This is a genomic window from Pseudoduganella sp. UC29_106, from assembly GCF_044055365.1.
GTDB lineage: Bacteria > Pseudomonadota > Gammaproteobacteria > Burkholderiales > Burkholderiaceae_D > Rugamonas.
Window position 1 is genome coordinate 4426308 of sequence record NZ_CP171977.1, and the last position, 115343, is coordinate 4541650.

97 protein-coding genes, 9 tRNA genes and 20 pseudogenes (2 of these 126 cut by a window edge) are annotated in these 115343 nt (G+C 62.1%); 57 read left to right on the forward strand and 69 right to left on the reverse strand.

Annotated elements, in window-relative coordinates; translation table 11 throughout:
- From clpB to ACHMW6_RS22075, 9 genes and pseudogenes are all read right to left on the reverse strand, one after another.
- Positions 1-271, reverse strand: a pseudogene (clpB, locus tag ACHMW6_RS22035) (ATP-dependent chaperone ClpB) (it extends 2317 nt beyond the left edge of the window).
- 77 nt (positions 272-348) lie between these two features.
- The gene (gene moaE / locus ACHMW6_RS22040; RefSeq protein WP_395399923.1) at positions 349-801 is read right to left on the reverse strand and encodes a molybdopterin synthase catalytic subunit MoaE; all 453 of its coding nucleotides are present in this window, start codon (positions 799-801) and stop codon (positions 349-351) included.
- The gene (locus tag ACHMW6_RS22045) at positions 801-2915 is read right to left on the reverse strand and encodes a DUF349 domain-containing protein (protein ID WP_395399925.1); all 2115 of its coding nucleotides are present in this window, start codon (positions 2913-2915) and stop codon (positions 801-803) included. The genes moaE and ACHMW6_RS22045 overlap by 1 nt, the downstream gene beginning before the upstream one ends.
- Positions 2821-3456, reverse strand: coding sequence for a hypothetical protein (locus tag ACHMW6_RS22050; RefSeq protein WP_395399927.1), 636 nt, complete (start codon positions 3454-3456; stop codon positions 2821-2823). The genes ACHMW6_RS22045 and ACHMW6_RS22050 overlap by 95 nt, the downstream gene beginning before the upstream one ends.
- Before the next feature lie 100 nt (positions 3457-3556).
- Positions 3557-4234: a hemerythrin domain-containing protein gene (locus tag ACHMW6_RS22055; protein ID WP_395399929.1), complete on the reverse strand. Its 678-nt coding sequence runs from the start codon at positions 4232-4234 to the stop codon at positions 3557-3559.
- Positions 4235-4341: 107 nt separating this feature from the next.
- Complete coding sequence (locus tag ACHMW6_RS22060) at positions 4342-6417, reverse strand: bifunctional acetate--CoA ligase family protein/GNAT family N-acetyltransferase (RefSeq protein ID WP_395399931.1); 2076 nt, start codon at positions 6415-6417, stop codon at positions 4342-4344.
- Positions 6418-6526: 109 nt separating this feature from the next.
- Positions 6527-6712, reverse strand: a pseudogene (locus ACHMW6_RS22065) (CoA-binding protein); the annotation flags it as partial.
- Positions 6713-6743: 31 nt separating this feature from the next.
- Positions 6744-7736, reverse strand: coding sequence for a DUF2804 domain-containing protein (locus tag ACHMW6_RS22070; protein ID WP_395399933.1), 993 nt, complete (start codon positions 7734-7736; stop codon positions 6744-6746).
- Positions 7733-8846: pseudogene (locus tag ACHMW6_RS22075) on the reverse strand (winged helix-turn-helix domain-containing protein). The gene ACHMW6_RS22070 and the pseudogene ACHMW6_RS22075 overlap by 4 nt, the downstream one beginning before the upstream one ends.
- A gap of 229 nt (positions 8847-9075) precedes the next feature.
- Here ACHMW6_RS22075 and ACHMW6_RS22080 point away from each other — a divergent pair.
- The 4 genes from ACHMW6_RS22080 (at position 9076) to ACHMW6_RS22095 (ending at position 16942) form a co-directional block, all read left to right on the forward strand.
- Positions 9076-11856: a diguanylate cyclase domain-containing protein gene (locus ACHMW6_RS22080; RefSeq protein WP_395399935.1), complete on the forward strand. Its 2781-nt coding sequence runs from the start codon at positions 9076-9078 to the stop codon at positions 11854-11856.
- Complete coding sequence (locus ACHMW6_RS22085) at positions 11801-13072, forward strand: exonuclease SbcCD subunit D C-terminal domain-containing protein (RefSeq protein WP_395399937.1); 1272 nt, start codon at positions 11801-11803, stop codon at positions 13070-13072. Before ACHMW6_RS22080 ends, ACHMW6_RS22085 begins: the two co-directional genes overlap by 56 nt.
- Positions 13069-14487, forward strand: a complete 1419-nt coding sequence (locus ACHMW6_RS22090) for an AAA family ATPase (RefSeq protein ID WP_395399939.1) — start codon at positions 13069-13071, stop codon at positions 14485-14487. Before ACHMW6_RS22085 ends, ACHMW6_RS22090 begins: the two co-directional genes overlap by 4 nt.
- A 2155-nt stretch (positions 14488-16642) precedes the next feature.
- Positions 16643-16942 carry an SbcC/MukB-like Walker B domain-containing protein gene (locus tag ACHMW6_RS22095; RefSeq protein WP_395408688.1) on the forward strand — a complete coding sequence of 100 codons (300 nt, stop codon included), beginning with the start codon at positions 16643-16645 and terminating at the stop codon, positions 16940-16942.
- On the opposite strand, the gene ACHMW6_RS22100 is transcribed toward ACHMW6_RS22095, so the two are convergent.
- The gene (locus ACHMW6_RS22100) at positions 16931-17095 is read right to left on the reverse strand and encodes a hypothetical protein (protein ID WP_395399941.1); all 165 of its coding nucleotides are present in this window, start codon (positions 17093-17095) and stop codon (positions 16931-16933) included. The two genes, ACHMW6_RS22095 and ACHMW6_RS22100, sit on opposite strands and share 12 nt — an antisense overlap.
- Positions 17096-17201: 106 nt before the next feature.
- Here ACHMW6_RS22100 and ACHMW6_RS22105 point away from each other — a divergent pair, with 106 nt between their 5' ends.
- The 6 genes from ACHMW6_RS22105 to ACHMW6_RS22130 all read left to right on the forward strand — a co-directional run bounded on the left by ACHMW6_RS22105 (position 17202) and on the right by ACHMW6_RS22130 (position 21027).
- Positions 17202-17678 carry a putative metalloprotease CJM1_0395 family protein gene (locus ACHMW6_RS22105; protein WP_395399943.1) on the forward strand — a complete coding sequence of 159 codons (477 nt, stop codon included), beginning with the start codon at positions 17202-17204 and terminating at the stop codon, positions 17676-17678.
- 30 nt (positions 17679-17708) lie between these two features.
- Positions 17709-17918 (forward strand): hypothetical protein, encoded by a 210-nt coding sequence (locus ACHMW6_RS22110; RefSeq protein ID WP_395399945.1) that lies wholly within the window; start codon positions 17709-17711, stop codon positions 17916-17918.
- Positions 17919-17958: 40 nt separating this feature from the next.
- Entirely contained in the window at positions 17959-18822 is an 864-nt protein-coding gene (locus tag ACHMW6_RS22115; protein ID WP_395399947.1) for a hypothetical protein, read from the forward strand.
- 28 nt (positions 18823-18850) lie between these two features.
- Entirely contained in the window at positions 18851-20005 is a 1155-nt protein-coding gene (locus tag ACHMW6_RS22120; protein WP_395399949.1) for a methyltransferase, read from the forward strand.
- 49 nt (positions 20006-20054) lie between these two features.
- A tRNA-Met gene (locus ACHMW6_RS22125) sits at positions 20055-20131 on the forward strand.
- 305 nt (positions 20132-20436) lie between these two features.
- Entirely contained in the window at positions 20437-21027 is a 591-nt protein-coding gene (locus tag ACHMW6_RS22130; RefSeq protein ID WP_395399951.1) for a hypothetical protein, read from the forward strand.
- A 3-nt stretch (positions 21028-21030) separates the two neighbouring features.
- Here the strand turns inward: ACHMW6_RS22130 and ACHMW6_RS22135 are convergent, their stop codons facing one another.
- Complete coding sequence (locus tag ACHMW6_RS22135; protein ID WP_395399953.1) at positions 21031-21813, reverse strand: SDR family NAD(P)-dependent oxidoreductase; 783 nt, start codon at positions 21811-21813, stop codon at positions 21031-21033.
- Positions 21814-21912: 99 nt separating this feature from the next.
- Between ACHMW6_RS22135 and ACHMW6_RS22140 the strand changes: the two genes are divergently transcribed.
- The 4 genes and pseudogenes from ACHMW6_RS22140 (at position 21913) to dbpA (ending at position 25724) form a co-directional block, all read left to right on the forward strand.
- Positions 21913-22371 carry a MarR family winged helix-turn-helix transcriptional regulator gene (locus ACHMW6_RS22140; protein ID WP_395399955.1) on the forward strand — a complete coding sequence of 153 codons (459 nt, stop codon included), beginning with the start codon at positions 21913-21915 and terminating at the stop codon, positions 22369-22371.
- A gap of 11 nt (positions 22372-22382) precedes the next feature.
- A pseudogene (locus tag ACHMW6_RS22145) lies at positions 22383-24007 on the forward strand (acid phosphatase).
- 84 nt (positions 24008-24091) lie between these two features.
- Positions 24092-24316, forward strand: a complete 225-nt coding sequence (locus tag ACHMW6_RS22150; protein ID WP_395399957.1) for a hypothetical protein — start codon at positions 24092-24094, stop codon at positions 24314-24316.
- A 4-nt stretch (positions 24317-24320) separates the two neighbouring features.
- Positions 24321-25724 carry an ATP-dependent RNA helicase DbpA gene (gene dbpA, locus ACHMW6_RS22155; protein WP_395399959.1) on the forward strand — a complete coding sequence of 468 codons (1404 nt, stop codon included), beginning with the start codon at positions 24321-24323 and terminating at the stop codon, positions 25722-25724.
- 17 nt (positions 25725-25741) lie between these two features.
- Here dbpA and ACHMW6_RS22160 read toward each other — a convergent pair whose 3' ends face one another.
- Entirely contained in the window at positions 25742-27142 is a 1401-nt protein-coding gene (locus tag ACHMW6_RS22160) for a PLP-dependent aminotransferase family protein (RefSeq protein WP_395399961.1), read from the reverse strand.
- Positions 27143-27297: 155 nt separating this feature from the next.
- Between ACHMW6_RS22160 and ACHMW6_RS22165 the strand changes: the two genes are divergently transcribed.
- Entirely contained in the window at positions 27298-27483 is a 186-nt protein-coding gene (locus ACHMW6_RS22165; protein WP_395399963.1) for a hypothetical protein, read from the forward strand.
- Positions 27484-27519: 36 nt separating this feature from the next.
- Here the strand turns inward: ACHMW6_RS22165 and ACHMW6_RS22170 are convergent.
- From ACHMW6_RS22170 to gltX, 22 genes and pseudogenes are all read right to left on the reverse strand, one after another.
- Positions 27520-28744, reverse strand: a pseudogene (locus ACHMW6_RS22170) (glycosyltransferase).
- A 133-nt stretch (positions 28745-28877) separates the two neighbouring features.
- Complete coding sequence (locus tag ACHMW6_RS22175) at positions 28878-29705, reverse strand: hypothetical protein (protein WP_395399965.1); 828 nt, start codon at positions 29703-29705, stop codon at positions 28878-28880.
- A 224-nt stretch (positions 29706-29929) separates the two neighbouring features.
- Positions 29930-30961, reverse strand: coding sequence for an IS110 family transposase (locus tag ACHMW6_RS22180; RefSeq protein WP_395399967.1), 1032 nt, complete (start codon positions 30959-30961; stop codon positions 29930-29932).
- Between the two features lie 1162 nt (positions 30962-32123).
- On the reverse strand, positions 32124-32744 hold the full coding sequence (locus ACHMW6_RS22185) for a methyltransferase family protein (protein WP_395399969.1): 621 nt from the start codon (positions 32742-32744) through the stop codon (positions 32124-32126).
- Positions 32745-33004: 260 nt separating this feature from the next.
- Positions 33005-34585 (reverse strand): annotated as a pseudogene (locus ACHMW6_RS22190) (amidase).
- Positions 34586-34850: 265 nt separating this feature from the next.
- Positions 34851-35425: pseudogene (locus ACHMW6_RS22195) on the reverse strand (elongation factor P).
- A gap of 61 nt (positions 35426-35486) precedes the next feature.
- A pseudogene (gene earP / locus ACHMW6_RS22200) lies at positions 35487-36628 on the reverse strand (elongation factor P maturation arginine rhamnosyltransferase EarP).
- 20 nt (positions 36629-36648) lie between these two features.
- A tRNA-Glu gene (locus ACHMW6_RS22205) sits at positions 36649-36724 on the reverse strand.
- A 32-nt stretch (positions 36725-36756) separates the two neighbouring features.
- Positions 36757-36832 (reverse strand) — tRNA-Glu (locus ACHMW6_RS22210).
- A 39-nt stretch (positions 36833-36871) separates the two neighbouring features.
- Positions 36872-37191, reverse strand: a pseudogene (locus tag ACHMW6_RS22215) (cytochrome C oxidase subunit IV family protein).
- A 9-nt stretch (positions 37192-37200) separates the two neighbouring features.
- Positions 37201-37865: pseudogene (locus tag ACHMW6_RS22220) on the reverse strand (heme-copper oxidase subunit III family protein).
- A 265-nt stretch (positions 37866-38130) separates the two neighbouring features.
- Positions 38131-38556: pseudogene (locus ACHMW6_RS22225) on the reverse strand (hypothetical protein); the annotation flags it as partial.
- Complete coding sequence (ctaD, locus tag ACHMW6_RS22230; protein WP_395399971.1) at positions 38537-40354, reverse strand: cytochrome c oxidase subunit I; 1818 nt, start codon at positions 40352-40354, stop codon at positions 38537-38539. The gene ctaD and the pseudogene ACHMW6_RS22225, both read right to left, overlap by 20 nt.
- An 11-nt stretch (positions 40355-40365) precedes the next feature.
- Positions 40366-41461, reverse strand: a pseudogene (locus ACHMW6_RS22235) (c-type cytochrome).
- An 83-nt stretch (positions 41462-41544) separates the two neighbouring features.
- A complete protein-coding gene (locus ACHMW6_RS22240) occupies positions 41545-42042 on the reverse strand; it encodes a hypothetical protein (RefSeq protein WP_395399973.1) in 498 nt (165 codons plus the stop codon).
- A 127-nt stretch (positions 42043-42169) separates the two neighbouring features.
- Positions 42170-42244 (reverse strand) — tRNA-Glu (locus ACHMW6_RS22245).
- 31 nt (positions 42245-42275) lie between these two features.
- A tRNA-Ala gene (locus ACHMW6_RS22250) sits at positions 42276-42351 on the reverse strand.
- A 21-nt stretch (positions 42352-42372) separates the two neighbouring features.
- A tRNA-Glu gene (locus tag ACHMW6_RS22255) sits at positions 42373-42448 on the reverse strand.
- 42 nt (positions 42449-42490) lie between these two features.
- A tRNA-Ala gene (locus ACHMW6_RS22260) sits at positions 42491-42566 on the reverse strand.
- Between the two features lie 28 nt (positions 42567-42594).
- A tRNA-Glu gene (locus ACHMW6_RS22265) sits at positions 42595-42670 on the reverse strand.
- Positions 42671-42706: 36 nt separating this feature from the next.
- A tRNA-Ala gene (locus tag ACHMW6_RS22270) sits at positions 42707-42782 on the reverse strand.
- A gap of 210 nt (positions 42783-42992) precedes the next feature.
- Positions 42993-44400 (reverse strand): annotated as a pseudogene (gene gltX, locus ACHMW6_RS22275) (glutamate--tRNA ligase).
- A 180-nt stretch (positions 44401-44580) separates the two neighbouring features.
- Here gltX and ACHMW6_RS22280 point away from each other — a divergent pair.
- Both ACHMW6_RS22280 and ACHMW6_RS22285 read left to right on the forward strand, forming a co-directional pair.
- Complete coding sequence (locus ACHMW6_RS22280) at positions 44581-45006, forward strand: serine hydrolase domain-containing protein (RefSeq protein ID WP_395399975.1); 426 nt, start codon at positions 44581-44583, stop codon at positions 45004-45006.
- The gene (locus ACHMW6_RS22285; protein ID WP_395399977.1) at positions 44982-45908 is read left to right on the forward strand and encodes a serine hydrolase domain-containing protein; all 927 of its coding nucleotides are present in this window, start codon (positions 44982-44984) and stop codon (positions 45906-45908) included. The genes ACHMW6_RS22280 and ACHMW6_RS22285 overlap by 25 nt, the downstream gene beginning before the upstream one ends.
- 105 nt (positions 45909-46013) lie before the next feature.
- On the opposite strand, the gene ACHMW6_RS22290 is transcribed toward ACHMW6_RS22285, so the two are convergent.
- Complete coding sequence (locus ACHMW6_RS22290; RefSeq protein WP_395399979.1) at positions 46014-46409, reverse strand: DUF4399 domain-containing protein; 396 nt, start codon at positions 46407-46409, stop codon at positions 46014-46016.
- A gap of 36 nt (positions 46410-46445) precedes the next feature.
- Positions 46446-47186, reverse strand: a complete 741-nt coding sequence (locus ACHMW6_RS22295; protein WP_395399981.1) for a WD40/YVTN/BNR-like repeat-containing protein — start codon at positions 47184-47186, stop codon at positions 46446-46448.
- A gap of 114 nt (positions 47187-47300) precedes the next feature.
- Between ACHMW6_RS22295 and ACHMW6_RS22300 the strand changes: the two genes are divergently transcribed.
- Positions 47301-47528 carry a hypothetical protein gene (locus ACHMW6_RS22300; protein ID WP_395399983.1) on the forward strand — a complete coding sequence of 76 codons (228 nt, stop codon included), beginning with the start codon at positions 47301-47303 and terminating at the stop codon, positions 47526-47528.
- On the opposite strand, the gene apbC is transcribed toward ACHMW6_RS22300, so the two are convergent.
- Positions 47515-48597: an iron-sulfur cluster carrier protein ApbC gene (apbC, locus tag ACHMW6_RS22305; protein WP_395399985.1), complete on the reverse strand. Its 1083-nt coding sequence runs from the start codon at positions 48595-48597 to the stop codon at positions 47515-47517. The two genes, ACHMW6_RS22300 and apbC, sit on opposite strands and share 14 nt — an antisense overlap.
- 134 nt (positions 48598-48731) lie before the next feature.
- On the opposite strand from apbC, the pseudogene metG reads away from it, so the two are divergent.
- A pseudogene (gene metG / locus ACHMW6_RS22310) lies at positions 48732-50888 on the forward strand (methionine--tRNA ligase).
- 6 nt (positions 50889-50894) lie between these two features.
- Complete coding sequence (locus ACHMW6_RS22315; protein ID WP_395399987.1) at positions 50895-51374, forward strand: GNAT family N-acetyltransferase; 480 nt, start codon at positions 50895-50897, stop codon at positions 51372-51374.
- 519 nt (positions 51375-51893) lie between these two features.
- Here the strand turns inward: ACHMW6_RS22315 and ACHMW6_RS22320 are convergent.
- Both ACHMW6_RS22320 and ACHMW6_RS22325 read right to left on the reverse strand, forming a co-directional pair.
- Positions 51894-52799 carry a hypothetical protein gene (locus ACHMW6_RS22320; protein ID WP_395399989.1) on the reverse strand — a complete coding sequence of 302 codons (906 nt, stop codon included), beginning with the start codon at positions 52797-52799 and terminating at the stop codon, positions 51894-51896.
- Positions 52800-53350: 551 nt separating this feature from the next.
- Positions 53351-54250, reverse strand: coding sequence for a DMT family transporter (locus ACHMW6_RS22325; protein WP_395408689.1), 900 nt, complete (start codon positions 54248-54250; stop codon positions 53351-53353).
- A 144-nt stretch (positions 54251-54394) separates the two neighbouring features.
- Here ACHMW6_RS22325 and ACHMW6_RS22330 point away from each other — a divergent pair, with 144 nt between their 5' ends.
- The 4 genes from ACHMW6_RS22330 to panC are packed head-to-tail and all read left to right on the forward strand — an operon-like array spanning position 54395 to position 57435.
- Positions 54395-55405 carry a porin gene (locus tag ACHMW6_RS22330; RefSeq protein WP_395399991.1) on the forward strand — a complete coding sequence of 337 codons (1011 nt, stop codon included), beginning with the start codon at positions 54395-54397 and terminating at the stop codon, positions 55403-55405.
- Between the two features lie 48 nt (positions 55406-55453).
- The gene (locus tag ACHMW6_RS22335; protein WP_395399993.1) at positions 55454-55663 is read left to right on the forward strand and encodes a DUF3460 family protein; all 210 of its coding nucleotides are present in this window, start codon (positions 55454-55456) and stop codon (positions 55661-55663) included.
- A gap of 21 nt (positions 55664-55684) precedes the next feature.
- Positions 55685-56581, forward strand: coding sequence for a segregation and condensation protein A (locus ACHMW6_RS22340; protein ID WP_395399995.1), 897 nt, complete (start codon positions 55685-55687; stop codon positions 56579-56581).
- Between the two features lie 14 nt (positions 56582-56595).
- Entirely contained in the window at positions 56596-57435 is an 840-nt protein-coding gene (gene panC, locus ACHMW6_RS22345) for a pantoate--beta-alanine ligase (protein WP_395399997.1), read from the forward strand.
- 87 nt (positions 57436-57522) lie between these two features.
- Here the strand turns inward: panC and ACHMW6_RS22350 are convergent, their stop codons facing one another.
- From ACHMW6_RS22350 to flhD, 17 genes and pseudogenes are all read right to left on the reverse strand, one after another.
- Positions 57523-58731 carry an EAL and HDOD domain-containing protein gene (locus tag ACHMW6_RS22350; RefSeq protein ID WP_395399999.1) on the reverse strand — a complete coding sequence of 403 codons (1209 nt, stop codon included), beginning with the start codon at positions 58729-58731 and terminating at the stop codon, positions 57523-57525.
- Positions 58732-58734: 3 nt separating this feature from the next.
- Positions 58735-59382, reverse strand: a complete 648-nt coding sequence (gene cheZ / locus ACHMW6_RS22355; protein ID WP_395400001.1) for a protein phosphatase CheZ — start codon at positions 59380-59382, stop codon at positions 58735-58737.
- A gap of 2 nt (positions 59383-59384) precedes the next feature.
- Positions 59385-59774: a chemotaxis response regulator CheY gene (gene cheY / locus ACHMW6_RS22360; protein WP_131144818.1), complete on the reverse strand. Its 390-nt coding sequence runs from the start codon at positions 59772-59774 to the stop codon at positions 59385-59387.
- Positions 59775-59885: 111 nt separating this feature from the next.
- A pseudogene (locus ACHMW6_RS22365) lies at positions 59886-60961 on the reverse strand (chemotaxis response regulator protein-glutamate methylesterase).
- 17 nt (positions 60962-60978) lie between these two features.
- The gene (gene cheD, locus ACHMW6_RS22370; RefSeq protein ID WP_395400003.1) at positions 60979-61578 is read right to left on the reverse strand and encodes a chemoreceptor glutamine deamidase CheD; all 600 of its coding nucleotides are present in this window, start codon (positions 61576-61578) and stop codon (positions 60979-60981) included.
- Positions 61579-61588: 10 nt separating this feature from the next.
- Positions 61589-62461, reverse strand: coding sequence for a CheR family methyltransferase (locus ACHMW6_RS22375; RefSeq protein WP_395400005.1), 873 nt, complete (start codon positions 62459-62461; stop codon positions 61589-61591).
- A gap of 52 nt (positions 62462-62513) precedes the next feature.
- On the reverse strand, positions 62514-64235 hold the full coding sequence (locus ACHMW6_RS22380; RefSeq protein ID WP_395400007.1) for a methyl-accepting chemotaxis protein: 1722 nt from the start codon (positions 64233-64235) through the stop codon (positions 62514-62516).
- Positions 64236-64308: 73 nt separating this feature from the next.
- Positions 64309-64797 carry a chemotaxis protein CheW gene (locus ACHMW6_RS22385; RefSeq protein WP_395400008.1) on the reverse strand — a complete coding sequence of 163 codons (489 nt, stop codon included), beginning with the start codon at positions 64795-64797 and terminating at the stop codon, positions 64309-64311.
- Positions 64798-64809: 12 nt separating this feature from the next.
- Positions 64810-65028, reverse strand: coding sequence for a chemotaxis protein CheW (locus ACHMW6_RS22390; RefSeq protein WP_395400010.1), 219 nt, complete (start codon positions 65026-65028; stop codon positions 64810-64812).
- Entirely contained in the window at positions 64982-67018 is a 2037-nt protein-coding gene (locus tag ACHMW6_RS22395) for an Hpt domain-containing protein (protein ID WP_395400012.1), read from the reverse strand. The genes ACHMW6_RS22390 and ACHMW6_RS22395 overlap by 47 nt, the downstream gene beginning before the upstream one ends.
- Positions 67019-67056: 38 nt before the next feature.
- A complete protein-coding gene (locus tag ACHMW6_RS22400; RefSeq protein ID WP_395400014.1) occupies positions 67057-67422 on the reverse strand; it encodes a response regulator in 366 nt (121 codons plus the stop codon).
- A gap of 31 nt (positions 67423-67453) precedes the next feature.
- Complete coding sequence (locus ACHMW6_RS22405; RefSeq protein ID WP_395400016.1) at positions 67454-68002, reverse strand: chemotaxis protein; 549 nt, start codon at positions 68000-68002, stop codon at positions 67454-67456.
- A 35-nt stretch (positions 68003-68037) separates the two neighbouring features.
- Positions 68038-68981: pseudogene (gene motB / locus ACHMW6_RS22410) on the reverse strand (flagellar motor protein MotB).
- A gap of 21 nt (positions 68982-69002) precedes the next feature.
- A complete protein-coding gene (gene motA, locus ACHMW6_RS22415) occupies positions 69003-69863 on the reverse strand; it encodes a flagellar motor stator protein MotA (RefSeq protein ID WP_395400018.1) in 861 nt (286 codons plus the stop codon).
- A gap of 97 nt (positions 69864-69960) precedes the next feature.
- Positions 69961-70806: a class I SAM-dependent methyltransferase gene (locus ACHMW6_RS22420; RefSeq protein WP_395400020.1), complete on the reverse strand. Its 846-nt coding sequence runs from the start codon at positions 70804-70806 to the stop codon at positions 69961-69963.
- Positions 70740-71285 carry a flagellar transcriptional regulator FlhC gene (gene flhC / locus ACHMW6_RS22425; protein ID WP_395400022.1) on the reverse strand — a complete coding sequence of 182 codons (546 nt, stop codon included), beginning with the start codon at positions 71283-71285 and terminating at the stop codon, positions 70740-70742. Before flhC ends, ACHMW6_RS22420 begins: the two co-directional genes overlap by 67 nt.
- Before the next feature lie 150 nt (positions 71286-71435).
- Positions 71436-71753 (reverse strand): flagellar transcriptional regulator FlhD, encoded by a 318-nt coding sequence (gene flhD, locus ACHMW6_RS22430; RefSeq protein WP_131144806.1) that lies wholly within the window; start codon positions 71751-71753, stop codon positions 71436-71438.
- A gap of 535 nt (positions 71754-72288) precedes the next feature.
- Here flhD and kynU point away from each other — a divergent pair.
- From kynU to ACHMW6_RS22445, 3 genes are read left to right on the forward strand one after another with little or no spacing between them, the layout of a single operon-like run.
- Positions 72289-73527 carry a kynureninase gene (kynU, locus tag ACHMW6_RS22435; protein ID WP_395400025.1) on the forward strand — a complete coding sequence of 413 codons (1239 nt, stop codon included), beginning with the start codon at positions 72289-72291 and terminating at the stop codon, positions 73525-73527.
- A 6-nt stretch (positions 73528-73533) separates the two neighbouring features.
- Positions 73534-74373: a tryptophan 2,3-dioxygenase gene (gene kynA, locus ACHMW6_RS22440; protein WP_395400027.1), complete on the forward strand. Its 840-nt coding sequence runs from the start codon at positions 73534-73536 to the stop codon at positions 74371-74373.
- Complete coding sequence (locus tag ACHMW6_RS22445; protein WP_395400029.1) at positions 74370-75014, forward strand: ribonuclease; 645 nt, start codon at positions 74370-74372, stop codon at positions 75012-75014. The genes kynA and ACHMW6_RS22445 overlap by 4 nt, the downstream gene beginning before the upstream one ends.
- 276 nt (positions 75015-75290) lie before the next feature.
- Here ACHMW6_RS22445 and ACHMW6_RS22450 read toward each other — a convergent pair whose 3' ends face one another.
- Entirely contained in the window at positions 75291-75953 is a 663-nt protein-coding gene (locus tag ACHMW6_RS22450) for a sterol desaturase family protein (protein ID WP_395400031.1), read from the reverse strand.
- Between the two features lie 361 nt (positions 75954-76314).
- On the opposite strand from ACHMW6_RS22450, the gene ACHMW6_RS22455 reads away from it, so the two are divergent.
- A complete protein-coding gene (locus ACHMW6_RS22455) occupies positions 76315-76920 on the forward strand; it encodes a CHRD domain-containing protein (protein WP_395400033.1) in 606 nt (201 codons plus the stop codon).
- On the opposite strand, the gene sigJ is transcribed toward ACHMW6_RS22455, so the two are convergent.
- From sigJ to htpG, 11 genes are all read right to left on the reverse strand, one after another.
- The gene (sigJ, locus tag ACHMW6_RS22460; protein ID WP_395400035.1) at positions 76886-77767 is read right to left on the reverse strand and encodes an RNA polymerase sigma factor SigJ; all 882 of its coding nucleotides are present in this window, start codon (positions 77765-77767) and stop codon (positions 76886-76888) included. The two genes, ACHMW6_RS22455 and sigJ, sit on opposite strands and share 35 nt — an antisense overlap.
- Positions 77764-80277, reverse strand: a complete 2514-nt coding sequence (locus ACHMW6_RS22465; protein WP_395400037.1) for an ATP-binding protein — start codon at positions 80275-80277, stop codon at positions 77764-77766. Before ACHMW6_RS22465 ends, sigJ begins: the two co-directional genes overlap by 4 nt.
- 9 nt (positions 80278-80286) lie before the next feature.
- The gene (locus tag ACHMW6_RS22470) at positions 80287-81291 is read right to left on the reverse strand and encodes an ABC transporter substrate-binding protein (RefSeq protein ID WP_395400039.1); all 1005 of its coding nucleotides are present in this window, start codon (positions 81289-81291) and stop codon (positions 80287-80289) included.
- The gene (locus ACHMW6_RS22475; RefSeq protein WP_395400041.1) at positions 81284-82486 is read right to left on the reverse strand and encodes an ATP-binding protein; all 1203 of its coding nucleotides are present in this window, start codon (positions 82484-82486) and stop codon (positions 81284-81286) included. The genes ACHMW6_RS22470 and ACHMW6_RS22475 overlap by 8 nt, the downstream gene beginning before the upstream one ends.
- A 425-nt stretch (positions 82487-82911) precedes the next feature.
- Positions 82912-84234 carry a hypothetical protein gene (locus ACHMW6_RS22480; RefSeq protein ID WP_395400043.1) on the reverse strand — a complete coding sequence of 441 codons (1323 nt, stop codon included), beginning with the start codon at positions 84232-84234 and terminating at the stop codon, positions 82912-82914.
- A 141-nt stretch (positions 84235-84375) separates the two neighbouring features.
- A complete protein-coding gene (locus ACHMW6_RS22485; protein WP_395400045.1) occupies positions 84376-84651 on the reverse strand; it encodes a hypothetical protein in 276 nt (91 codons plus the stop codon).
- A gap of 37 nt (positions 84652-84688) precedes the next feature.
- On the reverse strand, positions 84689-85312 hold the full coding sequence (locus tag ACHMW6_RS22490) for a glycosyltransferase family 2 protein (protein WP_395400047.1): 624 nt from the start codon (positions 85310-85312) through the stop codon (positions 84689-84691).
- Positions 85309-85731 carry a GtrA family protein gene (locus ACHMW6_RS22495; protein WP_395400049.1) on the reverse strand — a complete coding sequence of 141 codons (423 nt, stop codon included), beginning with the start codon at positions 85729-85731 and terminating at the stop codon, positions 85309-85311. Before ACHMW6_RS22495 ends, ACHMW6_RS22490 begins: the two co-directional genes overlap by 4 nt.
- Before the next feature lie 7 nt (positions 85732-85738).
- Complete coding sequence (locus tag ACHMW6_RS22500; RefSeq protein WP_395400051.1) at positions 85739-86557, reverse strand: glycosyltransferase family 2 protein; 819 nt, start codon at positions 86555-86557, stop codon at positions 85739-85741.
- A gap of 96 nt (positions 86558-86653) precedes the next feature.
- Complete coding sequence (locus ACHMW6_RS22505) at positions 86654-87664, reverse strand: class I SAM-dependent methyltransferase (RefSeq protein ID WP_395400053.1); 1011 nt, start codon at positions 87662-87664, stop codon at positions 86654-86656.
- A gap of 85 nt (positions 87665-87749) precedes the next feature.
- Positions 87750-89660 carry a molecular chaperone HtpG gene (gene htpG, locus ACHMW6_RS22510; protein WP_395400055.1) on the reverse strand — a complete coding sequence of 637 codons (1911 nt, stop codon included), beginning with the start codon at positions 89658-89660 and terminating at the stop codon, positions 87750-87752.
- A 238-nt stretch (positions 89661-89898) separates the two neighbouring features.
- Here htpG and ACHMW6_RS22515 point away from each other — a divergent pair, with 238 nt between their 5' ends.
- The 24 genes and pseudogenes from ACHMW6_RS22515 to ACHMW6_RS22630 all read left to right on the forward strand — a co-directional run bounded on the left by ACHMW6_RS22515 (position 89899) and on the right by ACHMW6_RS22630 (position 109327).
- Positions 89899-91521, forward strand: a complete 1623-nt coding sequence (locus tag ACHMW6_RS22515; protein ID WP_395400057.1) for a sensor histidine kinase — start codon at positions 89899-89901, stop codon at positions 91519-91521.
- Positions 91506-91994, forward strand: coding sequence for a response regulator transcription factor (locus ACHMW6_RS22520; protein ID WP_395400060.1), 489 nt, complete (start codon positions 91506-91508; stop codon positions 91992-91994). Before ACHMW6_RS22515 ends, ACHMW6_RS22520 begins: the two co-directional genes overlap by 16 nt.
- On the forward strand, positions 91934-92185 hold the full coding sequence (locus tag ACHMW6_RS22525) for a response regulator transcription factor (protein WP_395400062.1): 252 nt from the start codon (positions 91934-91936) through the stop codon (positions 92183-92185). Before ACHMW6_RS22520 ends, ACHMW6_RS22525 begins: the two co-directional genes overlap by 61 nt.
- 214 nt (positions 92186-92399) lie before the next feature.
- Positions 92400-92546 (forward strand): hypothetical protein, encoded by a 147-nt coding sequence (locus tag ACHMW6_RS22530; RefSeq protein ID WP_395400064.1) that lies wholly within the window; start codon positions 92400-92402, stop codon positions 92544-92546.
- A gap of 79 nt (positions 92547-92625) precedes the next feature.
- Positions 92626-92798: pseudogene (locus ACHMW6_RS22535) on the forward strand (Flp family type IVb pilin).
- 81 nt (positions 92799-92879) lie between these two features.
- Positions 92880-93056: a Flp family type IVb pilin gene (locus tag ACHMW6_RS22540; protein ID WP_395400066.1), complete on the forward strand. Its 177-nt coding sequence runs from the start codon at positions 92880-92882 to the stop codon at positions 93054-93056.
- A 4-nt stretch (positions 93057-93060) separates the two neighbouring features.
- Complete coding sequence (locus ACHMW6_RS22545; RefSeq protein WP_395400068.1) at positions 93061-93801, forward strand: hypothetical protein; 741 nt, start codon at positions 93061-93063, stop codon at positions 93799-93801.
- Between the two features lie 26 nt (positions 93802-93827).
- Entirely contained in the window at positions 93828-94196 is a 369-nt protein-coding gene (locus ACHMW6_RS22550; protein ID WP_395400070.1) for a phosphatase PAP2 family protein, read from the forward strand.
- Positions 94197-94283: 87 nt separating this feature from the next.
- Positions 94284-94730: a prepilin peptidase gene (locus ACHMW6_RS22555; RefSeq protein WP_395400072.1), complete on the forward strand. Its 447-nt coding sequence runs from the start codon at positions 94284-94286 to the stop codon at positions 94728-94730.
- Positions 94731-94894: 164 nt separating this feature from the next.
- The gene (locus tag ACHMW6_RS22560) at positions 94895-95371 is read left to right on the forward strand and encodes a methyltransferase family protein (RefSeq protein ID WP_395400074.1); all 477 of its coding nucleotides are present in this window, start codon (positions 94895-94897) and stop codon (positions 95369-95371) included.
- 192 nt (positions 95372-95563) lie between these two features.
- Positions 95564-96475, forward strand: a complete 912-nt coding sequence (locus ACHMW6_RS22565) for a hypothetical protein (protein ID WP_395400076.1) — start codon at positions 95564-95566, stop codon at positions 96473-96475.
- Positions 96476-96509: 34 nt separating this feature from the next.
- The gene (locus ACHMW6_RS22570; RefSeq protein WP_395400078.1) at positions 96510-96698 is read left to right on the forward strand and encodes a hypothetical protein; all 189 of its coding nucleotides are present in this window, start codon (positions 96510-96512) and stop codon (positions 96696-96698) included.
- Between the two features lie 39 nt (positions 96699-96737).
- Complete coding sequence (gene cpaB, locus ACHMW6_RS22575) at positions 96738-97580, forward strand: Flp pilus assembly protein CpaB (RefSeq protein ID WP_395400080.1); 843 nt, start codon at positions 96738-96740, stop codon at positions 97578-97580.
- 24 nt (positions 97581-97604) lie between these two features.
- Entirely contained in the window at positions 97605-99080 is a 1476-nt protein-coding gene (locus tag ACHMW6_RS22580) for a type II and III secretion system protein family protein (protein ID WP_395400082.1), read from the forward strand.
- A 9-nt stretch (positions 99081-99089) separates the two neighbouring features.
- Complete coding sequence (locus ACHMW6_RS22585) at positions 99090-99368, forward strand: membrane lipoprotein lipid attachment site-containing protein (protein WP_395400084.1); 279 nt, start codon at positions 99090-99092, stop codon at positions 99366-99368.
- 14 nt (positions 99369-99382) lie between these two features.
- On the forward strand, positions 99383-100663 hold the full coding sequence (locus ACHMW6_RS22590; protein WP_395400086.1) for a pilus assembly protein TadG-related protein: 1281 nt from the start codon (positions 99383-99385) through the stop codon (positions 100661-100663).
- Between the two features lie 10 nt (positions 100664-100673).
- A complete protein-coding gene (locus tag ACHMW6_RS22595; RefSeq protein WP_395400088.1) occupies positions 100674-101573 on the forward strand; it encodes a TadE/TadG family type IV pilus assembly protein in 900 nt (299 codons plus the stop codon).
- A 70-nt stretch (positions 101574-101643) separates the two neighbouring features.
- On the forward strand, positions 101644-102090 hold the full coding sequence (locus ACHMW6_RS22600) for a hypothetical protein (protein WP_395400090.1): 447 nt from the start codon (positions 101644-101646) through the stop codon (positions 102088-102090).
- A 47-nt stretch (positions 102091-102137) separates the two neighbouring features.
- On the forward strand, positions 102138-102749 hold the full coding sequence (locus tag ACHMW6_RS22605) for a CpaE family protein (protein WP_395400092.1): 612 nt from the start codon (positions 102138-102140) through the stop codon (positions 102747-102749).
- 29 nt (positions 102750-102778) lie between these two features.
- Positions 102779-104140: pseudogene (locus ACHMW6_RS22610) on the forward strand (CpaF family protein).
- A 2-nt stretch (positions 104141-104142) separates the two neighbouring features.
- Positions 104143-105120 (forward strand): annotated as a pseudogene (locus ACHMW6_RS22615) (type II secretion system F family protein).
- Between the two features lie 15 nt (positions 105121-105135).
- Complete coding sequence (locus tag ACHMW6_RS22620; protein WP_395400094.1) at positions 105136-106080, forward strand: type II secretion system F family protein; 945 nt, start codon at positions 105136-105138, stop codon at positions 106078-106080.
- Positions 106081-106096: 16 nt separating this feature from the next.
- Positions 106097-107296, forward strand: coding sequence for a LytR C-terminal domain-containing protein (locus ACHMW6_RS22625; RefSeq protein WP_395400096.1), 1200 nt, complete (start codon positions 106097-106099; stop codon positions 107294-107296).
- A gap of 12 nt (positions 107297-107308) precedes the next feature.
- Complete coding sequence (locus ACHMW6_RS22630; protein ID WP_395400098.1) at positions 107309-109327, forward strand: hypothetical protein; 2019 nt, start codon at positions 107309-107311, stop codon at positions 109325-109327.
- Here ACHMW6_RS22630 and ACHMW6_RS22635 read toward each other — a convergent pair.
- On the reverse strand, positions 109324-110790 hold the full coding sequence (locus tag ACHMW6_RS22635) for a PLP-dependent aminotransferase family protein (protein WP_395400100.1): 1467 nt from the start codon (positions 110788-110790) through the stop codon (positions 109324-109326). The genes ACHMW6_RS22630 and ACHMW6_RS22635 overlap by 4 nt on opposite strands.
- A 99-nt stretch (positions 110791-110889) precedes the next feature.
- On the opposite strand from ACHMW6_RS22635, the gene ACHMW6_RS22640 reads away from it, so the two are divergent.
- The 5 genes and pseudogenes from ACHMW6_RS22640 to ACHMW6_RS22660 form a co-directional block, all read left to right on the forward strand.
- Positions 110890-111867 carry a threonine dehydratase gene (locus tag ACHMW6_RS22640; protein WP_395400102.1) on the forward strand — a complete coding sequence of 326 codons (978 nt, stop codon included), beginning with the start codon at positions 110890-110892 and terminating at the stop codon, positions 111865-111867.
- Positions 111864-112769: a DMT family transporter gene (locus ACHMW6_RS22645; RefSeq protein WP_395400104.1), complete on the forward strand. Its 906-nt coding sequence runs from the start codon at positions 111864-111866 to the stop codon at positions 112767-112769. The genes ACHMW6_RS22640 and ACHMW6_RS22645 overlap by 4 nt, the downstream gene beginning before the upstream one ends.
- 68 nt (positions 112770-112837) lie before the next feature.
- Positions 112838-113298, forward strand: a pseudogene (locus ACHMW6_RS22650) (RidA family protein).
- Between the two features lie 213 nt (positions 113299-113511).
- Positions 113512-114705 carry a PLP-dependent aminotransferase family protein gene (locus ACHMW6_RS22655; RefSeq protein ID WP_395400106.1) on the forward strand — a complete coding sequence of 398 codons (1194 nt, stop codon included), beginning with the start codon at positions 113512-113514 and terminating at the stop codon, positions 114703-114705.
- Positions 114706-114900: 195 nt separating this feature from the next.
- Positions 114901-115343, forward strand: the 5' portion of a protein-coding gene (locus tag ACHMW6_RS22660; RefSeq protein ID WP_395400108.1) for a diguanylate cyclase domain-containing protein. Its footprint extends 898 nt past the window's final position; 443 of the gene's 1341 nt are visible here — the first part of the coding sequence; it begins with the start codon at positions 114901-114903; its stop codon lies beyond the right edge, outside the window.

The following is a 115343-nucleotide window of genomic DNA, read 5'->3' on the forward strand; positions in this document are numbered from 1 at the left end:
GCATATTGACGAATTCGCGGCTCACTTGCGTGTCGCCGCCAGTGCCGGACACCTTCGGCAGGCGTTCCAGCGCCGATTTGAGCGCATTGCTCAGCCCACCAACATTGACGCCGGCGCGCTGCAGGAGCGAACGCGCCCCGCCATCTTCCTGGTTCAGCAGGGCGACCAGCAGGTGGACCGGTTCGATATATTGGTTGTCATTGCCGACTGCCAGGCTTTGGGCATCGGCCAGTGCTTCCTGAAGTTTCGTCGTGAGTTTGTCTTGGCGCATTTTTAACGCTCCTGATTTATCTTGTAAGACAAAATTGGGCTGCGCGACGAGTTTTCAAGAGGAAAATGTGATGAAGGTCACATCTCCCATTTCTTCAGGGCGACATCGTCGCTGACGCGGGCATCGACCCAGCGGGCACCCTCCGGCGTCTGTTCCTTTTTCCAGAACGGCGCCTCGGTCTTCAGGTAGTCGATGATGAATTCGCAGGCTGCGAAGGCTTCGCCGCGGTGGGCGGAGGTCACCGCGACCAGCACAATCTGGTCTAGCGGCTTCAAAGGGCCGACGCGGTGGATCACCAGGGCGTCATACACAGGCCAGCGCTCTTTTGCCTGGCCGATGATGGCCTCGATCGACTGCTCTGTCATGCCTGGATAGTGCTCCAGCTCCATTTCCGATACGTTCGCGCCCTCGTTCAGGTCGCGCACGGTACCGACGAAGGTGACTATACCGCCAACTTTCCCGTTCCCGGCGCGCAGTTGCCTGACTTCCTGGGCGAGGTCGAAATCCCCGGTCTGAACGCGAACCGTCATTACGCCTCCGCGGCGCCGATGCGGCGGAACAGCTGCTCGATACGGCTGGCCGTGCGGGCATCCGCCAGCGCCGGCATGGCGCACAGGGCGAGGAACTGGGCAGCCTGGCTGCCCGGCTTCTGGCCGGACTTCAGCGAAGACTGCAGCACTTCGACCTGCATCTTCAGGCGGTCGCGGGCGAATTCCGGGCCGCTGTCGATGCCGGACACGATTTCCAGGCGCAGCACTTCGGACAGCAGTCGTTCGCGGTTCGCTTCCAGCTCGCCGGCATAGGCGGAACGGGCGGACGGGCCCTCTTCCACCGCCTTCAGCGCGGCGTCGAAGCGGGCGCGCAGCGTGCGCTCGTAATCGTTGGGCAGCGCGGGCAAGGCTTGCCAGCGGCTGTTCCAGTCGTCCGCGCTGACTTCCTCGGGCGCAGCGATCGTGGTTTCCAGCGACTGGACCAGGCGCAGCTTTTCGCGCAACGCATTGGCCTGGGCCGCGCCGGCTTTCTTGCGCAGGCCATCCGCCTTCGATTGCAGGGCGGCCACGGCGGCCTTGTAGCGCGACTCGATTTTCTGCTCGGAAGCGCGCGGCACGGAGCCGGACGCATGCCAGGCCTGTGACGCTTCCTTCAGCGTGCGGGCGATGGCGGCCTGCACGGCCTTATCGTCGCCCTCGAAGGTGGCCGACTCCAGGCCGGCGCAAATGGCTTCGCGCGCATGCAGGTGGGACTTGCGTTCATGGTCGGCGGCGTGGGCGACTTCCTTGCGCTTGGCGAAGATCGCGTCGCAGGCGGCGCGGAATTTCTGCCACAGGGCTTGCTCGGACTTGCGCTCCAGCGGCAGCGCGCGGGCGTGCTCCTGCCAGGCTTCCTGCAGGCCGCGCAGGGTGTCGATGGTGTGGCGGTCGCTTGGATTGAGCTTGCCGACTTCCTCGATCAGCTGCTCGCGGCGTGCGACTTCGATACGGCGCTGTCCGTCCAGCGGCGACATCAGGGCATCCATGGCCTTGTTGAAGGCGGCGTCCAGGCGCTTCTTGTCCTTGCGGTCGATGGTGCCGAGGCGACTCCAGGCCTGGCGCAGGCGCTGCGTGGACGAAGCCAGCGTGCGCCAGTCGTGGGTGTGCGGCAGCGTACCGCTGGCGGCGTCGCGCTTGTCGGCCAGGTCGCCGCCGGCCGCCTCGCGCTGGGCTTCATCCTTCGCGATCAAGGCATTGGCTTCATCGACCAGGGCTTGCGCCTTGGCGGCGTTCGTGTGGCGTTCGTCGGCCAGGTGCTTGAAGTGGGCGGCGGCAGGAGCGTAGGCGGCGGTGCAGGCGGCGTCGAACTTTTCCCACAGGCTCTTCGGCGCCGCGCCGGACACGCCATCCAGCTGCTTCCAGCGTTCGCGCATCGCGCTGACCTTCTTGGCCAGGTCGCTCATCGGCAGGCCCTGCTTCGGCAGTTCTTCCACCGCTTTCACCAGTTCCTCGCGCGAGATATTGCCGCCCCAGCGCGCCCAGTCGTTCATGCGCTTCAGTTCGGCTCGCACATGGGACAGGCGGTCGGCCTGGTGCGGATTCAGGCGGCCGGTCCTGGTTTCCTTCAGTTTCTTGTCGAGGTCGGCGGCGATGTGCAGGTGGCCCTGGTCCAGCGCGGCGGACAACTGCTCGACCATTTCCATGAATTGCTTGTTGGCTTCTTTCTCGGCCGCGGTCGGCTTGTGCTTATCGCGCGACGGGCGCGCGGCGTGTTCGGCAGGCGCAGCCGCTTCGCCTTCCGCTACGGCTGGCGCCGCGGCATCGTGACCGGACTCGCCCGCGGCCTCGGCGGCGGCTTCCGGCTCGGCATCGGCGGCAGGCGCGGCAGACTCGGCTTGCGCGGAAGGCTCGGCGGCGGCGGCAGCTGGCGCAGGCGTGTGAACCGGGGCTGGGGCTGGGGCCGGCTCCGGCGCCGGCTGCTTCGGCGTCAGCTTGCTGCGCGCCTCACCGAGCGCCAGTTCGAAATCGCTCAGCAAATGCCGCGGCAACGATGCAAGCTCGGGCGAAGCCAACTGGGCCTCATGCTCGCTTGCAAAACGCTCCAGTTCCGCCAGCGCTGCGACAGCGTCGGCGGAAGACGTCAGCTTGCGCACGGCAGCCAGCGCATCGATCATGCCGCGCTGCAAAGCGACCTGCGCCTCCAGCCGGTGGCCGAGCGCTTCGCGGATGCCGCTGAAATTGCGCGGCCGGATCCGGCGCGGCGGCAATCACCTTCCACTGCCGGTCCAGGTCCGCGACCTGATTAGGGGTAAGCTTTTCATCCTGCAACAGACGCTGCGCTTGAGCAATGCACGCGTCGGCCTGGCGCTGTTCCGCCTGCTGATGGCGGATGGCATCGATGCGGCCTTGCATCAGCTTGGCCACGCGGCGGTCCGTGTTGCGCATGGCCTGCTGGACTTTTTCCAGCGCCGGCTGCGAATGCACGTGCTCGGCCGCAGCCAGGCGTACGTCGGCAAATTCGCTGTTGAGGATGAGTTCGACGGCTGTCTCTTCATTACCGGCCAGGCTGCGCGCCAGTTCGGCCTGGGCGCTGCGGCGGTCCGCGGCGCCGTTGGGCGCGCCATTGCCGGCGGCGTCCTGCCCGTTCTGGGCGGGAGCATCTGCCTGCGTATCGGCGCCCTTTTCACCGGGCCGCTTGAAGAGGAATTCGAACATGATAGCTATGATTGGATCAAAACCACCATCATAGCGCAGCGCCGACTTCTTTGTCGGCGGCAGAACGGCTCACTCATCACTGGTGAGCCGATGGCCCGCTCTACTCGGCCGCGGCGCGGTGAGCCGAATGCTGGCGACGGTGGTAGCGCAGCTCCGGCATGGGCAGGACATTCTCCGGTTCTTCGCGCACAGCCTCAAGGGCCCGGCGCGCTTCCACGGTGGATCTCCCATCCTTCACAGGCAAGGCCGGCTTGGCGCACTGCACGCGGCGCGCTTCCACCATCTCCGCATCGTGAGCGAGGAACTGGTTGGCGATCGCAAACCACGCTTCGCCACTGATGACGGCGCGCGCCATCGCAAACAGTTCCTTCTCTTCTTTCTCCAGGCGCTGCAACAGCGCACCGCAGAAGGCTTCGATTGCCTCGCAAATTTCGGTCACCTGTTCCTCGCTGCGCGCATTGGCGCTATCGAGTTCCTTCTGCAAGCGGCGGATCATCGCCAGTGCATTCTGGTTCAGGCGGCTCAATTCATCGAGCAATTGATTGGCCTGCTCGGTGGCCTCGCGTAATGCAGGAATCAGGTACAGCTCTATTTTGCGCCAGTGGCAAGCCTGGTAAAGACGCTCCAGTGTTTCGCATGCGTACTCAAGCTGGGACAGCGTAATGCTTTGCTGGCGTACGAACGTCGATTGCACGTATTTCTGGAACGATAGCAGGCTCAGGCGCACGTTGGCCTGTTCGACGGACAGGGCAACGAGTGTGTAAGTGGCCGTTAACATTCTTGCTCCCAAATGACGCTGTTGGCGGAACGGAAGTACAAGTGTAAATAAGCCCGACAGACCCGCCTTGATCAAAATCAAACATGGATCGGCGGTGTGCTAATAATTTACGGCGATTTCGGCCGTAGTTCAAGGCGAAGATCAACCATACCAGTTTCCCGCGACGACGTCACGGTTCCGCCGAATCTGCGCATCAAGTGTTGCATTCCTGTATTCTCCGCCAGCGCTTCACCGACCAACTCGCGCGTACCGCGACTAGTGAAATAGTCGATGAGCTTGCGGAACAAGATATTGCCCAGGCCTTTTCCTTTCAGGTCGGAACGGATGATGATGGCGAATTCGGCGTGCTGATTATCAGGGTCCGCCACGGCGCGCACCACGCCCAAAGTTTCGGCTTCGCCATCCATACCGGTTTGGGTCGCGATGAATGCCATTGCGCGGTCATAGTCGATTTGCGTGAGCCGCGCTAATTGTGCCGGCGGCAGTTCTTTCATCGCCGAAAAGAAGCGCAGGCGCACATCGTCGGGCGTGAGGCGCGCAAAGAAACGCACATGGGCCGGCGCATCTTCGGGACGGATCGGCCGCAGCAGCAAGGGGCTGCCCTGCCATTCAATTTCTTCTTCCAACGCCTGCGGATACGGGCGGATTGCCATCGCGGACTCTGGCCGTTTCGGTCCCAGTGCAATGCGCGCGGCCCGCGGGGACAGGCCGTCCTCGCCCGCCACCAGCGGATTGATTTCGAGGCTGGCCACTTCGCCGATGTCCGCAACGAGTTCGGCGACCTGGATCAGCATGCGGCAAACCGCATCGCTGTGTGGCTTCAGCGCACGCGAAACACGGGTGCGTTCAAGCATCTCGCGCGCCAGCACCATATTCAAGGGCGGCAGGCCGACGGCGCGATCGTCCACCACCTTGCCTGCGCTGCCGCCAAGTCCGATGCTGATCACGGGACCAAACACCGGGTCCACATTCATCGCGATGCGCAGTTGCTGGCTGTCGCCGCAATCCGCGTTAGCGCTATCGGCAAGCGTGACGCCATAGGCGGCCAGCACCGCGCGCAAAGGCTCCGGCGCCAGCTGCGGCAAGCCCTGCGCCTGCGCCGCTTCGACCACGGCGCGCGCAGCCTGGCGTTCCGGCGCGGAAGCCATCGGCGCCTGCGCCGGCACTTCGATCAGCAGCGCCTGATTGCGGTGCCAGGCCACGACCTGGCTGAAGGCGCGCACGGCTTTTTCCGGCGTGTCATATGCCGGCAACTCGGCCTGCGCGAACACCTGGCGCGCACCGGCCACCGCATCGCCACCCACCCAGCTGGCGAACACGCTGCGGCCGCTGGCCTTGATCAGCGGCGCCAGCGCCTGCGCCACTTCCGTGCTGCCGGTCGCGGACGAAGGCCCGTGCACGATCAGCAGCGCATCGGCCTGCGGTTCCTTCAGCAGCGTTTCCAGCACGGCGGCGTAGCGTTCGCCGTCCGCCTCGCCGCCGATGTCGATAGGGTTGGTGGCCGCCAGCCGCGCGGGCAGCTGCGATTGCAGCCGCTTCAGCGTATCGGGTGACAGCGGCGCCAGGCTGCCGTGCACCCAGTCCAGCGCATCGGCCGCCAGCTGGCCGGGGCCGGCGCCATTGCAGATGATGCCGAGGCGCTCGCCGCGCGTGGGCCGCGCACGCGCCAGGGTTTGCACCGCGTCGAACAGATCGGAGGACGAGAACACGCGCAGCATGCCGGCGCGCCGGATCACGGCGTCGTACACGCGGTCGTCGCCGCCGCGCCCCGCCTTCAGCACCACCACCTGCTTGCCGCGCGCCGCCAGCCGCGCCGCGGACATGAACTTGCGCGCGCAGCTTACCGTTTCGATGTGCATCAGGATGGCGTTGGTGTCGTCATCCGCGGCGAGGAAATCAAGCATGTCGCCCAGGTCGATATCGCCGCCTTCCACCAACGACACCACGCGCGAGAAGCCTATGCCCTGGCGCCGCGCCCAGTCCAGCACCGCCGTCATCACAGTGGCCGATTGCGATATGAAGGCCAGCTTGCCCGGCTTGGCGCCCACATGGGCCACGCTGGCGTTCAGGCCCGCCAGCGGCGCCACCAGGCCTATGCCGCCGGGACCGAGGATGCGCATCAGATAGGGACGCGCCGCTTTCAGCAAGGCCTGGCGCACGCTGTCCGACACGGGCGTGAGCACGATGGCGCCGCGCGTGCCGCGCTTGCCCAGGTCCGCGATCAGGCCGGGGATGGTGTCCCGGCGGCGTGCAGATGATGGCCAGGTCCGGCACGCGCGGCAGCGCCGATATCTTCGGATAGCAGGAAATGCCGAGCAGCTGGTCGTATTTCGGATTGACAGGCCAGATGGCGCCCGCAAAGCCGCTTTCGGCCATATTGTTCATGACCTGGGTGCCCATGCGGTCCGGCCGCTGCGATGCGCCGAGAATGGCCACCGACGAAGGTTCGAACAGACTTTCAACATTCCTGACGCTCATGGCCTGCCCCTTCCGCGCGCTGCGCTGCGCTTCACCAGCGCGAGTAATGGTCCTCCGTCACGCCGGCCAGCTGGGTGACGATGCGTTTCGGTGCGTCCGGCGCACTGCGCACCCAGCCGCTGAACGTACCGATCGGCTGAATATAGCGGCTCGCTGCGACAACCATATTACGGTCCTGGCGGCGCGCGCCTTCCGGCGTGAAGAACAGCTCCAGCTGGTCGTCCTCGGTAAAGATATGCCAGCGCTCCATCGGGTCCTTCGGATCGTAGATGAAATGCGCGGGGCCAAGCGGCAGCACCTGGCCGTCCAGCCACAGGGCGTTTTCATTGGCGCCGAAATAGCCGGCCTGCAGGTTGAAGCCCATTTCCAGATTATGCCCGGAAGCCCAGCGCCACGACGTTTCGCGCGCCAGCAGACCGTTCGAATAGTCGAAACTTGCGACACCGCCGGCCAGCGGATATTCGTCGCGCCAGGTGCGCACTTCACCGCTCAGGGGCATGCCGGGCGACTTTTGCGTGCCGTGCAGCGCCCCGCCCTGCACCGGGCCGGTGGCCAGCAGCAGCGGGCCGATGGGCGGGCCGAATTCGGCATCGATTTCAAGATAGGGGCAGCGCAGCGCCAGGCGCTGCCTGCCGCCCTCGATGGCCTCGATCGCTATCGTCGTGCCGCGCGCCTTGAACCAGCTGCGGCCTGCCACATTGTCCGCCACGCCGACGGACAGGCGGCCCGGCAAGCCATCCTGCGAGAAGTTGGCGACGATATCGCTATCCCTGCGGTCGTAGGCGTAGGCGAAGCAGGTGCTGGTCCAGCCCAGGTCCACGATGGCGACTGCCGCCATCACCTGCTCGCTGACCAGGGACACGTAATGCCATTTCTTGTGGTGGAAACGGCGCCACAGGGCGCTGCGCCCGTGCGGCGCCGAGAGCCTGTGCCAGTCGAAGGATTGCGCGGCGCCGGCGAAGCGGCCCAGCATGGGCTGGCCGTCCGCGCCGACAATCCGCTGGGGAGCGGCGGCGAGCATCATTCTTCGACCGCCTGGGCGTCCAGCACCGCTTGCAGCAGTTCGGCGAAATCGTCCGGTTCGGAGCGCGCCACCTGGACTTGCGGACAGCCATGCCAGCCGGCCAGCCGCTGCAGCGCGCCCGCCACTTCGCGCACGAAGCGGTCGCTGACGCGCACGCCCGGCTCCAGCGCCACCGACTTGACCTCGAAGATGCCGCTGCGGCGGTGCGCCTTGGCGTCCAGCCGGCCCACCAGCGCGCCGCGGCGCAGAATGGGCAGGGTGAAATAGCCGTAGCGCCGCTTTTCGGCCGGCGTGTAGCACTCCAGTCGGTAATCGAAGTTGAACAGTTCCAGCGCACGGCGGCGGTCCCACACTACCGGGTCGAAAGGCGACAGGATGGTGGTCAGCGTGGCCGAAAGGCCGCCGTCGGCCGCGCTTTGCGCCAGGTCCGCCAGCTCGTGGTGGATATAGACAGGCTCCTTCCAGCCTTCGACGCGGGCGCGCAGCAGCAGGCCTTCGTCGGCCAGCGCATCGAGATCGGGCCGCGGTGGCTTGGTGCGGTAATAGTCCGGCACCCCAGGCGGCACGCGCCAGGCCGAGCGCGCGCACGGTTTTCAGGGCCAGCTCGCGCCGGGTTTCCTCCATGCCGGGCATGTGCCTGTCGTCCCAGTCCGGCAGCACGCGCTCGGCCAGGTCGTACACGCGCTGAAAGTTGTGGCGGCGCGCGATCATCAGTTCGCCGGTGGTAAACAGCACTTCCAGCGAACGCTTTTCCGGCTTCCATTCCCACCAGCCGCCGCCCTGCCCTTCCGTGCGTTCGAAGTCCGAGGAGCGCACGGCGCCGTTGGCGCGGATATGGGCCAGTACGGAATCGACTTCTTTCCGTTTCTCGCGCAGCCACTTTTCGTTATACTTCCAGCCCATTGCGGAAGGGTCCACCATCCGGTGGCGCATCAGGCGGTAGTCTTCGATGGGAACGAAGCAGGCTTCATGCGCCCAATACTCGAACAGCGCGCCCTCGGCCAGATGTTCCTCCAGCCAGGGTTGGGGATAGTCGCCCAAGCGGCTCCACAATACCAGATAGGGACTGCGCGCCACCACGTGAATCGTGTCGATCTGCAGCACGCCCATGCGCCGGATGGCTTCCAGCACGTCGGCCTTTTGCGCCTTGCGGCGCCGGGCTTGCAATAGGCCCTGGGCGGCCAGGTGCAGGGAGCGCGCGGCAGGCAGGCTGAGAGTGAGTTCGGTCAAGTGTGGAATCCCCCGGAAAACGAACGACTATTCTAATCTCGAACTGTCCACTTTTCGTTACTTTTTTGCACAGTCCCATGGCAGAATAAGCAGACTGGAGACCGCCTTAGTGAGCACTTTCCTCTCCCACGCCCGCCGCGTTTCGCGCAAGCTGTATCGCATGATACTGTTGCCATCGTTTACGTTGGCCCTGCTGGTGGCGATGTGGTCGGCCGTGGTCTGGCAAATCCGGCAGGAGGAAGCGGGCGCGCACCACGAAGCCGTGCAGCAGAGCCAGTCCCTGGCGCGCACCCTGGCCGAACATTCCAGCTACCTGCTGCGCCAGGCGGACCACGCCACCCAGCTGTTCAAGCTCAAATACGAGGAAACCGACGGCGCCCTGCGCCTGGCCGAATTCACGCGCCGCGGCGGCCTGCTCGATTCGGTGATGCCGGCCCGGCTGGAACTGCCGATTGCGCTGGTGGACGCGCACGGCCGCCTGGTCGAAAGCCGCAACGGTTATTTCGATGTCAATTTTGCCAACCAGGCCTTTTTCAAGACTCTCTCCACCAGCATCGACGACCTGGCCCTGGCCACCAATCCGATGGTCGATCCGGTGACGAAGAAATGGCAGATTCAGATCGCCCGGCGCCTGGACGACAAGCACGGCGCTTTCGGCGGCGTGATCCTGATGATGATCGACCCCGCGTATTTCGTGGAGGACTACGACCGCATGCACATCGAGCCGCAAGGACTGGTGATGCTGGTCAGCCGCGATACCGGCCTGGCCATCGGCCGCGTGGACGAGCGCCTGTTCATCACCGACACCATCGATTTCGTCACGCCCCTGGATCCGGGCCGCACGGCCGACGAGCTGCTGCTGAAACGCCCGATCGACAGCGTGGAGCGCATTTACAGCTACCGCGACATGCCGCGCTTCTCGCTGACGGCCGTCGTCGGCAACGCCGCCGGACACGCCATGGCCAGATTCGAGCGCCAGCGCCGCATGTATTTCGGCGCCGCCATCCTGGCTTCGCTGATCGTGCTGATTTTTGCCGCCCTGCTCACCCAGCAAAGCCGCCGCCTGCGCTCCAGCATGCAGGCCGCCAATGAGGCGCAGGCAAAGATGCGCGCCGCGGCGGACGCCAGCCTGGATGCGCTGTTCCTGCTGAAGGCTTGCCGCAACGGCGCCGTTGCCAATGAAGTGACGGACTATGTGCTGGTGGACGTCAACGAGCGCGGCGCCGCGCTGCTCGGCATTCCGCGCGAACAGGCGCTGGGACGGCGCATGAGCGAGCTGGTGCCGGAGTGGCGCAGCGGCGGCTACTTCGAGAAGTACCTGGCCGTGATGGAGACCGGCCAGAACGTCGAGGAAGAATTCGAGGCCAGGCTGGGCGGGGAGATGCACTGGCTGCGCCACCAGATCGTGCCGATCGAGGACGGCGTGGCAGTCACCATCCGCAATATCACGGAACGCAAGCGCGCCGAACTGGCGGTGCGCAAAAACCAGGCGGAGCTGGCAGCCGTCACCGACGCTTCACCGCTTGGCCTGATCCGCGCGGACAGCCGCGGCATGTGCACCTATGTGAACCGCACCTTCGAAATCATCTCCGGCCTGACGCGCCAGTCGGCACTGGGCAGCGGCTGGCTCGATTGCGTGCACCCGAACGATCGCGAGCTGCTGCAGGCCGGCATGACGCAGCTGAACCACACCCATGAACCCTTCCAGGAAACGCTGCGCTGCGTGCACCCGGACGGCAAGATCGTCTGGACTTCGATCAAGGTGGCGCCCATCGTCATCGACGGCCAGATCGACGGCTACGTGGGCACGCTGGACGACATCACGCTGGTGCGCAAGTCCGTGATGGCGCTGCGCGAAAGCGAAGCTCGCCTGCGCACCATTGCGGACACCCTGCCGGCGATGATCGCCTACATCGACTTCGATGAAATCTACCGCTTCCACAACCTGGCCTATGAGCGCGAATTCAGCAAGGCCGGCGTGCATGTCAGCGGCCGCAGCATCCTGGAAACCGTGGGCGAGAAGCGCTATGCCTTCCTGCAACCCTTTGTCATGCGCGCGCTGGCCGGCGAAACGCTGACCTTCGAGGAGGAAGACGAGGCGGATGGCGTGCTGCGCACCTTTGAGGTGGTCTACATCCCTCAGTTCGACGAGGATGGCATCACCGTGATCGGCTTCCACGTGATGCGGCAGGATGTGACGGCGCAAAAGCGCGAGAAGCAGCGCCTGCTGCGCCTGTCGCAGGTCGATGCGCTGACGGGACTGACCAATCGCTCGGGCTTCCTGCAGAAACTGAGCGACAGCATGGACTATTGCCGCGAGCACGGCACGATGATGTCCGTGATGTACCTCGATATCGACCGCTTCAAGCCGGTCAACGATACCTACGGTCATGCCGTGGGCGATGCGTTGCTCAAGTCCTTCTCGTCGCGCCTGTCGCACGCGCTGCGCGCCAGCGATACCGTGGCGCGGCTGGGCGGCGACGAATTCACCGTCATCATGGAGCGCATCGGCAAGGCGGAGGACGCGAAAACAGCCGCCGCCAAGATCGTCACCGCAATGCAGGCGCCGTTCGAACTGGAAGGCATCGTGGTCAGCGTGTCCACCAGCATTGGCGTGACCTTCTACCGCGACGAAGACGTGAACCCGGCGGAATTGCTGAAGCGGGCCGACGTGCTGCTGTACGAAGCCAAGCAAGCGGGCCGCAACACCTTCCGCAGCGGGCCGCCCCGCCCCGAAATGCGCGCCCCCCAACGCCGCCTGAACTTGGCGCGCATCAAACCGGGCGCGGCCCGGATGCGTTATATTCACACCTTCTCACGCAACCTGAAATCCCATGCGTCTGCTGCACACCTCGGATTGGCATCTTGGCCAGTCGCTCCACAATTTTGACCGCCATTACGAGCACCAGCGTTTCCTCGACTGGCTGCTGGACACCATCGTCGCCGAGCAGGCGGACGCGCTGCTGATCGCCGGCGATATTTTTGACAACGCCAATCCCTCGGCAGCCTCGCAGCGGCAGCTGTATGGATTCCTGCAGCAGGCCCGCGCGCGGGCGCCGCAGCTGGACCTCGTGGTCATCGCCGGCAACCACGATTCGCCCGGCCGCCTGGAGGCGCCGGGGCCGCTGCTGGAAGCGCACGGCACTCAGGTGGTCGGCAACGTGGCGCGCGATGCCGAGGGCGCGATCGATGTGGCGCGCATGGTGCTGCCGCTGACCCGGCACGACGGCTCGGTCGCCGCATGGTGCCTGGCCCTGCCCTTCCTGCGCCCCGGCGATGTGCCGCGCGTGGACGCCGGCGTGCCGGATGGCGGCGCGGACGGCAGCTCTGACGCCGAGGCGAACGCCGCGCGACCCGATCCCTACCTGGCCGGCATTGCGGAGCTGTACCGCCAGGCGCTGGCGCACGCGCAAACGGTCTGCCAGCCCGGCCAGGCCATCGTCGCCATGGGCCACTGCCACATGGTCGATGGACAAATGTCGCAGGATTCCGAGCGCCGCATCGTCATCGGCGGCACGGAAATGCTGCCGGCCGGGATATTCGCGCCACCCATCGCCTACGCTGCGCTGGGCCACCTGCACCTGGCGCAGCAAGTCGGCCCGCACCAGCACCTGCGCTACTGCGGCAGTCCGATTCCGCTGTCCTTCGCCGAAGTCGATTACAAGCACCAGATCCTGCGCATCGACCTCGATGGCGGCGCCGTGCGCGATATCGCGCCCATTCAGGTGCCGCGCGCCGTACAGTTGATGCGCGTGCCGCCGCGCCCCGCAGCGTTGGCGGACGTGCTGCAGGCGCTGGCGGAACTGGACGTGCCGGAAGCGCCTGCCGAAGAGCATCCGCTCATTGAAGTCCGCGTGCGCCTGGACGCGCCGGAACCCGGCCTGCGTGCGCGCATCGAGGAAGCCCTGCAAGGCAAGCCGGTACGCCTGGCGAAAATCGAAACCAGCAGCGCGGCGCGCGCGTCGCTGGAAGACGCGGCAATCTCGCTCGACCAGCTGGACCGTCTGAAGCCGGACGATATCTTCCGCCGCCTGTACCAGCAAAAATACCGCAGCGAAGCGCCGCCCGACCAGTTAAGCGCCTTTGCGGAGTTGATGCAGCCATGAAGATCCTGCGCATTGGCGGCAAGAACCTCGCCTCGCTGGCCGACGAATTCTCGGTCGATTTCGAAAGCCAGCCGCTGGCATCCTCCGGCCTGTTCGCCATCAGCGGCCCGACGGGCGCAGGCAAGAGCACCTTGCTCGATGCCCTGTGCCTGGCCTTGTACGACGCCACGCCGCGCCTGTTGACGGCCACCGGGAAGACGCCCGACACGGGCGACCATATCTCCTCGCAGGACCCGCGCACCCTGCTGCGTCGCGGCGCCGCCGAGGGCTACGCGGAAGTGGACTTTGTCGGCAATGACGGCACGCCCTACCGCGCGCGCTGGAATGTGCGCCGCGCCCGCACCAAGGCGGCCGGCGCGCTGCAGCCGACGTCGATGTCGCTGCACAAGCTGCCGGAGCTGCACCCGATCGGCGGCACCAAGACGGAAGTGAAGGCCGAGATCGAGCGCCGCATCGGCCTCTCCTTCGGCCAGTTCACGCGCGCCGTGCTGCTGGCGCAGAACGAGTTCGCCACTTTCCTGAAAGCCGCCGACGACGAACGCGGCACGCTGCTGGAAACGCTGACCGGCAGCGCGATCTACAGCGAGATTTCGATGCGCGCCCACGAACGCGCGAAGCTGGAAGCGCAGGCGCTGCAACGCCTGCTGGGGCGACTGGCCGACCAGCGTCCGCTCGATACGGATGCACGGGCGGAGACGGAGGCGCAAAGCGTTGCAGCCGAAGCGGCGCTGGCGGCGGTCGACCAACGCAAGGCGGTGCTGGAGGCGGAATTGCGCTGGCACCAGCAGGCGGCGCGCCTTGCGGCCGGCGTGGAGCAGGCGCGCGCGTCGGTCGGCGGATGCGCCGCCGATCTGGAAGCCGCTGCGCCGCGCCGCGCACGGCTCGAGGAACTGGAAGCCGTGCAGGAAGCCCGCCCGCTGGATGACGCGGTGACGCGCATTGCCGCCGAGCGGTCGGCCACGCAGTCCGCGATCGAGCACGGGCTGCGCGAAGCCGATGGCGCGCGCGCCGCGCAGGAGCAGGCTACCGCGTCTTCCACTACGGCCGGCGAGGCCTTGGCGGCGGCCGAGGGCGGCGCTGCAGGCGGCTGCGCCGCAGCTGGACCAGGCCAAAGCGCTCGATGCCCGTATCGATGCCATGCAGGCCGCCTTGCGCCAGCTCGCCGTCACGCGCGACACGGCGGCGCTGTCCGATGCCGCTGCGCTGGCGTCGCTGCAAGCGAAGCAGGCTGCGGCCGCGCAACTGGAAAGCGAGCAGGCGGCCGGAGCGGCGTGGCTGGACGCCCACCAGGACTGGGCGGCGCTGGCGCAGGATTGGCCGCGCTGGGATGTGCTGTTCCAGCAATCCGGCCAGGCGGCGGCGCGGGCGGACAAGCTGTCGCAGTCGCTGCACAATGTGCTGCAGACCAGTGCTGAACTGCGCGCCGATGAAGCGCATGCGCGCACGGCGCTGGCGGCGGCGGGCGACCGCCTCAGCACGGCGGAACACCAGCGCCAGCTGGCGCTCGAAGCGCTGTCCGGCTTCAATGCCGAGGAATTGCATGCACAGCGCGCGACGTTCGATCAGCGCCGCGAGCTGCTGGCCGAGGCGGAGAAAGCGTGGCTGGAATTGTCCGTCAGCCATTCGCGCCGGCAGGCGCTGGACGGGCAGTCCGCGCAGTTGCAACAGGCGCGTGATGCAGCCTCGCAGCAGGTGGACGCGGCCAGGCACAAGAATCTGGAGCTGGTGGCCGCCTCCACCCAGGCCGAACGCTCGCTCAAACTGGCCGAGGCGGCGTGCGGCGAAAGCGTCGAACAGCTGCGCGCCACGCTGGAAGACGAGGCGCCCTGCCCTGTCTGCGGCGCGACCGATCATCCCTACCGCCATATGGACAGCAAGCTGCAGGCGATGCTGGACGGCCTGCGGGCGGAAGTGGCTTCCTGCCGCGATCAGTTGCACCGGCACATGGAGCACGAGGCCGGGCAACGCGCCGTGCTGCAGAGCAGTCTCGAACAGCTGGCGTCCCTGGCATCGGAGCGGCATGCGATTGACGTCTCTTTCGCCCGGCTCACGCCGCGTTGGGATGCTGCGGTAGCCGCCCTAGCGCCGTTTGAACCGCTGGCGGCCGGCGATGCGCTGGACGCCGTCGACGCTGACGAGCGTGGCGACTGGCTGTCGGGCCAGCTGTCCGCCGTGCAGTCGGCGCTGCGCGGGCTGGAAGCGAAAGAGAAGGAACTGCGCAGCGCGGCCGGGCGCCGTGACCTGGCGCAGCAGGCTTGCGAGCAGGCCGCGGCTGAGCACAACAGGCAGCAGCAGGCGCTGTCCGCCGCGCACACGGCGCTGGCGCAGGTCACCTCGCAACGCGAAGCGCTCGAGCTGCAGCGCACCGAGACTGCACTGGACCTGGCCTCCCTACTCGATGAGCTGGACGCGGCCTTCAACCGCGCCGATACCCCTCATGAAGGGTGGCAGGATCACTGGAAATCCGGTCCGGCGCGCTTTTATGAGCAGCGCCGGGCCGAGAGCAAGCAATGGCTGGCGCAGCGCACTGCCTGCGACGAGCGGGCCGCCGCGCTGGGCGCCGCCGCCATCGAGCTGCAGGCCTTGCAGGCGGCGCTGGCGCGCACGGGCGCCGAGCTGTCTGCCGCGAGCGAGGCGCATGAGCGCTCGGCTGCGGCCTTGCATGAGACGCAGGCGCAGCGCCAGGCGCTATGGCAGGGTGAGGCCGTGCAGGTGGTCGAAGCCCGTCTGCGCGAGGGCGTCACCAATGCACGCGCTGCCCTCGACGCGCAGCAAATGCGCCTCCAGCAAGCCGCGCAGCAGCGCGTCCGCGCCGACGAAGCCGTCGCCCACTCGCGCGCGCGCCTTGCCACGCTCGACAGCGACGCCCAGGACGCCGACGCCCGCCTCGCCGCCTGGCTCGCGTCCTTCCGCCCCCCCGCACCTCCGCCCGCCGCCGAAAGCGCTGCGTCCGATGCCCGGGTCGCCGCGACGACCGCCTTGCAGCCGGACGAGGCGAACTTCGCCACCGGCGACGCGGCAGGTCTCACGCTGGCCGCCCTGCGCGCCATGCTCGCCGAGCCGGTGGAAAGCATCCGCGCCGAACGCGAATCCCTGCAGGCGCTGGAGCGCGCCATGTCCACCGCACACACCGTGCTCGCCGAGCGCGAAGCGCAGCTGGCCGAGCACCAGCAAAGCGCCCCGCAGGGCGAACAACGCGACGCCGCTACGCTGGAGGCGGCGGCAACCGCACTCCAGGAAGAGCGCAAACAAGCCCACGACCACGCCACCGCCCTCAAACTGCAGCTGGCGCAGGACGACGCAAGGCGCCGCGCCGCGCAATCGATGCTGGCCGAGATCGAGCAACAGGAAGAAATTGAACGCCGCTGGGCAAGGCTCGATGAGCTGATCGGCTCCAGCGACGGCAAGCGTTTCCGCAATTTCGCCCAGCAATTCACGCTGGACGTGCTGCTCGGCTACGCCAACGCCCACCTCGCGCAACTGGCGCCGCGCTACCAGTTGCAGCGCATCGACAATCCGCTGCAGCCCTCACTCGGCCTGCTGGTGCGCGACCTGCACATGGGCGACGAAATGCGCTCGGTGCACTCGCTGTCCGGCGGCGAATCCTTCCTGGTGTCGCTGGCACTGGCGCTGGGACTGGCCTCGCTCTCGTCCAACCGCGTGAAAGTGGAATCGCTGTTCATCGACGAAGGCTTCGGCAGCCTCGATGCGGAAACGCTGCGCGTGGCGATGGACGCGCTGGACGGGCTGCAATCGATGGGGAGGAAGGTGGGCGTCATCTCCCATGTGCAGGAGATGACGGAGAGGATTTCGACAAGAATCCTGGTGCAACCTGCGGCGGGCGGCCGCAGTGTGGTGTCAGTCGGCTAGGCGGTAGGGGTCTTCGCCCCGCTCCTGCCGGCACATCTCCCACCCGAGCTCACGGCGGATCTGCTGCGGATCCGGCGGCGGGCGGCGTCCTTCGACCTGCGCCTGCAGCCACTCGCGAACAGCTTCCTTGCTCGGTTGCTTGCTTTGGTCCATATCGGGTTCCTCACGTGGTGGGACTGGATATGCCATCAACGCCGGCCCGCGCCTTCAGTTGACGCCTACGCCCGGTGAATTTGAAACAATTTGCTATCATGGGGCCATGAGCATCGGCGCCCTTTCCTCCGCAAGCAGCGGCACGCAAGCGGCCTATCAGGCCTCGTCCGCGCGCGCCTACTCGCAGGAAGACCAGGCCAGGATCGACCAGCTGAAAGCCTCCGACACCAAGGTGCGCCTGCACGAACAGGCCCACCTGGCCGCCGCCGGTGGACTCGCCACTTCCGGCGCCAGCTATACCTATGAAAAAGGGCCGAACGGCGTCAGTTACGCGGTCGCGGGCGAAGTGAATATCGATACATCCCCGGGACGCACGCCCGAAGAATCCCTGGAACGCGCGCGCACCATCCAGGCCGCCGCGCTGGCGCCGGCCGATCCGTCCGGCCAGGACCGCGCCGTGGCGGCACGCGCCCAGCAAATGGCCCAGGAAGCGCAACAGCAGATCGACGAGATGCGCGACGCCAAAGTGCGCAACGCCTACGGTGTTGACGAGAAGCAATCCACGATCAGCGTCTTTGCCTGATAAAATCGCGCTTTTGCCGCCGAAAAAATCATGCTGAAAGCTCCCCGCACCCTCACTTTCAAATGTGTTAAATGCTCCAAGGCAGTAAAGGTTTCCTTGCAAAAAGTATCTGCCTGCTCGCATATCACTCCGTACTCCGGCGTCTGCGCCTGCGGCGAAGTGAAGCTGCACGCCATCGGCCAGGCGGACGCAGTCAAGTCCTACCTGGAATCGAACGGCCTGTGGACGCACCACCACTGATCCGCCTCAAGTTTTTTGCGGCATGGCCGTAATACTTGGTATGAACTCGCTCACTCCACTCGGCTCCCGCGCCTACCAGACTGTCCCAACTGCCCAGCAGACTGACGCCCGGCAGGCGCGCACCAATTCGGTGAAAAATGCCGCAGGGAGCGACGCCGTATCCCTGTCCAGCCAGGCGCTGGACATGCAGAAGCGCGTTGCCGATCTTGGCAATTCGACCGTGGACCTGGCGCAGCACCTGCTCGGCTCCTTCACCCAGGACCTGTTCGGCGATGCGGCCAAGGGCGCGACCTTCTCCTTCGATTCGATCACCCTGGAGTCCAGCTCCACCTTCGCCGCCGGCGCGATGCACTCGGAAGGCGCCAACGGCGTGACCGACGCGGCCGCGCTGAGCCTGACCGACAGCTCGCACTTCCTCGGCAAGGGCACGATCACGACGGCCGACGGCCGCAAGTTCGATTTCGAGATCGAGATCCAGTACGAAGCTTCGCTGCAGGCCGGCGCTGCATCCAGCGTGCCGTCGCGCCGCCAGGAGCAGGCTGACCAGAATCCGGCCATGCCGCTGCCGACCGTCGAATTCCCGGACATCGACTTCCCGGGCAGCCTGGCGGACCTGTTCAAGCTGATGGAGCGCAATCACGAGATTTCGGTCAAGCAGAAGGACAACGAAGGCAAGGAGAACGAGCTTGGCAAACTGTCCATGCGGCTGATGAAGCTGGTGAACAGCGAGAGCCAGATGGACACTTATTTGCCGGGCAAGGCGAAGGAAGTCGCCAATGCGTATGGCGCCAAACCTGCCGTCCCTGCAACGCCCGCACCGGCGGCCGCAACGCCGGAAGACGCGCCGGTGGCAGACGCCGTGCCGATCGCATCGACCGACTCCGCGCGCAAACCCGCCGAATAAGTCCCGGCGCCACGTATAATGGCGCCCCATGCTATCCCCACAAGAACAAACCATCCACTGGACCGAACAAGGCCAGCCGCGTTCCGCGCGCTGGCATTCGGAAGCCGGCAATCCTCCGCCCAAGCGCGTGCAGGTCGCGGACGACACCATGAACGCCGACACGGCCTACCGCCTCGCCTGCGAAGGCACGGCCCTGCTCTGGCGCGGCGACTTCCAGAACGCGCGCCAGCTGCTGCAGGCGCTGGCCCGTCGCGCCGATCATAAACATGGCAAGGGCAAGAAGAAGCCCGCCAAAGCCCCCGCCACGCCGACGGAAGCTTTCCACCTGCACCGCCAGGCCCAGTCCCAGCGCGCCCGCACCCTGGCGATGCTGCTGATCCCCTTCGAACCGGGCTACGCCATCCCCCTGCGTCGCGCGCCGGACGTGAAACTGGCCTGTAACGAAGCCTATGGACGCGGCGAAGATGCCTTCGTCATCTCTCTGCGCGAGCTGCAAGGCCTGATCGGCGCCCACGAATGGCGCAAGGCCGGCGTGCCGATTCTCGCGCTGGACGGCGAGCACATTCACCCGCACTACGGCGTGTTCTCGCCCGTGCGCGGAGAATATGTCCAGCTGGTGGCGGATACGCCCCTGCCAAAGGGTACCAACCTGGCATTCGACATCGGCGCCGGCACCGGCGTGCTGTCCGCCGTGCTGGCAAAGCGCGGCATCCCGCACATCGTCGCTACGGACATGGACCAGCGTGCGCTTTCTTGCGCCCGCGACAACGTCGCCCGCCTCGACCTGCACGACCAGGTCGAGCTGATCGAAGCCGACCTGTTCCCGGAAGGCCGCGCGCCGCTGGTGGTGTGCAACCCACCCTGGGTACCAGCCCGGCCGAGCTCGTCGATCGAGTACGCCGTCTACGATCCGGACAGCCGCATGCTGCGCGGCTTCCTCGCCGGCCTGAAAGACCACCTGACGCCGAACGGCGAAGGCTGGCTCATCATGTCCGACCTGGCCGAGCACCTGGGACTGCGTCCCCGCGAGCAATTGCTGGGCTGGATTGCCGACGCCGGCCTGAAAGTGCTCGGCCGCACCGATGCGCGTCCTGTGCACCCGCGCGCCGCCGACGCGTCCGATCCCCTGCACGCCGCACGCTCCGCCGAGCTGACTTCTCTCTGGCGTTTAGGCGCGGCATAAATGCAACCTTGCGAAAGCCGCGAGCACGGTATATAATGCTTGCCTCAGACGCGGGGTGGAGCAGTCTGGCAGCTCGTCGGGCTCATAACCCGAAGGTCACAGGTTCAAATCCTGTCCCCGCAACCAAATTCCAAAAAAGCCGCTTCCCAGCGGCTTTTTTTATTTTCCGCGCCGCCCCTACTCGGCCGCGCCCGCCGCACTCGCCCCACACCGGGGGTTCTATGCTCGTCCGAGTCAGTCGCCAGAATTGTCTATTTCGCCCGCCTATTCCTATCTATCTTGCCTATTTTTGTCTATTTTTTCGAGCGCCCGAAAATAGACAAAAATAGACAAAAATAGGCAGAAAGCGACACACGAAATAGACAATTCTGGCGACTGACTCGGGAACCACTATGCATACACCTGGTCTATAGATCAGGGAGGGCCAGATAATGGACCATCAAAATGCAATGCCTTTTGCGATCTATGCGGAGTTGGCGCTATTCCTGCGAACCTCGGGCAGCACACTGAGCATGTCGGACGCGATCGTCCGCGCACTCCAGCAATGGCTGAAGGCCGCACAGGAAGCCGAGTCGCCGCCGACCGGCTATCAATGGAAATGCCTTTTCCTGCCAAGCGGCACGCGGCTACGCCTGCGCTGCGCCGAGCAGCTGTTTTACGCGGAAATAGTGCATGACAACCTGGTCTATCGCGGACAAATAATGTCGCCGAGTCAGATGGTTGCTGCGGCGACCGGTGCGCCGCGAAACGCCTGGCGCGATCTCTGGATACGCCGGCCGCAAGACGATGAATGGTCGCCTGCCAGCAAACTGCGGCGCGAAATGCAAAACCGGATCAACCCGCCGGAGCCTTCGCCCACCGAGGCAATTCAATTGGCCGCGAAGAGCATGAGCGAGGCGTTGCAGACTGCGCTCATGCTGGTTGACCAAAGCCGGATGCGCGCAGAGCAGCAGGTTGAACGGCGCGTGTCGAAGCATCGGCGCCGCGACGATCAGCTCGCCGATGCGTGCCTGGAAGACTGAGCCTCAGCGCACGGCGTAACGCGAAGCCGGCTTGCTGCGCTGGGCCGCCGCGAACATGCGTCCGCGCAGCTCAACGAAATCCGACCACAGCTGCGCATCTTCCAGCGACGGCAGCGTAACCAGTTCGCGCTGGTCCAGCCCCGCCAGCGCGGCGTCGACCACGTCTTCCGGCTGCATCACTGTCGCCGGGTCCAGATGCGACAGCGGCAGGCCTGCCGTTTCCCAGATATCGGTAGCGCTGGCAGCCGGCAGCACCAGCTGCACAAACACATTGGTCCCCTGCACCTCGCCCTGCAGGCCCTGGGTGAAATTGATCACAAAGCCCTTGGTCGCGCTGTAGATGCTGCTGACCGGCAGCACGGCGAAGCCCAGCACGGAGCCGATATTCACAATCGTGCCCTTGTCGCGCGCCTTGAAAGCACTCAGCGCCGCCATGCTCAGGCGCGACAGTGCGGACGCGTTCAAGTCCACCATCGCATCATGCTGCGCCGGCTGCGTGCCCGCGATCGGCGCCAGTGTCGCCGTGCCCGCGTTATTCACCAGTAATGTAATGTCGGGGTCAGACCCCGCCAAAGTGGCCACGCGCTCCAGGTCGGCCGAGGCGGACAGGTCGGCGCCCACCACTTGCACGTTCACGCCATATTCGCGGGCCAGCTTGTCGGCCAGCAGTTCCAGCTTGTCGGCGCGGCGCGCGACCAGGACTAAGTCATAGCCGCGGCGGGCCAGACGGTCGGCGTAAGATCGCGCCGAGTCCGGCGGAAGCGCCCGTGATGAGGGCCTTACCAAGGTTTTTATCGCTCATTGTCAAAACTCCATTCAAAATATACTGGCATATGCCACTATATGTGCTTGATCTTTGGAAATCAAGTGGGATAATGCTCGGCGATGAAACCCAACCTACCCGCCGACGAATCGATCTGCACCAACGCCGCCATGCGCCGCGCGGTGCGTCGCCTCGGCCAGCTCTATGACGATGCGATCGAGCCGATCGGCCTGAAGGCCACCCAGCTCGGCCTGCTGAGCCAGATCAGTCGAATGGAACGTCCCACGCTGCGCGCGCTGGCCGACAACCTGGTGATGGACCTCTCCGCCCTCAGCCACACCCTCAAGCCCCTGATCCGCGACGGCTATGTGTCGCTATCCCCGCACGCGCAGGACAAGCGCGCCAAGGTCGTCTCGCTGACCCAGGCCGGCAAGCAAAAGCTGGCGGAAGGCGCGGAGCGCTGGTCAACCGCGCACCAGCGATTCGAACAATTGGTCGGCGCCGACCAGGCCCGCGAGTTGCGCCGCATGCTGGACTGGGTTGCCTCGCCAGACTTCGAAGCACAATTCAACAAAGAATAAGGAAGCACTCAATGAACGATCAGCCAAGCAATCCATCCCGCCGCAAGATCTTCCGCGCGGCTGCCGCCACCGGCATTGCGACCACGCTGCCGGGCGCCATGGCCGAAGCCAAACCGGCGCCGAAGCGCGGCTCACTGGATGCGAAGCTGAAAGCGCATGTGAAAAACGTCGTGGTGATCTACCTGGAGAACCGCAGCTTCAATAACCTGTTTGCGGATTTCCCCGGCCTGGCGTCGCCGCTGTCCGCCCTGAAGCCGGCCGACTACCTGCAGCGCGACTTCGACGGCAGCGTGCTGCCTACTTTGCCGAAGATCTGGGGCGGCATGGTGCCCACGCCGCAGGACATCGGCGGCAAGCGCTATGAAGTGAAGGAAGAGCACATCGTCAACCTGCCGAACGCACCTTTCAAGCTGACCGATGCCGAGGGCAAGCCGCTGCCGGAATCCGTGATCACGCGCGACCTGTGGCACCTGTTCTACCAGAACCAGATGCAGATCAACGGCGGCAAGAACGATGGCTTCGCCGCCTGGGGCAATACCGGCGGCATGGTGATGGGCTATTACGGCGAGACCTGCAAGAACCTCGGCCTGTGGCAAGTCGCCCGCGAATACACGCTGTGCGACAACTTCTTCATGGCGGCCTTCGGCGGCTCCTACCTGAACCACCAGTTCCTGATCTCGGGCCGCACGCCCGTCTATCCGGACGCCGCCAACAGTCCGGCGAAAAGAAGATCGCTGCGCTGGCCGATGGCCCGACCGGCGTGCGCCTGGCCGTGTCGGCGGAGTCGCCCAAGTCCGCGCTGGAGGGCAAGCCGGTCTACGTGCAGGATGGCGCCATCACGCCGGACGGTTTTGCGGTCAACACCATGGCCCCTCCCTACCAGCCGACCTGGGTGCGTCCCGCACCGGGAGGCGATCCGGCACTGGGCGATCCGGGCGACGCCAGCCTGCTGCCGCCGCAAACCTATGACACGATCGGCGACCTGCTGTCCCGCAAAGGTGTGAGCTGGGCGTGGTACGGCGGCGCGTGGCAAGCGGCATTGGACGCAAAGGGCGGCGGCCCGAAGCCGAACTTCCAGTACCATCACCAGCCCCTCAACTACTTCAAGCAGTTCGCGCCGGGCACGAAGGAGCGCGCCGAGCACTTGCGCGACGGTGGCCTGGGCGACAGCCCGATCTCGAACAAATTCCTGGCCGATGTGGTGACGGGCAAGCTGCCGGCAGTGACTTTCTACAAGCCGCAGGGCAACCTGAACCTGCATGCGGGCTATTCGGACGTGGAGTCCGGCGACCAGCACATCGTCAATGTGCTGGAGCACCTGAAGAAATCGCCGCAGTGGAAGGACATGGTCGTCGTGGTCACCTTCGACGAAAACGGCGGCTGGTGGGACCACGTGGCGCCGCCCAAGGGCGATCGCTGGGGTCCAGGTTCGCGCATCCCGGCCATCATCGTGTCGCCCTTCGCCAAGAAAGGCGCGGTGGACCACAGTTTCTACGACACCACGTCCATTCTGCGATTCATCTCGCGCCTGCACGACCTGCCGCTGCTGGAAGGCCTGGCCGAGCGCAACAAGGCCTTTATCGACCGGGGTGCGTTGCCGCCGGGCGACCTGACCGGCGCGCTTGCCTTCCGTTAAAGCAGTTGCCTGTGTTACACTGCGTGCCGTTTTAGTATCGAAGCCCGACTGTTTCAGCCGGGCTTTTGTTTTCTGTGACGGCAAATGAGAGATAAAAAAGACAACGCAACATTGGATCTGCCGGGCTTTGGCTCAGCCGCGCCAATGGAACCGGAGCCTAAGCTTTCGGCGCCGCCGCGCAAGCGCCGTCCGGCCATGAAGCAGGAACAAATGGAACTGCTCGAGCCAACCGATACATCCGGCCTGCCAATCTGGCAGAATGATCCCAATCTTGATTTAACGGGCCTACCCATCTGGCGCCGTGACTGACGCCATGACTTCTTTCTCTACCCTGCCCCTTTCCGATTCCTTCCTCGCGAACCTCGAGTCGCTGGGCTATAAGGAGATGACGCCGATCCAGGCTCAGAGCCTGCCATCCGTGCTGCAGGGGTGCGACCTGATCGCCCAGGCGAAAACCGGCAGCGGCAAGACCGCGGCTTTCGGCATCGGCCTGCTGCAAAAGATCAATCCCGCATGGTTCGCCACCCAGGGCCTGGTGCTCTGCCCTACCCGCGAACTGGCGGACCAGGTGGCGAATGAGTTGCGCCGACTGGCGCGCAGCATGGGGAATGTGAAGATTCTTGTGCTCACGGGCGGCGCGCCGATGCGCCCGCAGATCGCGTCGCTGGAGCATGGCGCGCACATCGTGGTCGGCACGCCGGGCCGCATCCGCGACCACATCTCACGCCAGACCATCGACCTCTCGACCGTGCAAATGCTGGTGCTCGACGAGGCGGACCGCATGACGGACATGGGCTTCTACGACGAGATCGCGGCAATTGTCCGCGAATGCCCGAAGCGCCGCCAGACCCTGCTCTTCTCCGCCACCTATCCGGACGACTTCCGCGCCGCGACCGAGTCCTTCCTCTACGATCCGGTGGAAGTGATCATCGAGGCGCAGCACAGCTCCGCCCAGATCGAGCAGCGCTTCTACGAAATCGGCTTCGATGAGCGCGACGCTGGCGTCGCACGCCTGTTGGGACACTACCGTCCCGGCTCCGCCATCGTGTTCTGCAACACCAAGGCGCACTGCCGCGAACTGCTCGACACCCTGCGCGCCGATGGCTTCTCCGCCCTCGCCCTCTACGGCGAACTGGAACAGCGCGAGCGCGACGAGATCCTCGTGCTGTTCTCCAACCGCAGCTGCTCGATCCTGATCGCTACCGACGTCGCCGCCCGCGGCCTCGATATCAGCGGCCTGGAAGCCGTGATCAATGCGGACGTATCGAAAGACAGCGAAGTCCACGTCCACCGCGTAGGCCGCACCGGCCGCGCCGGCGATCAGGGCCTGGCGCTGACCCTGTGCGCGCCCAACGAAAAGAAGTGGGTGAAAGCGATCGAAGAATATCAGGGCGTGACTGCCGAATGGCACTCCATCAAGGAACTGTCTGCTGACGACGAACACGGCGATCCCGCACCCATGATGACTCTCTGCATCGCCGGCGGCAAGAAAGACAAACTGCGCCCAGGCGACGTCCTCGGCGCCCTCACCGGCGACGGCAAGCTGGCCAAGGAACACGTGGGCAAGATCAACGTCACCGAATTCCAGACCTACGTCGCCCTCGATCGCCGCATCGCCTACGACGCCTTCGCCCGCCTCAACGCCGCCAGTCGCCTCGGCGGCGACTTCGGCTCGTTCAAGGGCCGCAACTTCAAGATGCGCTTTATCGAGGTCTGATCCGCAGCCCGCCCTGCCTAAACCACAGCCACGCCGAACGACTCGGGCCGCCGCGCAAGCAGATCAGACAGCCGTTGAAGACCTGCTTGTAAGCGTCGACGGTCCTTGATGCTGCCCAAAGAGATTCGAATCGCATTCACGGATCCGCTGCCAGTTGCGAATGCCTCCGCCGGCGTGACTGCGATGCCCTCGTTGTCTGCTGCACGCGCGAGCTGTGAGGAGTTCCAATACGCCGGCAACTCGAGCCATACATGCAGGCCGTCTCCGGCGCCGCCGTACCGCCCCGCCAGAATATCCCGAGCCATGCGGTGGCGCAGGCGCGCCTCCTTGCGTACGCCTTCCATCAATGCGTCAGCCGAACCGTCGAGGATCCACTGCGTGGCCAGTGCGGCCGTCAGAGGAGCGACCATCAGCGCAAATGATCTTAACGCGACCAGGAAACGTTCGCGTTCGTCCGCGTCGCGTATTAGCACGAACGCGACACGCAAGCCCGGCGTCAGGCATTTCGACAGGGTTGAGATGTAGTACACCTGTTCCGGGGCAAAGGTGGCAATAGGCGGTGGCGGGGCATCGGCAAGCAGCCAGTAGGGATCGTCCTCGACGATACGTACATTGCAGCGCTTTGCGATGCCGGCGAGCTCCTTGCGCCGGCGTTCCGGCATGGTGACGGCGGTCGGGTTCTGTAATGTCGGATTGAGGTAGACCAGCCCGGGCTTGTGCTGGCGGCACGCTTCCTCAAGCATCTCAGGCAGCATTCCGTGCTGGTCCGCTTCCACCGCAATGATGCGCCGGCCGAACTGGGTCGCTGCGGCACGCAAGCCGGGATAAGTCGTTGGCTCTGCCAGGATGATATCGCCAGGCGCCGTCAGAGCAAGGATCAAGGCGGCGATCGCCGCTTGCGCACCCGGACAGACAACGACCTGTGGAGAGTCCAGATATCCAAACATCGGTTCGAGCCATTTGGTGCCAGCCTTGCGATCGGAGTCGCTTCCCCCGCCCAGGTGGTAAGTCATCAGCAATTCACTATCTGCCCTCATCAATACTTGAGACAAACCCTGTTTCAACATATCGTCGAAGTCCACGCCATGCGGCGGCGGTGGGGTATTCATGCTCAGGTCGAGGATCGAGGTCAATTCGACTTTCGGCGCCGCGACATACGTGCCGCGAGCGCCACGGCCCTCCAACAAGTTGCGGCGCCTGGCTTCGTCGTATGCGCGCGTGATCGTCGTCAGGTCGACGTCCAGCTGTACGGCCAACTGGCGCTGCGGAGGCAGACGGTCACCCGGTTTCAGCGATCCGTCTACCACCGCCGCCTGCAAGGCATCCGCAATCTGCAAAAAACGTGGCCCGCCGTTCACGGCCAGCCGCGGCAACCAGATCGGCGAATTTTTATCTTGTATGGTTTTCAACTGGGACATTATGTCTCAATGTATGGATTTTGCTTTTCGGTAGTATGCCTCGGAACGTGCAGCAGCACGATAGATAGTGTCAGTAATAGCCTGGAAATATCAAAAAGATGGATTGGATCCCTGTAGTCTTAGTTACGTTCAAGTTTGTCGTACTCGGCATCGGCATGTTCTTCGCCATCAAGTGGCATTACGATCAAGGGAAGAAGGAGAAGGAGAAAGCGATGGAGAACCGTGCGGTGCTACGTGCAAGCGGCAAGGTGGCCGCAGTCTTCGTGCTATTGCTCGTGGGCCTGGGGCTCGTCACCTTCGTCCTTAGCAGGATGCTCGGCCTGGACTTGACCTTCCCCTGATGGCCAAGAATGTTCGGCTGATATAAAGAAGAGGCTTCAGGAATCGCTTTGGCTGGGCGCTTGCACGCGCGACTTCCACTGCCCACCCTTGCCGGTCCAATAGCGCACCGCCGATCCAATCGTCGCACTCACGTAAAACAAGGCGATCAACGGTAACGTCGGCGCCCACAGTATCGACCTGCGGTAATAACGCAGCATCGGCGCATACGCGATACACATGAGAATCCACGCCGCCCAGGCCGGCCAGGCAAGCGTCCCCATCGCCAGCGCGAATAGCGGTGGAACGAGATAAATCAAGAACATGCCGGTTACCGTGCCGGCCAGCAGGAGGGGCGAATAGCGCAATTGCGTGAACGCCGTGCGCGCGATCATGTTCCAGATGTCGCGCCACGAATCGTACGGACGCAGCGATTCGCTCGATTCCGCCAGATCCAAACGAATAGGCCGCGCATTGCCTCTACCGCGACGATGCTTGATACGTTCCGCGAGGCTGCAATCGTCGATGAGTTCGTGCCGGATCGATTCGATACCGCCCGCTTCTGCCAGCGCCGACCGTCGCAAGAGCATGCAGCCGCCAGCCGCGCCCGAAGTCGCCTTCTTGACGTCGCTTACCCACGCGAACGGATAGAGCTTTGCAAAGAAGAAGACGAACGCAGGAATCAGCGCCTTCTCCGACAACGAATCGCAACGCAAGCGCACCATCAGTGAGACGAGATCACGGTCTTCGAGAATTGCACGCGCAACGAGCTGCGTGGCGGCATTGGCCGGATGATGGATGTCGGCGTCTGTCAACAGCAGAAACTCGGCGGGAAGGTCGAGCTTAGCGACCGCGCCGATGCCCTGCGACTGCGCCCAAACTTTGCCCGACCAGCCTGGTGGCAGCGGCTTTGCGGTCCACACAGTCAGGCGGTCTTTAAGATCGAGGTCGCGTGCCGTGGCCGCGGCAGCGGTCGCCGTACCGTCCGTGCTGTCGTCATCGATGACAATTACGTGAAAAGCACCCGGATAGTCCTGCTTGAGCAACGAACCGACCGCACGGCCGATGACATCGGCTTCATTGCGTGCCGGCACGACCGCCACCAGCGCGGGCCATGCACCGCGACGGCTGACTTCGTCGTTGCCGACGGCCTTGATGGTGGTCGCAGAAAAGCGCGCGCGCTGGCTGCGCGCGCCAGAACCCACCGCGAGCCACCAGCAAAACGACCCAGATCAGGAGAGACAACCAGGCGATTAATGGCGTGGAAAAAAAATTGGTGGTCATGATCAAGTGTCGAGCGAGGTCGATGAAGTCGCCCGCAATCCGCTCCCGGCCGGGTGTTACGCCAAGTGTATGGTAACTCTCGCCCCATCTCGGACCGTCGCGCCTATTATCGTATTCGGCCCGCCGCGGAAGGTCACTTATTTGCGGGAGAGAGCCGGTCAACGTACACCCATCCCTCAGCCTTTTTACCAGTCTTTGGATTTGTGTAAGTCACGTATGCGAAGTCTTCAAATCTCAATGATGACTTGAGCCTTTCTCCAGCAAGGACGAAAACACCTTTCTTTGCACAGGCGTCACTAGGCGCCGAATAGATCTGTAATCTTCCTGCGCCACCAACCTGATTTTCCATATTGTTGGAATTCACTTTCTTGGAAACACTCGTCGCTGAAAAGCTCAGTGAACGGCAACTATCGGTCGATTCGAAAATCTTGCTGATCGTCCCGTCTCGCCAAAGGAAGCTAACCATTTCAGGGGGATTGCCATCAATGATTTTCTTAAGGTGCACCACCGGAGTACCCGCAACGAAGCCCGCACCGCCAAGTTCATAACATTCACCAAAATCTCGGGAAACCTTGACGACACCACTCGGTGAGATCTCTATCAAGTGAAAGAAACCACGGCAATTGAGGCCGCCATGCTCGAAGTTCACTACGACGAATTCGTTGCCTGCATCTGACGTTATGCGGAATAGACTCCCCCCGTCTGCCTCCGCCTTTAAAATCACTTTATCGCGATAGCGAATGGAAACCTTGCCGAGGCTATTAGTGGCATCGATTTTTCCGTACCTTGTTTCTAGGTTTTGAAAATCAGTTGCTACTGCAGCGCCGCTCAAAATTGCACCTAACAGAAGCAAAGAGACGATAGCTCTAACTATGGATTTAATAGAAAAGTACTCCTTGACGATAATTAAGCGTCTGTATATGGACTCCTCCTCGTTTGCAAACACTCCGTTTTTGAACACTAGGTGCGACTGCTCACGTATATCCGGTCTCTAACTGCGTTGTCTCTCTTGAGACAAGGACCATAATGGGCTGTTCGCGCGCCGGCTCCCAATTGCTTCTTCGGGCTCAGAGACCTCGGACGTTGTCGGGTTTTGCCAGCGCCGGTTCGACCTGTTGGCCATCAACGGCATGCTTTGCAATCGCGGTTGGAAGCTCCTCTTTTTTCTATTCAGTGTGTTGCGGTTCAAGCTGGCAACATGCCAGGATGGTAATCAGTGCCTTTGGTCATCATCGCCCAAGCGATGCGCGCCATCTTGTTTGCTAACGCTACTGCTGCAATGTTGTGATGCCTCGTCTGTGCCAAGTGTGTCACCCAACGACTTAATCGATCATCTTTGTTCGCCGCAGTTCGCAAGACTGAACGTGCACCGTGGATCAGCAACGTTCGTAACTGCGAATCCCCGCGCTTGGTAATGCCCAGCAATCGCGTCTTGCCGCCCGAGCTGTTTTGCCGTGGTGTCAGCCCAAGCGACGCCGCCATTTGCCGACCATTGCAGAACTGCTTGGCGTCACCAACGTTCGCCACGATCGCCGTTGCAATGACGGGTCCCACGCCGCGCATTTGCTGCAGCCTGCTGGCAACCGGATCGGTATCGGCCGCCACCTGTATATCCTGATCTAGCTCCTTAACGCGTAGATCGAGCCCAAGTAAATCAAGCCATAAAGCGCGTAACAGTCGACGGAAGCGGTTCGTTAATCCATTGTCGAGATCCTCCAGCCAACAAGGGATGGCGACCCTCAATTGCAGCAGGTCTCTTGCTGCGACCAGGCCGTACTCAGCGCACAGCCCGCGAATCTGGTTGCCCTTTGCGGTGCGCTGACTGCACAGTTCCGCTCTGATGCGGTGTATTGCTTGCAGGTCTTGCTGCTCGACCGTTTTGACTGCGACGAAACGCATGTTCGGCCGGCTCATCGCTTCGCAAATTGCCTCGGCATCGTTCGCATCATTCTTGTTGCTCTTCACGTACGGCTTCACAAACTGCGGCGCGATCAGTCTTACGACAAAGCCTCGCTTCTGCAACTCGCGTGCCCAGTGATGTGCACCGCCACAAGCCTCCATTCCGATCTCGCATCCTGGCTCAATTCTCCCCAGGAGCGCCGTGAGCCAATCTGCCCGGCCCAGCTTCTTACGCCAGACAACCTTCTCACAACGATCGACACCGTGGACCTGAAAAACATTCTTGGCGAGGTCGACGCCGACGCGGATAATCTTCATGGTGGACTCCTTTTCCAAACTGGTTGTGTGGAAACTCCAGTTTAGGTGCCGAGGCGCTTCTAGAGAGGAGGAGTCCATCCCATTGCTTCTGGCCGAATTTTGTCGGTCAGAAATGCGGCCTGAACACGTCCGTGTCTCCCTCAAGCGCCCTGGTTTAGTCACTTTGACCCGCCACGACGGAAGCGCCGCAATGCAAGGCCGAAGACAGTCAGACCAATTGCCAGTGCTGGCACCAAAGTCACCACGAGGTTGCCATCTGGCGTGGACCACGACACCGCACCAACTGTGATGAAGGCAGCGATAGACCCGAGGAGGATTGCTACGACCGGCGACTTGGGTGGCAGCTTTCGCCCACCGAGTATTTCGCGCCGGCTTCGCTTTCGGTGGCTGGTTCGGCCTGACGGCACCAGCAGCCGTTCGCGTCTCGACAAGACGGAAGCCCTTGAAACTAACTTTTCCGAATTTCGTCCATCCTTGCAGCAATTTTATCCTTATTTAATTGACAATATTTGTAAATGGCAGCGATTCCCATCAAAAAAGCTATGGCGAATATCGCTGCTCCGTCGGATACAACCTCCGGCGGCAGGAAAAACCACATCACCGTAATCAGAGCAATACAGCTTGTCAGTGTTAATATCAAAAAATAAATCTTGTATGGTTTCATTTTGGTCTTGGTTTTTTTTCAGAACACATTGTCTGCCTTTGGCCGATTTTAGTTTCAGGTCGAGGCGCCTCAAAGTGCGTCTTGTGGGGGGCATTCCCGGTCCCAGTAATCAATCTTAAGGTCTTTGAATTCTTCGCCCCATGTAACGACTCGGAGGCACATATTAGCCTTCGCATAGTTGAGTATGCATACCGGCCGGTCAACCGCACAGCTTTCAATGCCCTTCACGCCATGTGTGCGCATAGTATTCTCGATTCCGATGTACGCATACTCGTTCTTTACATGCATCTTTCGGGGAGACCAGCCCCCACGGCGCAATTCTGTCATTGCAGCTTTGTAAGACATGCCCTTCTTCAATGAAATTTCCTGCTTACCCGCAAGCGCACTTGTGAACAAAGTAAGGGCCGGGAGAATTAGGAGGTATTTTTGCATAGCGTTACAGAAGGATTCATCGGAGCGTCGGCTGTTGGCCGGGTCCAGCCACCACTGACCGCCTGTTCAATAGACAAGGGGAATTAGTCTATATGGCACCTGCTCCATATAGGTGCGATATGCAGCGTCCTGCCGAAGCACGCGCTCCTCGCGCACGAGACGCAGGAGCATCAGCAGTATCACAGCGCAGGCGACGGCAAGATTGCGCCAGCTGCTGTTTGACAGCGCGTATCCGATGCCGCCCAAAAGGTAACTGGAGTACAGCGGATGACGCACTATGCGGTACAAGCCTGCAGTCTTGATGATTCGGCGCGCCGGGACGAGGCCGAAGCTCCGGTTCAGCGACAGCAGTCCAGCGATCTGCATTACGCAACCGAGCACCATCAGATGCCTGGCTTCGGACAGCAGTCCCCATTCGGCGGGTTCAAACAGCAACGGGCTGAAAGTGCCGACAACGCCGGCCAGCCAGTCCCAGGGATTACTTGAGACGGCCACTGGATTGCTGCGCATCAGGAACAGGAACGCCGCCAGCGTTTCGGCGGCGCAGAAGATCAGGTATGTCCAGTCGTCAAAGACGCGCCAGCTGTCGATGTGGGAGAGTGCGAATAGACCCCAGAGCGCGGCGAGCGCCAGGCCGCCAATGAAATTGGCGAGACGCGACCTGAACAGGGATGAGACTTGGAACATGGGGTGCAGCCGATTTTATGTGAAAGGTCTTTCTTTGCCGACCTCAGCCGACCCAGCGCAGCATAGCATTTTGCCGGAGGAAAAAATTCACACTTTGTAACGCGGACAAGAATGTTGTCAAGAGGAAGTACTGCAGCCGATTGCTGCAACATTAAAAAAACCCGAACTTAGGCACGCTACGTCCGCGAGCGCCCAATGAGCTCTGCGCCGTGTCCGCGCATGTGCAACGAAAGCGTCGGGCCGAGCGCCCCTCGCTCAGCCTACTTCACAGCAGGAGATACCGAGGCGCGGAATTGCGGGGCGCGGCGGGCCATCGTGGCTTGCTCGTAGGCGTAGGCCATGCCGATCAGGGAGGCGTCGCTGTAGGCGGTGCCGACGAAGCTGAGGCCGACGGGCAGGCCTTGCACGTGGCCGGCGGGGACCGTCACGTGCGGGTAGCCGGCGACGGCGGCGGGCGAGGAGAAGCTGCGGCCGTAGTGGTCGCCGTCGATGAAGTCCGTCAGCCAGGCGGGGCCGTCGGTGGGTGCGACCAGGGCGTCGAGCTGATGCTCTTGCAGGACTTTATCTATGCCCTCTTCGCGCGAGTAGCGGCGGTTGTTGGCCAGCGCGTCGATGTAGGCTTAGGCTATCCAGGCCTTCCTTCGCTTCGGCGCGTTCGAGGTATTCCTGGCCAAAGTATGGCAGCTCGAGCTGGGCGTTCTTTTTTGTTGAAGGCGATCAGGTCGGCCATGTTCCTGACCTGGGCGTCCGGCGCGTAGGTCTTGAGGTAGGCGGCGAGGTCGGACTTGAATTCGTAGAGCAGGACTTCGGTCTCGCTGTCGCCGTATTTGTCGGTGTTCGGCACTTGCACGTCAATCAGCACGGCGCCCTGTGCTTTCAGCGCGGACAGCGCTTTCTCCATCTCGGCATCGATCGCATCGCTGCCGCCGAAGAAGTTGGCGGGCGACGCCGAGGCGCTTCCCTTGCAAGGCGTTCTTGTCCAGCGCCTTGACGTAGTCGGCGGCTTTGCCGGAGCCTTCCTGCGTGATCGGATCGGCGGGGTCGACACCGGCCATGGCGGCCAGCATCAGGGCGGCGTCGGTCACGCTGCGGGCCATGGGGCCGGCGGTGTCCTGCGAGTGGGCGATGGGGATGATGCCGCTGCGCGAGACGAGGCCGATGGTGGGCTTGATGCCGACCAGGCCGCAGATCGAGGCAGGCGACACAATCGAGCCGTCGGTTTCGGTACCCACAGCGAGCGTGGCCAGTCCGGCTGCGATGGCGGCGCCGGCAACCGGACTGGAACCGCTGCAGTTGCGGTCCAGCGAATAAGGATTGCGGGTCAGGCCGCCGCGCGCGCTCCAGCCGCTGACGGAATGCGAGGAGCGCATATCGGCCCACTCGCTCAGATTGGTCTTGCCGATGATGACGGCGCCGGCGGCGCGCAACTGGGCGGCGACGTGGGAATCCCTGGCGGCGCGCACGCCGGCCAGCGCCAGCGATCCGGCAGTGGTACTCATGCGGTCCGCGGTGGCGATGTTGTCTTTGAGCAGGACGGGGATGCCGTGCAGCGGTCCCCGCAGGCGACGCTGCAGGCGCTCGCGGTCCATTTCGCGGGCGATTTTAAGCGCTTCGGGATTGATTTCGATGACGGCGTTGAGGCGGGGGCCGGCCTTGTCGATGTTGTTGATGCGGGCCAGGTATTGCGAGGTCAGCGAGTGGGAGGTCAGCTTGTTGGAAGCCATCAGCTCCTGCTGCAGCTGCACCCCTGCGTCGAGGATGCCGCCACTATTGGGTTTCGGTGCAGCCAGCGCTGCTTCTGGACGGGCCAGCGTGGCCGCGCCACCCGCGAATATTCCCATCCGAACAAAATTCCTGCGATCCATGCCATCCCCGCTGATGAACGATGCTGCAATATTGCCGAAAAGACGCAAACCGGTAGCATACCAGTGGGTTATTAAAAATTGCTATCAAAAAATACAAATTGTTGCCCAATTGCACATTTTCAGGAAAACCAAGGGCAAAGGCTGGTGTCAGCCACGATGTGGCTGACACCTGGTCGGAGGCGCGGGATAAAAAAAAGCCCGCGGCGGGCGGGCTTTTTTCGGTCGGCGGAGGGGCCGAGAATTAGTTGCGAACGACTTTTTTGAATTCGTTGGTGCGGGTGTCGATCTCGATCACGTCGTCCTGGCTCACGAACAGCGGAACCTGGATGGTGAATTGCTTGGATTCGATCGCGTTTTCGATCTTCGCTTCTTTCATCACGTTACCGGAGGTGTTGCCCTTCACTGCAGGCTCCGAGTATACGATCTGGCGAGCGATGGTGATCGGCAGTTCTACGGAGATAGCTTTGCCATCGTAGAACACTGCTTCGCATTCCATGCCATCCTTCAGGAAGTTGACGGCTTCACCCATGTTTTCTTCTCGATTTCGTACTGGTTGTACTCTTCGTCCATGAAGACGTACAGAGGATCAGCGAAGTACGAGTAGGTCACTGGCTTCTTGTCCAGGATCACCACGTCGAACTTGTCGTCGCCGCGGAATACGTTTTCCAGCGGAGCGTTGGTCAGCAGGTTCTTCATCTTCCACTTGTAAGTGAAGCCGGTGCGGCTGGAACCGTTGACGTCGGAGCGCAGGACGATGAACGGCTTGCCCTCAACCATGATGATGTTGCCGACACGAATTTCTTTTGCTGGTTTCATAAAAACTCTACGCTTATAAAGGGGGGTTGCAGTAACCGATCATTATAGCTCACTTTTCTCATTAGGCGTACTGGAGCGATCGGGCAAACTCCAGTAGATTGGTAGCGAGATCCCCATAGGGACCGCATCTGTTGCTGCCAGTCGACAGCGCGTTGCGTCAACGTTGGCAGGTCGGCCATCAGGCCCGGCCACAGCGAATTCCAGTCCTGGTTTTCGCTGGCGCCGTTCCAGGCCAGTGAGAATTCGGGCAGGCTGACGTTGCCAGCCGCGTAACGCTGCAGGAAGGCCCGCAACTTCTTGTGGTGCAAGTTTTCGTCCTGCGAATAGATGTGCCAGACGAAGGGTTTACAAGCCCATTGTGCGCGCACCCAGGAATCTTCGCCACGGACAAAGTTCAGGTCGCAGGACCAGAGCAGCTTGTCATAATCCGGCTGCGGCACGAAGGGGATCACGCGCACGGTCAGCGCGCCGTGGGTGCGCACGGCACCGGGGCGCAGCTTCGTCGCCGAGGAAGTCACGGACGGCATTGTCGGCAACGCCTTCAGGGGCCAGGCATACGATCGCGTCGCCGGCTGCCGCCCATGCGGTGAACAGTTCGGCAACTGGCGCATACGGGTAGCAGAACAGCGAGACTTTCAGCGCCGCCTGTTCGGCAGGCGTGACGCCGAGGCGCGCCATAAAGGCTGCGACATCGACGGCGTCAAAAGCCTGGCGCTGCGTTTCGAGTTCGCGCTCGACCAGCAGGCCGCCGGTGCGCTGCGTGAAGCCGGGGAAGAAGAAATGCTTGGTCAGCGGCAGGCGCGGATGCATGGACGGCAGGCGATGGCAGCCTTCCACCCACTCTTCCGCCGTCAGGCCTTCCAGGTTGAACCACACGGGCTTGCGCGAACGCTGCGCCATCGCTTCCACATAGCCGGGCGGAATATCGACGGCAAAGAATTCGATGACGATGTCCGCTACGTCGTCCGGCGTGAACACGCCTTCCTGGTCGCGCCAGTGACGCACGATGACGCCTTGCAGCGACTGCGTTTCAGCGGAGGTATCGACTTCCGGACAGATGCGGCGGAAGCTTGCCAGGTCGTCTACCCAGAGCGTGACGGCAATGCCGTGCTCCTGCCGGAGCTGCTTCGAGAGCCGCCAGCAAATACCGATGTCGCCAAAGTTGTCGACAACTTTGCAGAAAATGGCAAGAGAAGTGGTCAATGCGGAGGAAGGAAGTGTTTTGGCGTCCCCACGGGGATTCGAACCCCGGTACTCACCGTGAAAGGGTGATGTCCTAGGCCTCTAGACGATGGGGACCGGGACGTGCACTGCGCTTGAAAGATTTGACTTGGCGTCCCCACGGGGATTCGAACCCCGGTACTCACCGTGAAAGGGTGATGTCCTAGGCCTCTAGACGATGGGGACGTCGTAAAAGCGTGCGCGCATTATATCAGCGGTTCCCCGCTATTTCAAGGAGAAGAACGTCAGCCGGTTTGCGAACACGTAGTCTGATTCATAGAACATCATGGCGCACAGAACGAGGATTGCCACGGCGGAATGATGATGGCGTACTTCAGCGCCAGCCTCTCCCACTTCAGGTGCATGAAGATCGCGACAATGAAGCCGGCCTTCAGGATCATCAGGGTGATGATCAGCCCCCAGCGCAGCAAGCCCTGCACGTGGAAGAAGTCGACCAGGTAGGAAAACGTGCTCAGTACGAAGAGCAGGATCCAGACCTTGAAGTACACCCCAAGCGGGTGCTGTTGTGCAGTTGCGCCGGACATGGTCGCCTCCTACCACAGATAGAAGAATGCAAAGATGAACACCCACACAAGATCCACGAAGTGCCAGTACAGGCCCGTGATCTCGACGATGTCGTAACCCTTCTTGTCATAGAAACCGGACATCACGCGCTTGGCAATGATGGAAAGATAGATGACGCCCGCCGACACGTGCAGGCCGTGGAAGCCGGTGATCATGAAGAAGCAGGAGCCGAATTGCGCCGCGCCCATGGGATTGCCCCAGGGCCGCACGCCTTCGTGAATCAGCTTGCTCCATTCGAAGGCCTGCATGCCGACAAAGGTGGCGCCGAACAGCGCGGTTACCAGCATCAGGATGCCGGCTTTTTTCTTGTCGCGCCGATAGCCATAGTTGACCGCGAGCGCCATCGTGCCGCTGCTGGTGATCAGCACGAAGGTCATGATGGCGATCAGGATCAGCGGCAGCTGGGTGCCGGCGATGGTCAGCGAAAACACTTCACTGGGGTTGGGCCAGGCGGTGGTGGCCAGATGCGCACCGACATGTAGCCGGTGAGGAAGGTGCCGAAGATGAAGGTGTCGCTGAGGAGGAAGATCCACATCATGGCCTTGCCCCACGGGACGTGGAACGCGACCTTGTCGCCCGCCCAGTCGTTGACGAAGCCTTGCCAGCCTTGGGCTGACTGTGTTTGCGTCTCCATGGTTCACCTCACTGGTATGCCAACCGTCGTGCAGAATGCCCGGACCACTTCGGGCGTCACGTAGAACAGCAGCGCGAACACTGCGAGCCACAGGAAGAACAGGAAATGCCAGTACTGGGCGCACAGCGCGATGCCCTCGCCTACCCGCTCGGTGGCGCGGCCACGCAGGAAACCCGCCGCGACCAGCATGCCGGCGACCCAGGCCGCCCAGCACGTGCAGGCCGTGCAGGCCGGTGATCATATAGAAGAAGCTGTTGGCGGGATTGGCACGCAGGCCGTAGTCGCCGTCCGTCATGGCCTGCCAGGCTGCCAGCTGGGACGCGATGAAGCACAGCGCGAGCAGTAGTGCAAAGGCGCTGACCTTGCGGGCCGATTCACGGCGGCCCGCTTCGGCCTGGCGGCGCGCCGCCTCCCAGGTAACGCTGCCGGCCAGCAGCAGGGCTGTGCTGAGCCACAGCTGCCAGGGGATGTAATTCAGGCTGCGCCAGTCCTCATAGGCCATGCGCATTGCGTAGGCAAAGGCGAACAGCATGAACAGCGCGGACACCACGCCCATGAACACCCACAGCCCGACCTTGCGCGCGCCATGCGGCGCGGCCGGCCCGCCATTGTGGGCGCCCTGCCCTTCCGGCATCCGGGGAAGCCATTGCTGGTGCGGAGTGTGGCGCCGTTCATTTCGGCACCTCCACATCCTCACGGCTTGGCACGCTCGGCGGACGTGGCGGCGGCGTATGCGGCGGCGCGCCGTGTTCGTGCTGCTCCGGTCCCACGTTCTGCGGGAAGTAGTCCTCGCCGTTCGGCGCATCGCGGCCGTAGTCGTAGGCGCCACGGTAGGCCACCGGCAGTTCGGGGCCCCAGTTGCCGTGCTGTGGCGGCGTGTGCGGCGTGAACCATTCCAGGCTGGCCGCGCGCCACGGATTACAGCCGGCCGGCTTGCCGTTCCAGACGCTCCATGCCATGTTGAACAGGAAGACCAGTTGCGTCACGCCGACCACCAGCGCAGCCACAGTGATGAATTCGTTCATCGCATGGGCGGACGCCGGGATGAAGTTGTAGTTCTCGTAGGCGTAATAGCGGCGCGGCATGCCGAGGATGCCCAGGTAGTGCATGGGGAAGAAGATGGCGTAGGCGCCCAGGAAGGTGACCCAGAAGTGCAGCTTGCCCATCACTTCGTTGTACATGCGCCCTGTGGCTTTCGGATACCAGTGGTAGATACCGCCGAAGACCGCCAGCACCGGCGACACACCCATCACCATATGGAAGTGCGCAACCACGAAGTAAGTGTTGGACAGCGGGATATCCACGCTGACATTGCCGAGGAAGAGGCCAGTCAGCCCGCCTATCAGGAAGGTCGAGATGAAGCCGAGCGCGAACAGCATGGGGACCGTTAAATGAATGTCGCCGCGCCACAGGGTCAGCGTCCAGTTATAGACCTTGAGCGCGGTGGGCACCGCGATGATCAGCGTGGTGGTGGCGAAGAAGAAGCCGAACCAGGGATGCATGCCGCTCACATACATGTGGTGGGCCCACACGACGAAACTCAGGCCGCCGATGATAACGATCGCCCACACCATCATGCGGTAGCCGAAGATCTGCTTGCGGGCGTGCACGCTGATCAGGTCCGAAATCACGCCGAAGGCCGGAAGCGCCACGATGTACACCTCGGGGTGGCCGAAGAACCAGAACAGGTGCTGGAACAGCAAGGGGCTGCCGCCCTTGTAGCCCAGTTGCTGGCCCATGGACAGGATGGCGGGCATGAAGAAGCTGGTGCCGAGCGCCTTATCGAGGAGCATCATTACGCCGCTGACGAAGAGCGCGGGGAAGGCCAGCAGGGCCAGTACGGTGGCGATGAAAATGCCCCACACCGTCAGCGGCATGCGCATCAGCGTCATGCCGCGCGTGCGCGCCTGCAGCACGGTGGTGACGTAATTCAGGCCGCCCATGGTGGCGGCCACGATGAACACGATCAGCGAAACCAGCATCACGATGATGCCGCCCTCCACGCCCGGCGTGCCGGGCAGGATGGCTTGCGGAGGATACAGCGTCCAGCCGGCGCCGGTGGGGCCGCCGGGGACGAAGAAGCTGGCGCACAGGATCACGACCGCCAGCAGGTAGAACCAGTAGCTGAGCATGTTCAGGAAGGGGAACACCATGTCGCGCGCGCCCACCATCAGCGGGATCAGGTAGTTGCCGAAGCCGCCCAGGAACAGCGCCGTCAGCAGGTAGATCACCATGATCATGCCGTGCATGGTAATGAACTGGTAATAGCTGGCCGGATCGATGAACTGGAACTTGCCCGGGAAGCCGAGCTGCAGGCGCATCAGGTCGGACAGCACCAGGCCAATCACGCCGACGAAAACGGCCGTCAGCGTGTACTGGATGGCGATGACCTTGTGGTCCTGGCTCCAGACATACTTGGTCCAGAAGCTTTGCGGGCCATGGTCGTGCTCCTGCCCGTGCTCGGTTGCATGCTCTTCGCCGTATGCCATGCGCGTTCTCCTCAGCGGACCGTCTTGATGTAATCAACCAGCGCCGTCAGATCTTCCTCGCTCATCGGAGTGGGCGGCATCACGGGCGGGAAGCCCTTGACGATCTGCGCCTTCGGATCGGTGATCGAGTGCTTCAGGTAGGCATCGTCGGCCGTCACGGTGCCGCCGCCTTCCAGCGTCTCCGTCTTGCCGTACAGGCCTTTCCAGCTGGGGCCCACGCCCGGCGAGCCATCCACGCTATGGCAGGCGATGCAGCCCTTGGACTGGGCGATCAGACGGCCCTGCTTGCCCGGCTCGGCGGGTCCGCCCACCCCGCCCGGCACGCCGCCGCCAAAGGTCGGCTGCTTGGCCAGCCAGGCCGCGTAGCTTGGCGCATCATCGACCACGACAGCGCTGCGCATATTCGAGTGCCCACGCCGCACAGCTGGGCGCACAGCACTTCGTAGCGGCCGATCTTGGTCGGGGTCAGCCAGAAGTGGGTGACGATGCCGGGCACGCATATTCATGCGGGTGCGGAACTGCGGCACGTAGAAGTCGTGCAGCACATCCTGGGCGCGCAGGTTGGCCTTGACCGGCTTGTCGACCGGCAGGTGGATTTCCTGGCCATCGACCAGCACATCATCCTGGCCGGCCGGGTCCTGCGGATCGATGCCGAAAGGATTGGTGGGGTTCATGAAGCGCACGTCCGTCTTGCCCATCTTGCCGTCCTTGCCCGGCAGGCGGTAGTGCCATTGCCATTGCTGGCCCATGACTTCGAACACCATCGCATCCGGCGGCGGAGTGATCAGCTTGGCGTACACGGACAGGCCCGGCGCCAGCATGGCGATGATGCCCACCGAGGTGCCGGCGATCAGCCACCATTCCAGCTTGCGGTTATGGGATTCGGCTGCCGCCCGGTGCCCTTCCCGGTGCCGGGACTCTGACCACGGCATAGGCGACGAAGATGTGGAGGATGATGAATAGCGCGGCGGTGATGACCAGGGTGATCATCAGGGCATCGTCCATCTCCTGCCAGTTGGAGGCGATGGGCGTCAGCCACCAGGGGCTGAGGAAGTGGAAGATAATCGCGCCAAGAACAATCAGTATGAGTGAGAGTGCCAACGCCATGATAAATGAGCCCGATAAGTTATAGGGAAACTACGGGAACGCCTCGCCCGAGCAAGGGACGAGGCGCAAGGGGCTACATTTATTCAGGTCTTGTCTGGCCGTTCCAGCAGTCGGTAGAACCATGCGGCACAAGCGCCGAACGCGATGTGGCCGATAAAGGCGGGCCAGCCGCGCAGGTCGGCAAACCAGGAGAAGGCGCCGGACATGCCGTAGAAGTTCAGTACATAGAGCAGCACGCCAAAGGCGGCGCCGGTCATGATGACCATGCCATTACTCGAGTCGAGCTGGAAAGGCGCGATGATCGCCGCCAGCATCAGTGCAAAGGTAATGCCCAGGATATAGTGGACCACGAGGGCCGCAATCACAATGCTGAGGCTGTACCCGGATGTTTCCAGCACCTCCCAGCCCATCACCATGGCCGCAACCATGCGTGAGATCAGCCAGGGGTCGCCGCCTCGGATGGCCGTGTAGGCCAACTCCAGCAACATCAGGATACCGCCGGCTCCGAAACCGGCAATGGCAGCGGCGGTCCAGTCACCCTGGCGCGCCACCCAGCGATGCGAATGCATGCGAAGTTCCATGACTTCCTCCTGTGCGGGGTCCGTAATCCATCTTAGTACGGATTTCGCAACATGCAAAGGAAACAAGCTTGGTGATAATTTAGGCAGCTTTGCGACAGACCAAAGGCCAATGAAGGAAGGAAAATCGTGGCGTCCCCACGGGATTCGAACCCCGGTACTCACCGTGAAAGGGTGATGTCCTAGGCCTCTAGACGATGGGGACCTGATGGACTGTTGTCTCTGTGCCGCATTTTTGGTGGAGGTAAGCGGGATCGAACCGCTGACCCCTTGCATGCCATGCAAGCGCTCTCCCAGCTGAGCTATACCCCCGCTGGCACAGAATAATCTAACTGGCGTCCCCACGGGGATTCGAACCCCGGTACTCACCGTGAAAGGGTGATGTCCTAGGCCTCTAGACGATGGGGACCTGTTGGACTGGTACTACACACTACTATCAACCCGTGCTGCTTGGTGGAGGTAAGCGGGATCGAACCGCTGACCTCTTGCATGCCATGCAAGCGCTCTCCCAGCTGAGCTATACCCCCGTATGCGGGCACAGATTGTTACTGCTCTTGGCGTCCCCACGGGGATTCGAACCCCGGTACTCACCGTGAAAGGGTGATGTCCTAGGCCTCTAGACGATGGGGACCCTGGACTTACTTTTTACTGCTTCTCTTCGCTGAACTGGTGGAGGTAAGCGGGATCGAACCGCTGACCTCTTGCATGCCATGCAAGCGCTCTCCCAGCTGAGCTATACCCCCGTTTCGCGAAGAGACAGAAGTATAGCAGCCCTTCCGTGAATTGCAAATGCCAATTTGCAAGATTGTCGAAAAATTCTAAACCCACGGCAGACCCTGGTGGCAGGCACGATGTGCCAGCCACCGGTTTTGGGCCGCAGGTGCAAATTTGGGCCTGCGGCACATAACAGGTGGCTGGCACATCGTGCCTGCCACCAGGGGTTGGGGTGGGTTTTACAGGTAAGCAGCCAGGCGCGCGGAGACGACGTCGCGGCCGAACAGCTGCAGCACAGCATCAATCGCCGGCGTCTGCAGCTGGCCAGCAACGAAGAGGCGCAGTGGCATGGCCAGCTGCGGCATTTTCAGGCCGTTGGCGGCCAGCACTTCCTTGATCATGGCCGCAATCGCTTCCTTGGTCCACTCCACCGTCTTGATGCGCTCGGCGAACATGGCCACAGCCGGCTTCACGGCGTCCGTGTAGTGCTGGGCCAGCAGCTCCGCTTCCGGTTTCGGCTCACGGTAGAACAGCATGGACGCGTCGGCCAGCTCGTTGATGGTGTTGGTGCGGTCCTTCAGCAACGCCAGCACCAGCGGCAGCTCAGGCGCGCCTTCCAGCTTGCCGCCGTCGGCGATCAGCTTCGGCTTGACCAGCTCGGCCAGGCGGGCGTTGTCGGCCTGCTTGATCCAGTAGTTGTTCAGCCAGGCCAGCTTTTCGTAGTTGAACTGGGCGGCGGACGCGGTCAGGCTCTCCAGGTTGAACCACTCGCAGAACTGCTGGATCGAGAAGATTTCATCGTCGCCGTGCGACCAGCCCAGGCGGGCCAGATAGTTCAGCATGGCTTCCGGCAGGTAGCCCTGGGCCGGGTATTCCATCACGCTGACGGCGCCGTGGCGCTTGGACAACTTCTGGCCGTCCGAGCCGAGGATCATCGGCAGATGGCCGTATTCCGGCAGCGGTGCGCCGATCGCGCGCAGGATGTTGATCTGGCGCGGGGTGTTGTTGACGTGGTCGTCGCCGCGCAGCACGTGGGTGATCTTCATGTCCCAGTCGTCGACCGCGACGCAAAAGTTGTAGGTCGGCGTGCCGTCCGGACGGGCGATCACCAGGTCATCCAGCTCCTTGTTGGAGATGGTAATGGTGCCCTTCACCACGTCGTTCCAGGTCACGTCGCCATCCAGCGGATTCTTGAAGCGCACCACGGGCTTGCGCTCAACCGGCACGGGCGGCAGGGTCTTGCCCTCTTCCGGACGCCAGGTGCCGTCGTAGCGCGGCTTCTCGCCGGCGGCGGTGGCGCGGTCGCGCATGGCCTGCACTTCTTCCGGCGACGAGTAGCAGTAATAAGCGGTGCCGGCCGCCAGCATCTGCGCGATCACTTCGCGGTAGCGGTCCATGCGCTGCATCTGGTAGAACGGACCTTCGTCATGGTCCAGGCCCAGCCACTTCATGCCGTCCAGGATGGCCTGCACGGCTTCCGGGAGTCGAACGTTCCAGGTCGGTATCCTCGATGCGCAGCACGAAGGTGCCGCCAAAGTGACGGGCAAAGGCCCAGGAATACAGCGCCGTGCGGGCGCCGCCCACGTGCAGGAAGCCGGTCGGGCTGGGTGCGAATCGGGTACGTACTGGAGTGGCGGGTGCGGTCATTTCAGTCGGAAAGCAAAGATGTAAAGGCAGATATTTTACCTGCAAAGCCCTTATACTCGAACCGGACAATAAAAATGGAGACGACCTTGAGACCTTCGACTTGCCTCTTTTGCCGCCGCCGGCCTGCTGGCCGCCCTTCCCGCTTTCGCCCAGGACAGCCGCCTCGCCGTCGAGCAGGGTTTGCTGCCCGCCGTCGCGCTGCAGGGCACGCAGCCGGTCAAGCGCAAGCTGGCCGACGAGATGGCGCGGCTGGCGGTGCCCGGCATCAGCGTCGCGGTGATCCACGGTGGCGGCATCGAATGGGCCAAGGGCTATGGCGTGGTGACCCCGGGCGGCGCGCCGGTCACGGCTGGCACGCTGTTCCAGGCCGCGTCCATCAGCAAGCCGGTGACGGCGATGGCGGCGCTGAATATGGTCGAACGGGGCCGGTTCGCGCTGGACCAGGACATCAACAGCTACAGCTCGCGCTGGAAGCTGCCGAATAATGATCCGAGCGGCACGCCGGCCACGCTGCGCCAGCTGCTGTCGCATACTGCCGGCATCACGGTGCACGGCTTCCCAGGCTACGAAGTCGGCAAGCGGTGCCGACGCTGCTGCAGCTGCTGAACGGGGCGACGCCGTCCAATACGCGCGGCGTGCATGTCAGCACTCGCCCCGGCAGCACCTGGCGCTATTCGGGCGGCGGCTATGAAGTGGTGCAGTACATGATGCAGGAGCGCGGCAAGGCCGATTTCGCGGCGCTGATGCAGGAGACGGTGCTGCAGCCGGTCGGCGTGCAGGACAGCACCTATGCCCAGCCGCTGCCCCCTGCCCTGCTGGCGCGCGCGGCGCTGCCGCATGACGGCAAGGGCAAGCCTGTCGCCGGTGGCCCGCACATCTATCCGGAGCAGGCGGCGGCCGGCCTGTGGACCACACCGAGCGATCTGGCGCGCTTTGCGATCGAAGTGCGGCAGTCGGCCGCGGGACAGTCGAATAAGGTGCTGTCGCAATCGATGACGCAGCTGATGCTGTCGCCGGTGATGGCCAACTTCGGCCTGGGCCTGCATGTGGAGGGCGATGGCCAGGCGCAGACCTTCAGCCACGGCGGCTCCAATGCGGGCTACCGCACCACGATGGTGGCCTACACAGAACGCGGCGACGGCGTGGTGGTGATGACCAACGGCGACCGTGGCGACGAGCTGGCGGGCGAAGTGGTGCGCGCGGTGGCGGCGGCTTATAACTGGCCTACGCAGCGCATGAAGGAGAAGCGCGCGGTGGCGGCCAGCGCGGCCATGCTGGCGACGATGCCGGGCAAGTATTCCGTCGGCGCGGCGGGCGATTTCACCATCAGCCGCGAGGGCGATGGGTTAGTGGTGGAGATGGTTGACGGGCAGCGCGAGCCTTTATACCCGGGCGTTGGCGAAACGTGGTTTATTTTGTGGCGCGATTATGAGTTGCGGTTTGATGGCGCGGGCAAGGGGCGATTGGTGGCGCCGGGGTTCGAGATGCCGTTCACGCGGGCTAAGTAAGCTTCGCGGCGCGGGACAAGGTTCGCGCCGCGGGACACGCACGCACGGCGGATCAATGATCCGCCCTACGCACCCCGACGGCCCACACACCGCGGCGCCGGCGGTTTATTTGACCGTGACGTTGATCGTCTTGCTCAGACCCTGGCCGTACGACTGGTGGGCGCCGTTGGCGAACTGCATGGTCAGCTTGTACTTGCCCGGCGGGAGCTTCACCTCGGTCTCGGTCTGTCCCTTACCGAAGTGCATATGGGTTTCGTCGAAAGGAATCGCCTCGCCGGCCTTCATGCTTTCGGCGTTGATGAGCAGGTGGTGGTGGCCGGTATTGGCGCTCATGTCGCCGGCCGGCTTCACGTCCATGCCATTCACGGCGAACTTCACCTTGAACGGGCTGGTGACGGTGGCGCCGTCCTGCGGCTCGACGAAGGATACGGATTGTGCAGCCGCGCCGAAAGCGATGCTGCCGAGTGCCATGGCCAGCATGGCGCGTTTAACGATTTGCATGTGTCTCTCCCAGGATTGAAGGTCCTACATACTTCATCACCAGCCCTTCGGGCCAACCGCCCAGCCAGCGCCAGGCGACGCAAAAGCTACCGCATTGACCGGCGTGCCATCCAGCCACACCCAGGTCTTGCCCGCATCGCGCGAGATGCCCGAACCGGCCAGGCCGCCCGCCACGAACGCCTGCGGCGCGCCCGGCACGGGGGCCACAGCCGACATATAGCCGGCCGGCAGCACGGAGGCCGCCGTCCACGTGGCGCCGCCATCGTCGCTGCGCGCGCCGTTCAGTGTGGACAGCGCCGGCTCCTTGTAATCACCGCCAACGGCAATGCCGGTGCGGCCGTCGCGGAAGCCGACGGAGAAAATGCCCTTGCTTGCGGCACCCGCCGGGATTGGCAGCGGCGCCGCGCGCCAGGTCCGGCCACGGTCGGCCGAATGGAACACGCGCGCCGTTTGCGCGCCGCCGGTGGCGAACCAGGCATCGCTGCTGCCGGAAACGGACAGGCAGGTACCGCTGGCCGCAAACGCGCCCTCGCTCTTCAGCGCCGCAAGTCCGTGCGGGTCGCTGGCTGGCTGCCAGCTGTCGCCGCCGTCGGACGTGGTGAAGATGCGGAAGGCGCCGTTGACCGGGTCGCCGAACAGGATGCCGTTGCGCGCATCCCAGAAGGCGATGGCGTCCCAGAAGCCGTCCTTGTCCGGATTGGTGATCAGCAGCTGCCAGGTGGCGCCACCGTCCTTGGTGCGGTACAGGCGCGACGCGTCGCCGGGGCCGGCGGACATGATGATGGCCGTGTTGGCGTCGAAAAGCCTGGATATCGCGGAAGTCGAGCGCGTCGGCCTCCGGCACCGGCAGGCGTTGCCAGGTTTTGCCGCCATCGAGTGTGCGCAGCACCCGTGCCTTTGGCTCCGCTGGCCCAGGCAACGGACGCACTGACGGGCGCAATGCCGCGCAATTCGGCCTCGCTGCCGCTGGCCTGCGGCGCCCACGACAGAGGCGCGGACACCGCCGTGCCCTGCCCCGGCCCCGCCTGCGCGGCCAGCGTGCTTTGCGCCAGCGCTGCGGCGCAGGCCAGGACACCAAGTACGGCGGCGAGTGCGCGCGTCACCATCAGTCGTTCTTGACCACGATGGACGGGAACTTGCTGCTCATATCCTTCGCCTTCTCCGCCACCTTGACCGCGATCTTGCGCGCGATTTCCTTGTAGATGGCCGCAACCGGGCCGTCCGGTTCGGCGACCACGGTCGGCTTGCCCGAATCGGTCTGCTCGCGGATGGACAGCTTCAGCGGCAGCGCGCCCAGGAACTCGGCGCCGAAGTCCGCGCACATCTTGGCGCCGCCGCCCTCGCCGAAGATCGCCTCGGTATGGCCGCAGTTCGAACAAATATGGGTGCTCATATTCTCCACCACGCCCAGGATAGGGATGCCGACCTTCTCGAACATCTTCAGGCCCTTGCGCGCGTCCAGCAGAGCGATGTCCTGCGGGGTGGTCACGATCACGGCGCCGGTGACCGGCACTTTCTGCGACAGCGTCAGCTGGATATCGCCGGTTCCCGGCGGCATATCGACGATCAGGTAATCCAGGTCGCGCCAGTTGGTCTGCTCCAGCAGCTGCTGCATGGCCTGGGTGACCATCGGGCCGCGCCACACCATCGGCTCGTCCGGATCGATGAGGAAGCCCATCGAGGTCACCTGCACGCCGTGGTTTTCCATCGGCTCCATGGTCTTGCCGTCGTTGGTGACGGGACGGCCGCTCACGCCCAGCATCATCGGCTGCGAGGGGCCGTAGATGTCGGCGTCCAGCACGCCGACCGACGCGCCTTCGGCGGCCAGCGCCAGCGCCAGGTTGACGGCCGTGGTCGATTTGCCAACACCGCCCTTGCCCGAGGCCACGGCGATGATGTTCTTCACGTTCGGCAGCAGCTTCAGGCCGCGCTGTACGGTGTGGGAAATGATCCTGGTGCTGATGTTCAGCGTCACCTTGCCGCCCAGCGGGGCCAGCGCGGCCAGCACGGCGGCGCGGATGCCCTCGATCTGGCTCTTGGCCGGGTAGCCCAGTTCAATGTCCAGCGCGATATCGCTGCCGTCGACCTTCAGGTTGCGCACGGATTTGGACGTCACGTCATCCTTGCCGGTATTCGGGTCCAGCACCTTGACCAGTGCTGCCTTGACGTCTTCTGCTGTGATGCTCATGTATTTCTCCGTAAGTGATGCCGCAGTCTAGCGCAAAATGGACAGAAATACATCGCAAAACCCTCCCGGCTGCCCGGGAGTCCCTTACGCTGGTAAAATGCCTACTTTTCCAACACCTTAATCGCGCATCAATCATGACTCGCAAGCTGTTTGTCACCACTGCACTGCCATACGCTAACGCTGCCTTCCATATTGGCCATATGATGGAATACATCCAGGCCGACATCTGGGTCCGTTTCCAGCGAATGCAGGCCGAGGGCAATGGCCTGCGCGAAGTGCACTTCGTGGGCGCCGACGATACCCACGGCACGCCGATCATGATCGCGGCGGAAAGGAAGGCATCACGCCGCAGGAATTCGTGGCCAAGATCGCCGCCGGCCGCGCGCAATACCTGGACGGTTTCCATATCGCCTTCGACAATTGGTATTCGACCGATTCGCAGGAAAACGTCGAGCTGTCGCAGGGCATCTACCGCAAGCTGCGCGACGCTGGCCTGATCCAGACCAAGACCGTGGACCGCTTCTTCGACCCGGTCAAGGGCATGTTCCTGGCCGACCGCAATATCAAGGGCGAGTGCCCGAAGTGCGGCGCCAAGGACCAGTATGGCGACAACTGCGAAGTGTGCGGCGCGGCCTACCAGCCGACCGACCTGGTGAACCCGTACTCGGTGTTCACCAACGCCACGCCGATCCTGAAGCCTTCGGAGCAGTACTTCTTCAAGCTGTCCGACCCGCGCTGCTTCGAATTCCTGCGCGACTGGCTGAACACGCCGGGGCGCCTGCAGCCGGAAATGGTCAATAAAGTGTCCGAGTGGCTGGGCGAAGCGGGCGAGAAGCTGGCGGACTGGGACATCTCGCGCGATGCGCCCTACTTCGGCATCCCGATTCCCGATGCGCCGGGCAAGTACTTCTACGTCTGGCTGGACGCGCCGGTCGGCTACCTGGCATCGCTGAAGAATTACTTCGGCAAGAAAGGCATCGACTACGACGCTTTCCTGCGCGATCCGGGCGCCGAGCAGATTCACTTCATCGGCAAGGATATTGTGTCCTTCCACCTGCTGTTCTGGCCTGCGATGCTGAAGTTCGCCGACCACCCGACCATCGAGCACATGCGCGTGGCGGTGCACGGCCACCTGACCGTGAACGATGAAAAGATGTCCAAGTCGCGCGGCACCGGCATTTCGCCACTGCGCTACCTGAACCTGGGGCATGAATCCGGAATGGCTGCGCTACTACATCGCCTTCAAGCTGAACTCCAAGGTGGAAGACCTGGACTTCACCGGCGAAGATTTCGTGGCGCGTGTGAATTCGGACCTGATCGGCAAGTACGTGAACATCGCTTCGCGCTGCGCGGGCTTCATTGCCAAGAAGTTCGATGGCAAGCTGGCTGGTTCGCTGTCTTCCTCTTCGCTGGAGTGGATCAACAAGGCCCTGCTGGCAGCGGACGGCTCCGAGCGCCAGGCGTCGATTGCGGCGCATTTCGAAGCGCGCGAATTCGGCAAGGCCCTGCGCGAAATCATGGAAATCGCCGACGTGGCGAACCGCTTCGTGGACGAGAACAAGCCGTGGATCCTGGCCAAGGACGAGTCCAAGGTCGCGGAACTGCACGACGTCTGCACCACGGCGCTGATCCTGTTCCGTCAGCTGTCCATCCTGCTGTCGCCGGTGCTGCCGCACGTGGCGGCCAATGTGCGCGGCTTCCTGAACGATGATAGCTTCGCGTGGGCCGATACCGACGTGGCGTCCGGCGCGGCATGGAAGCCGATGCTGGGCCGTACCATCGGTGCCTACAGCCACCTGATGACGCGCGTGGACCCGAAAATGATCGAGGATCTGTTCGAGCCTGCGACGCCGGCCGCTCCGGCTGCCGCCCCTGCTGCCGCCGCAAGCGCCGCCGCACCGGCCGCCGCGGAAGCCGGCGCTGCTGCCGACGGCATGGAGGAACTGGCGCCCGAGATCTCGATCGACGATTTCGCCAAGGTCGACCTGCGCATTGCGAAGATCGTCAACTGCGAGCACGTGGAAGGCGCGGGCAAGCTGCTGCGCCTGACGCTGGACGTGGGCGAAGGCCGTCACCGCAACGTCTTCTCCGGCATCAAGTCGATGTACAAGCCGGAAGACCTGGTCGGCAAGCTGACCGTGATGGTGGCCAACCTGGCGCCGCGCAAGATGAAGTTCGGCGTGTCCGAAGGGATGGTGCTGGCGGCGTCGGCGGCCGATGAGAAGGCCAATCCGGGCATCTACATCCTGAATCCGTGGCCGGGCGCCGAACCGGGCATGCGCATCCGCTAAACCATCATGGACATACTGGTTCGGGAAGCGACTGCGGACGATGCGCAGCTGATTGCCGACCTCACGCGCGCGGCGTGGGCCGGCAAGGTCAGCGTCACTTCCAGTGGACACCGGGAAACCGCCGTCAAGGTCGCGGATCACCTCCGCGACGGCGGCGGTTTTATCTTGCTGGACGGGGATAAGCCGATCGGCTCCGTGCGCTGGCTGCCGCGGGATGCCGAGCCGGATGTGTGGGAAATCCTGCGCATGGGCGTGCTGCCCGAGTACCGCGGTACCAATTTATCGCAGCACCTGCTGGAAGCCGTGATCCACCACGCCCTCGCGGCCGGCATCGAGGAACTGCGCCTCGCCGTACGCAGCGACCAGCCCAAGCTGATCGACTTTTACACTGCTTACGAATTCGAACTCGCCGCCGAGCTCGAATACTCGCACGCCAATCCGCTCGAACCCGCGCCCCTCGTCATGCGCCGCCTGCTGCGCTACTGATCCGCCTCAAGGCGCCGTGCGTCAAAATCCGATAGATTCATCGGATGAAATTCTCAGCGAGCAAATGGCTCGCATATACATTCCTGGTCGGACTGATACCGATGCTCACCAGGCTGCTGGTGTGGACGACGGCCGCTGCCGACAGCATTGATCCTGTCTCCACGCCAGACCTCATCGCCCTGAGGACTCGTATTTCATGTGTCGGTCATCAATGAACTTGAGCATTTGCCGGCCGCACTCAAAGACTGGAAATCCATACAGAGCGGTACGGCATTGTTGTTCATTGCTTTGTACGGTGCGCTCTGTACTTTGGCTATCATTGGAGATAATGCCCCGGGCGTAGTGGACGCAAGGACTGTACTCTTCATGAGCATGTCACTTGCCTTTGCATCAGCTTTGATCGGCGTAACCGTAGCGATCAGACTTTCTAAGTAGGCCCCATATGCTGGACGTTCTTGCTTATATCATTGGTTTTATCGGCGTAACAGTCGGGCTCGGCGTATCCATTTGGAATATTGTCTATGCTCCCAAAAAATATCCGTTCAACCTGGAACGCGACGACGAGTAGGCAATTAGTTGCGGCGGAGGGCGTACCAGGCGCAGACGGCGACAGGGGCGCCGAGAGTGATGGCGGAAATGGTGTCCCACAGGCCGTCGCCGAGGAGCGCGGAAATCAGGCCGATTGAGGTGAAGAGGCGAAGCGCGATCGGGGCGCTCCACATTTTCATATTCACGTTTTAACTCCAAAGTTGCAGTCGATGTGCGCACAAAATGCGAATGATTCGCGTTTACACGGATATTACCTGCTAGGTGTGATTTTGGCCAGGGTGGCGAATCACTCTTCCAGCAGGCGTCGGCAAGCTGGTCGTCAAGGCGGCGATGCTTAGGGACGCGGCGCTCGACCTGCTGCTCGGCGCGCATCCGGGTTTGGTCAACCAGCAAGAGCGCGGTTTGCAGTGCTTCGCTCATGCTTTTGGCGGCCAGCTGCATTGCCTCAACTGGCGAAAGCTCGGGCGGCTTGATCCGATTATTTATTTCCCGCCTCAATTTGTCCGCCGGTGACCATTCCTTATCCAGCGGCCGGCGTATCCAAAGGTCGCGCCACGCATTACGAGGCTCGCCAGCCGCCGTGGCGGCCATTTGACTTGGCGACATTATCTTTCCGCGAAATTTCAGCCTGTCATCCACAATCTCGCCGTAAAACAATTGATCGGCGCAGCGCATTCGCAAGCGGGTGCCGCTGGGAAGAAGAAGACATTTCCACTGATAACCGGTCGAGGAAACGTCCGCCGCCTGCTCGGCTCTTATCCACTGTCCGACCGCGCGGGCAATCGCTTCCGTAATACTGAGCGAACTGCCCGAAGTATGCAAGAAAAGCGCAAGTTCAGAATAACTCGCAAACGGCATCGGATTTTGATTGTCCATTTCACCGCCCTCCTTCATCTTTAGAGAATGGAGGGTGCTATAAGTTCCCGAGTCAGTCGCCAGAATTGTCTATTTTGGCCGCCTATTCTTGCCTATTTCTGCCTATTTTTGTCTATTTTTCCCGTGACGCGTGCTATAGGCAAAAATAGACAAAAATAGGCAGGAATAGGCACCCGAAATAGGCAGTTCTGGCGACTGACTTGGATCGACATAGGACACCCTTTATCGCCGCGGCCGCGCGCGGAGCGTGGGCGGGCGAGCGCGGCGGGCGGGCCGCTCGGGGGCCGAAGGGCAGCGATCGTCGCTTACGTGCTCGCTTGTGGCGTGATCGCACTAATAGTTGGCGCAATGAGGACGGAGGCGACGGGTTTGGGCGGCTTCGGGATGGGCTTTTCGCAGGCTGCGAGGAGAGGTGCGGCGAGGGCGAGAGCGAGGATGAGCTTGGGCATGATGGCCTCCAGATGGGGCCATAGTGGCAGATTGCGCCGGACAGCGGCGCACGGGCAAAAAGCGCGGCCAGGTAGCGCGGCCGACAAGCGACGCGGAAGATATTAACGGCGGGACGAAACGATAATGCCGCCGACAATCAGCATAAAGGCCAGCCCGTGATAAAGCTGCGGCGCCTCGCCGAGAAACAACGAAGACAGCAGCGCAGTAAATAAAGGCGTGAGATTAACGAAAAACGCTCCGATGGCCGGGCCGGCCGCCTGAACTCCGGCGCCCCAGCAACGGAAAGCAATAATGGCAGGACCGATTGCGACATATAACAGGGCCGCAATTAAAGTCCAGCTCCAATGAACGGTTGCCGGTGATAAAGCCCACTCGCCCGCCGCAAATAATCCGGACCAGACCGCGCCAAATCCAACTTGCGCGACAAGGAAATTCGCCCAATGTCCCCGAATATCAGACGGGCCGGAAGTCCGGATCAAAAGCCAGCTATATAGAGACCAGGCAATGGTGGCGAGAATCATGAATATATCGCCGGCCACCAGGCGCAATTCCATTAAATGTGCAAATTCGCCACGTGCCAGAACGAGCAATACGCCGGCAATGGACAAAACCGCGCCCGTGACCTGGCGGCGGGAAACGCCGGCGCCGAAGAATAGCCAGCCGGTCAGCATCATCCAGACCGGCATGCCGGACGCGACCAGCGTCACATTAATCGGGGTCGAACTTTGCAGGGCCAGGTATTGCAAGGCGTTGTACATGCCGATGCCGAGCAGGCCCAGCACCGCGTAGCGGCGCCAGTGCGGCCACAGCGAGCTGCCCGCGCCAAACACAGGACCGGCCAGCGGCAGCAACAACACGAGCGCAATCGCCCAGCGCAGGAAATTCAGCAGGATGGGCGGCACCATCTCATGCACCATGCGTCCCACGATGGCATTGCCCGCCCGAAGGATCGGTGGGATGGTCAGCAGAAGGGCGACACGCGGCGTGAGGCGATGGGACATGTTCAGCGAGCAAAATAAAGTTGTCGGGAAGGATACGCCATTCGTGGCGATCTCGCACAAGACGTCAAAAACGGCCAAGTTTCGCTTGTGCGGGTCTCGATGCACTGCAACAATTGACTGAACTAACAATATTAGAAGTCACTCATGAAAAACAAGTTAGTGCTGGCTGGCTTGCTGGCCCTCCCCTGCGCCGCCATGGCGCAAACGGCCATCAATATCTACGGCGTCATCGACCTGTTCGCCGGCCGCAACGCCACCGCCTCCGCGCCACAAAGCACCCCTGTGCTGACCAGCGGCGGCATGATCACTTCCTATTATGGCTTCGGCGGCAGCGAGTCGCTGGGCAATGGCCTGAAGGCCAATTTCGCGCTGGAAGGCTTTTACCGCGCCGACACTGGCGAAGCTGGCCGCTTCCCCAACGAAGCCATGTTCGCCCGCGCCGCCAACGTCGGCTTCAGCGGTGACTTCGGCCTGGTGCGCATGGGCCGCGTAGTCAACCCGCTGTTCGTGGCCGTCGGCCAGATCAACCCTTTCGGTCCGTCGACCCGCCTGTCGCCGATGATCAACCAGATGTTCACGGTGGCCGGCGGCAACGCCACCTTTGGCGACACCGGCTGGAGCAACGCCATCGGCTACACCTCGCCGACCATCCATGACACCACCGTCGTCGCCCAGTATTCGCTCGGCGAAACGCCCGGCCAGACGAACAATAACTGGGCGGCCGTGGCGAAATATGCCGGCCCCACGCTGGCCGTCACGCTGGGCGCGCAGAATGTGAAGACCGGCACCGGCATCACCGCCGCCGGCCCCAGCCAGAAAACCTGGCTGGCCGCCGCCTCCTACGACTTCAAGGCCATCAAGCTCTTCGCCTCCTACAGCCACCACGACACCGACATCAGCAACCGCACCGGCCGCATTACGCACGGCGGCTTCACCGTGCCCACCTACCAGGGCCTGGGGCGCTGGATGTTCGCCGTTTCGCGCCTGGAAGAGACCGCCAGCGGCAGGGCCGACTTCCACCGCGACACCGGCGCCATCGGTTACGACCACAATCTTTCCCTCCGTACCGACCTGTACACGGTCTTCATGCGCGACAAACTGAGTACCGGCAGCAACGGAAACACCTTCGTAGCAGGCATCCGCCATCGTTACTAAGATGAAATCCGGTAAAATATCCGCTGCCGAACCTTTCATTTTCACGATATGAAATTCCTCAAACAGAACCACAAGTACGAGTCCGACCACACCCTGTTCATCAAGTCGCTGAAGGAAAAGAACCCTCAGATCGAAGCAGGCCAGCAAGCCGGCCGCGCCATCCTGTGGGACCAGGCGTCCCGCACCCTGGACGAGCAGGAGCGCGTGCGCACCTCGACCGTCAAGCAGCAAGCTTACGTATACCAGAACAAGGTATAAACCCAGCCAGGACGACAGCGCATGTCGCCAAAAGACGCGACGCAGGACGAGAACGCGGAGCCAGGCTCCGCAGCACTCGACGTCGCCGCGGATGTGCCGCCTGACGCAGGCGGCGCCGGCGCCCCGGCTGAAGCCGATGGCGCCGCTTTGGCGCGCCTGTACGGCGAACCTCTGCTGCGTCTGCCCAATGACCTCTATATTCCACCGGACGCCCTGGAAATTTTCCTGGAAGCGTTCGAAGGTCCGCTTGACCTGCTGCTGTACCTGATCCGCAAGCAGAACTTCAACATCCTCGATATCCCGATGGCCCAGGTCACGCTTCAATACCTGAAGTATGTGGACCAGATCCGCCTATCCAACCTGGAACTGGCGGCCGAGTACCTGCTCATGGCCGCGATGCTGATCGAAATCAAATCGCGCATGCTGCTGCCGCAGCGCCACCACGATATCGAACTGGAAGCGGAAGACCCGCGTGCCGAACTGGTGCGCCGCCTGCTCGAATACGAGCAGATCAAGCTGGCCGCCTACGACCTCGGCACCCTGCCCCAGGTCGGCCGCGATTTCGTCCGCACCCAGATCTTTATCGAGCAAAGCCTGGTGCCGATCTGGCCGGACGTGAACGTGGACGACTTGCAGGCAGCCTGGCGCGACCTGATGAAGCGCGCCAAACTCAAACAGCACCACAGAATCACGCGCGAGGAACTCTCGGTGCGTGAACACATGACGGCCATCCTGCGCAAGCTGCAGTCCAGCCGTTTCGTCGAGTTTGCCGACCTGTTCGACGCGGAATCGACCCCGCCCGTCGTCGTGGTGAATTTTGTGGCGATGCTGGAACTGGCCAAGGAAACCCTGATCGAAATCACCCAGGCGGAACCGTTCGCACCGATTTACGTGCGCCTCGCGTATTCGCCCGCATAACAACTCTAACAACCATGAAAATCATTTCCAATATCGAAGAGCTGCGCGACCAGCTGAGCGGCCAACTGCGCACTGCCTTTGTGCCCACCATGGGCAACCTGCACGAAGGCCACCTGTCCCTGATGCGCCTGGCGCGCAAGCATGGCGACCCGGTGGTAGCGTCGATCTTCGTCAACCGCCTGCAGTTCGGCCCGAACGAAGACTTCGACAAATACCCGCGCACCTTCCAGGCCGACGTGGAAAAGCTGGAAAAGGAAGGCGTGTACGTGCTGTTCGCGCCGACCGAGAAGGACCTCTATCCCGAGCCGCAGGAATACCGCGTGCAGCCGCCGGATGGCATCGGCAATATCCTGGAAGGCGAGTTCCGCCCCGGCTTCTTCAATGGCGTGTGCACCGTGGTGACCAAGCTGTTCTCCTGCGTGCAGCCAAAGGTCGCCGTGTTCGGCAAGAAGGATTACCAGCAGCTGATGATCGTGCGCGGCATGGCGCACCAGTTCGCGCTGCCGACCCAGATCGTGGCCGCCGAAACCTGGCGCGCGGACGATGGCCTGGCGCTGTCTTCGCGCAATATGTATTTGTCCGCAGAAGAACGCGCAGAGGCGCCGGCGCTGTACCAGACGCTGAATTTCGTCGCCAATGAGATGCGTTCCGGTCATCTGGATATCTTCCAGCTTGAACACAAGGCGATGGACGACCTGCGCGCCCGCGGCTGGAAACCGGACTATATTTCGATCCGCAAGCGTTCGGACCTGCAGCCGCCTAACGCGGGCGACCTGGCGCAGGGCACGCCGCTGGTGGTGCTGGCCGCCGCCAAGCTGGGCACGACGCGCTTGATCGATAATCTGGAGATTTGAGGCGCTGCCGACGGCGCGAACACGGCGGATCAATGATCCGCCCTACGCGCCGCGGATGGTCATCCGGCGCGGGGCGGCATCGGCTGGTCAGGTGGTGACGTTCTGCGTCCAGGCCAGCGCCGAGAGGTGGGCCTTGTTGACGTCTTCGGGCGTCAAGTTGACCGCCGCGGCCAGCGAGCTGACCAGGTTGGAATTGAGTTCGCAAGCCTCGGCCAGCGCCAGATACGGCCCGTACTTGCCGCCGCGCGTCAGCAGTGCGCGCACCACTTCCTCCGACAGCTGGATGGTCTCCAGCACTTCCTTCATCGGCAGCCCCAGCAGGCGATCCAGCAGCGAGAACATGCCGGCCACGAAGATATTCTCCGCATCGGCCTTGCCCAGCGCCTTCTGTCCCAGCAGTTCGGCCAGGCGGCCGCGCACCACGGCCGTTTCCAGCAGCACCGGCGAGAAGCCGCTCGTGCTGGCAGTGGCCAGCAGCAGGGTCAGCCAACGGTACATGGGCTGGTAGCCCAGCAGCTGGATGGCCTGCTTCAGCGACTGCACTTCGCGGCCCGCGCCGAAGCCGGCCGAATTGATATAGCGCAGCAGCTTGTACGACAGCGCCGCATCGCGTTTCAGCATGCTCTCCAGCTGCGCCACATCCGCATTCGCCTGCACCATCTGCATCAGTTGCAGGATGATGGTCTGCGACGGGTTCAGGCCCTGCCCTTCCGTGCCGGGACGCGGCGTCAGGTGCAGCTTGCCGACAAAGGCGTCCAGCCCCAGCAGCGCGCAGGCGTCAAAGTCGGCCCAGGTCGTCACCGGCCGGCCCACCATGCGCACATTGGACGTGCGCAGCGCCGCATACGTGCGCGCCTGCGACGCCACATCGGCGCCCGTAAAGCGCACTTCGACAAAGGAACAGATGGTGCCGAGGCGGCTGCCCACGCGCGCCAGGTCGGCCTCGCGCAGCAGGATGCCGACGCCGCCGGCGCGCAGCGCCTGCACGGCCGACAGGGTATCCGGATTGGCCAGCTCGGAAGTCTTCAGCGACAGCACCGTGTGCTCGGGCGGCATTTCGTACATGGCGTCCGTCGACAGCATGCCCGGCACCGCCTGCAGGAACAGCGTCTTGTCCTTCAGCAGCCAGCCCCTTTCGGCATCGTTGACCTGAGCGGCGACGAAGCCGACCAGGTCTTCCAGGTCTTCCAGCGACGGCTTGTGCGCCGGGTCCTGCTGCCAGGTGATTTCATAGCCAACCACGCGCTGCTGGGGGTCCAGCAGCGGTTCGCGTACCAGGAAGTGGGATTGATGCATGGTTCAGAAGCCGAGGCTGTCGAGCAGATCGTCTACCTGCCCCTGGTCGGCGACCACGCCTTCCTTCGAGGGGTCAATCTGCGGGCCATTCAGCAGGCCGTTGTCGATTTCCTTCTTCAGTTGTTCGGGAGCGAAGTCGATCAGGGTTTGCACCAGCTGCTGCTCCAGGTTCTGGGCGATGGCCGTGACCTTCTTGATCACCTGGCCCGTCAGGTCCTGGAAATCCTGCGCCATCATGATGTCCATCAGGTGGCCCTTGGTGGCGGCTGTGCCGGCCTGCGCCGCACCCAGGGCGGCGACCGTCTGCGCCGCCAGCGCACGCCATTCCGCATCGGACGGCTGCCCCGCCAGCAGCACTTCCCAGGAAGCGCCCAGCGATTTTGCATTGCTGGCGATGTCATCCTGCAGCGGGCCGGCCTCGTCGGTGGCGTTCAGCACCTTCTGCGCCGCGTCTTCGCTCAGGCGCGCCACGTAATCGAGCCGGTCGCGGGCATCGGGGATATCCTCCGCCGCCTTTTCGATCAGCTTATCCAGGCCCAGCGCACGCAGGTTCTCGTGCAGCGCACGGGTCATATGGCCGATGCGTGCCAGGAACTCCTCGTTCTGGACTGCGGACGCTGCCCCTGGCGCGCCGCCTTGTTGCTCACCCATGCTCAAGCTCCGAGTTTCTCGAAGATCTTGTTCAGCTTTTCATCCAGGGTGGCCGCCGTGAATGGCTTCACGACATAGCCGTTGGCGCCTGCCTGCGCAGCCGCGATGATGTTTTCCTTTTTCGCTTCCGCGGTCACCATCAGCACCGGCAGCTTGGCCAGCGCGGGGTCGGCACGGATATTCTGCAGCATGGTCAGGCCGTCCATGTTCGGCATATTCCAGTCGGACACGACGAAATCGAACTGCTCGGAGCGCAGCTTGGCCAGCGCCATCACGCCGTCTTCCGCCTCGTCCACATTGGCATAACCCAGTTCCTTCAAGAGATTTCGCACGATGCGGCGCATCGTCGAGAAATCGTCAACAACCAAAAATTTCATCTTTGGATCAGCCATGAATTACTCCGTTGTTTCTACCTAGGCGGTTATTAATAATGTTGATTTGGTTCAACAATCAAAGGATAGCATTTTCGTTGCCTAAAGGCGATAAAACTACCCCTGACCGTATCAAACGCGCAATGCACGCGAGCCATGCTGGGCCAGGTAGCCGAGCACCATGCCCGGCAGCGCCTGCAGCGCGCCCACTTCATGCGTCGCGCCGACGGCAATGGCCTCGCGCGGCATGCCGAACACCACGCAACTGGCTTCATCCTGCGCGAAATTATACGCGCCGGCATTTTTCATCTCCAGCATGCCCGCCGCGCCATCCTTGCCCATGCCAGTCAGGATCACGCCCACCGCGTTCTTGCCCGCGCTCTGGGCCGCCGAGCGGAACAGTACGTCCACCGACGGCCGGTGGCGGTTGACCGGTTCGCCCTGGTCCAGCCGCGTCATATAGTTGGCGCCCGAGCGCGTCAGCGTCAGGTGCGAGTGGCCGGGCGCGATGTAGGCGTGGCCCGGCAGCACGCGCTCGTTGCCTTCCGCTTCGCCCACCGAAATCCGGCATAGCGAATCGAGGCGCTTGGCGAAGGAGCGTGTGAAGCCCTCCGGCATATGCTGGGGCGATCAGGATGCCCGGGCAGTCGGACGGCATCTGCATCAGGAATTCCCGGATGGCTTCTGTGCCCCCGGTCGACGCCCCCACGATGATCAGTTTTTCGGATGACATGAGCGGATTTCGCAATTGTGGCAGTTGCGCGCCCCCTTCGGCGCTCGCTTGCGGCAAGGTGCGCGCGCGGATGCGGGCCTTGGCGGCGGCGCGGATCTTGTCGGAAATCATCGTCGGCATACTCGCGCATGCCGCTCTGGATGGAAATCTTGGGTTTCGTGACGAAATCGACGGCGCCCAGCTCCAGCGCGCGCAGGGTGATTTCCGAACCGCGCTCGGTCAGCGAGGACACCATCACCACCGGCATCGGCCGCAGCCGCATCAGCCGCTCCAGGAAGTCGAGGCCATCCATCTTCGGCATTTCGACGTCCAGGGTCAGCACATCCGGGTTGGTCTGCTTGATCAGTTCGCGCGCCACCAGGGGATCGGGCGCCACGCCGACCACTTCCATGTCCGGCTGCGACTTGATGATTTCGCTCATGACGCTGCGGATGAGCGCAGAGTCGTCCACGATCAGGACTTTGATCTTGTTCATGCTTTCTTACTTTCGTTCTAGAACAGTTCGACTTCGCCTCCCACCGGCTGCACCTTGAGCCGGCTGGCATATTCGATTTCGCGTTTGGCCAGGGTATCGTTATGGGTCTGCATCAGCTTCTTGACCAGCACCTTGCCGGTGCGCGGGAAGAAGTACACCTTGCGCGGGTAGATATCGTTCAGGTCCTCGGCCAGGATGCGGATCTTCTCGTTGCGCAGGAAGTTCTGCACGAAGGCCGCATTGCGCTCGCCCACGTTGATGGCCGTGAAGCCTTTCAGCACCGCGCCGCCGCCGAACACCTTCGCTTCCAGGTTCTCGCGCCGCGCGCCCGCCTTCAGCAGGTCGTTGATCAGCACTTCCATCGCGTAGGAGCCATAGCGCGCCGACGCCGAAATCGGGCTGTTGGCGTCCGAGCCGCCGTCCGGCAGCATGAAATGGTTCATGCCGCCCAGGCCCGTGGCGCGGTCGCGGATGCAGGCCGACACGCAGGAGCCCAGCACGGTCACGATCAGCATGTCCTTGCTGGTGTAGTAGTACTCGCCGGGCAGGATCTTGGCAGCGTCGCAGTCGAACGTCCGGTCGTAATAGACGTTGGTGGCGAATTGTTCTTTGTCCATGTCACTCTCACTATCGTTGTGCTGCCCTGAAACCGGCCGCCTTGCGCTCATCCAGTTCGTACACCGTTTTGCCGCGTAGCTTCAATGAGTCGGACACATACAGGAAATTCTCCGAATGCCCGGCAAACAGCAGGGCATCCGGTTTCATCAGGGGGACAAAGCGCGCCAGGATGCGGCGCTGGGTCGCCTTGTCGAAATAGATCATCACATTACGACAGAATATCGCATCGAAGCCGGGACGGATCTCCCAATGCTCGTCGAGCAGGTTGATCTGGCGGTAGGTGATCAGTTTTCGCAACTCTTCGCGCACCCGCACCAGGCCGGCCTTGTCGCCCTTCCCTCTCAGGAAGAAGCGCCGCTGCCGTTCCGGCGACAGCTTTTCGATGCGCTCGATCGGATACACGCCATTGGCGGCCGTGGCCAGCACATTGGTGTCGATATCGGTGGCCAGGATGTGCACCGGCGGCGTCAGCGTGTTGAACGCCTCGCAGGCCGTCATCGCGATCGAATACGGTTCCTCGCCGGTGGAACTGGCGGAGCACCAGATGTTGATCGCCTCGCCGCCGCGCCGCTGCTTCAGGTGTTCGGCCAGCAGCGGGAAGTGGTGGGCTTCCCGGAAAAACGAGGTCAGGTTGGTGGTCAGCGCGTTGGTGAAGGCTTCCCACTCGGGGGCGCCGAGCTTTCCGCCTTCCAGGTCGTCCAGGTACCTGACGAAGGAATTGATGCCGGTGGCGCGCAGGCGGCGCGCCAGGCGGCTGTAGACCATTTCCTGCTTGCTGTCGGCCAGCGCAATGCCGGCCCGCTTGTAGATCATCGCGCGGACTCGTTCAAAATCCTTCCCGTTGAACTCAAACTCTTTAACGGTGTCTTTAGTCAGCGCCATTTCTTCTCTTCCCTATACGTCTGGCGGGGACTGCTGATGTCCCCGCCGGGGATTAAAACTCTTCCCAGTCATCGCCTGAAGGCGTCGCTGCAGCCACTTTCTTCGGCTGCGGTGGCGGCACGGGCTTGCCCGCTGCCGGGCGCGTGGCCACGGCGGTCGTACGCACCGGTGCTGCCACGGCGCGCTTGGGCGCCGCCGCCGGTGCGGCGCGGCGCTGGCTGAACTCGTCGCCCGCCAACTTGAAGATGGCGACCGCGGAGGCCAGCTTGTTGGCCTGCTCCTGCATGCTTTCCGCCGCCGCTGCCGCTTCTTCGACCAGGGCCGCATTCTGCTGCGTCATTTCATCCATCTGCGTGATCGCCTGGTTCACTTCCTCGATGCCGTGGCTCTGCTCCAGCGTGGCGGCAGTGATCTCGCCCATGATGTCGGCCACCTGCTTGATCGAGGTCACGATCAGGCCCATGGTCTGGCCGGCTTCATCGACCAGGCGCCCGCCTGTATCGACCTTCTGCACCGAATCGTCGATCAGGGCCTTGATTTCCTTGGCCGCGCCGGCCGAGCGCTGCGCCAGGTTGCGCACCTCGGAAGCCACTACCGCAAAGCCGCGGCCCTGCTCGCCCGCACGCGCCGCTTCCACCGCGGCGTTCAGCGCCAGGATATTGGTCTGGAAGGCGATGCCGTCGATCACCCCGATAATATCCACGATGCGCGCCGAGGATTCCTTGATCGAACCCATGGTATCGACCACCTGTGACACCACGTTGCCGCCTTTTTCGGCGATCGACGATGCCGACACCGCCAGCTGGTTGGCCTGGCGCGCGTTGTCCGCGTTCTGCTTCACGGTCGACGTCAGTTCTTCCATCGAGGAAGCGGTTTCCTCCAGCGAGGAAGCCTGCGATTCCGTGCGCGCCGACAGGTCGGCATTGCCGGTGGCGATTTCATGCGAGGCGGTGGTGATGGTCTCGGTGCTGGTGCGCACCTGGCCCACGGTCGCCACCAGGGAATCGTTCATGTCCTTCAGCGCCTGCAGCAGTTCGGAAGTCTCGTCCTTGCCCTCTGCCTTAACCTGCGAAGTGAGCTCGCCGCCAGCCACCTTCTGCGCCACGGACACGGCAAACTTCAGCGGCCCCGTGATGGAACGGGTGATAAACAGCGCACACACCACGCCCACGGCCACCGCCACGGCGCTCAGCACGAACAGCATGGACATCAGGCTCTTGTCGCTGGCGTTCGAGCTTTCCTTCAACGCGGCCGATGCGCCATGCTGCTGGTCCACCAGCTTGTTCAGGGCCGCCAGCGTCTGCTGGTTCAGCGGATCGATGCGGGTGGCAATGACCTTGGCCGCGCCTTCGCTGTTAAAGGCCATCACCTGGCCCAGCGCTTCCTTGAAGGCCTTGTCCAGGTCCTGGTCCAGGGCCGTGATCTCGCCCAGCACCTTCTTCTCGCCGTCGTCCAGCCCCAGCCCCTGCAGCTTCGCGCGTGCCGCGTCATAGCGGGCGCGGTTGGCCTTGACCTTCTCCTCTTCCTTCTGCATCAGGCTCACGTCCGACTGCAGGCCGATATTGCGCATGGCGATACCGGTTTCCAGCATGGCGCTTTTCATGGCCTGCGCCTGCAGGGTCTTGGCCGAAGTCAGGTCCAGGCCCGCCATCAGCTGCGACTTGTTACGGTAGTTCAGTACATTGGCCAATAGGACCACGCTGACCAGGATCAAAAGAATGACGCCAAAACCGAATCCCAATCGCGTACCAATCTTGTAGTCGCGAACGTTCATAGTGATCTCCCTGTTTTCATAAGTGGTGTACCGCCCCGCTCTATGCGGCGGGGTCGGTGCAGCCGCCGTCTTTTTACGCGGCGATCTTGTCGATCAGGCCCATTTCCGGGCTGGACATCAGGCGGTCGATGTCCACCAGGATCAGCATGCGCTCATCGACCGTGCCCAGGCCGATCATGTACTCGGTGCTGAAGACGGTGCCCATGTCCGGCGCCTGCTTGATCTGGTCCGGGGTCAGCGTGGTCACGTCGGACACGCTGTCGACCACCATGCCGACCACGCGGCCGTTGATGTTGAGGATGATGACCACGGTGAACTGGTCGTACACCGGCTCGCCCAGTTTGAACTTGATGCGCATGTCCACCACCGGGATGATGATGCCGCGCAGGTTGATCACGCCCTTGATGAATTCCGGCGCGTTGGCGATGCGGGTCACCGCTTCGTAGCCGCGGATTTCCTGCACCTTCAGGATATCGATGCCGTATTCCTCGGAACCCAGCTTGAAGGCGAGGAACTCGCGGCCGTTGTCGGTGGCGACGGCGTTGTTTGCTGCGTCAGTCATGATTGCCTTCCTTTACGAAAATATGGATTCATCGACCAGCTGGCGCGAGGAGCGGATCAACGCCGCCACGTCCAGGATCAGGGATACATTGCCGTCACCAAGGATGGTGGCGCCGGAGATACCCGCTACCTTGCGATAGTTCGATTCAAGATTTTTGACCACCACCTGCTGCTGCCCCACCAGTTCATCGATGAACAGGCAAGCCTTGCGGCCTTCCGTTTCCACGATCACGAGGATGCCCTGGCATGGATCGGTATAGCGCGGCACGATGTCGAAGATCTGGTACAGGGGGGATCAGCGGCAGGTATTCGCCGCGCACCTTGACCACCTTGCCCTTGCCGCTGATTTCCTTCACGTCTTCCGGCGCCGGCTGCAGCGATTCGATCACGAAGCCCAGCGGCAGGATGTAGATTTCCTCGCCGCTGCGAATCGTCATGCCATCCAGGATGGCCAGCGTCAGCGGCAGCGAAATGGAGATGGTGGTGCCGAAGCCCTTGGCCGAACGGATGTCCACCGTGCCGCCCATGGCCGTGATATTGCGCTTGACCACGTCCATGCCGACGCCGCGGCCGGAAACATCGGTCACCTGCTCGGCGGTCGAGAAGCCCGGCGCGAAGATCAGCTGCCACACATCGGCATCGGCCATATTGTCCGACACCGGCAGGCCGTTCTGCCTCGCCTTCGCCAGGATCCGCTCTCGATTCAGGCCGCCGCCATCGTCCGACACTTCGATGACGATATTGCCGCCCTGGTGCGAAGCCGACAGGAACAGGCGTCCAGCATCGGTCTTGCCCGCGGCGCGCCGCACGTCCGGCATTTCGATGCCGTGGTCGATGCTGTTGCGCACCAGGTGGGTCAGCGGATCGACGATGCGCTCGATCAGGCCCTTGTCCAGTTCCGTCGCGGCGCCGCTGGTGATGAAGTCGACTTTCTTGCCCAGCTTGGCCGCCAGGTCGCGCACCATGCGCGGGAAGCGCGAGAACACGAAGTCCATCGGCATCATGCGGATCGACATCACCGCTTCCTGCAGGTCGCGCGTGTTGCGCGTCAATTGCGAAATGCCGCTCAGCAGGCGCTCGTGCAGCATCGGGTCCAGCGTGCCGGCGCGCTGCTCGATCATCGCCTGCGTGATCACCAGTTCGCCCACCAGGTTGATCAGCTGATCCACCTTCTCCACCGACACGCGGATCGACGACGATTCGGCATTCGGCACATGCGCGGCCTTCTCGGCTTCCTTGCGCGCCTGTTTCTTTTCCTGTTCTTCGGTGAGCTTGTGCTCTACCGGCGCCGGCGCTTCCTTGATGCCGGCGGCCGCGCGGATCTGCTCGACCGGCTGGAAGAAGCCATAACCGCGCGCATCGTCTTCTGCGTTCTGCGCATTGGCGCGGATCTCGTCCAGCGGCTGGAAGAAGCCGTAGCCCTGGCCCTGCTCACCCGCGGCAGGATTGCCCGGCGTGACGGGGTCGAAGAAGCCATAGCCCTGCTCCGCCTCCTGGCGCGCACGCGCGCCCTGCTCGCGCGCTTCCTGCGTCGGCGTCAGCGCCGGCAGTTCGGACACCTGCATCTGGTCGGCATCGATGACGAAAGAGCAGATGGCGATGATATCGTCCAGGCTTTCATGGGTGGTGACCACCATCGCATGGCGCTCGGCGTCCAGCGGCGACAGCTCCACCTTGCCCAGCAAACCCAGTTCGGCCGCCAGCGCTTCCACTTCGCGGTGCACCATCTTCGGCAGTTCGAGCCGGTAGCGGCGGCCGCCCGCGTGGTCCACCGGCGCCGCTTCCTGCGCGGAGGTGAAAGCCGGCGCTACCGGCGCCATGGCGGCGATGTGCACGTCCTGCGCCAGCTCCTGCAGCATCATGCGCACGTCGCCCACCGCTTCCTGGTCCACGGCCGCACCGTTGCGGTGGCCGTCCAGCTGCATCTTCAGGATATCCTTGGCGGCCAGGAAGGCATCCACATGGGTGGAGGTGAGCGCCATCTCGCCCTTGCGGATGCGGTCCAGCAGGGTCTCCAGCACGTGGGTGACCTCGCTCATATCGCTCACGCCGAAGGTGGACGCGCCGCCCTTGACCGAGTGGGCCGTGCGGAAGATCGCATTCAGGTCTTCCTCGTTGGGCGACTCCACGTCCACCGCCAGCAGCAGCCGCTCCATTTCCGCCAGCAGCTCCTCGGCCTCGTCGAAGAAGACCTGGTAGAACTGGCTAATATCGATGGTCATGGCGCGACTCCATCAAGTACAAAGCACATGGCAGCCCCTTAGCCGATGACCTTTTTCACTACCTCGATCAGGCGTTGCGGGTCGAATGGCTTGACCAGCCAGCCGTTGGCGCCGGCGGCGCGGCCCTTGGCTTTCATCTCGTCGGACGATTCGGTAGTCAGCATCAGGATAGGCACCTTGGCATAGGAAGGCTGTTCGCGCAACAGCTTGATCAGCTGCAGGCCATCCATGCGCGGCATGTTCTGGTCGGTCAGCACCAGGTCCACGGTCTGCTGCTTGGCCTTTTCCAGGCCATCCTGGCCATCGACCGCTTCCACCACCTGATAGCCCGCGGCTTTCAGGCTGAACGCCACCATCTGCCGCAGCGAGGAAGAATCGTCGACTGCAAGAATAGTTTTAGCCATTATGGTTTCTCACTTTGCTTAGGTGTATTTATTAGAATAGTTCGATGTCGCCGCTTTCGAGGTGCTTCTGGCTCACCGCCTTGCGCAGCACGCTGCGCAGCTCCAGGCTCTGGATGGCCAGCGCCATGCTCACTTTGCCCAGCAGGTCGACGATTTCCTCGCTGCCGCTTTCCTGCGTCACTTCTTCGCTGTGGCTGCCCAGGGTGCCGAGGAATTCGCGCAAGCCGGTGACGCGCTTCAGCGTGCGGTCGATCAGCTGGCTGGTCATGTCCTGGAACTGCATGCTGGTAATGGCCGCGTTCACATAGGTGCTCACCTGCTCGTTCATGGCCTGCAGCTTTTCCTTCTGCTCCGGCGTGGGATTGCCGCCGGCCAGCAGCAGGTCGATGGTGGCTTGCTGGGCATTGACGGCATCATGGATGGCCATGAAGTTGCGCGTCAGCTTGTCGATCGCCTCTTCCAGCAGCAGATTGGTCTGCAGCAGGTCGGTTTCGACTTCCGTCAGATGGCGCTTGCCGTGGTCCGACACGCCGGACAGCAAGCGCTTCACATGGGAGCCCAGGATTTTTTTTCTCGTCATGACAGTCTCAGGATATGCAGGCAGATGGGCTCTGCTTATTTCTTGGCTGGCGGCGGCGCGGCCGGTTTTTCCAGCGCCTCGCGGGTGGCTTCCGTGTCGGCGCCAACCTCCAGTTTGCCGCCGTCGCGCATCACGTTCTCTTCCGTCTTCTTGTTCATCACGATGATGCTGATGCGGCGGTTGATCGGGCTGAAGGGATCCTGGCGGTCCAGGTGGGCGGCGCCGGCCAGGCCCACCACGCGCAGGATCTTGTTGTCCGCCAGGCCGCCGTGGACCAGGGCGCGGCGCGAGCATTGGCGCGGTCGGCGGACAGTTCCCAGTTACTGTACCCCGTTTCGCTGAAATACGGCGTGGAATCGGTGTGGCCCGACAGGCCGATCTTGTTCGGCACATCGTTCAGCACCGGTGCGATCGCTTCCAGGATTTCCCTCGTATAAGGCTGCAAGTCAGCCTTGGCCAACGCGAACATCGGGCGGTTCTTCTCGTCCACGATCTGGATGCGCAAGCCTTCGCTGGTGAAATCGAGCAGCAGCTGGTTCTTGAATTTCTGCAGCTGGGCGCTGGTATCGATGGTCATTTCGATACGCTGGCGCAGCGTTTGCAGGCGCGCCTTCTCTTCCGCTTCCAGCGCGGCCTTGGCGGCCGTCAGGTTGTAGGTCTTCTTGATGGTCGGGTCATCGCTGGCGCGCACCTGGCCGGTGCGGCGCGTCAGGTCGTTGCCGCCGCCCTGGATCACGGATGAGGAATCGCCGCTGCCGGCGCCGCCCTGCATGGCCACCTTCAGCGGAGTCTTGAAGTATTCCGAGATGCCGTTCAGGTCGCCCTTGGTGGTGGAACCCAGCAGCCACATCAGCAGGAAGAACGCCATCATCGCGGTCACGAAGTCGGCGTACGCAATCTTCCAGGCGCCGCCGTGATGGCCGCCGCCGTTCTTCTTGATGCGCTTGACGATGATCGGCCGCAGTCCCTCTTCAGCCATGGCGGTTCCTTGTTTCCATCATTACTTCGACTTCGATTTCTTGATATGGTCTTCCAGCTCGGCAAAGCTCGGGCGTTCTGTCGAGTACAGCACCTTGCGGCCGAATTCCACGGCCAGCGCCGGCGCATAGCCGTTCAGGCTGGCCAGCAGCGTCACTTTCACGCATTGGAACATCTTGGTCGACTCTTCCAGCTTCTGCTCCAGCAGGCTGGCCAGCGGGCCGACAAAGCCGTATGCCAGCAGAATACCGAGGAAGGTGCCGACCAGCGCGTGCGCGATCAGCATGCCCAGCTCGGACGGCGGAATGCCCACCGATTCCATGGTGTGCACCACGCCCATCACCGCCGCCACGATACCGAAAGCCGGCAAGCCGTCGCCCAGCTTGGCGATGCAGTGTGCCGGCACATGGCCTTCCTGGTGGTGGGTGTCGATTTCATTGTCCATCAGGTTCTCGATCTGAAAGGCATCCATATTCCCCGACACCATCAGGCGCAGGTAATCGGTCATGAACTCGACGATATGGTGGTCTTCCAGCACGGCCGGGTATTTGCTGAATAACGGACTTTCCTCCGGCTTGTCGATATCGCCTTCGATCGACATCAGGCCCTCCTTGCGCACCTTGGACAGCACATCGAAGAGCAGCGACATCAGCTCCATGTACAGGTCCTTGGTATAGCGCGAGCCCTTGAACAGGGTCGGAATCGCCGCGAGAGTCGCCTTGATGGATTTGCCGTTATTCCCGACGAAGAAGGCGCCGGCTGCGGCGCCGCCAATCATCAGAAGTTCCAACGGCTGGAACAGCGCTGCGAGGTGTCCCCCACTCAGCGCAAAGCCCCCGAACACGGAGGCCATGACAACGACATAACCAATGATGACTAACAAGCGTCCCGACTCCCTTATAAATATCCGCTAAAAGCAACAATGTTCCACAGCGGAACTACAATAGCGTGACAATCGCTCTCAGGCAAGTAAAACGCGCCTAAAACTGCCAGCAGAACAAGAGTGGGCCACCCTCTGTGGTATGGATGGTCTTGACGGATTGTCCAGCGGGGATCTCGAACTCGTAACTGACTAGCAAACTGCCAGCCCGCATTTCCCGCCGCGCCTTGTCCCACAGCCCCGGCATGGCAGCCGGAGACAGGTAGGCGAACACCAGGTCGTAGGCGCCGAAATCGAGATCTTCATAATCGCCGCGCATGAAGTGTGCCCGACTGCCGGAGATCGCGGCGCGCAGCCGGGACACCAGCCAGGGCAGCGGCGCCAGCTCGATGCCCGTCACTTCCGCGCGCGGCCGGGCAGCCGCCAGGTGCATGGCCATACCACCCAGCCCACTGCCGATATCGATGACTTTCAGCTCGCGGTCGCGCGGCAGCAACTCCTCCACCGCGCGCCATACGCTTTCATTGGAGGGGTAATACGGGACCTGGGTGCGGAAGGTCGACCAGTACACGGCCAGAAAACCGAGGAACACTACTAAATAAAGTGTGGGCGGCAGCCGCAGCGCGCTGGCGGCCAGCACGGCGACGGGAAACAGCAACTGGATGGGACGCCACCAGCGGGCCAGGCCCAGCTTCCATGTGATGAGCATGGCAAGCAGGCCCTGGATCAGGGCCGCGCTGAAGATGGTGGGTTCGGCGCCGAGCGTGTCGAGCGCAATGGCGAGCGTGGCGGTGAGGGGCAGCGCGCCCAGCTGGATCAGCAGGGCCTTGACGGCGGGCGCGCGCAGCAGGCGGGGCGCGATCGGCGCGGGGCGCACGCTCAGGCGGCGGCCGTCTCGGCTTCCTTGGCCTTGCGGGTCTTGCCGGCGCGGGAAGGCATGTGGCACAGGCCGCAGCGGTAGTCGCGGTTCAGGTCCATGCCGTCGACCACGAACTTGCCCTGGCAGCACTTGCAGGGTTTCAGCTCCAGCATGCGGTTGCTGGTGAAACGGACCAGGGTCCAGGCGCGGGTCAGCGACAGCAGCGGCTCTTCGCCCGGCTCCGGCGGCATTTGCTCCAGGTAGAGCTGGTAAGCCTTCATCACGGCCTGGATGCCGCTGGCGCCGGCATGCTCGACCAGGAAGTTATGGATGTTCAGGAACAGCGAGGAATGAATGTTCGGCTGCCAGGTCAGGAACCAGTCGGTCGAAAACGGCAGCATGCCCTTCGGCGGCGACACCCCTTTCAGTTCCTTGTACAGCTTCAGCAGGCGCTCGCGGGACAGCGACACTTCGTTCTCCAGCAACTGCAGGCGCGCACCCAGGTTGATCAGCTCGATAGCCAGCTGGATCTCTTGTGCTTCGCTTACTACGCTCTTTTTGCTCATTTTTCTCTGCTCCGCAATTTTTATCCAGCGCCGCCGGCTCCTCCGGCACGGCGGATCAATGATCCGCCCTACAGCCCTTCGGGCCTCAAACCGATGATTCCCCGTGCGGCGTAGGGCGGATCATTGATCCGCCGCTGTGCCGCCGTCGGCTTACGCGATCTCTTCGACGCCCTGCCCCGCCATCAAAATCGCCGCATGCGACTGCGCCAGCGAACGATCCTTGTTGTAATTGGTCAGCATGCCCAGGATCGCGCTGTCATCGAAGCGGAAGCGCGCCAGCATCATATTGCCGCCAGCCAGCTTGAGGATCTGCGCATTGCTCATGCCTTCGATCAGATCGGCGATGTCGGCCGAGATACCCAGACGGAAAATTGCGGTGACCTTGTCCGCGCGGATCATCTGCTGAGCCAGCATCAGGTAGCTCAGGTTCGCGTCGCGGATTTCAGCCATCATGTCGTTTGCGGTCATGTCCATCTCCAGGGGTAGGTTCTATCTTGAAAGCAATTTGATTGCTGTTGAGATACATTTTGCAGGAGACGCCCAGATGCACAAAGAGGTAACACTCTGTATTTTGGGTCGGAATAGCGACGGGACGCCGTGTCAGACTTTGTCTGACAAGCGCCGGGTGACAGGGGCTAGACCCCAGTGTTCATGCGGGTTTGCGAGATGTTCAGGCACACCGGAAAGCCAGCAGCCTGAGGTAAAAACGCGATATCGCAACGATGCTTTTTTGCGACATCTGAGCTGTTATCGGCAGGGTTTTGAGGAACTTTAGGGTTCCATGCAAAAAATTTTAAGTTTTTTTGCTCCCTTTCGAACTATCGAACAGCAAGCCTTTTACCGGCTATCTGAGATGGGTTACGGCTGAGTTTCGGGGAACTTTAGGGTTCGGGCAAAAATTTTTTCAAATTCTTTCAAATATTTCCGACCCTCCCCGGCCACTCGTCCGGCCACAAGGCAAAAAGTTGCTACACTCTCACTTTCTTTAGGCTTCAAGGAAATCATGATCTCCCGTACCGAATGCCTCGCACGCGACGCTGCAGACCCGCTGGCCGCGCTGCGCGAACAGTTCGACCTGCCCGCCGGCGTGATTTATCTGGATGGCAACTCCCTCGGCGCCCGCCCCAAGGCCGCGCTGACCCGCGCCACCGAAGTCATCACGAAGGAATGGGGCAAAGACCTGATCACCAGCTGGAACACGGCCGGCTGGTTCGCCATGCCGAAACGCCTGGGCGATAAGCTGGCGCCCCTGGTCGGCGCGGCGCCGGGCGAAGTCGTTGTCACGGACACTACCTCGATCAACCTGTTCAAGGCTCTCGCCGCCGCCCTCCAGATGCAGGCCGGCTCCGGCCGCCGCACCATCGTCACCGAGCGCAGCAACTTCCCCACTGATATATATATGGCACAGGGCTTGTCGTCCTGGCTCGACCAGGGCTACCAGGTCAAGCTGGTGGACAGCCCGGCCGACCTGCCGGCCGCCATCGGCGCCGATACGGCCGTCCTCATGCTGACCCATGTGAACTACCGCACCGGCTACCAGCACGACATGGCCACCGTCAGCGCCCTCGCCCACCAGCATGGCGCCCTGGCGCTGTGGGACCTGTGCCACTCCGCCGGCGCCGTGCCGGTGGACCTGCAGCGCGACGGCGCCGACCTGGCCGTCGGCTGCACCTATAAATACCTGAACGGCGGTCCCGGCTCGCCGGCCTTCATCTGGGTGCCCAAGCGCCACCAGGCCGCCTTTGCCCACCCGCTGTCCGGCTGGTGGGGCCACGCCAATCCCTTCGCCATGGCGCCCGACTTCGCGCCCACTGAAGGCATCGGCCGCGCCCTGTGCGGCACCCAGCCCATCGCCTCGCTGGCCATGGTCGAATGCGGACTGGACGTATTTGAGCAGACCACCATGTCCGCCATCCGCGAAAAATCGCTGGCCCTGACAGACCTGTTCATCGCCCTCGTCGAAAGCCGCTGCGCCAGCCACCCGCTGGGCCTGGTCACGCCGCGCCACCATGCACAGCGCGGCAGCCAGGTCAGCTTCACCCACCCGCACGGCTATGCCGTGATGCAGGCCCTGATCGCGCGCGGCGTTATCGGCGACTACCGCGAGCCGGAGATCATGCGCTTCGGCTTCACCCCGCTCTACACCAGCTTTGCCGACGTGTGGGATGCTGTCGAAATCCTGAAGCAGATCCTGGACGACAAAGCCTACGATATTGCCGCCGAGCGCGGCGCTGTAACCTGAACCACCATGACCGAACCTAAAAAACCCGGCGCCGAATGGCATGGCGCCCAGATGGACTTCAGCAAGTCCATGAGCTATGGCGACTACCTGGGCCTGGAGCAGATCCTCAATGCCCAGCACCCGCTCTCGCCCAACCACAACGAAATGCTGTTCATCGTGCAGCACCAGACCAGCGAATTGTGGATGAAACTGATGCTGCACGAGCTGCACGCCGTGTGCGACCATATCCGCCGCGACGACCTGCCGCCCGCCTTCAAGATGCTGGCTCGCGTGGCCCGCATCATGGACCAGCTGGTGCACGCCTGGGATGTGCTGGCGACCATGACCCCGCCCGAGTACACGGCCATCCGTCCCTATCTCGGCGCCTCGTCCGGCTTCCAGTCGCACCAGTACCGCGAGATCGAATTCATCCTCGGGAACAAGAACGCCAATATGCTGGCGGTCCACGAACACACGCCGACGCACGCCTTGCTGGACGCCGCCCTGCGCGCGCCCTCGCTGTACGACGAAGCAATCCGCCTGCTGGCGCGCAAGGGACTGAAGATCGATGCAGCGCGCCTGGACGGCGACTGGACCCAGCCCACCACCGCCAATGAATCGGTGAAGGAAGCCTGGCTCGAGGTCTACCGCGACACCGAACACCACTGGGCGCTGTACGAACTGGCCGAAAAGCTGGTGGACCTGGAAACGGCCTTCCGCTTCTGGCGCTTCCGCCATGTGACCACGGTCGAACGCATCATCGGCTTCAAGACGGGCACCGGCGGCACTGCGGGCGTCAGCTATCTGCGCAAGATGCTGGACGTGGTACTCTTCCCCGAACTGTTCGCCCTGAGGACCGCCCTGTGAAAATACGGATTGCCCTTCTCGCTGCCGCCAGCCTGCTCGCCTCGTCCGCCTTCGCGCGCGACGACCGGCCCGGCATCTTCGATTACTACGCCCTGTCCCTGAGCTGGTCGCCTGAATACTGCGCCAGCCGCGACGATCCCGTGCAGTGCGCCGATGGCCGCCAGCTTGGCTTTGTGCTGCATGGACTGTGGCCGCAGTTCGAGAAGGGCTATCCGGATTCCTGCTCGCGCGCCAAGCTGCCGCCGTCTGTGCGCGAACGCTATGCGGACATGTACCCGGCGCCCAAGCTGATCGGCCACGAATGGCAAAAGCACGGCACCTGCTCCGGCCTGTCGCCGGAAGCCTACCTGGCGCTTTCATCCAAGCTGAAGGAAGGCCTGAAGATCCCCGCCGCCTTCCAGCGTCCGCCGCAACCCGTGCGCGTGACACCGGGCGAATTCGAGCAATCCTTCAAGCAGGCCAACCTCTGGCTGGCCAAGGACTCCGTGCTGCCCTACTGCACCGGCGGCGGACGCTTCCTGCGCGAAGTCCACGTCTGCTACAGCAAGGACGGCGCCTCGCGCAGTTGCGCCACCGATGAAATCAAGCGCTCGCAAAAAAGCTGCGGCCAGGCATCCTTCCTCCTTAAAAACGTGAAATGACGACTATCGTCACCACCTTGGCGCTAAGGCATTCAGATCATCAATACCGGACGGATTGGGACAGTACGTCTCGCGCTATCGCATTTCGGACGGCTGTTCCTTCATGATGGCGACATGATCAGCCGATGCCGCTTTCATTGCATCGCTCTCGAATTTATAAGTTCGCGAGCCGGCCAAAGTATCGCACTCACATAGCCAGTTGGTTGTTCGCCGGTTTCCAATCCAGTCGGCGGGTATTCATTCAGGTGCGGGCGACAGTATGTGCCGAACAGCAGGTCAAAGACGGGGAACAAGGCTGCGAAATTCTGATCCGTAGTGCTCCGGCAGCACTGAGTGATGTAGGCGGTGGTATTGGGGCGAATTTAGCAAGAACGAAAGGCGCCCAAACCCAACGCGGACGTTCATATGAAGGAACACGTTGTAGTAGCTCAGTACGACATATGCGCCAAGAATCTCTGGTGGCGCCTTGAACAACAGTCCCACAACCATATAGATCGAAAGCATTTTGATGCCGTGCTCGGCCCAGTAATGGCGACTCGTGGTTGAAGCATTCAACGTGATGTCGCTATGGTGGAGTGAGTGCATGGACCAGAGAGCTGGAATTCGGTGTTGAGCCCTGTGAAAAAGATACTCCATCAGATCTACCGTTAAGACATAAAAGACGAAGGCTAGCCAGAATTCCGCCCCGGAAGCTGGAAGCTTTATCCAACCGCCGCCGACAGCATTCACGGCGGCGACAGTAACGATCGAAAGTGCGGAACCATCAGCGACTGAATCGACAAATAAATCGCTGTGTAGCCGAGATTGAACCTGCTGGCAGAAAACGTCTGCTTTTGGGCTGGTGCCAAGCGCTCCAGGATCAGGCCTGCAATGACGACAGTCAGGAAAATCGCGATAGTGATCACAGTAGTTGTAACGTCCATTTTCGTTCCCTCTCACTTGTTTCCGTAGCTTATATCTATTTCCCACGGAAACAAGACTTTCCGCGCACTGTGGCATTTATGAGAGGGTGCGCTTTTGCAAGTGACGTCCCGACACCGATATGCGTCGGATGCTCGCGAAGGCGGCCAAGCGCCACTACATCACGGCATTGTGTTTGTTGGCTTACAGGTCACAGAACGCTCAACGCGGTGGGGCATATCAACTGCGGCTTGGCCCCGTGTCCTTCGCCAGATCGCGACCAGTTACCCATAAGCCTCTATCTCGCCCGCAATGCAAACTTCCTGGTCGTATCGTGCGCATGGCTGCGGCCGCACGGCGCGACAATGAGGCGCCTCTCGTTTCTTGAAAGGAGCCTGTGATGAAACCTGTGTTTGCCAAAGGCCTGCTTGCATTGGCCCTCGGCGCAGCTTGCGGGGCAGCCCTGGCCGCCCCAACCACCTACAGCGCCACCCTGAGCGGTGCCGCTGAAGCCACTCCGAATGCCTCGCCCGGCACGGGCGCTGTCATCGTGACTTATGACATGGGCGCGCATAGCATGCACGTGCAGAGCATTTTCGCCCTCCTGCAAGGAGAATCGGCAGCAGCCCATATCCATTGCTGCACGACCGATCCTGGCACCGGGGCGGCCGGTGTATCCACCATGATTCCGACCTTCACCGACTTCCCGACGGCCGTGCACTTCGGTACCTATGACCACACTTTCGACACCTCGCTGGCTTCCTTCTGGAATCCTGCCTTCATCACGGCCAATGGCGGCACCACCTCCGGCGCGGAGGCAGCCCTGCTGGCGGGATTGAATGGCGGCAGCGCCTACTTCAATATCCACAGCAGCGCATATCCGGGGGGTGAAATCCGCGGCTTCCTGCTGGCCCCTGTGCCGGAGCCCGGCATGGCAGGCATGCTGTTGTTGGGCATCCCCGCCGTACTGGCTATCGGACGGCGCCGCTCGAAGAAGCAAGCTTAGCCAGCTTGTCCGGGTTGCGGATGACGTAGAAGCCCGTGATACGCTCGCCGTCCGTCTCCAGGCATTGGATGGACTCCAGCTTGCTGCCAATGTAGCGCAGCAAGCCGGGTTGTCCGTTGAGCAGCACCAGCTCGTAGCGGGTCTTGCCCGACTTCGAGAACTTGGCATAAAGCTCGGCGATCATATCCGGATCGCGTACGATGTAGGGGTAGGATGGCACTTTGCCGCCGCCGTCGCCGACGAACTGCATATCGTCAGAGATGAAGGCACGGATCGCGTCCTGCTGGCCGCTATGGGCGGCCGCCACAAAGCGCTGCAGGATGTTGCGATGGTCTTCGCGCCTGACCTCGAAGCGCACCTTCTCCTGCTGCACCCTTTCACTGGCCCGGCTCACCATCTGCCGGCACGCCGCCTCGCTCTTGCCCAGCATTTCAGCCACTTCCGCGTATTCGTAGTCGAACACCTGGCGCATCAGGAAGGCGGCGCGCTCCTCGGGCGACAGGCGCTCCAGCACCCACATGAAGGCCATCGACAGGTCGCTAGCCATCTCCGCCTGCGACTCGGGCGTGTGCTCATCCATTTCAACGATGGGCTCGGGCAGCCAGAAGCCCGAATAGGCTTCGCGCTCCGCCTTCAGCGCGCGCAGGCGGTCGATGGCAAGGCGGGTGGTCACGGTCACCAGCCACGCTTCGACGGATAGCACGCCGGTGCGGTCGCTGCCATGCCAGCGCAGCCACGCATCCTGCACGATATCTTCGGCATCGGCCCGCACGCCGAGCATACGGTAGGCGATGGAAAACAGCCGCTTGCGGTGAGCGGCAAATACTTCTGCGTCGGTCTGGCTCATTTACTTGCTTCCAGGGTGGTCGATTGCGCCACCCTGGTCAGTACCTCGCGCAACTCGCGCAAGCGGGGTGGCTTGCTGAGTACATAGTCTACGTTAACCGGCAACTCTCCGCTGTCGGGGATCAATCGCTGGCCCCAGCCGGTCAGCAGGATGATGGGCGTGGCCGGCGACAGCGCCTTGATGGTCTCGGCCACGCGGCGTCCATCCACATAAGGCATGCCGAGATCCGTGAACACGGCGGTAAAGGCCGGCCCGCCTTCTACCGATGCCTTGAAGGCCTCGATGCCGGCCTGGCCGCCGTCGGCCGCCGTCACCTCGTGCCCGTCGCGCAGCAGGATGGCGCGCAGCGAGGCCAGCACGGTGGGGTCGTCGTCCACGATCAGCAGACGCATGCGCATCAGCGGCGCGGCAGCCGCGGGCGGTGGCGCATCCTCGGCCGGCTGGTCAGCTACCGGGAAGCTGATGCGCACCGTCGTGCCCTGCCCCAGCTTCGAATCGACGGCAATGGTCCCGCTATGCCGTTCGACCATGCCGCATACCGTGGCCAGGCCCAGGCCCGTGCCGCGATCGCCCTTGGTGGTGAAGAAGGGATCGAGGCAGCGCTTCAGCGTGGCTTCGTCCATGCCGACGCCGCTGTCGCTCACTTCCAGCACCACGTGGCCATTGGCATGGCGGGTGCGAACGGTGAGTTCGCCGCCTTCCGGCATCGCGTCCACGCCGTTGAAAATCAGGTTGGTCAGCGCTTCGCGAATTTCGCCCTCGGCGCCCAGCAGCGGCGGCAGGCGTTCGGCCAGCTCCTGGCGCAATTCGATCACCACGCCGCGCTGCTGCGGCATATCGCTCCAGCGCGCGCGGGTCAGGTCCACCACCTGCGGCACCAGGGTGTTGAGGCTGACGGAGCCCAGCGACAGTTCCGGCTCGCGCTGGCGGTACAGCTCGCGCATGCGCGCCACGGTGGCCGCCACATCGTCGATGGCGCGCGCGATCACGCGCAGGCAGTTGCGGCCATCATTGCTCAGGGCCGGCTCCGTTTCCAGCAGCGATTCCGTGTACAGGGCCACCGGCGAGATGGCGTTGTTGATGTCATGCGCGATGCCGCTGGCCATCTGGCCCAGCGCCCGCAGGCGTTCCTGCTTGGTCACCGATTGCTGGGTCTCGTGCAGCTCGTTATAGGCGCGCTGCAGGTCCGCGTACAGGCGCGCCTGGTTGGCCGCCAGCGCTACGTGCTCGCTCAGCTGGCGCAGGAATTCGCACTCGCCGCTGCTGAAGCTGTTGGGCGCTCGCCGCGCCACGATCAGCACGCCGAACACGGTGCTCTCGGCCAGCAGCGGCGCCAGCACCAGGGCATTCAGGCCGCCGCGCGCCAGCCGCTTCGGGAAGGGATAGGGCACCTCGCTGATGTCGGGCTCGTAGACCAGCTGGCCGCGCACGCAGCGCGACAGGCCGTTTTCGTCAATGGGAATGCGGGACTGCTCGCGCATCGCGAACTCGGTGGACAGCATCTCGCTGGCCAAGCCTACGCTGCTCACGGTCAGCTCATTATCCCGGTACAGGCACACGCAGCCGAAATCCACCGGCAGCTGGTCTTCCAGGCTACGCACCACCACCTGGAAAATGCTGCGCAAATCCTGGCGGTCGCCGATCGAGCGCGTGATCTGGTGCAGCAGCGACATGCGCGCCAGCTGCGACTGCACCTTCAGCTCGGCCTCCTTGCGCACCGTCACTTCATCCTGCAACGCCTTGTTGGCCTGCCCCAGCTCATCGCGCGACACGGTCGTCTGGCGCAGTTTTTCCGTCATGCTGTCGAAGGCGCGCGCCAGGTCGCCTACTTCATCGCCGCCCTTCAGGTTGAGGGCGAAATCCAGCTTGCCGGCGCCGACCAGCTCCGTGCCGTGGCGCAGCCGCTCCAGCGGACGCGCCACGCTGCGTATCGTCATGTACAGCGCGCCCAGCACGGCGAGTGTCAGCAACAGGCCGAGCGTTCCTGCCGCGATATTGGCGCGGTGCTGGGCCGCCAGCGCCCCTTCCCGGCTGCGCGCGGCCAGGTCCTCGGCGTCGCTGATCATGGCCTGCGCCTTGTTCATGATCTGCCCATGCAGCCTTCCTTCCAGCCGCCTCAGGATTTCCACGCGATCTGGCGTCGCGCGCAAGTCTTCCTGCAGCTGCAGGGCATCGGTAAAGTACTTGTGCAGGTGCGGCAGCTGCTGGCGCAAGCCGAGGTAGATGCCCGCTTCGGGGCCATCACGGAATTCCTCGTCGTTCGCCAGCAGGGCCGCCAGCGATTCCTTGCGCAACACCCATTGCGTGCGGGTGCGCGCTTCATGGCCCAGCGCATACTCCATCGCCAGGTAGCGCAGCGAGACGACGGCGCGCAGGATCTCGCCCGCCTTTTCGTTGCGTGTGAGTTCATGGCGCATCTGTGCCGTAGTCACCAGCAGCAGCACGCCAACGGCGGCAGCTACCACAATGCACAGCAGTTGCGCCATTTTCAGGCGGGTGATGATTCTCACGTTGCCCTTTCAGTGGATGATCGTGACGGAAGAAGGCGCCACGGCGCTCAGGCCGTCCAGGTAAATGTATTCCAGGAAGTTGGGCATCTGGTCGCTGGCCGCCATGCGGTTGCGGATCGCCCAGCGCGCGCGGTCTTCCAGCGCCAGCACCAGGCCCTGGTCCAGTTCAATTTCAAAGTGGTAGGAGGGCCAGGCCGCCAGCACGGCTTCCTTGGTCTGCTTCGCCGTGGCAGCCAGCAGCGGCTGCATCACTTCGGGATTGTCGCGGCAGTAGCGGTTGCCGCTCATCAGGGCGCGCAGCACACGGCGCACCGTTTCCGGATGGGCCAGCACATACTGCTGCATGCCCACTATGTTGTAGATGCTTTCATAGACATCCTCGCCGGAAAAGCTCACGGCATTGTCCCCCAAATGGCTGCGGATCTCGCCGAGGAAGGGCTCCCAGCTTGCCACCGCGTCCACCTCGCCCTTGTACAGCGCCTCGGGCAGGGCTTCCGGCTTGTAGTTGACGATGGTGATGTCGTTGGCGGACAGGCGCTGCCAGTTCAGGAACACGTCCAGCGTGAAATGGGCGGAAGTGCCTTGCGTAACGCCCACCCGCTTGCCTTTCAGGCTGGCAGGCCCCGTGATTCCGCGGTCGCGCCGCCCCACCAGGCCGTGGTCTTTCTCGGTGCGGAACAGCGTGGCCACCACGCGCACCGGCGTGCCGGCGACGGCGGCGAACATCACGGGAATGTCGGCCACCGTTCCCAGGTCCGCGCGGTTTTCCAGCACGGCCTGCATCGATGACTTGCCGCTGGAGTGCGGCTGCACCACCACGGTCAGGTTCTCGTCCGCGAAATAGCCCTGGCGCTGCGCCGCCACCACGCCGCACACCCCCACGTATTCCGTGTTCACGGCAATCACCAGTTTTTCCAGCGGCAGCGCCTTCGATGGGCTGCGCTGGCTGACCACATAGGCCGCACCCAGCAGCAGGACGAGCAGCACTGCGGCGATGGCAAATTTACTACGCATGTTCGGCCTCCGTAACGCTGTTCGAATGCAGGCCGAGTTCGACCCAGAACGTGCTGCCCTGTCCCGGTATACTCTCCACGCCGATCTCGCCCTGCATGGCTTCCACCACGCGCTTGGTCAGCGTCAGGCCCAGGCCCGTGCCTTCTTCGCCGCTATCCTCGCGGCCGAGGCGGTTGAAGGGCTGAAAGATCGCCTGCAGCTGTTCGCGATCCAGGCCCGGGCCCGTGTCCTGCACGGACACGCGTACCCGGTTCCTTCCCGCGCGCCGGCAGTCCAGCACCACCTTGCCGTGCTCGCGGTTGTACTTGATGGCGTTGGACAGGAGATTGATCAGCACCTGCACCAGCCGCGTCTTGTCGGCAAAGACATTCAAGTCCGTCTTGCAGCGGAATTCGAGGGAGATGCCGCGCCCTTCCGCCTGCGGAGTGACCATCATGTGGCATTCCTGCACCACCCCCGCCAGCGGCACGCTCTCCATCGCCAGGATGATCTTGCCCGCTTCGACCTTCGCCAGGTCGAGGATTTCGTTGATCAGTTTGAGCAGGTGCTTGCCCGACTGGACGATGTGGCCCGCGAACTTGCGCTTCTCTTCCGGCGAAGCGGGCAGCGTGTCCGATGCGAGGATCTGCGCGAAGCCAAGAATGCCGTTCAGCGGCGTGCGCAGCTCGTGGCTCATATTCGAAAGGAAGTGCGACTTTTCCGCATTCGCGTGATCGGCCTCCGCCCGCGCCTGCACCAGGTCGCGGTTGATGGCCGCCAGCTCCGCCACGTGCTGGCGTAGCTGCTGTTCCAGTTCCGCGTTCTGCTGGCGCAGCTCGCGCGTGGCCAGTGCACGCGCCAGCGTAGGCAGCAGGCCGGACGGCTTGAAAGGCTTGACGATGTAATCCAGCGCACCGCTCTGCATGGCGCGCACGGCCGAAGCAATGCTGCCCTCGCCCGTCATGATGATGCAGGCCAGGTCTGGGTCTATCTCCCGTGCTTCCTCGACCAGTGCGATGCCATCGATGCCGGGCATGTTCAGGTCTGCCAGCAGGATATCGAAGCGCTCCCTGCGCAGCCTGCCCAATGCGGCTTCGCCCGAGGCGAAACCCACGGTATCGTATTTGTACTGGCGCAGAATGTCGCACAAGGCCCCCATATGGGCGGCCTGGTCGTCGACGATCAGGATACGGGCTTGGTTTCCGTCTACCGTCATGCAAGTCCTCGCGGCGGCGATACCTTGCGACGATTATGCCGCCTGATTCCGGCGGGAATACTCACACAATCTAACGGTTGGAACAAAAAGTATCAGTTGTGTGACTTACAGGGAGAGCCGATAGGCTCTGCGCAACAGAAAGAGGTAAACCTTCCCTGCTGAACGACTTGCTGCGGCTGATCTGGCGCCGAGCAAGCCGTCCAGCCGCTTAGGCGTTCAGCAGCATCCACCAGCGTACCGCTCTCGGCCGGCATGGCCCGGTCGAACATGTGCGAACAGTCCTTGAACTTGGCGCTGGCCGCATCTTCATACTTCAGACGGGTGACCAGCAGTTGCCAGACAACTCATGCTCGTCCGCCAGGAGGCAAGCCGGCGAATTGGGGAATCCCCAAATAATTTCACGGCCACCTAAACCTACCGATAGATCAAAGTCCAATTCCAAATTTTCTCTGATGCGCGTCCGGCGCTTCCAGAACCTGGAATTTATCTACTTGCCTGACCTTATGGTAGGCACTTATTTCTGGCACCAGCGGTGCGAAGTATGCCACGAAGTCGAATACGGGAATGCCGCGCTCATCCGTTTCAACCAGCAGCAAGCGGGGAGGCTGTTTCCGAAAGTCCGTCACAAAGGATCTCTCAATCCATTTTCGGGCCTTCAGATTGTCGTCTAGGGCAACGGCGCCTAAGATGGTCATGGTCGGAAAACGCGACGATGTTCCGATGCCGGGTAAGGTAACCAACGGAAATGATGCTTCGAAATTTGAAAACACGATCACAGGGCCGCCGCCCATTTCCCGAATGACCGGTGCCAGCAGAGCTGGGTAAGGATTAATTTTCTCGCCCTTCCGGAAGGCGCCCAGCAAATTCCAGGACGCTAACGCTGCAACTAATACAGTAATAATCAACGGCACTGCAGCGCCGCGGTGTGCCACCGCCTTGCTCACCGCCAAACCGAACAGAATCCAACCCAATGCCATTGCGGGAATCCAATGATAGGACCAGCCCTTATGCTGCAAAATTGCTGCCAGTGCGAAACCCAATACTGCGAATGAGATTACGCAAGCCACGGGCCTGGACTTCGTCCGGACAAACCAGGTGATGGCCAGCAGAATTGCAACGCAATAAAACTGTGGCAAAGCCACAAATCCTAGCCAAGGTTCCGAGTTACGCCAGTATGAACCAGCCAGTAGCTGCAGCATATTGAAGTATTCCGGCGCAAGCCAATGGACCGACGCCGCGTAACATACCAACAAAGTCATTGCTACCACCACGCCAGTACCGGGCATCCTCCGAGTCATCGAGATTATTGCGCCCTCTACCAGGAGCGGCACCAACAGGAAGTGGGGCTTGATCGCGACGCCGATTACGGCCAGCAGCGCAACCGCAACATGCTCTACCATACTGCCCCTTTTGCCACTCAAGCGACATGCAGCTTCGGCCAAGTAAGGCAGCACACTTAGGTAAGCGATGTGTTCGCGCTGTCCAAACTCATAACCTGGAAGGACCACCACCGTGTAAATGCCAATCGCCAGCCAAGCCCAGACGTCATTCTTGTCCAGGGTGCGGCACAGGATGGCGCCCGACCAAGCCACGGACACCAATCCCAGCGTCGCAATCATCAGCCGAAAAACAGTCGCGTCGGCTACGCCAAGATGCTGCGCCAGCCAGGCGCACGGCATGTTCAGCCAGATAATCAGTGGCGGATTCACTTCAGGGAAGTCCACGTACAGCGTGGCACCTTTAGCCACTCGGCCTGCGACAAAACAGGAGGTAAGACACATCGTGGTTCATGGTTGTAGCAAACACAGACCAGATTCCAGCTGCCAGCGAGACGAGCAGCAATAACTGCGGCAGCCACCGGCTAGCGGCCGTACGGTCGTCCACCATGCTCAAGTCTCCTTTTCGATGACGAATCGGGGGCGGCGCTTGGTTTCCAGATAGGCCTTTGCCACATATTCGCCGACCACACCGATACTAAGCAATTGAGCGCCGCCCAGGAAATACACTGGTATGACGGAGGACGCCCAGCCGGGAATAACCGAATCGAGCACCAACTTACCATACAGAACCCAGCCAACCATGGCGAAACTGAACAGCCAAGTCAAGATGCCGAAAAATGTAATGAACCGAAGCGGCGCGATACTGAACGACGTTACACCAGTCACTGCCAATGCCACCATACGGCGTAAGGGGTACTTGGTTTCACCGGCAAACGCGCGCGGCGCGCTCGTAGTACACCACAGCGCTACGAAAACCAAGCAGAGGAATCACTGCGCGCAGGAACATATTGACCTCTGTGTATTGCCGCAGTTCGCAGATTGCCCGCTTGCTGAGCAACCGGTAATCAGCATGATCGTAGACGATTTCGACACCCAGCAACTCGAGCAGGCGATAGTAGCCGCGAGCGGTGCTGCGTTTGAAGGCACTGTCGGTGGCCCGTGACTGTCGTACGCCGTAAACGATGTCACAGCCTTTGGCGTGATGGTCAAGCATGGCTTCCATCACGTTTGGATCATCTTGCAAGTCAGCATCGATGGATACGATGACGTCAGCGTGGGCAGTGAAAAGTCCCGCCAGCAGCGCATTCTGGTGACCACTGTTGCGCGCCAACTTGATCCCGTGCACGCGTGGGTCAGCGATTGCCGCCGCCTCAATCAGCAGCCAGGTCTGATCACGGCTGCCATCATCCACGAAATACAAGCGGCTTCCTGGCCCGGCTTTGCCAGCCAATTGGAGGCGATCTAGCAGTTCAAGCAGTTGCCTTGCCGTTTCCGGAAACACCTCCTCTTCGTTGAAGCATGGTACTACCACGGCCAGATCGCTCATGACATTCTCGCTCCACGGAATACAAAAAAACGTTGCGCAAAATAGGACAGAAGCACCATCAACGGCAGATTAATCGCGCCAGCCAGATATGGGCCGAAACCCACATCTAGTAACACGGTAAGTATTGCCACGTTCAGCCCATACAGCGCCGCCCAGAGCGCTAGATAACGGAGAAAGCGATCACGGCTGGTCTGTCGAAACACGAGCGCCGAGTGAGTCGTATAGCTGAAGATAATGCCCAATGCCAGCGAGCCGAGACTGGCAAAAACGTAATTCAGACCAACTGCCAACAGCAAGCAGTACAAACCGTAGCTGGCTGCGGTGTTCAACACACCGACCAAACAAAATCGAACCCACCGCAATGACCACCACCGCCTAATTGAACGAGCCGATCCTTTCGTGGCGTGGCTATGCGTCATCGGAATCTCACTTCAACACAAGGCGATAGAAGACCAGCCTAAGCAACCCATTCACCCTTGCCATTAGCGCGCCTGTCCACCGATCCATCACCGTTGCACCAACGTGACTCGATTCCATCATGCGGCCAATAAAGCGTTGATATTCCCCCGCTTGTCGCGTGCCTATTGCGACGCTCCAGGATTGTCGCGATATTCGGAAAGAAACTAACGATTCCGACAGATAGTAAGCATCACCATTTGCAAGCAAGCGCCACCAGTAATCAAGATCAATCACGTAAGGCTCACTCGCATTAAAACTTCCCACCCGCATAGCAAGGTCGCGCCTAAATAGCACGCCTCCGGGCTCCCCCAAGAGATTGGTGCCACGGCGCACGCAGCTACGAAGTATGCGACGGGCTGAAAGTGTTCCCTCCTGCGCACCAGGATAGCCTCGTGTCATTATGGGTGTACCGTCATTACCGACAATCGTGCGTGCGCAGAAGACTAGCGCTACGCTCAAGGCGCTGTCGGTTTCAAGAACGTCCACCTGACGTGCAAGGCAAGCAGGCGCCAGCACGTCATCCTGTGGAAGCAACTTGAAATAGCGTCCCCGTGCCTCGGCCAAGCATCGATTCCAATTCTCTTGTGCGCCTAGATTATGCTGGTTCCGCAGAAACCGGATACGAGGATCGCTGTAGCCGGCCACAACCTGCGCCGTGTCATCTGATGAACAGTCATCAACAATTAGGAGCTCAAAGTCGGTAAAGGTTTGCGACAAAACGGAATCCACCGCTTGTCTGAGATAAGTCGCGCCATTGTAGGTCGGAATGCAGACAGAGACGATCAAGACAGATTCTCCTTCGCATCAGCACAATAGGTGTAGCCAAGTCTAACCTGAACGACAAGAAAAGGAAGCGTAAGGCCAGGTTCTGACGCCCGCTTTTCAGCCGCGGCCGGGCTGCCGCAAAACGACACACAAGATCATGCTGTCGTTATATAGATCGCTACGCAGCTTGCCTAACGCGCGCGCGGCGATGTACATCTGCGCCAAACGCTTGAAGACGCTCGGCCAGCGCGCTACGCAGCGGCGCGCAAAGCCGTTCAGCCACGAATCACGAAATACGATCGCCCCATCAGCCCCAAAGGTTTGCGGCTTGCTCGCGACGGCAGGCCGCCGGCGGACGCCAAAATAGTGGTGAAAATCCACGAAGCGGACCTCCATTCCGGCTTGCCATGCCATGCGCCTCAGTGATGTTTTGGAAAACCACCAGAAATGCACTGGCGCCGGATCAGTGTGCCAAGCATAGCGCCGCGAGTATAGTTCCATATCGGGCGTGGTCAGGACCACGCTGCCTCCGGGTTTCAGGAGCCGCTGCATATGGCCCAGCATTGCTTGAGGATCTGGCACGTGCTCGATCAGTTCGGTGGCAATAACGACATCGTAACCTTCACCGACCGATTCCATGCTCGCCAAGTCGCGAACTGAATAAAATTCGCCGAACTCTCTCCGCGCCGCTGCAACCGCTTCGCTGGAAATATCAATGCCGTCGCATTGATAGCCTGCCCGATTCAGAGCATAGGTCAGATAGCCCAGACCAGAACCGACTTCCAAAATGCGCAGGCTCTCCCGTGACTGCGCCGCCAACACATGTGCGATGGACCAATAGATATCCTCGCGCTGAGCAAGGTAACTCAAAGGATTGCTGGCCTGCGTCAGTTGGTGGCGATAGCGCGCGTAGCGATCATAGCCAGGAACTTGAGCAGCGTTACGATAGATCAGATCGTAGACCTGCGAGTCCACCTGCATAGGTGCGGCGAAGCGCGTGTCGCAATTCACGCAATGGAAAATGTTAAAGGTGGTCGGCGCCTTGAAGCCCCAATGGTCGCGCAACACCAGATCGGACGCTGCACCACACAAGCCGCACACCTCTGTTTGTAGGTTTGCTTCGTTCACGAGCACGAGCCCTCGCTAGGTAATTAGGCATTTATAGTTGCCGATACTACACCCAGCGAATTGACTCGTGCAATGTCCTGCCGTATTACTTCGACAACAGCATCTCGTTGAGGCGCTTGACGAAGGCAGCCGGATCGGCCAGCGTGCCGCCCTCGGCCAGCATGGCCTGGTCAAACAGGATGTGCGACCAATCCTTGAACTTCGCGCCGGCCGCGTCTTCGTACTTCAGGCGCGTGACCAGTGGGTGGTTCGGGTTGATTTCGAGGATGGGCTTGGACTCCGGCGCGCTCTGGCCTGCGGCTTTCAGCATGCGCAGCAGGTTGCCGGACAGCTCGTGCTCGTCCGCCACCAGGCAGGCCGGCGAATCGGTCAGGCGGAAGGTCACGCGCACTTCCTTGGCCTTGTCGCCCAGCGCTTCCTTCATCTTCACGACCAGGTCCTTGTACTCGGTCTCGGTTTCCTCGTGCTGCTTCTTCTCGGCCTCGTCTTCCAGCTGGCCCAGGTCCAGGCCGCCCTTGGCGACGGAAACCAGTTCCTTGCCTTCGAACTCAGTGAAGAAGGACAGCATCCATTCGTCCACGCGGTCCGTCAGCAGCAACACTTCCACACCCTTCTTGCGGAAGATTTCCAGGTGGGGCGAGTTCTTCGCAGCCGTGTAGCTGTCGGCGGTCACGTAGTAAATCTTGTCCTGACCTTCCTTCATGCGGCTCACATAGTCGGCCAGCGACACGGTCTGGTCGGCATTGTCGCCATTGGTGGAAGCGAAGCGCAGCAGCTTGGCCAGGCGGTCCTTGTTGGCGAAGTCCTCGCCCACGCCTTCCTTCAGCACCTGGCCGAATTCGTTCCAGAAGGTGGTGTACTTGTCCTTCTTGTCCTGCTCGTCCGAGTTCGCCAGTTCTTCCAGCATGCCGATCACGCGCTTGGTCGAGCCTTCGCGGATGGCTTTCACGTCACGCGATTCCTGCAGTATTTCACGCGACACGTTCAGCGGCAGGTCGGCCGAATCGATCACGCCTTTCACGAAGCGCAGATAAGTCGGCATCAGCTGCTCGGCATCGTCCATGATGAACACGCGTTTCACGTACAGCTTGATGCCGCCGCGCTTGTTGCGGTCCCACAGGTCAAACGGCGCCTTGGCCGGGATGTACAGCAGCTGGGTGTATTCGCTACGCCCTTCCACGCGGTTGTGGGTATGGGTCAGCGGCGCTGCGAAGTCGTGCGACACGTGCTTGTAGAACTCTTCGTACTGCTCCTGCGTGATGTCGTTCTTGCTGCGGGCCCACAGAGCGCTGGCCTGGTTGATAGTTTCCAGCTCGTCCTTCAGGACATTTTCCTTCTTTTCCTCGTCCCACTCTTCCTTCTGCATCTGGATTGGCAGCGAGATGTGGTCGGAGTATTTGCGAATGATGGATTTCAGCTTCCAGCCGGACAGCAGCTCATCCTCGCCCTCGCGCAGATGCAGGATGATATCCGTGCCGCGGTTCGGCTTCTCGATATCCTCGACGGTGTAATCGCCCTCACCGCCCGACTCCCAGCGCGCGCCCTGCCCGGCTTCCAAGCCGGCACGGCGCGATTCCACGGTGATCCTGTCGGCCACGATGAAGCCGGAGTAGAAGCCCACGCCGAACTGGCCAATCAGGGCTGCGTCTTTCTGCTGGTCGCCGGACAGGCGGCCGAAGAATTCCTTGGTGCCCGACTTGGCGATCGTACCCAGGTGGGCGATGGCCTCATCGCGGCTCATGCCGATGCCGTTGTCGGAAATAGTGATCGTACGCGCAGCCTTGTCGAAGCTGACCTTGATTTTTAACTCGTGATCGTTGCCATACAGTGCGTCGTTGTTGATTGCTTCGAAGCGTAGCTTGTCCGCCGCGTCGGAGGCATTCGAAATCAGCTCGCGCAGGAAGATCTCCTTGTTCGAATACAAGGAATGGATCATCAGTTGCAGCAGTTGCTTGACTTCGGCCTGGAAGCCCAGAGTTTCTTTGTGGTCAGCCATCTTTACTCCATAGTCTTATAAAAATGCCAGCGTGACTGGCGCTTGGACTGCCAGATAGGGGCAACTTGCAGGTTTTCAAGGGTGCAGTCTTAGTTACAAAAAAACAACCTATCGTGTTGACATTTAATAAATTCCACGCTTAAACTCAGTCATACAGGCGTCATTACAACAGGTAGTTCAGCCGGGTGCGAGCGTGGATAACGACAAGGACACTTCTGATGCCTCTATGGTCAGGTGGATGCGGCTGGTTTTGGCCATCGCATGCCTGCTGACACTGATGATCGATCCGGAGGTCGTCGGCCGCCGTAGCACGGCATCGATGTTCGTTTTTATCGCTTATACGGCGCAGAGCCTGCTTTTGCTCGTGCTGGCGAGCCGCTCCATCTACGTGCACGCCAAGGTCGTGTCCTGGCTGGATGTGTGCTGGTTCACCCTGATGACGTATTTCACGGGCGGCGACAGCAGCTTCTTCTACCTTCTGTTCTTCTTCGCCGTGCTCACATCCTCCTTCAGCCACGGCCATGAAGAAGGCGCCCGCATTACCCTGGTTTCGGCCGCAGCCGTGGCCCTGACCTCGCTGACCACTCAATCGGACATCGACATGGCGCGAGTGATGCTGCGCGCCACGTTTCTATTGGCCCTTGGCTATATGATTGCGCACTGGGGCGGCCTCGCGATGATACAGCGCCAGCGCCTGGAGCTGATGCATGCCGTCAGCCAGCTCGCCAATCCCCGCTTCGGCGTGGACCGCACTATTGCCAGCGTGCTGGATCACACGCGCCGCTTCTACCATGCCGAAAGCTGCATCCTCCTGATGCAGGATAATGGCGCCGAAAGCTGGAGCCTGCGCACAGCCAACGCCGACAGCGCCACCCGCCCAGTCCATCCCAGCATTCTCAGTGCCGATGCCGCCGCCCCCCTGCTGGTGGGCCAGGCCGACGACATCCTGCTGCTGCGCCAGCGCTTCCGAGGCTGGCTGAGCCGGGCGCCGCAACTGAGCGCCTTCAGCGCCGCCACGCAGCGCTGGAGCGTGCGCGATCCCGCGCCGGGGCAGGCACTGGCCGACCTGCTCGATGCCTCCTCCCTGGTTGCCGTACCGCTCCCGCTGCGGCGAGGCAGCGGCCGGCTGTACGTGATCTCCCAGCACCATCAGTTCAGCAAATCCGAGGCTATTTTTCTGCAACGCATCGCCGCCCAGGCCTTCCCCGTGATCGAGAACATCGAACTGCTGGACCGCATGGCTTCCGAAGCTGTGCTGCGCGAGCGCGAACGCATTGCGCGCGACTTGCATGACACCACAATCCAGCCATACATCGGCCTGCGCCACGGCGTCAGCGCGATACGCAAGCGGGCCGAACCCGGCAACCCATTGAACGGGGATCTTGATAACCTTATCGACATGACGCAGCAAGTCATTCGCGATCTGCGCAACTACGCCAGGAGCCTGCGCGGCGGCCTGGAAATGAAGGAGCCGGAATTGCTGATTGCGCTGCGCCGGCAAGCCTCACAGATGCGGCAATTCTACGACGTCCACATCGCAGTTGATACGCAAGGTGAATTGAACATGAGCGACCGCCTGGCAGCTGAAATTTTCCAGATCGTCAACGAGGGCATGAGCAATATCTGCAAGCACACCACGGCGCGCCACGGTTACATCGAACTGGCCTGCTCCGCTGGCCAGCTTTCTGTGCGCATAGAGAACGAATGCAATGGCCATCCAGTGCTAGACTTTACGCCGAGTTCCATCGCCGAGCGCGCTGCCGCCCTTGGAGGTGTAGCGCGAGTCCAGCAGGGACGGCACAGAACACTGCGGTGCAGATCGTCATTCCCGTGTAGGAGGCTCGTATGGCGCAAGCTATGAAGCGCATTCGCATCTTGCTGGTCGATGACCACAAAACCTTGCTCTGGGGTTTGAGCAAGCTGATTGAAAGCGACGCGGGCCACATGGTGGTGGCCGGCACGGCGCGCGATTGCGACGGCGCGCTCGAACTCGCTAGCGAATTGCAACCCGATGTCATCCTGCTGGATATCGACCTCGCTGGCTGCAGCTCCATCGATATCATTCCTGCCCTGACGCAAAAGAGCAGCGGCTCGCGCATCCTGATCCTTTCCGGCACGCGCGACCGCGACATGCTGGATACTGCCGTCATGCGCGGTGCGCGCGGCGTGGTCAGCAAGGATGAACCGGCCGAAGCCGTGCTGAAAGCGATCGAGAAAGTCCATGAAGGCGAACTATGGCTCGATGGCGTGGCCCGAGCCGCGTTTTCGATGCCATGCGCAATCCGCAGTCCTCGCGACGCCAGGACCCTGACCTGGACAAGATTGCCCAACTGACAGCCAAGGAACGCCGCATCTGCAACCTGATTGCGGGCGGCGGAGGCGCTGTCAATAAGGCGTTGGCACAGCAGCTGTTCATTTCCGAACACACGCTGCGCAATCACCTGACGCAGATTTACCACAAACTGGGCGTCAGCAATCGCCTGGACCTCTACGTTTTCGCCACCAAGCACCGTCGACCAGGCTGATCTCTAAAGGATTTCGCCTCGGCAGCTCCTCTTCACCCGTGACAATTGTCACGGATTCTCACAGTCAAATCGCGCACGGTGTCCTGAACACAAAAGGACGCCTGTCCGATGTGGCGCGCCTGTTGAGTCACTAAAGTGAACTCATCAGCACGGCAAACACTGTCGGCTGAGACTAAACCAGGCAAGGCCAACACAACCATGTCCGGAGCACAGAATGCGCAAGGATCAGCAACCAACTACCGACAGCAAGAATTTTCTTGAAGAAGAAGATGGCGGCTCGTTCTACGAATATGTGCTTGTAGCCTCACTGACAGTTGTCGTCGGAATCATCGTGCTTCTGGCGCTTGGAAAGAGCATGTGAAGCGGACCTGCTTTACCGCGGATCGGCAAACAAATGTAGTGCACTGAGATCTTTAACTAAAACCTGAAAGGGATTCATCATGAAAGCCATTCAAAAATTCATTCGCGAAGAAGACGGCGTCACTGCAATCGAAATGGCCTGATTGCGGCACTGATCGCAGTGGTCATCGTCGGCACCGTGACCAATGTCGGCACCAACCTGAACAAGGTATTCAGCACGGTCAAGACCAAGCTGAGCACAGCAGCGGCCTAAGCTTCCGCACCTTCCGCCGCTTTCACGGCGGCGGAAGGCAAGTTTTCCGACATCTCCATCAATTTAGTCCGGGAGGCCATCATGTACATTAAGCTGATTAACCTGATGCGTGACGAATCTGGCGTAACCGCCATCGAATACGCCCTGATTGCTGCTCTCATCGCTGTTGTCATCGTGGGGACCGTCACTAACGTCGGAAGCCAACTCAGCACGCTGTATCAACGCGTCTCGAGCAAGGTTCAGCAAGTGGCGGCCTGACATCATGTATACGCCTCGCCAATTATCAGCGGCCGTGACGCTCCAGGAACTGTCACTGGCGTTCCGCCAGCACCGCGTTCTGCTGGCCGTCATCTTGTTGCATGCGGCTGCTGCCATCGCCCTGATTCTGCGCCATCCCTCGCTTGCAGATGATACCGGCATCACCGCAGCCATCGGAACTACACTGCTGCTGGGCCCCTGCTACATGTTCTGTTTCTACGCGCTATATGTGATGGTGAAAATTCGCCCGAAGCGCCTGATTGCCCATCTTTATGCTTACATTGTCAGCCCGCAGACTATGCACCGCCTGGCGCAAGCCTTGCCAGTGCTGTTGTTTATACCCGTATTTACTTACAGCTTCGCCACGATCAAAGCGGCGGTGCCCGTAATTCATCCCTACGCTCTGGACGCCCAGCTCAACCACCTGGACCAGGTTATCCATGGCGGTGTCGCACCCTGGATGTTGCTGCAGCATGTTTTCGGATATCCCTTGCTCACTGCCGCCATCAACGTGGTTTATCACTTGTGGTACTTCGTGATCATGGGAACCCTGTATTTTCTGGCGTTCTCCACCGAGCGTCCCCAGCTGCGTATGCAATTCCTGCTTAGCTTTGTGCTGAGCTGGATCATCCTCTGGCAATGTGTTGGCAATGGTGGCTTCGTCTGCCGGCCCCTGCTATTACGGCCGCATTGTGCCGGGCGCCGATCCTTATGCGCCCCTCATTGCGTACCTGCAGGAGGCTAACCATCACTTTCCGGTCTGGGCGCTGAATGTTCAAGACATCCTGTGGTCGAATTACAAGGAAAGCTTTGGCAGCAGCGCACTGGGCATTGCCGCGATGCCCAGCACTGCATGTTGCCTCCAGTGCTCTGATAGCCCTGCTCGGATGGCGCGTCAACCGAGCGCTGGGCGTCGCCGGTACCATCTTCGCACTGCTCATCCTGATCGGCTCAGTCCACCTGGGCCGGCACTACGCACTGGACGGCTATGTCGGCGCCGCCGGAGCCTGCCTGATCTGGCGCGTGACGGGCTTTATTACTTCGGCTTCCCGACATTCTGTGCACATTCCGGTGCCCACGCCGCTGCAGGAGGCCGTACGACTGGCGATCTGCGCTGGCTGGCCCCCGCCGCCATTCTGATGTTGCTGATGGCACTGGCCGTGCGCAGTGACATCCGGGGAGCGGCGTATCCCAAATCAGCTGGTATTGGTGGGCATGATGGGCGGCATGGCCCTGCAGATTTTCTTGCCTGCCGGAGCTGGCCTGTTCAGCATCAATTACGGCAGCCTGGGCTTCGTGGGCGCTCTGGGCGGCCTTGGCATCGGCCTGCTGCTGCTGCTACCCATGTACATGCTCGGCGTAATGGGTGCCGGCGATGTGAAATTACTGGCCATGGCTGGTATCTTCCTCGGCCCTCACGAAGCCGTGCGGGCAGCCCTGACCACCATGATTGCCGGCGGCATCCTGGCGCTCGCCGCCGCATGCTGGCAAGGCGCCTTGCGCCAAGTACTCAGGAACATCGGAATCATGACGTGGAACTCTTGCCTGCGCGGCTTGTCCGGCGCCGATGCGCGCTTGGTTGCGCCGCCGGCACCCACCGGCAAACTGCCTTATGCCATAGCGATTGCAGTCGGCACGGTCATTGATCTGCTGCTGATCCGCCTGCAGTACTAACCAGATCAGAAAGAACATCATGTCCACCACCATTTCCTTGCTCGGCTCCCGGCCCGTTACCGTCGGCGCAAGTGTGGCTTTGGCCGCGCTGTGGGCCATGTTTGCCGTGGCCCATATCAGAGCTTATATCGGGGGGCGGCGACCTGACCTACCTTGTGTTCTGCATGGCGGAGACGCTGGCGGCGGCATTGTTCCTTCTGCGTTCCAAGCCCGTCGCCGTTTCGGCTCACGCCGGCGACTGGTTGATCGGCATCGCGGGCACTTTCGGCGTCTTCATGTTCGTCCCGGCGGGTTATGGACTGCTTCCCCCCGCAAAACTGCTGCTCTTGCTTGGCTGCCTGCTGCAGATCGCCGGCTTGCTGTCCCTGAACCGCAGCTTTGCTCTGGTCGCTGCTCAGCGCGAAATCAAGACGGGCGGCATGTATCGCCTGGTGCGGCACCCGCTGTACGCCAGCTATATGCTCGGCTTTGTGGGCTACGTATTGTCTAACACGAGTATGCGCAACCTGGCCGTTGCAGTAGTGGTCACGCTGCTGTTGCTGGCACGAATAGTACGCGAAGAGCGCCTGCTACAACAGGACCCTGCCTACCGCGCCTATATGCGTCGTGTGCCCTACCGCCTGATTCCCCTGATCTTTTGAGCGAGGCTGCCATGTCCGCTGATTACGATGAAACCCGCCAGCGCAACTGGTCCGAAGATCCGCTGCGTGTCAGTGCCCCGCGCACTGTGGAGGAAACCGGTCTGCCCTTCCTGTTCTTGGTCGAGCTGCTTAGTAAAATCCTGTTCCAACGTGGCCAGATACGTCTGAGCGCAGCTGGCCACGCATGCCAAGTTGACTGTCAGCGTACTTGATGCCGTCATTGGCTTCATGCGGGCCGAGAAGTTATGCGAAGTCCAGCGCCGCGGCAACAGCGGTACGGACGCTGACATTGTTTACAACTTGACTGAGCTGGGCCGCGACAGGGCGGCAGAATTCGTGCGGCGCAACAGCTATGCCGGCCCCGCCCCGGTTTCGTTTGCGGCCTATGTTGAACGTGTGCAGCTGCAAAGCCTGAACGGCATGCTGACCAACCGCCAACACATGGACCAGGCCTACCGCAATGTGGTGATTAAGCCGAGTATTTTGGACCAAATGGGCGCCGCGATGAATTCGGGCCGCGCCATGTTCATCTACGGTCCGGCCGGCAGCGGTAAATCGTACCTGGCTGAACGCCTGGGCGGGCTGCTGAGCGGCCACATCGCCTTGCCGTACACCTTGCTAATTGATGGTGAAGTCGTGCCCCTCTTCGACCCTGCCGTGCATCAGGTGGTCCAGGAACATATGCCGCCCGGCATGCTGTTCGATCGCCGCACACCGCGCGACCAGCGCTGGGTGCGCACACAACGGCCGCTGGTCATGTGCGGCGGCGAGCTCACGCTTGAAATGCTGGACCTGCAATTCGACAGTGCCACCCGGCTGTACCAGGCGCCCCCCCATCTGAAAGCCAACGGCGGCGTGCTGATCATCGATGACTTGGGACGCCAGCGCTGCTCCGCAATATCGCTAATGAATCGCTGGATCGTGCCGATGGATCGCCGCATTGATTTTCTCTTGCTGCAGAATGGCTACAGCTTCCCGGTGCCGTTCGACGTGCAGCTGGTGTTCTCCTCGATATATGGCACCCGAAGACTTAGCCGACGGCTCCTTCCTGCGCCGACTGGCTTACAAAATCCACATTGGCGAGCTGAACACCCAACAGTATGAACAGGTATTCCGCCAGGTTTGTGAGCAGTACACCATGCATTTCACGGCCGATGCCTATGAGCGCCTGTTGGAGCTTTACCAGGGTGCGCAGCGGCCGTTGATGGCCTGCCACCCGCGCGACCTGCTGTCCCAGGTACGCGATCTGGCGCGCTATGAGGGGCGCCTGCCGCAGCTTAACCCAGGCGCCATTGAATGGGCCTGGAGCAATTACTTCGCCAACTAGCAGATCCGTTTCATCATCCAGTAGCCAGAGGGGACAAACATGCGCAACACTCGATCATTAATCATGCTGGCATTGGCAATCGTGCTGGCCTTTGGTGCGGTTGTCGTCGCCGCGCAGTGGATCAATGCCCAAGCCGCCGGAAATACTGCCAAGGTAGCCGTCGCCCAACTCGATATCGGACTGGGCGCGCGCATCACGCCCGAAATGGTGCGCCTTACCGATTGGCCGGCCAATGCGATGCCACCTGGGGCGATCAGCGACGCCAGCGCGCTGGCTTCACGCGTCAGCCGCGCCAGCATCGTGCGCGGCGAGCCTATCCTGGAAAGCAAGCTAGCCCCGCCAGGCACCCAGGGCGGCCTCTCCGCCGTAGTCCCAGAAGGCAAGCGCGCCATCACCGTGCGTGTCAATGATGTGGTCGGCGTGGCCGGCTTCGCGTTGCCCGGCAACTTCGTCGACATTCTGGTGAACACTCAGGAAGAAGGCATGCGCAACCAGACGGCGCGCGACCCCAGCATTTCCAAAATCGTCCTGGAACGCATCATGGTACTGGCTGTCGCCCAGGAATCGAGCCGCGACGAGACAAAGCCCAAGGTAGTGAATGCCGTCACGCTCGAAGTGACGCCGGACCAAGCTGAAAAACTGGACCTGGCACGCAGCGTGGGCACCCTGTCGCTGGTATTACGCAATCAGGTCGATCCTGACCCATCCAAGACCGCCGGCGCCACCAAAGCCAGCCTGCTGGGTAAGGAAGTCACGCCAGAACCGAAGACGCCGGACGCACGCCCGCAAGCCCCAAAACGCATCGCCGTCACCGCCCCGCAGATAAAAGTGGAACGCATTGAAGTCATCAAGGGGCTGGAACGCAGCACCCAGCAATTTTAAAAAGAACCCCACCAGGAGCGCCTAATGAAGACGTCCAAACAAACGCTGCTGTACTGCTGCATGCTGGTTATTGCCCCGGCCCTGGTTTCTGCCGCCACAGCACCGGAACAGACTGCTCGCACCGGCAAGGCTGGCCCTGCCTCCGCCCGCACCGAGAACGTTGGCCAGGTTGAGCTTGCGCCGGCGGTGCGCTTGGCGGAGGGCAAGTCTACGCTGATGCGCCTGCCATTTGCAGCCACTCGCGTATCGGTGGGGGATCCCAAGGTCGCCGATGTGATCCTCATCAAGCCGACCGAGCTGTATATGCTGGGCCGAACCATCGGTTCGACCAACCTGATCGTGTGGAACCGCAATAATGACGCCACCATTATCGACATGACAGTCGACATGAATGTGGCCCCGCTGCAAGCCCATCTGAAGCAGCTGGTGGCCGACGAGAAGGAAGTCCAGGTCAGCAGCACCGCCGACTCGCTGATCCTAACCGGCACTGTAGCCGACATCGTCAAAGCCGAGCGCGTGCTGGCGCTGGCCAATGCCTATGTCCAACGCGGCGGCAAGGAACAGGGCAGCAGCGCCGGTAATAACGCCAGCGGTAGTCAAGCCGCCACGCTCTCACCGAAGGTGGTCAACTTATTGTCGATAGCCGCTCCTCAACAAGTGATGCTGGAAGTAAAAGTAGCCGAAGTCTCCAAGACCCTGGTAGACCAGCTGGGCGCCAGCCTCGGCGCCAGCCACACCGCCGGCAACTGGACCTATACCGTGCTGTCCAATCTGCTGACCGGCAATCCTGGCGTGGTGGATGCCTTCAACCGGCGCAATGGCAACTTCTTGACGATCGACGCCCAGAAGCGCGACGGACTGCTCAAGGTGCTGGCGGAACCGACCATCATGGCCATCAGCGGCCAGGAGGCCAGCTTCCTGGCCGGCGGCAAGATCTTCATTCCCGTGGCCCAGGCCAACGCCGGCAGCGTAGCCACGATCACGCTGGAGGAAAAGGAGTTCGGCGTCGCCGTCAAATTCACTCCCACTGTGCTGGAAGGCGGCCGCATAAACCTCAAAGTGGCGCCCGAGGTCTCGGAACTTAATAAGGACGGCATTGGCATCAGCGCTACCGGCATTTCGACCACCGCATTGTTGCCATCGTTTACGACGCGCCGCGCGGCCACCGTGGTCCAACTGTTCGATGGCCAGAGCTTCGCAATCGGCGGCCTGATCAAAAACAATGTCACCACCAATATCAAAGCGCTGCCCTTCCTGGGCGAAGTTCCGGTATTGGGCGCCTTGTTCCGCAGCAGCGATTTCCAGACCGACCGTTCCGAGCTCGTCTTCATCGTCACACCTCGCTTGGTTAAGCCGCTGCCGCCGGATTACCGTCTGCCCACCGATGGATATATCGAACCGAGCCGTGGCGAATTCTTCTTGCAAGGCAAGCTCGAGGGCACGCCAAAAGACGCCGCGGCTGCGGAAAATAAAGCCGCCGGTGGCTTCGACCTGAAATAGGAGACCGTCATGAAAAAACTGATCCTCGCCACCGTCGCGCTGGCCGTCGTATCGGGCTGCGTTTCCAGGGCGCCGCAGATGGATGCCCAGTTCGGCCACGCTGTCCTGCAGGCGCGCAGCCAGCAGACCCTGGATGCGCAGGCGGCATCAAAGGCAAGCGCTCCGCTGGGCATGGACGGCAAGACGGCGCACAGCGCTTATGAGCAATACCAGAAGTCCTATCGCGCGCCGGAACCCCAGCCACAAGCCTTCACCATCGGCATCGGCAGCTCGGCCGGGGGCAAATAAGCGGAGCCGCGGCCATGAAGCTTATCCACTTTACACACTTGCGCGAACGCGGCGCAGTTGCCATCCTGGCCGCCATCACGCTGCCGGTACTGATCGGCTTCGCCGGCCTTGCGATCGACAGCGGCCGCCTATACGTTCAGAAAACCGAGCTGCAAAATGCGGCCGACGCCTGCGCGCTAGCCGCATCGCGCGAACTAACCTGCGATCCGGCGGCCGGCGCCTGCGCCGCTTCTTACCTGGTCAACGCGGAGAACAGCGGCCTGGCTGTGGCTTATCGCAATGCCGTCGACTTCCAGGGCAATGCCATCTCGACCACCCAGATCGGGCCGGATGACGTCAAGTTCAGCACTACGTATGGCCCCAACAGTGCTTATGTCTCGCGTTCTGGCGGCGCCAGCACTTCCTCCAAGTATGCCATGTGTATTACCCACCAGACCGGCATCACGCCGTGGTTTATGAAAGTGCTGGGCATTGGCGACCAGGATGTGGCTGCCTCGGCGATTGCCACCCTGCGCCCAGCGCAGATCAATTGCGCTATCCCGATCGGGATGTGCAAGATTCCCGGCGCCTCGACTGATCCCTTTAATGGCCTGACAGTTGGCCAATGGGTCACCAGCAAGCTGTCGGCCTCCGCCACCGGTAGTTTCGACTGGATCGATTTCACGCCCCCCGGCGGCGGTGCCAACGAATTGGCCAACCTGATAAAGGGTACCGGGGCCTGCAGTGTACCTCCGCCCCCTACCCAAGTTGGCGAGCAGGGCAATAAATCCAGCCTCTCCGCGGCATGGAACACACGCTTTGGCCTCTACAAGGGAAGCGAAAGCGTCTCGACCGCTGCCCCCGACTCTACTGGATACGGTTATACGGCCAGCAACTGGCCCAGCAAGTTCAACGCATATTCCGGCACGAGCGGCAGCGCGCTCGATCCGCCCAATTTTACCAGCGCCCGCAATCAGAACCTGGGGTATGACGGCACCAATACCGGGGTCACCCTGCCCGGTGGCACTAGCGCCCCGCTGTCAGTGGCCCAGCACAAACAGTATGGTGCGGACCGGCGCCTGGTCACCGCGCCGATTGTCGATTGCCAGGCCTGGGCCGGCGGCACCGGGTCGCAGCAAGTGCCAGTTCTAGCCTACGCCTGCGTCCTGATGCTGCACCCAATGGGCAAGGACGACGACGAAGTCTGGCTGGAGTACCGCGGCAAAGCCAGCGATCCCTCTTCACCCTGTGCCACTTCAGGTTCGGTCGGCGGTACGGGCGGGATTGGTCCGCAGGTACCCGCCCTGGTCCAATAGGAGAAGCGCCATGAAGCGATTGTCACTCCAACGCGGTGTTGCCGCTGTCGAATTGGGGATCATGCTGCTGCCCCTCGTGCTGCTGACATTCGGCACCACCGAATATGGCCGCGCAGTCTACCAGTACAACACCCTGGTCAAGGCAAGCCGGGATGCCGCGCGCTTCCTGTCCGGCCAGGGGCCGGGCGACCCCGCCGACCTGGCCGTCGCTAAATGCCTGGCGGTGTATGGCAATACCACCTGTACCGGATCGCCCTTGCTGCCCAACCTGGATGCGACGATGGTGACCGTGTGCGACAGCGCCACCTGCCCCAGCACCCACCTCAACCAGGCTACTGGCAGCGGCGTGATGAACCTGGTCACGGTAACGATCACCGGCTACAACTTCGACTCGATGGTTCCGCTGGTTGCGCCCAGCGTCACCTTCAATGCCATTAGTACCACCATGCGGCAGATATTTATGAAAATCCTACTTCGCTCCCAAGACTGGCGCCGGCAGCGCGGCGCGACCGCGGTTGAATTCGCGCTCGTGTCAACCCTCTTCTTTACGCTGCTGATCGGCATGATGGAGATGGGACGCATCCTCTTCTACTGGAACACGGCGTCTGAAGCGACCCGTCTGGGCGCGCGCATTGCAGCCGTGTGCGATATCGACGACACCGATATCAAAGCAAAAATGACGAACATGTTATCGCTATTGCCCGCCAGTTCAATCAGCGTCACCTACGATCCGAGCGGCTGCACTATCGATACCTGCCGTTATGTGACAGTCAAGGTACAGAGCGTGACAGTCCCCACGCTTATCCCCTTGATCCCACTGAATTTGTCCATGCCTGACTTCAGCACCACCCTGCCGCGTGAAAGCCTGCAAAGCACAGTCGGTGGAACGGCCAATCCCATGTGCAACTGACTCTCGGGAGCCATCATGAAAATTACCATCGTCTCCGCCAACGAAGGAACTGCTTGACACAGCACGGCTGATGCGCGGCCGGAACAACTCGGACGAAATCGAAGCCATCACAGGCAGCATCGACAAGCTGGCCAGCATCGATTCTCACTCCGCGCCATCGCTGTTGATCCTGTCGCAGCCACTGCTCAACGCCGATGAACTGGAGCGCCTGGAAAGCCTCAGCATCCAGAACCCGGCCATGGCGATCATTCTGATCTGCCAACAGCAATCGCCAGATTTCCTGCTTCGCGCAATGCGCGCCGGCGTGCGTGAAGTATTGACTCTGCAGGCCGACCCGGCTCAATTGCTGCTCGCCGTACGCCGACTGGAAACCAAACGGAGCAGCCAACCGCAGGGTATGGGCAAGGTGCTATCCTTCGTATCCTGCAAAGGCGGCAGCGGCGCCACTTTCTCGCAGCTAACCTCGGTTTCACACTCGCAGCCCTTGAAAATAAACGGGTTGCCCTATTTGACCTAAACCTGCAGTTTGGCGATGCCGCCCTGTTCGTTTCGGACCAAAAGCCGATGGCCACGCTGGCCCAGGTCGCACAGCAGATCCACCGCCTGGACGCCTCCTTCCTGGCTTCGAGCATGATCCAGGTCAGCCCCACCTTTGGCGTACTGGCCGCGCCTGAAGACCCGATCTCCAGCAATGACGTCCATCCCGAACACATCGACGTGCTGCTCAAGCTGGCGCGCTTGAACTATGACTATGTTCTCCTTGATGTCGGGCGCAACCTCGACGCGGTGAGTGTGCGCGCGCTCGATCAGTCCGACCTGATCTTTCCGATCCTGCAGGCGACCCTACCCTACGTGCGCGATGGCAAGCGCCTGCTCTCCGTGTTCCGCTCGCTCGATTACCGCAAGGAGAAGATCCACCTGATCGTAAATCGCCACTCCAACACTGGCGACATCCGGCTGGCTGACTGCGAACAAGCTTATGGCACCAAAATTTACCGCACGATTCCCAATCACTACGAAGCTGCTGCGGCCTCTGTCAATCAGGGCGTACCAGTACTGCAGTTGGCTCGCAACAGCCCGATTTCGCGCGCCCTGCAGGACATGGCCCGCACGCTGGTCGGTGATGGCGCTGCCGAACAGAAAGGTTGGCTGGCCCGCATCCTGCAACGAACCTGATCCTATATACCCTATCTGGAGAACCCATCATGCAATCGTCACAGAACTTACGGGATCGCCTCGGAAGTACAGGCAATGGCGGCGCGGCACCGAACCTCCGTCCGGTATCGGAGATTGACAATCACGCCTACCAACAGCTGAAATTCCGCATTCATCGAACTTTGCTGGACCGTGTTGACCTGGAAGGCATGCAACGCCTGACTCAAGAGCAAATCCGCGATGAACTGCGCATTCTTGTCGAACGTCTGCTCGACGAAAGCATGGTGGTCATCAACGACAGCGAACGGCGCACCCTCACGCGCGACATTCAGCATGAAGTGCTCGGCTTCGGCCCGCTGGAGCCTCTGCTCAACGATCCCACCGTGTCCGACATCCTGGTGAACACTGCCAAGCAAGTCTATGTGGAACGAGGCGGTCGCCTGGAATTGAGCGATATCACTTTTGTCGATGACGCGCACCTGTTGAAAATCATCGACAAGATCGTATCGCGCGTCGGCCGGCGCATTGACGAATCGAGCCCCATGGTCGATGCCCGCTTGCCTGATGGCTCGCGAGTGAATGCCATCATCCCCCCACTGGCGATTGATGGACCGATCCTGTCGATCCGCCGCTTTTCCGCCGACCCACTGAGGCTGCAGAATCTGGTGGATCTTGAGAGCATGACCGAGAGCATGTCCGCTATCCTGCAGGCGCTAGGACATTCGAAGGTCAATATTCTGATTTCAGGGGGTACCGGCAGCGGCAAGACTACCATGCTGAACGCCATCTCGGGCTACATCCGTGACACGGAGCGCATTGTGACCATCGAAGACGCAGCAGAACTGCAACTGCAACAGCCGCACGTGGTGCGCCTCGAACGCGCCCCCCGAACCTGGAGGGACGCGGAGAAGTTACGCAGCGCGCGCTAGTACGCAACGCACTGCGCATGCGACCTGATCGCATCATCCTCGGCGAGGTGCGCGGTGCGGAGGCGCTGGACATGCTGCAGGCAATGAACACCGGTCACGAAGGCTCAATGGCCACGATCCACGCTAACACTCCGCGTGACGCGCTGACCCGTCTTGAAAACATGATCAGCATGGCGTCCGCCGGCCTTCCCACCAAGGCAATGCGCCAGCAGATAAGTTTCCGCCATCGGCGTAGTGGTGCAGGTGGCACGCCTGACTGACGGCAAACGCAAGCTGGTCTCGGTACAGGAGGTGACCGGCATGGAAGGCGAAATCATTACCATGCAGGAGATCTTCTGCTTCAAGCAGACTGGCATGGATGTCAACGGCGCGGTGCAAGGTTACTTCAGCGCCACTGGCGTGCGGCCGCGCTTCGGCGAGCGCCTGCGCACCTTTGGCATCACCGTTTCAGACAAGATGTTCGACCCTATGGAGCGTCGCTGATCATGGACTATCTCTACTACTTCTTCGGCATTCTCATCTTCATTGCCGTAGTATTGCTGATCGAGGGCGTCTACCTGAGCTGGAACTCGACCAAGGGTCCTGAGGCAGAACGAGTGGCACGCCGGCTACGCATGATGTCAGCCGGCGCCCACGCAGACCGCGCGACATCATCGATGATCAAGGAGCGACTACTCGCAGAATCCCCGGCTTGCAAAATTTGCTGCTGCGCCTGCCGCGGGTAAGCCAGCTCGATCGCCTGCTCGAGCAATCCGGCATGTCCTGGAGCGTCGCCGACTTCGCCGGCATTAGCCTGCTGGGATTCTTCATTGGCTTCATCGGCTGCGCATGGCTGCATCTGCCTGCGGTGCTTTACCTGCCGGCGAGCGCTGGCATGGCACTCCTGCCGCTGTTAATTGTTCTGCATGCCAAAGGACGACGGCTCGAGCGCATAGCCGCCCAACTGCCGGATGCCCTGGACCTGATCGGCCGCGCTGTGCGCGCCGGCCACGCTTTTCCCACTGCCCTGAAAATGGTGGGGGGACGAAATGAGCGATCCGATTGCCGCGGAATTCCGCACCACTTTCGACGAGGTCAACTTCGGCATCTCCATGCAGGATGCGCTGCTTAACCTGGCAACCCGCGTGCCAAGCACCGACCTGCGCTACTTCGTGATCGCCGTCACTATCCAGCGCGAAACCGGCGGTAATCTCGGAGAGCTACTGGACAACATCAGCGGCATCATCCGGGCCCGCATGAAGCTGCTGGGCCAGGTGCGCGTGTTGTCGGCGGAGGGCCGAATGTCGGCATGGGTGCTCAGCCTGCTGCCCTTTGGCGCCGGCTTCATGATCTGGGCCACCAATCCGGGCTATCTGACCATTCTTCTGACGGACCCGATGGGCAAAAAGATGGTTATGAGCTGCGTGTTCATGATGGTGACCGGCGTCCTGGTCATGCGCAAAATCATCCAGATCCGTGTCTGACCTGAGGAGGCTGCCATGTCGATGCTACAAATCGGTTTCCTGTTCCTGATTTTCCTGGCCGTGTTTGGGGTGATCTGGGCTCTGATGATGCGCCTGTCCGGCAATCCGCTCCAGCAGCGCCTGGACATGGTGGCTAATTCAGCTGCGGCCAGTCCCAATCGCCCCGTCAGCCGGCTGGCGTCCGCGCTCGCAAAACGTTTGTCCGGTCTGGCCAAGCTCTCGGCATCAGACAAGGACGAGGAGCAGTCGCTGCTGCGCATCCGCTTCATGAACGCAGGCATGCGCGGCGCCAGCGCGCCGATCCTGTATTTCGCAGCCAAGACCGGCTTTGCACTACTCTTCCCCGCTCTGAGTTTCATGTATCTATCACTCAGCCATTCTCATGCCACCGGCAACTCGCTGCTGTTCTATCTGCTATCGTCGGCCGCCGCCGGCTACTACCTGCCCAACAAGGTGCTGGAATCGCTTATCAAGCGGCGCCAGCGTGAAATTTTCGAGTCCTTTCCCGATGCGCTGGACTTGATGACCGTCTGCGTGGAAGCCGGCCTGGCCATGGACGCCGCATTGATGCGTGTCGCCGACGAAATGAAAATCGGTAGCAAAGTGCTGAGCGAGGAACTGAATCTGGTCACCCTGGAGCTGCGTGCCGGGCTGTCGAAAGACCGAGCCTTGCGCAACCTGGCGATGCGCACTGGTGTGGAGGATGTGGACGCGCTTGTGGCGATGCTAATCCAGGCCGAGCGGTTTGGGACCAGCATTGCCGATTCCCTACGTGTACAGTCCGACCAGTTGCGCACTCGCCGCCGCCAGCGTGCAGAAGAAGCCGCCGCCAAGATTGCACTAAAGCTGCTGTTCCCACTGATCTTCTTCATTTTCCCATCGCTGCTGGTCGTGCTTATGGGACCGGCTGTTATCCAGATTACCCGCGTGCTGCTGCCCAGTATGGGTGGCGGCAACTAACAATAAAGGAGGCGCCATGTCTAACCATAAGCCATTATTACTCGCCGTTGCCAGCTGCGGAATCCTGCAAGGCTGCACTGTGCCGCCAGTTCAGCAGGCGCACAGGATAGAGCCGGTACTGCGGGTCGCCCAACCAGGCAACCGTACGACGGAATGGAACCAGCTCGCCCGCTACCACCATGAACGAGGCCAATTGGCTCTGGCGCTTGGCGCTTATGCGCAGTCATTGGCCCTGGATGCCAGCCAACTGGAGGCGCGCAATGCGGTGGCTGTGATCGAGGCCCAGCAGGGTAATCTGGAAGGCGCACGCAAAGCACTGGTGGCGCTGGTCAACGATTATCCAGCTGAGGCACAGCCACACACCAATCTTGGCTATGTTCAATACCTGATAGGTGACAATGCCGCTGCTGTGCAGACGCTGCGCCGCGCCATGGCGCTCGGCGCTGGCGCGAAAGCCTTCCAGAACTTGCAATTGGCCGAGGCAGCCGTTCGTCCCGCTGGTGCGGAGCAGCCGATGATCGCGGCAGCCGCGAGCCTGGCCCCAGTTCCCGCACCAACTGCAGTTCCTGCTCCGACTCCGGCAGTACAAGTAGCGCCAGCTGCAGCGTCAGGCCCCGCTCCTGCCGCCGCGGTCGCTGTCGCGGAGCCCGAATCGTCGGCCTATGTGCCGCGCTCGCCGAGGCCGACAATGTCTATTGCGCCGGACGCGCAGCAAATCGCCAGCCGCATGGAACTGGTGCAGCTCTCGCCCAACGTCTTCGAGCTGAAACAGCGCGACATCGCAGCGATGTCCACCGCGCCGACCACGCCAACGAGCAAACGGGCACCGGAAGCCGTGACGCAAGCCGCGCTGGCTGCAGTGCCGAAAGCGAACAAGGTGCAGATGGCGCGCCTGGAAGTCTCGAACGGCAATGGCGTAACCGGCATGGCCAAGCACTTCCGCGCCCTGCTTGGCCAAATGGGCATTCCTGTAGAACGTCTGAGCAACGATAAACCGTACCGCCAGTTGGTCACGACTATCCAGTACAGCCCGGGCTTCGAAACCCAGGCAGCCAGTCTGCAGAAGGCATTGCAAGGCAAGGCCCAACTGGCCAGCCGCCAACTGCAAAACAGTGATGTGCGGCTGGTGCTCGGAAAGGATGCCAAACAAAGCTTGGCTGCAGCCGCCGAAGCCGCCGGCCTGCAACTGGTGGCGGCTATTAGCGATGAAAAATAAGGAGAACCCGCGATGACGAATAAATTCTCTTGGAAAAGCCTGGTCTTCTTGGCGGGGGCCTTCCTGCTCGCCAACCTGCTGGTTGCCTGCGGCGGCAGCAGCGGCGGCCCTGGTGGCAGCTGCGTCAACGTTGACCCTACCCGTAGCCCGGTTCTGCCCGGCTGCGGCGCCAGCACGAGTCCGGGCTCCGGCACGTCGGCCCCTTCAATGACCATGTTACTGACTGACAGCAGCGGTGCAACGACGATGAATCTGACGCCCGACAATGGCATTGTCGTGAAAGTGACCCTGAAGGACACCAATGGCGCCGCTGTCGCCAATACGGTTGTGACTTTCTCCACAACCGACAACTCCGGCGTGTTCTCCCCTTCGTCGCGCACTGCAATGACCGATGCGAGCGGCAACGCCTCCATTGCATTGGCGGCTGGTACTCAAGCAGGCGCATTTACAGTGAGCGCGACAGCGACAGTCGGAACCACCTCAGTCAAGGGCTCCGCCAACTACACAGTCACTTTCCCGACATTGACGCTGAGCGCAATCCAGGTGTTGCCAACAACACTCTCGGCCGGAGGCAATGCCAGTGTCACAGTCAGCGTTATGAACGGCAGCACGGCCTATACGATTCCGGTTGCAGTCAACTTCACCTCCGCATGTATCGTCGCGGGCAAGGCTGCAATTGGCACGCCTGTCACCACGCAGAATGGTGTAGCCGTCGCCAGCTATACCGATAAGGGATGTGGCACTTCCGATACTTTGACCGCAACGGTCGTGTTGCCAAGTGCGACTCTCACCAAGTCCACCACCATCACAGTCTTGCCCGCAACAATAGGATCAATCAAGTACGTGGGCGTTGATACCGCCAACATCGCGCTCAAAGGCACTGGCGGACCGAATCGCCCGGAATATGCAACCGTGAAGTTCCAGTTGTTTGACAAAAACGGCAGCCCGGTCGTTGGTAAGCAAGTGACCTTCGTCTTCGCCGACAGCAATAGCACCTCTACTACCGGTGGCCTCAAACTAAGCCCCGCCACTGCAACCAGTGCTGCAGATGGCACGATCACTACGGCAGTGTTCGACGGCACGATTCCTACTTCGGTGCGCGTAGTCGCCACGGTTGACGGCTCGAATCCGCCGCTGACTTCCGTCTCTAGCCAGTTGGTCGTCTCAAGTGGAGTACCGGATCAGGCTCATTTTTCGCTGTCGACTTCCACTGGCAATTGCGAGGGCTGGAGCATCGATCAGGTGTGTAGCACCGTAAAGGTCACGGTCGGCGATCACTTTGGCAATCCGGTACCGGATGGCACCGCCGTCAACTTCTCTACAGAAGGTGGCGTGATCGGTGCGTCCTGCCAGACCAGTGGCGGTGTTTGCACGGTGCCGCTATTCTCCGCGCAACCGCGTCCCGAAAGCCGGATTACGGTGTTGGCTTATGCGCTGGGCGAGGAAACGTTCACGGACTCGAACGGCAATAATGTGTACGATCCGGGAGAACCATTCGCGGACTTGCAGCCGAATATCTTCCGTGACGATAATGAAAGCAATTCGTGGAGCGCCGGAGAGCCTTGTATTGGCGTCAACCCGCCACCGGGCTGCAGCGCAGCTGGTGATGGCGTCTACAATGGCGTGCTGCGCATTCCGCAAGTGAAGAGCGCCCAGGCGCTGTACGTGTCGGGACAGCTTGTACAGCAGTTCTCGACCAGCGGTGCCAGCATCACCATCTCGCCGTCGACACTGACCTGCGGCGGCGCCCCCTCGGTGACCGCTCAGGTTACTGTCAAGGACTTGAACGGAGTATGGATGCCGGCCGGCACAGGCCTCACCTTTACCGCCACAGTCGGTGCATTCCCTCTCGCTACGTCGCCACTGGCTGCAACTGTGCCCAATGTCGTCTTGGGTATAGGTTCACCTCTCGGCATTCCCACATATGCTATTAACGTGGCTTGCCCGGCCGCCGGCGCAACCGGTCAATTCACTGTGAACGTTCGGTCGCCGAGCGGTGTAGTGACAACTGCAAACGTCCCCATCAACTAAGCCCCCAGCTCGCGCTGCAGGAACCGCCAGATTTCCGGTCCCTGCAGCGCGGCGACGTTCAGGCGCATGTAGGTCGACGGCAGCTGGCTCGGCGAGAACAGGCTGCCGGGCGCCAGCAGCAGGCCTTCGGCCATCGCGTGTTCGGTCAGAACATTGGTATCGCGCCCCGCGTTCGCCCAGACGAACATGCCGGCTGGTGGGGCGACTTCGACCTTCAATCCCACCTGCTCCATCTGACGCACCGCGCGGGCGCGGATCGTGTCGAGGCGGTTGCGCATGCGCTCTACGTGCTTGCGGTATAAGCCTTCCGACAGAATCTTGTACACCACACGCTCGCCGATATCGCTGGTGGTCAGCGTTTGCAGCATCTTGCGGTCGGCCAGGCGCTGCGCCAGGTCCGGCGAGGTGGCGATGAAGCCGACGCGCAGATTGGCGGCCATCGTCTTCGAGAAGCCGCCGAGGTAGATCACGCGCTGCAGCTGATCGAGCGCGGCGAGGCGCGTGGCGGGCTGCACGGCGCTGCCGGGATGCAGGTCGCAGTAGATGTCGTCTTCGACGATCATGATGTCGTGCTCTTCGGCGATGCGCAGGATCTGGAAGGCCTTGGCGGCGGACAGCGAGGTCGATGATGGGTTGTGCAGCACCGAGTTGATTACGTAGAGACGCGGCTTGTGCAGCGCTGCCAGCTCCGCCAGGCGCGCGATATCGGGACCGTCGGCCAGGCGCGGTATGCCGACCACCTTGGCGCCCAGCGCTGCGAATGAACCGAACATCAGGAACCAGGCCGGATCGTCGACAAAGATCGTGTCGCCGGGACGCGTGAACTCACGCGCCACCATGTCCAGCCCCTGGGTCACGCCCGCCGTGGTCACGAACTGCTCCGGCGTGGCGGCGATTTCCAGCTCCGCCAGCTTGTGCTGCAACTGCTGGCGCAGCGGCAGGAAGCCTTGCGGCACGCCGTAATTCATCAGCAGGCCGCTGTGCTGACGGCTGACGGCGCGCAGGGCGTTGGCGATGGCGGTGCCGTCCAGCCAGTCGGCCGGCAGCACGCCTGTACCGGGAGTGTGCTGGTGCGCCATGGGACGGAACATATTCCGCACCAGCCAGACCACATCCAGCGTTTGCCCGTCAGGGAACGGTGCGGGACCGCGCGGTTCGGACGCCGCATTCATGGTGGAGCGCTCGCGGATGAAGAAGCCGGCGCCGCGCCGCGATTCCAGGTAGCCGCGTGCCACCAGCTTGTCGTAAGCGGCAACCACCGTGAAGGCGGATACGCCATGCGTGGCGGCGAACTGGCGGATGGACGGCATGCGCGCCCCGCTGCGCAGCACGCGGTCATCGATGCGGGCGGACACGGAGCGCACGATCTGGTCGATCAGCGATTCGCCGGACTCGCGTGACAGGAGGGCCATCGGCGGGGAGCTGCGGGGCGCGCGGGTGGCTGGAGTGAGTGTATCGGTCATATCACCATCACAGTACGTAAATTTATCCGAAAAAGTGTATTGGCCCTGTACTGGTTCTATGCCCTACGATACACCTGTCAACTTACTAAATCCAGTGCCATGAAACTCCCGACCGCCGCCGACATTGCCGCTGCCTCCGAGATTGTGTACTCGGTGATGCAGCCCACGCCCCAGACGTCCTGGCCCCTACTGAACGAGGCGCTGGGCACCGAAGCCTGGATCAAGCACGAGAACCACACGGCGACTTCCGCTTTCAAGGTGCGCGGTGGCCTGGTCTATATGCGCCGCCTGCTGGAACATGCGCCGCACACACTGGGCGTAATCACGGCAACGCGCGGCAACCACGGCGTGTCCGTCGCCTATGCGGCCCGCCGCAACGGCCTGAAAGCCACCATCGTTTTCCCGCACGGGAATGGCGCCGAAGTCACGGCCGCCATGCGCTCGCTGGGCGCGGACACAATCGCTCACGGCCACGATTTCCAGGCCAGCCGCGAACATGCATTGATGCTCGCGGAACGCGACGGGCTGCACATGGTGCCGCCCTGCCACGAGGACCTGGTGGCCGGCGTGGCCAGCTACTGGATGGAACTGCTGCGCGCCCAACCGGACATCGATACCATCTTCGTGCCCATTGGACAGGGCTCCGGCTTCAGCGCCGCCATCGCTGCACGCGAGGCACTGGGCTTGCGTGCCCGCGTGATCGGCGTCGTTTCATCCGGCGCGCTGGGCTACCAGCTTTCCTTCCGCGCCGGCGAAGCCATCGAATCGCCGGTGGATACCGCGATTGCTGATGGCATGGCCTGCCGACGTCCCGATCCGTCGTCGCTGCCTATCGTGATGCGGTACGCGGACGATGTGATCGATGTCAGCGACGATGAAATCGCGCGCGCCATCCGCCTCTACTACCGCTCCACGCACAATGTAGCCGAAGGCGCGGGCGCCGCAGCGCTGGCGGCTGCGCTGAAGCTGAAGCACGATCCGCGTGTGCAGGGCAGAAAGCTGGGCATTCCACTCACCGGGGCCAACCTTGATGCGGAGATGCTGCGCCGCGTGCTTGGCGAGGAGCCGCTGCGATGAATACCGCTACTGCGTCACTGGGAGTTGGCGACGACACGCGCGGCATGCTGCTCGGCCTCGCCGGCGTGGCCATCTTCAGTCTCACCCTGCCCTTCACGCGCATGGCGGTGGCCGACCTTAATCCTGTATTCGTGGCCATGGGCCGCGCCGTGGTGGCGGCAATACTGTCCGCCGCGTGGCTGCTGTGGAAGCGCTCCGCGCGGCCGCAACGCGCCCAGATCCCGGCGCTGCTGATGGTGGGCGCCGGTTGCGTAATCGGCTTTCCGCTACTGACGTCCATCGCCATGCGCACCCTGCCCGCCTCGCACGGCGCGGTGCTGGTGGGCGTGCTGCCGCTGGCAACGGCCCTGATCTCGGCGCTGCGCGGGCATGAGCGGCCGTCGCTCGGTTTCTGGATCATGGCCTTGCTGGGCAGCGCGCTGGTGGTGGGCTTTGCGCTGCGCCAGAGCGGCGGCAGCCTGCATATGGCCGACCTGGCCGTGTTCGCGGCGGTATTGTGCGCCGGCGCAGGCTATGCCGAAGGAGGACGGCTTTCGCAGGACATGGGCGGCGAACAGGTCATCGCCTGGGGACTGGTGCTGTCGCTGCCAGTGGCGCTGCCGCTCGCCCTGTGGCAGGGCTGGACCGATGCGCCGGCGCTGGCCGCGGCGGGCTGGCGCGCCTGGGGCGGTTTTGCCTATACCTGCGTGTTTTCGATGTTCATCGGGTTCTTCTTCTGGTACCGGGGCATGGCGTTGGGCGGCGTGGCGCGGGTGGGCCAGGTTCAACTGGTGCAACCCTTCCTGTCGCTGCTGGGCGCTGCCCTGCTGCTGGGCGAGCCGCTGCAATCTGAGCATATCCTGTTCGCAGTGGCCGTTATTGCGGTCGTCAGCGCAGGAAAACGCATGAAAGTGAGGCGCTGACCGTCGCTTATTCGGAGAGGCCCAGAGTACAATAGCGGTCTTACCGAACCACTTATCCGGGAAAAAACATGTCCGTCTACGAAAAACTGAAGTCGCTCGATATCACCCTGGCTCCTCCTGCCGCTCCTGTTGCCGCTTACGTGATGTACGTGCAGACCGGTAACCTGGTGTTCATCTCCGGCCACATCGCCAGAAGCCAGACGGCACTCCGTGGGTCGGCCAGTTGGGCAAGAATATCGAGACCGCTGAAGGCCAGCAGGCTGCGCGCGCCATCGCGATCGACCTGATGGGCACCCTGCAGGAAGCCTGCGGCGGCGACCTGAATCGCGTGAAGCGTATCGTGAAGGTTATGAGCCTGGTCAATTCGACGCCTGATTACACCGAGCAGCACCTGGTCACCAACGGCTGCTCCGAGTTGCTGGGCGAGGTGTTCGGCGACGCGGGCAAGCACGCGCGCTCGGCATTCGGCGTGGCGCAGATTCCGCGCGGCGCGTGCGTTGAGATCGAGTTGATCGCGGAAGTCGCGTAATCGCATGCACGGCGGATCAATGATCCGCCCTACGCCGTAGCGACGGCTCATAAACAACCGCACAGCGTAGGGCGGATCATTCGATCCGCCGCGGCGCTGAGGCAAAAATATTTTATTCAGGCGGCGCCTATCCGGCGGCGTCTATTCAAAAGCCGCCACAAGCGCGCTTGTCACAAGGCCAGGCCCGCCCTGTCCCACCTTTGAGAGAACTCTATGAAAATCGAGACACCGAACCCGCTCCAGTGGCACTTCTCCGAACGTGCCATGCAGATGCAAAGCTCCTTCATCCGCGAAATCCTGAAGGTGACGCAGCAGCCTGAAATCATCTCCTTCGCCGGCGGCCTCCCATCGCCTGCCACCTTCCCGGTCGAAGTGATGCAGAAAGCGTTCGACAAGGTGCTGTCGACCAACGGCAAGACCGCGCTGCAATACGGTCCGACCGACGGCTATATGCCGCTGCGCCAGTGGATCGCAGACTCGATTTCCCAGAACGGCGCGCGCATCGCGCCGGAGCAGGTGCTGATGGTGTCCGGCTCGCAGCAGGCGCTGGACCTGATCGGCAAGGTGCTGATCGACGAGGGCAGCAAGGTGCTGGTGGAGACTCCGTCCTACCTGGGCGCACTGCAGGCGTTCTCGGTGTACCGTCCTGAATTCGTGTCGGTCGATACCGACGAACATGGCCTGGTGCCGTCCTCGCTGGACCGCATCGCCGCCGGCGCACGCCTGCTGTATGCGCTGCCGAACTTCCAGAACCCGACCGGCCGCTCGCTGTCCGTCGAACGCCGCCAGGAACTGGTCGAGACCTGCGCCCGCCTGAACCTTCCGCTGATCGAGGACGATCCGTACGGCGCCCTGAGCTACAAGGGGGAGCCAAGCCCGAAGATGATCGCCATGAATCCGGACGGCGTGATCTACATGGGTTCCTTCTCCAAGGTGCTGACCCCTGGCATCCGCCTCGGCTACGTCGTAGCGCCGCTGCCGATGGTGCGCCGCCTGGAGCTGGCCAAGCAGGCCGCCGACCTACACACCGCGCAGCTGACCCAGATGGTCGTGCACGAAGTGGTGAAGGACGGCTTCCTGGACCAGCACATCCCCACCATCCGCGAACTGTATGGCAACCAGTGCCAGGCGATGCTGGATGCGATGGCCGAGCACTTCCCTGCTTCCGCCACCTGGACCAAGCCGGAAGGCGGCATGTTCATCTGGGTCGACCTGCCGAAGCAGATCAACGCCATGGAACTGCTGGATGAGGCGATCAAGCACAAGGTCGCCTTCGTGCCGGGCTCCCCGTTCTACGCCAACGAACCGGAAACAAACACGCTGCGCCTGTCCTTCGTGACGGTGCCGCCGGAGCGCATCCGCCAGGGCATCGAGATCCTGGGCAAGCTGATCAAGGCCCGCCTGTAAGCCTTCTCAATCGCCGGCCGCCCCGCTGGCCGGCGATTATCTCCAATTGTCACCAATTGTATTGACCATCGGCAATAATTGCTTAACTGATAGTATTCCGCCGTCTTTTTTCGGCAAAACAGGTCATGATTTTTTACAATTCCTGTTGGCAAGCCGGTATCATCTGGACACAGTCACTATGGACCCTAGGCCAGCATGAATCCAGGCGGTACCAGCTTTACGACGCGGCGGGACGCCGCGATTCTCATCGTCGATGACGCGCCGGACAACCTGAGTGTCCTGCGCAAGCTGATGGTCGAACAGGGTTACCAGACTTTCGTCGCCAACTCCGGCGAACGGGCGCTGGACATTGCGCGCCGCGTGCTCCCCGACCTGATTCTGCTGGATGTGATCATGCCCGGCATGGACGGCTTCGAAACCTGCCGCCAGCTGAAGGCCAATCCCGTCACCCAATCCATTCCCGTGCTGTTCATGAGCGCCCGCAATGGCCAGGACGATGTCGTCCAGGGCTTCGAACTGGGCGCCGTCGACTACATCAGCAAGCCGCTGCGCATGGCCGAAGTGTGTGCGCGCGTGCGCACGCAGCTGCAGATCCGCTACGCCACAGAGAGCCAGCAGGAACAGGCCGAACGCCTGCG

What these genes read in the sequence shown, in the direction of transcription:
- moaE (WP_395399923.1), bottom strand. Translation starts at nt 801, where the DNA reads ATGACGGTTCGCGTTCAGACCGGGGATTTCGACCTCGCCCAGGAAGTC.
- ACHMW6_RS22045 (WP_395399925.1), bottom strand. Translation starts at nt 2,915, where the DNA reads ATGATCGATGCGCTGGCTGCCGTGCGCAAGCTGACGTCTTCCGCCGAC.
- ACHMW6_RS22050 (WP_395399927.1), bottom strand. Translation starts at nt 3,456, where the DNA reads ATGTTCGAATTCCTCTTCAAGCGGCCCGGTGAAAAGGGCGCCGATACG.
- ACHMW6_RS22055 (WP_395399929.1), bottom strand. Translation starts at nt 4,234, where the DNA reads ATGTTAACGGCCACTTACACACTCGTTGCCCTGTCCGTCGAACAGGCC.
- ACHMW6_RS22070 (WP_395399933.1), bottom strand. Translation starts at nt 7,736, where the DNA reads ATGATGCTCGCCGCCGCTCCCCAGCGGATTGTCGGCGCGGACGGCCAG.
- ACHMW6_RS22085 (WP_395399937.1), top strand. Translation starts at nt 11,801, where the DNA reads ATGCGTCTGCTGCACACCTCGGATTGGCATCTTGGCCAGTCGCTCCAC.
- ACHMW6_RS22090 (WP_395399939.1), top strand. Translation starts at nt 13,069, where the DNA reads ATGAAGATCCTGCGCATTGGCGGCAAGAACCTCGCCTCGCTGGCCGAC.
- ACHMW6_RS22095 (WP_395408688.1), top strand. Translation starts at nt 16,643, where the DNA reads ATGCGCTCGGTGCACTCGCTGTCCGGCGGCGAATCCTTCCTGGTGTCG.
- ACHMW6_RS22100 (WP_395399941.1), bottom strand. Translation starts at nt 17,095, where the DNA reads ATGGACCAAAGCAAGCAACCGAGCAAGGAAGCTGTTCGCGAGTGGCTG.
- ACHMW6_RS22105 (WP_395399943.1), top strand. Translation starts at nt 17,202, where the DNA reads ATGAGCATCGGCGCCCTTTCCTCCGCAAGCAGCGGCACGCAAGCGGCC.
- ACHMW6_RS22110 (WP_395399945.1), top strand. Translation starts at nt 17,709, where the DNA reads ATGCTGAAAGCTCCCCGCACCCTCACTTTCAAATGTGTTAAATGCTCC.
- ACHMW6_RS22115 (WP_395399947.1), top strand. Translation starts at nt 17,959, where the DNA reads ATGAACTCGCTCACTCCACTCGGCTCCCGCGCCTACCAGACTGTCCCA.
- ACHMW6_RS22120 (WP_395399949.1), top strand. Translation starts at nt 18,851, where the DNA reads ATGCTATCCCCACAAGAACAAACCATCCACTGGACCGAACAAGGCCAG.
- ACHMW6_RS22130 (WP_395399951.1), top strand. Translation starts at nt 20,437, where the DNA reads ATGGACCATCAAAATGCAATGCCTTTTGCGATCTATGCGGAGTTGGCG.
- ACHMW6_RS22140 (WP_395399955.1), top strand. Translation starts at nt 21,913, where the DNA reads ATGAAACCCAACCTACCCGCCGACGAATCGATCTGCACCAACGCCGCC.
- ACHMW6_RS22150 (WP_395399957.1), top strand. Translation starts at nt 24,092, where the DNA reads ATGAGAGATAAAAAAGACAACGCAACATTGGATCTGCCGGGCTTTGGC.
- dbpA (WP_395399959.1), top strand. Translation starts at nt 24,321, where the DNA reads ATGACTTCTTTCTCTACCCTGCCCCTTTCCGATTCCTTCCTCGCGAAC.
- ACHMW6_RS22160 (WP_395399961.1), bottom strand. Translation starts at nt 27,142, where the DNA reads ATGTCCCAGTTGAAAACCATACAAGATAAAAATTCGCCGATCTGGTTG.
- ACHMW6_RS22165 (WP_395399963.1), top strand. Translation starts at nt 27,298, where the DNA reads ATGTTCTTCGCCATCAAGTGGCATTACGATCAAGGGAAGAAGGAGAAG.
- ACHMW6_RS22180 (WP_395399967.1), bottom strand. Translation starts at nt 30,961, where the DNA reads ATGAAGATTATCCGCGTCGGCGTCGACCTCGCCAAGAATGTTTTTCAG.
- ACHMW6_RS22185 (WP_395399969.1), bottom strand. Translation starts at nt 32,744, where the DNA reads ATGTTCCAAGTCTCATCCCTGTTCAGGTCGCGTCTCGCCAATTTCATT.
- ctaD (WP_395399971.1), bottom strand. Translation starts at nt 40,354, where the DNA reads ATGGCATACGGCGAAGAGCATGCAACCGAGCACGGGCAGGAGCACGAC.
- ACHMW6_RS22240 (WP_395399973.1), bottom strand. Translation starts at nt 42,042, where the DNA reads ATGGAACTTCGCATGCATTCGCATCGCTGGGTGGCGCGCCAGGGTGAC.
- ACHMW6_RS22290 (WP_395399979.1), bottom strand. Translation starts at nt 46,409, where the DNA reads ATGCAAATCGTTAAACGCGCCATGCTGGCCATGGCACTCGGCAGCATC.
- ACHMW6_RS22295 (WP_395399981.1), bottom strand. Translation starts at nt 47,186, where the DNA reads ATGTCCGCCGGCCCCGGCGACGCGTCGCGCCTGTACCGCACCAAGGAC.
- apbC (WP_395399985.1), bottom strand. Translation starts at nt 48,597, where the DNA reads ATGAGCATCACAGCAGAAGACGTCAAGGCAGCACTGGTCAAGGTGCTG.
- ACHMW6_RS22315 (WP_395399987.1), top strand. Translation starts at nt 50,895, where the DNA reads ATGGACATACTGGTTCGGGAAGCGACTGCGGACGATGCGCAGCTGATT.
- ACHMW6_RS22320 (WP_395399989.1), bottom strand. Translation starts at nt 52,799, where the DNA reads ATGGACAATCAAAATCCGATGCCGTTTGCGAGTTATTCTGAACTTGCG.
- ACHMW6_RS22325 (WP_395408689.1), bottom strand. Translation starts at nt 54,250, where the DNA reads ATGTCCCATCGCCTCACGCCGCGTGTCGCCCTTCTGCTGACCATCCCA.
- ACHMW6_RS22330 (WP_395399991.1), top strand. Translation starts at nt 54,395, where the DNA reads ATGAAAAACAAGTTAGTGCTGGCTGGCTTGCTGGCCCTCCCCTGCGCC.
- ACHMW6_RS22335 (WP_395399993.1), top strand. Translation starts at nt 55,454, where the DNA reads ATGAAATTCCTCAAACAGAACCACAAGTACGAGTCCGACCACACCCTG.
- ACHMW6_RS22340 (WP_395399995.1), top strand. Translation starts at nt 55,685, where the DNA reads ATGTCGCCAAAAGACGCGACGCAGGACGAGAACGCGGAGCCAGGCTCC.
- panC (WP_395399997.1), top strand. Translation starts at nt 56,596, where the DNA reads ATGAAAATCATTTCCAATATCGAAGAGCTGCGCGACCAGCTGAGCGGC.
- ACHMW6_RS22350 (WP_395399999.1), bottom strand. Translation starts at nt 58,731, where the DNA reads ATGCATCAATCCCACTTCCTGGTACGCGAACCGCTGCTGGACCCCCAG.
- cheZ (WP_395400001.1), bottom strand. Translation starts at nt 59,382, where the DNA reads ATGGGTGAGCAACAAGGCGGCGCGCCAGGGGCAGCGTCCGCAGTCCAG.
- cheY (WP_131144818.1), bottom strand. Translation starts at nt 59,774, where the DNA reads ATGGCTGATCCAAAGATGAAATTTTTGGTTGTTGACGATTTCTCGACG.
- cheD (WP_395400003.1), bottom strand. Translation starts at nt 61,578, where the DNA reads ATGGACAAAGAACAATTCGCCACCAACGTCTATTACGACCGGACGTTC.
- ACHMW6_RS22375 (WP_395400005.1), bottom strand. Translation starts at nt 62,461, where the DNA reads ATGGCGCTGACTAAAGACACCGTTAAAGAGTTTGAGTTCAACGGGAAG.
- ACHMW6_RS22380 (WP_395400007.1), bottom strand. Translation starts at nt 64,235, where the DNA reads ATGAACGTTCGCGACTACAAGATTGGTACGCGATTGGGATTCGGTTTT.
- ACHMW6_RS22385 (WP_395400008.1), bottom strand. Translation starts at nt 64,797, where the DNA reads ATGACTGACGCAGCAAACAACGCCGTCGCCACCGACAACGGCCGCGAG.
- ACHMW6_RS22395 (WP_395400012.1), bottom strand. Translation starts at nt 67,018, where the DNA reads ATGACCATCGATATTAGCCAGTTCTACCAGGTCTTCTTCGACGAGGCC.
- ACHMW6_RS22400 (WP_395400014.1), bottom strand. Translation starts at nt 67,422, where the DNA reads ATGGCTAAAACTATTCTTGCAGTCGACGATTCTTCCTCGCTGCGGCAG.
- ACHMW6_RS22405 (WP_395400016.1), bottom strand. Translation starts at nt 68,002, where the DNA reads ATGACGAGAAAAAAAATCCTGGGCTCCCATGTGAAGCGCTTGCTGTCC.
- flhC (WP_395400022.1), bottom strand. Translation starts at nt 71,285, where the DNA reads ATGAGCAAAAAGAGCGTAGTAAGCGAAGCACAAGAGATCCAGCTGGCT.
- flhD (WP_131144806.1), bottom strand. Translation starts at nt 71,753, where the DNA reads ATGACCGCAAACGACATGATGGCTGAAATCCGCGACGCGAACCTGAGC.
- kynU (WP_395400025.1), top strand. Translation starts at nt 72,289, where the DNA reads ATGATCTCCCGTACCGAATGCCTCGCACGCGACGCTGCAGACCCGCTG.
- kynA (WP_395400027.1), top strand. Translation starts at nt 73,534, where the DNA reads ATGACCGAACCTAAAAAACCCGGCGCCGAATGGCATGGCGCCCAGATG.
- ACHMW6_RS22455 (WP_395400033.1), top strand. Translation starts at nt 76,315, where the DNA reads ATGAAACCTGTGTTTGCCAAAGGCCTGCTTGCATTGGCCCTCGGCGCA.
- sigJ (WP_395400035.1), bottom strand. Translation starts at nt 77,767, where the DNA reads ATGAGCCAGACCGACGCAGAAGTATTTGCCGCTCACCGCAAGCGGCTG.
- ACHMW6_RS22470 (WP_395400039.1), bottom strand. Translation starts at nt 81,291, where the DNA reads ATGCGTAGTAAATTTGCCATCGCCGCAGTGCTGCTCGTCCTGCTGCTG.
- ACHMW6_RS22475 (WP_395400041.1), bottom strand. Translation starts at nt 82,486, where the DNA reads ATGACGGTAGACGGAAACCAAGCCCGTATCCTGATCGTCGACGACCAG.
- ACHMW6_RS22490 (WP_395400047.1), bottom strand. Translation starts at nt 85,312, where the DNA reads ATGAGCGATCTGGCCGTGGTAGTACCATGCTTCAACGAAGAGGAGGTG.
- ACHMW6_RS22495 (WP_395400049.1), bottom strand. Translation starts at nt 85,731, where the DNA reads ATGACGCATAGCCACGCCACGAAAGGATCGGCTCGTTCAATTAGGCGG.
- htpG (WP_395400055.1), bottom strand. Translation starts at nt 89,660, where the DNA reads ATGGCTGACCACAAAGAAACTCTGGGCTTCCAGGCCGAAGTCAAGCAA.
- ACHMW6_RS22515 (WP_395400057.1), top strand. Translation starts at nt 89,899, where the DNA reads ATGCGGCTGGTTTTGGCCATCGCATGCCTGCTGACACTGATGATCGAT.
- ACHMW6_RS22520 (WP_395400060.1), top strand. Translation starts at nt 91,506, where the DNA reads ATGGCGCAAGCTATGAAGCGCATTCGCATCTTGCTGGTCGATGACCAC.
- ACHMW6_RS22525 (WP_395400062.1), top strand. Translation starts at nt 91,934, where the DNA reads ATGCGCAATCCGCAGTCCTCGCGACGCCAGGACCCTGACCTGGACAAG.
- ACHMW6_RS22530 (WP_395400064.1), top strand. Translation starts at nt 92,400, where the DNA reads ATGCGCAAGGATCAGCAACCAACTACCGACAGCAAGAATTTTCTTGAA.
- ACHMW6_RS22540 (WP_395400066.1), top strand. Translation starts at nt 92,880, where the DNA reads ATGTACATTAAGCTGATTAACCTGATGCGTGACGAATCTGGCGTAACC.
- ACHMW6_RS22545 (WP_395400068.1), top strand. Translation starts at nt 93,061, where the DNA reads ATGTATACGCCTCGCCAATTATCAGCGGCCGTGACGCTCCAGGAACTG.
- ACHMW6_RS22550 (WP_395400070.1), top strand. Translation starts at nt 93,828, where the DNA reads ATGTTCAAGACATCCTGTGGTCGAATTACAAGGAAAGCTTTGGCAGCA.
- ACHMW6_RS22555 (WP_395400072.1), top strand. Translation starts at nt 94,284, where the DNA reads ATGGCCCTGCAGATTTTCTTGCCTGCCGGAGCTGGCCTGTTCAGCATC.
- ACHMW6_RS22560 (WP_395400074.1), top strand. Translation starts at nt 94,895, where the DNA reads ATGGCGGAGACGCTGGCGGCGGCATTGTTCCTTCTGCGTTCCAAGCCC.
- ACHMW6_RS22570 (WP_395400078.1), top strand. Translation starts at nt 96,510, where the DNA reads ATGCATTTCACGGCCGATGCCTATGAGCGCCTGTTGGAGCTTTACCAG.
- cpaB (WP_395400080.1), top strand. Translation starts at nt 96,738, where the DNA reads ATGCGCAACACTCGATCATTAATCATGCTGGCATTGGCAATCGTGCTG.
- ACHMW6_RS22580 (WP_395400082.1), top strand. Translation starts at nt 97,605, where the DNA reads ATGAAGACGTCCAAACAAACGCTGCTGTACTGCTGCATGCTGGTTATT.
- ACHMW6_RS22585 (WP_395400084.1), top strand. Translation starts at nt 99,090, where the DNA reads ATGAAAAAACTGATCCTCGCCACCGTCGCGCTGGCCGTCGTATCGGGC.
- ACHMW6_RS22590 (WP_395400086.1), top strand. Translation starts at nt 99,383, where the DNA reads ATGAAGCTTATCCACTTTACACACTTGCGCGAACGCGGCGCAGTTGCC.
- ACHMW6_RS22595 (WP_395400088.1), top strand. Translation starts at nt 100,674, where the DNA reads ATGAAGCGATTGTCACTCCAACGCGGTGTTGCCGCTGTCGAATTGGGG.
- ACHMW6_RS22600 (WP_395400090.1), top strand. Translation starts at nt 101,644, where the DNA reads ATGCGCGGCCGGAACAACTCGGACGAAATCGAAGCCATCACAGGCAGC.
- ACHMW6_RS22605 (WP_395400092.1), top strand. Translation starts at nt 102,138, where the DNA reads ATGGCCACGCTGGCCCAGGTCGCACAGCAGATCCACCGCCTGGACGCC.
- ACHMW6_RS22620 (WP_395400094.1), top strand. Translation starts at nt 105,136, where the DNA reads ATGTCGATGCTACAAATCGGTTTCCTGTTCCTGATTTTCCTGGCCGTG.
- ACHMW6_RS22625 (WP_395400096.1), top strand. Translation starts at nt 106,097, where the DNA reads ATGTCTAACCATAAGCCATTATTACTCGCCGTTGCCAGCTGCGGAATC.
- ACHMW6_RS22630 (WP_395400098.1), top strand. Translation starts at nt 107,309, where the DNA reads ATGACGAATAAATTCTCTTGGAAAAGCCTGGTCTTCTTGGCGGGGGCC.
- ACHMW6_RS22635 (WP_395400100.1), bottom strand. Translation starts at nt 110,790, where the DNA reads ATGACCGATACACTCACTCCAGCCACCCGCGCGCCCCGCAGCTCCCCG.
- ACHMW6_RS22640 (WP_395400102.1), top strand. Translation starts at nt 110,890, where the DNA reads ATGAAACTCCCGACCGCCGCCGACATTGCCGCTGCCTCCGAGATTGTG.
- ACHMW6_RS22645 (WP_395400104.1), top strand. Translation starts at nt 111,864, where the DNA reads ATGAATACCGCTACTGCGTCACTGGGAGTTGGCGACGACACGCGCGGC.
- ACHMW6_RS22655 (WP_395400106.1), top strand. Translation starts at nt 113,512, where the DNA reads ATGAAAATCGAGACACCGAACCCGCTCCAGTGGCACTTCTCCGAACGT.